The sequence below is a fragment of the Gemmobacter aquatilis genome (assembly GCF_900110025.1).
GTDB classification, from domain to species: Bacteria; Pseudomonadota; Alphaproteobacteria; order Rhodobacterales; family Rhodobacteraceae; genus Gemmobacter; species Gemmobacter aquatilis.
This window is the reverse complement of record NZ_FOCE01000013.1, coordinates 1-84,847: the sequence shown is the minus strand read 5'-3', so window position 1 is coordinate 84,847 and position 84,847 is coordinate 1. Positions and strand designations below refer to the sequence as shown.

Annotated in this window: 79 protein-coding genes and 4 pseudogenes; 43 read left to right on the top strand and 40 right to left on the bottom strand. The window is 64.3% G+C overall.

Translation table 11 applies throughout. The features are described 5' to 3' along the window. The 3 genes and pseudogenes from BMX43_RS17455 to tnpA all read right to left on the bottom strand — a co-directional run. Positions 1-583: pseudogene (locus BMX43_RS17455) on the bottom strand (transposase domain-containing protein); the annotation flags it as partial. A gap of 63 nt (positions 584-646) precedes the next feature. Next, positions 647-994, bottom strand: a complete 348-nt coding sequence (gene tnpB / locus BMX43_RS17450; RefSeq protein ID WP_091303441.1) for an IS66 family insertion sequence element accessory protein TnpB — start codon at positions 992-994, stop codon at positions 647-649. Continuing rightward, positions 991-1,374, bottom strand: a complete 384-nt coding sequence (gene tnpA, locus BMX43_RS17445) for an IS66-like element accessory protein TnpA (RefSeq protein ID WP_091303440.1) — start codon at positions 1,372-1,374, stop codon at positions 991-993. Before tnpA ends, tnpB begins: the two co-directional genes overlap by 4 nt. Positions 1,375-1,501: 127 nt before the next feature. Between tnpA and repC the strand changes: the two are divergent. The 4 genes and pseudogenes from repC to BMX43_RS17425 form a co-directional block, all read left to right on the top strand. Next, positions 1,502-1,983 (top strand): annotated as a pseudogene (gene repC / locus BMX43_RS20480) (plasmid replication protein RepC); the annotation flags it as partial. Positions 1,984-2,395: 412 nt separating this feature from the next. Next, positions 2,396-2,872 (top strand): MoeA family protein, encoded by a 477-nt coding sequence (locus tag BMX43_RS17435; RefSeq protein WP_091303439.1) that lies wholly within the window; start codon positions 2,396-2,398, stop codon positions 2,870-2,872. Between the two features lie 8 nt (positions 2,873-2,880). Continuing rightward, positions 2,881-3,486: a molybdopterin-binding protein gene (locus tag BMX43_RS17430; RefSeq protein ID WP_091303438.1), complete on the top strand. Its 606-nt coding sequence runs from the start codon at positions 2,881-2,883 to the stop codon at positions 3,484-3,486. Between the two features lie 11 nt (positions 3,487-3,497). After that, the gene (locus BMX43_RS17425) at positions 3,498-4,019 is read left to right on the top strand and encodes a DUF2478 domain-containing protein (RefSeq protein ID WP_091303437.1); all 522 of its coding nucleotides are present in this window, start codon (positions 3,498-3,500) and stop codon (positions 4,017-4,019) included. A gap of 9 nt (positions 4,020-4,028) precedes the next feature. Here the strand turns inward: BMX43_RS17425 and BMX43_RS17420 are convergent, their stop codons facing one another. Then, the gene (locus BMX43_RS17420; RefSeq protein ID WP_091303436.1) at positions 4,029-5,624 is read right to left on the bottom strand and encodes an MBL fold metallo-hydrolase RNA specificity domain-containing protein; all 1,596 of its coding nucleotides are present in this window, start codon (positions 5,622-5,624) and stop codon (positions 4,029-4,031) included. Between the two features lie 147 nt (positions 5,625-5,771). Here BMX43_RS17420 and BMX43_RS17415 point away from each other — a divergent pair, with 147 nt between their 5' ends. Beyond that, complete coding sequence (locus tag BMX43_RS17415) at positions 5,772-8,198, top strand: Lon protease family protein (protein ID WP_091303450.1); 2,427 nt, start codon at positions 5,772-5,774, stop codon at positions 8,196-8,198. Positions 8,199-8,296: 98 nt separating this feature from the next. Here BMX43_RS17415 and BMX43_RS17410 read toward each other — a convergent pair whose 3' ends face one another. The 3 genes from BMX43_RS17410 to BMX43_RS17400 all read right to left on the bottom strand — a co-directional run bounded on the left by BMX43_RS17410 (position 8,297) and on the right by BMX43_RS17400 (position 10,488). Next, positions 8,297-9,235, bottom strand: coding sequence for an MYG1 family protein (locus tag BMX43_RS17410; RefSeq protein WP_091303435.1), 939 nt, complete (start codon positions 9,233-9,235; stop codon positions 8,297-8,299). A 7-nt stretch (positions 9,236-9,242) separates the two neighbouring features. After that, entirely contained in the window at positions 9,243-9,425 is a 183-nt protein-coding gene (locus BMX43_RS17405; RefSeq protein ID WP_245749522.1) for a hypothetical protein, read from the bottom strand. A gap of 724 nt (positions 9,426-10,149) precedes the next feature. Further along, positions 10,150-10,488 (bottom strand): hypothetical protein, encoded by a 339-nt coding sequence (locus BMX43_RS17400; protein ID WP_139201609.1) that lies wholly within the window; start codon positions 10,486-10,488, stop codon positions 10,150-10,152. Between the two features lie 1,262 nt (positions 10,489-11,750). Between BMX43_RS17400 and BMX43_RS19555 the strand changes: the two are divergent. Continuing rightward, a pseudogene (locus BMX43_RS19555) lies at positions 11,751-11,852 on the top strand (IS481 family transposase); the annotation flags it as partial. Between the two features lie 162 nt (positions 11,853-12,014). On the opposite strand, the gene BMX43_RS17390 reads toward BMX43_RS19555, so the two are convergent. The 7 genes from BMX43_RS17390 to hutI are packed head-to-tail and all read right to left on the bottom strand — an operon-like array spanning position 12,015 to position 20,129. After that, positions 12,015-12,554 (bottom strand): HutD/Ves family protein, encoded by a 540-nt coding sequence (locus BMX43_RS17390; RefSeq protein WP_217643981.1) that lies wholly within the window; start codon positions 12,552-12,554, stop codon positions 12,015-12,017. Beyond that, entirely contained in the window at positions 12,551-14,233 is a 1,683-nt protein-coding gene (hutU, locus tag BMX43_RS17385) for a urocanate hydratase (RefSeq protein ID WP_091303432.1), read from the bottom strand. The genes BMX43_RS17390 and hutU overlap by 4 nt, the downstream gene beginning before the upstream one ends. A 15-nt stretch (positions 14,234-14,248) precedes the next feature. Continuing rightward, the gene (locus tag BMX43_RS17380) at positions 14,249-15,397 is read right to left on the bottom strand and encodes an acyl-CoA dehydrogenase family protein (protein WP_175482162.1); all 1,149 of its coding nucleotides are present in this window, start codon (positions 15,395-15,397) and stop codon (positions 14,249-14,251) included. Further along, complete coding sequence (locus BMX43_RS17375) at positions 15,384-16,577, bottom strand: CaiB/BaiF CoA transferase family protein (protein WP_091303431.1); 1,194 nt, start codon at positions 16,575-16,577, stop codon at positions 15,384-15,386. The genes BMX43_RS17380 and BMX43_RS17375 overlap by 14 nt, the downstream gene beginning before the upstream one ends. After that, a complete protein-coding gene (hutG, locus tag BMX43_RS17370; protein ID WP_091303430.1) occupies positions 16,574-17,380 on the bottom strand; it encodes an N-formylglutamate deformylase in 807 nt (268 codons plus the stop codon). Before hutG ends, BMX43_RS17375 begins: the two co-directional genes overlap by 4 nt. Further along, positions 17,377-18,939 (bottom strand): histidine ammonia-lyase, encoded by a 1,563-nt coding sequence (hutH, locus tag BMX43_RS17365; RefSeq protein ID WP_175482161.1) that lies wholly within the window; start codon positions 18,937-18,939, stop codon positions 17,377-17,379. Before hutH ends, hutG begins: the two co-directional genes overlap by 4 nt. After that, a complete protein-coding gene (gene hutI, locus BMX43_RS17360; protein ID WP_091303429.1) occupies positions 18,927-20,129 on the bottom strand; it encodes an imidazolonepropionase in 1,203 nt (400 codons plus the stop codon). The genes hutH and hutI overlap by 13 nt, the downstream gene beginning before the upstream one ends. Before the next feature lie 68 nt (positions 20,130-20,197). Between hutI and BMX43_RS17355 the strand changes: the two genes are divergently transcribed. Next, the gene (locus tag BMX43_RS17355) at positions 20,198-21,589 is read left to right on the top strand and encodes a formimidoylglutamate deiminase (protein ID WP_091303428.1); all 1,392 of its coding nucleotides are present in this window, start codon (positions 20,198-20,200) and stop codon (positions 21,587-21,589) included. Positions 21,590-21,606: 17 nt separating this feature from the next. On the opposite strand, the gene BMX43_RS17350 is transcribed toward BMX43_RS17355, so the two are convergent. Further along, positions 21,607-22,290, bottom strand: coding sequence for a histidine utilization transcriptional repressor HutC (locus tag BMX43_RS17350; protein WP_091303427.1), 684 nt, complete (start codon positions 22,288-22,290; stop codon positions 21,607-21,609). A gap of 159 nt (positions 22,291-22,449) precedes the next feature. Between BMX43_RS17350 and BMX43_RS17345 the strand changes: the two genes are divergently transcribed. Genes BMX43_RS17345 through BMX43_RS17335 form a run of 3 tightly spaced genes read left to right on the top strand, consistent with a single transcriptional unit; the run spans position 22,450 to position 25,897 of the window. Then, positions 22,450-23,418 (top strand): ABC transporter permease, encoded by a 969-nt coding sequence (locus tag BMX43_RS17345; protein ID WP_091303426.1) that lies wholly within the window; start codon positions 22,450-22,452, stop codon positions 23,416-23,418. A gap of 4 nt (positions 23,419-23,422) precedes the next feature. Beyond that, a complete protein-coding gene (locus BMX43_RS17340) occupies positions 23,423-24,280 on the top strand; it encodes an ABC transporter permease (RefSeq protein ID WP_091303425.1) in 858 nt (285 codons plus the stop codon). A 3-nt stretch (positions 24,281-24,283) separates the two neighbouring features. Next, a complete protein-coding gene (locus tag BMX43_RS17335; RefSeq protein ID WP_091303424.1) occupies positions 24,284-25,897 on the top strand; it encodes an ABC transporter ATP-binding protein in 1,614 nt (537 codons plus the stop codon). 84 nt (positions 25,898-25,981) lie between these two features. On the opposite strand, the gene BMX43_RS17330 is transcribed toward BMX43_RS17335, so the two are convergent. The 3 genes from BMX43_RS17330 to BMX43_RS17320 form a co-directional block, all read right to left on the bottom strand. Next, positions 25,982-27,163 (bottom strand): 2Fe-2S iron-sulfur cluster-binding protein, encoded by a 1,182-nt coding sequence (locus BMX43_RS17330; protein ID WP_091303423.1) that lies wholly within the window; start codon positions 27,161-27,163, stop codon positions 25,982-25,984. A 3-nt stretch (positions 27,164-27,166) separates the two neighbouring features. Then, positions 27,167-28,207 carry an aromatic ring-hydroxylating dioxygenase subunit alpha gene (locus BMX43_RS17325; protein WP_091303422.1) on the bottom strand — a complete coding sequence of 347 codons (1,041 nt, stop codon included), beginning with the start codon at positions 28,205-28,207 and terminating at the stop codon, positions 27,167-27,169. A gap of 86 nt (positions 28,208-28,293) precedes the next feature. Beyond that, positions 28,294-29,226, bottom strand: coding sequence for a LysR substrate-binding domain-containing protein (locus tag BMX43_RS17320; protein WP_091303421.1), 933 nt, complete (start codon positions 29,224-29,226; stop codon positions 28,294-28,296). 191 nt (positions 29,227-29,417) lie between these two features. On the opposite strand from BMX43_RS17320, the gene BMX43_RS17315 reads away from it, so the two are divergent. The 10 genes from BMX43_RS17315 to BMX43_RS17270 all read left to right on the top strand — a co-directional run bounded on the left by BMX43_RS17315 (position 29,418) and on the right by BMX43_RS17270 (position 39,930). Next, positions 29,418-30,971, top strand: a complete 1,554-nt coding sequence (locus BMX43_RS17315) for an ABC transporter substrate-binding protein (protein WP_091303420.1) — start codon at positions 29,418-29,420, stop codon at positions 30,969-30,971. Between the two features lie 101 nt (positions 30,972-31,072). Then, entirely contained in the window at positions 31,073-32,464 is a 1,392-nt protein-coding gene (locus BMX43_RS17310; RefSeq protein ID WP_091303419.1) for an FAD-binding oxidoreductase, read from the top strand. A 33-nt stretch (positions 32,465-32,497) separates the two neighbouring features. Then, complete coding sequence (locus tag BMX43_RS17305) at positions 32,498-33,607, top strand: aminotransferase class I/II-fold pyridoxal phosphate-dependent enzyme (protein ID WP_091303418.1); 1,110 nt, start codon at positions 32,498-32,500, stop codon at positions 33,605-33,607. Between the two features lie 388 nt (positions 33,608-33,995). Next, positions 33,996-34,982: a thiamine pyrophosphate-dependent dehydrogenase E1 component subunit alpha gene (locus BMX43_RS17300; protein ID WP_175482160.1), complete on the top strand. Its 987-nt coding sequence runs from the start codon at positions 33,996-33,998 to the stop codon at positions 34,980-34,982. A 21-nt stretch (positions 34,983-35,003) separates the two neighbouring features. Further along, on the top strand, positions 35,004-36,029 hold the full coding sequence (locus tag BMX43_RS17295) for an alpha-ketoacid dehydrogenase subunit beta (protein WP_091303416.1): 1,026 nt from the start codon (positions 35,004-35,006) through the stop codon (positions 36,027-36,029). 71 nt (positions 36,030-36,100) lie between these two features. Next, on the top strand, positions 36,101-36,334 hold the full coding sequence (locus BMX43_RS17290) for a biotin/lipoyl-containing protein (protein WP_091303415.1): 234 nt from the start codon (positions 36,101-36,103) through the stop codon (positions 36,332-36,334). Next, positions 36,331-37,020 (top strand): 2-oxo acid dehydrogenase subunit E2, encoded by a 690-nt coding sequence (locus tag BMX43_RS17285; protein WP_091303414.1) that lies wholly within the window; start codon positions 36,331-36,333, stop codon positions 37,018-37,020. Before BMX43_RS17290 ends, BMX43_RS17285 begins: the two co-directional genes overlap by 4 nt. Continuing rightward, a complete protein-coding gene (locus BMX43_RS17280; RefSeq protein ID WP_091303413.1) occupies positions 37,017-37,715 on the top strand; it encodes a lipoyl protein ligase domain-containing protein in 699 nt (232 codons plus the stop codon). The genes BMX43_RS17285 and BMX43_RS17280 overlap by 4 nt, the downstream gene beginning before the upstream one ends. A gap of 82 nt (positions 37,716-37,797) precedes the next feature. Further along, positions 37,798-38,340, top strand: coding sequence for a hypothetical protein (locus BMX43_RS17275; RefSeq protein WP_139201608.1), 543 nt, complete (start codon positions 37,798-37,800; stop codon positions 38,338-38,340). A 12-nt stretch (positions 38,341-38,352) separates the two neighbouring features. Next, on the top strand, positions 38,353-39,930 hold the full coding sequence (locus tag BMX43_RS17270; protein ID WP_091303411.1) for a GMC family oxidoreductase: 1,578 nt from the start codon (positions 38,353-38,355) through the stop codon (positions 39,928-39,930). A 45-nt stretch (positions 39,931-39,975) separates the two neighbouring features. Here the strand turns inward: BMX43_RS17270 and BMX43_RS17265 are convergent, their stop codons facing one another. The 4 genes and pseudogenes from BMX43_RS17265 to BMX43_RS17250 form a co-directional block, all read right to left on the bottom strand. Continuing rightward, positions 39,976-41,712, bottom strand: coding sequence for a sigma-54-dependent Fis family transcriptional regulator (locus BMX43_RS17265; RefSeq protein ID WP_091303410.1), 1,737 nt, complete (start codon positions 41,710-41,712; stop codon positions 39,976-39,978). Positions 41,713-41,760: 48 nt separating this feature from the next. After that, the gene (gene lipA / locus BMX43_RS17260) at positions 41,761-42,735 is read right to left on the bottom strand and encodes a lipoyl synthase (protein ID WP_091303409.1); all 975 of its coding nucleotides are present in this window, start codon (positions 42,733-42,735) and stop codon (positions 41,761-41,763) included. Further along, positions 42,732-43,073 carry a carboxymuconolactone decarboxylase family protein gene (locus BMX43_RS17255; protein WP_091303408.1) on the bottom strand — a complete coding sequence of 114 codons (342 nt, stop codon included), beginning with the start codon at positions 43,071-43,073 and terminating at the stop codon, positions 42,732-42,734. The genes lipA and BMX43_RS17255 overlap by 4 nt, the downstream gene beginning before the upstream one ends. A gap of 379 nt (positions 43,074-43,452) precedes the next feature. Then, positions 43,453-43,872: pseudogene (locus BMX43_RS17250) on the bottom strand (transposase); the annotation flags it as partial. Between BMX43_RS17250 and BMX43_RS20420 the strand changes: the two are divergent. From BMX43_RS20420 to BMX43_RS20035, 5 genes are all read left to right on the top strand, one after another. Further along, the gene (locus BMX43_RS20420) at positions 43,774-44,016 is read left to right on the top strand and encodes a tautomerase family protein (protein ID WP_281243154.1); all 243 of its coding nucleotides are present in this window, start codon (positions 43,774-43,776) and stop codon (positions 44,014-44,016) included. The pseudogene BMX43_RS17250 and the gene BMX43_RS20420 sit on opposite strands and share 99 nt — an antisense overlap. Before the next feature lie 231 nt (positions 44,017-44,247). Continuing rightward, positions 44,248-45,120 (top strand): dioxygenase family protein, encoded by an 873-nt coding sequence (locus BMX43_RS17240; protein WP_091303444.1) that lies wholly within the window; start codon positions 44,248-44,250, stop codon positions 45,118-45,120. Between the two features lie 93 nt (positions 45,121-45,213). After that, entirely contained in the window at positions 45,214-46,389 is a 1,176-nt protein-coding gene (locus BMX43_RS17235; RefSeq protein ID WP_091303407.1) for a muconate/chloromuconate family cycloisomerase, read from the top strand. 2 nt (positions 46,390-46,391) lie between these two features. Beyond that, positions 46,392-46,691, top strand: a complete 300-nt coding sequence (locus tag BMX43_RS20040; RefSeq protein WP_217643980.1) for a glutathione S-transferase N-terminal domain-containing protein — start codon at positions 46,392-46,394, stop codon at positions 46,689-46,691. Beyond that, positions 46,673-47,005 carry a glutathione S-transferase family protein gene (locus tag BMX43_RS20035; protein WP_217643979.1) on the top strand — a complete coding sequence of 111 codons (333 nt, stop codon included), beginning with the start codon at positions 46,673-46,675 and terminating at the stop codon, positions 47,003-47,005. The genes BMX43_RS20040 and BMX43_RS20035 overlap by 19 nt, the downstream gene beginning before the upstream one ends. A 9-nt stretch (positions 47,006-47,014) precedes the next feature. Here BMX43_RS20035 and BMX43_RS20475 read toward each other — a convergent pair whose 3' ends face one another. Beyond that, entirely contained in the window at positions 47,015-47,353 is a 339-nt protein-coding gene (locus BMX43_RS20475) for a LysR substrate-binding domain-containing protein (protein WP_342711768.1), read from the bottom strand. Further along, positions 47,242-47,907: a LysR family transcriptional regulator gene (locus BMX43_RS17225; protein WP_342711764.1), complete on the bottom strand. Its 666-nt coding sequence runs from the start codon at positions 47,905-47,907 to the stop codon at positions 47,242-47,244. The genes BMX43_RS20475 and BMX43_RS17225 overlap by 112 nt, the downstream gene beginning before the upstream one ends. A gap of 142 nt (positions 47,908-48,049) precedes the next feature. Here BMX43_RS17225 and pcaD point away from each other — a divergent pair, with 142 nt between their 5' ends. The 5 genes from pcaD to BMX43_RS17200 all read left to right on the top strand — a co-directional run bounded on the left by pcaD (position 48,050) and on the right by BMX43_RS17200 (position 53,895). Further along, positions 48,050-48,850: a 3-oxoadipate enol-lactonase gene (gene pcaD, locus BMX43_RS17220; protein WP_091303406.1), complete on the top strand. Its 801-nt coding sequence runs from the start codon at positions 48,050-48,052 to the stop codon at positions 48,848-48,850. Between the two features lie 403 nt (positions 48,851-49,253). Continuing rightward, on the top strand, positions 49,254-50,390 hold the full coding sequence (locus tag BMX43_RS17215) for an ABC transporter substrate-binding protein (protein ID WP_091303405.1): 1,137 nt from the start codon (positions 49,254-49,256) through the stop codon (positions 50,388-50,390). Positions 50,391-50,453: 63 nt separating this feature from the next. After that, the gene (locus BMX43_RS17210) at positions 50,454-51,944 is read left to right on the top strand and encodes a sugar ABC transporter ATP-binding protein (protein ID WP_091303404.1); all 1,491 of its coding nucleotides are present in this window, start codon (positions 50,454-50,456) and stop codon (positions 51,942-51,944) included. An 11-nt stretch (positions 51,945-51,955) separates the two neighbouring features. Next, positions 51,956-52,918 (top strand): ABC transporter permease, encoded by a 963-nt coding sequence (locus BMX43_RS17205; RefSeq protein WP_091303403.1) that lies wholly within the window; start codon positions 51,956-51,958, stop codon positions 52,916-52,918. Continuing rightward, on the top strand, positions 52,918-53,895 hold the full coding sequence (locus BMX43_RS17200) for an ABC transporter permease (RefSeq protein ID WP_217643978.1): 978 nt from the start codon (positions 52,918-52,920) through the stop codon (positions 53,893-53,895). The genes BMX43_RS17205 and BMX43_RS17200 overlap by 1 nt, the downstream gene beginning before the upstream one ends. 15 nt (positions 53,896-53,910) lie before the next feature. Here BMX43_RS17200 and BMX43_RS17195 read toward each other — a convergent pair whose 3' ends face one another. Together BMX43_RS17195 and BMX43_RS17190 are read right to left on the bottom strand one after the other, a co-directional pair. After that, entirely contained in the window at positions 53,911-55,671 is a 1,761-nt protein-coding gene (locus tag BMX43_RS17195) for a sigma-54-dependent Fis family transcriptional regulator (RefSeq protein WP_175482159.1), read from the bottom strand. Between the two features lie 111 nt (positions 55,672-55,782). Further along, the gene (locus BMX43_RS17190; RefSeq protein ID WP_091303401.1) at positions 55,783-56,943 is read right to left on the bottom strand and encodes an acyl-CoA dehydrogenase family protein; all 1,161 of its coding nucleotides are present in this window, start codon (positions 56,941-56,943) and stop codon (positions 55,783-55,785) included. Positions 56,944-57,298: 355 nt separating this feature from the next. Here BMX43_RS17190 and BMX43_RS17185 point away from each other — a divergent pair, with 355 nt between their 5' ends. Continuing rightward, on the top strand, positions 57,299-58,363 hold the full coding sequence (locus BMX43_RS17185) for a 2,3-butanediol dehydrogenase (protein WP_091303400.1): 1,065 nt from the start codon (positions 57,299-57,301) through the stop codon (positions 58,361-58,363). 164 nt (positions 58,364-58,527) lie between these two features. On the opposite strand, the gene pcaF is transcribed toward BMX43_RS17185, so the two are convergent. From pcaF to BMX43_RS17170, 3 genes are read right to left on the bottom strand one after another with little or no spacing between them, the layout of a single operon-like run. After that, positions 58,528-59,733: a 3-oxoadipyl-CoA thiolase gene (pcaF, locus tag BMX43_RS17180; protein ID WP_091303399.1), complete on the bottom strand. Its 1,206-nt coding sequence runs from the start codon at positions 59,731-59,733 to the stop codon at positions 58,528-58,530. Continuing rightward, positions 59,730-61,811 (bottom strand): FAD-dependent oxidoreductase, encoded by a 2,082-nt coding sequence (locus tag BMX43_RS17175; RefSeq protein ID WP_091303398.1) that lies wholly within the window; start codon positions 61,809-61,811, stop codon positions 59,730-59,732. Before BMX43_RS17175 ends, pcaF begins: the two co-directional genes overlap by 4 nt. A gap of 5 nt (positions 61,812-61,816) precedes the next feature. Next, positions 61,817-63,271, bottom strand: coding sequence for an NAD-dependent succinate-semialdehyde dehydrogenase (locus tag BMX43_RS17170; RefSeq protein WP_091303397.1), 1,455 nt, complete (start codon positions 63,269-63,271; stop codon positions 61,817-61,819). Positions 63,272-63,544: 273 nt separating this feature from the next. Here BMX43_RS17170 and BMX43_RS17165 point away from each other — a divergent pair, with 273 nt between their 5' ends. The 6 genes from BMX43_RS17165 (at position 63,545) to BMX43_RS17140 (ending at position 69,865) form a co-directional block, all read left to right on the top strand. Then, positions 63,545-64,075, top strand: a complete 531-nt coding sequence (locus BMX43_RS17165) for a flavin reductase family protein (RefSeq protein ID WP_175482158.1) — start codon at positions 63,545-63,547, stop codon at positions 64,073-64,075. 66 nt (positions 64,076-64,141) lie between these two features. Continuing rightward, a complete protein-coding gene (locus BMX43_RS17160; protein WP_091303395.1) occupies positions 64,142-65,230 on the top strand; it encodes an LLM class flavin-dependent oxidoreductase in 1,089 nt (362 codons plus the stop codon). A gap of 29 nt (positions 65,231-65,259) precedes the next feature. Beyond that, positions 65,260-65,931 carry a 3,4-dihydroxy-2-butanone-4-phosphate synthase gene (gene ribB, locus BMX43_RS17155; protein ID WP_091303394.1) on the top strand — a complete coding sequence of 224 codons (672 nt, stop codon included), beginning with the start codon at positions 65,260-65,262 and terminating at the stop codon, positions 65,929-65,931. A gap of 60 nt (positions 65,932-65,991) precedes the next feature. Then, a complete protein-coding gene (locus BMX43_RS17150; RefSeq protein ID WP_091303393.1) occupies positions 65,992-67,176 on the top strand; it encodes a CaiB/BaiF CoA transferase family protein in 1,185 nt (394 codons plus the stop codon). Between the two features lie 205 nt (positions 67,177-67,381). Beyond that, positions 67,382-67,927: a flavin reductase family protein gene (locus BMX43_RS17145; RefSeq protein ID WP_091303392.1), complete on the top strand. Its 546-nt coding sequence runs from the start codon at positions 67,382-67,384 to the stop codon at positions 67,925-67,927. Between the two features lie 66 nt (positions 67,928-67,993). Further along, a complete protein-coding gene (locus tag BMX43_RS17140) occupies positions 67,994-69,865 on the top strand; it encodes a sigma-54-dependent Fis family transcriptional regulator (RefSeq protein ID WP_175482157.1) in 1,872 nt (623 codons plus the stop codon). 59 nt (positions 69,866-69,924) lie between these two features. Here BMX43_RS17140 and BMX43_RS17135 read toward each other — a convergent pair whose 3' ends face one another. Further along, positions 69,925-70,716 carry an SDR family NAD(P)-dependent oxidoreductase gene (locus BMX43_RS17135; protein ID WP_091303390.1) on the bottom strand — a complete coding sequence of 264 codons (792 nt, stop codon included), beginning with the start codon at positions 70,714-70,716 and terminating at the stop codon, positions 69,925-69,927. A 311-nt stretch (positions 70,717-71,027) separates the two neighbouring features. Between BMX43_RS17135 and BMX43_RS17130 the strand changes: the two genes are divergently transcribed. Together BMX43_RS17130 and BMX43_RS17125 are read left to right on the top strand one after the other, a co-directional pair. Continuing rightward, positions 71,028-71,384: a putative quinol monooxygenase gene (locus BMX43_RS17130; RefSeq protein WP_091303389.1), complete on the top strand. Its 357-nt coding sequence runs from the start codon at positions 71,028-71,030 to the stop codon at positions 71,382-71,384. Between the two features lie 57 nt (positions 71,385-71,441). Then, the gene (locus BMX43_RS17125) at positions 71,442-72,200 is read left to right on the top strand and encodes an SDR family oxidoreductase (RefSeq protein ID WP_091303388.1); all 759 of its coding nucleotides are present in this window, start codon (positions 71,442-71,444) and stop codon (positions 72,198-72,200) included. 247 nt (positions 72,201-72,447) lie between these two features. On the opposite strand, the gene BMX43_RS17120 is transcribed toward BMX43_RS17125, so the two are convergent. The 6 genes from BMX43_RS17120 to BMX43_RS17095 form a co-directional block, all read right to left on the bottom strand. Further along, positions 72,448-73,758: a type II toxin-antitoxin system HipA family toxin gene (locus tag BMX43_RS17120; protein WP_091303442.1), complete on the bottom strand. Its 1,311-nt coding sequence runs from the start codon at positions 73,756-73,758 to the stop codon at positions 72,448-72,450. Then, complete coding sequence (locus BMX43_RS17115; protein ID WP_091303387.1) at positions 73,748-74,080, bottom strand: helix-turn-helix transcriptional regulator; 333 nt, start codon at positions 74,078-74,080, stop codon at positions 73,748-73,750. Before BMX43_RS17115 ends, BMX43_RS17120 begins: the two co-directional genes overlap by 11 nt. 586 nt (positions 74,081-74,666) lie before the next feature. Then, positions 74,667-76,235 carry a GMC family oxidoreductase gene (locus BMX43_RS17110; RefSeq protein ID WP_091303386.1) on the bottom strand — a complete coding sequence of 523 codons (1,569 nt, stop codon included), beginning with the start codon at positions 76,233-76,235 and terminating at the stop codon, positions 74,667-74,669. A gap of 15 nt (positions 76,236-76,250) precedes the next feature. Then, positions 76,251-76,772 carry a gluconate 2-dehydrogenase subunit 3 family protein gene (locus tag BMX43_RS17105; protein WP_091303385.1) on the bottom strand — a complete coding sequence of 174 codons (522 nt, stop codon included), beginning with the start codon at positions 76,770-76,772 and terminating at the stop codon, positions 76,251-76,253. A 35-nt stretch (positions 76,773-76,807) separates the two neighbouring features. Next, the gene (locus BMX43_RS17100; protein ID WP_091303384.1) at positions 76,808-77,203 is read right to left on the bottom strand and encodes a VOC family protein; all 396 of its coding nucleotides are present in this window, start codon (positions 77,201-77,203) and stop codon (positions 76,808-76,810) included. Between the two features lie 92 nt (positions 77,204-77,295). Next, positions 77,296-77,595, bottom strand: coding sequence for a ribbon-helix-helix domain-containing protein (locus BMX43_RS17095; RefSeq protein WP_091303383.1), 300 nt, complete (start codon positions 77,593-77,595; stop codon positions 77,296-77,298). Positions 77,596-77,826: 231 nt separating this feature from the next. Between BMX43_RS17095 and BMX43_RS17090 the strand changes: the two genes are divergently transcribed. Further along, complete coding sequence (locus BMX43_RS17090; protein WP_091303382.1) at positions 77,827-77,988, top strand: helix-turn-helix transcriptional regulator; 162 nt, start codon at positions 77,827-77,829, stop codon at positions 77,986-77,988. Between the two features lie 131 nt (positions 77,989-78,119). Here BMX43_RS17090 and BMX43_RS17085 read toward each other — a convergent pair whose 3' ends face one another. Continuing rightward, a complete protein-coding gene (locus BMX43_RS17085) occupies positions 78,120-78,713 on the bottom strand; it encodes a GNAT family N-acetyltransferase (RefSeq protein WP_091303381.1) in 594 nt (197 codons plus the stop codon). A 207-nt stretch (positions 78,714-78,920) separates the two neighbouring features. Between BMX43_RS17085 and BMX43_RS17080 the strand changes: the two genes are divergently transcribed. Beyond that, positions 78,921-79,274 carry a cupin domain-containing protein gene (locus tag BMX43_RS17080; protein WP_091303380.1) on the top strand — a complete coding sequence of 118 codons (354 nt, stop codon included), beginning with the start codon at positions 78,921-78,923 and terminating at the stop codon, positions 79,272-79,274. A gap of 193 nt (positions 79,275-79,467) precedes the next feature. Here the strand turns inward: BMX43_RS17080 and BMX43_RS20520 are convergent, their stop codons facing one another. Then, positions 79,468-79,710: a hypothetical protein gene (locus BMX43_RS20520; protein WP_425431815.1), complete on the bottom strand. Its 243-nt coding sequence runs from the start codon at positions 79,708-79,710 to the stop codon at positions 79,468-79,470. A gap of 7 nt (positions 79,711-79,717) precedes the next feature. Continuing rightward, entirely contained in the window at positions 79,718-79,909 is a 192-nt protein-coding gene (locus tag BMX43_RS20515; protein WP_425431814.1) for an FAD-dependent monooxygenase, read from the bottom strand. 440 nt (positions 79,910-80,349) lie between these two features. Between BMX43_RS20515 and katG the strand changes: the two genes are divergently transcribed. Both katG and BMX43_RS17065 read left to right on the top strand, forming a co-directional pair. Further along, positions 80,350-82,572, top strand: coding sequence for a catalase/peroxidase HPI (gene katG / locus BMX43_RS17070; protein ID WP_091303379.1), 2,223 nt, complete (start codon positions 80,350-80,352; stop codon positions 82,570-82,572). 736 nt (positions 82,573-83,308) lie between these two features. Further along, a complete protein-coding gene (locus BMX43_RS17065) occupies positions 83,309-84,367 on the top strand; it encodes a DUF475 domain-containing protein (RefSeq protein WP_091303378.1) in 1,059 nt (352 codons plus the stop codon). A 173-nt stretch (positions 84,368-84,540) separates the two neighbouring features. Here BMX43_RS17065 and BMX43_RS20030 read toward each other — a convergent pair. Continuing rightward, positions 84,541-84,847 (bottom strand): hypothetical protein (locus tag BMX43_RS20030; protein ID WP_217643977.1); only part of this gene is annotated, 307 nt, incomplete at its 5' end.

Here is an 84,847-nt window from a genome sequence, read left to right as displayed (position 1 = left end):
TATGCGCCAGCAGGCCCGCACCGGCCATGCTGCCGGGGATCGGTCGGCTTGGGGCGGGCACATGCACCATGCGTTCGCAGCGGCGACAGGATTTCTTCAGCCGGGCGATCTGGACGACCTTCAGCTGCGCCGCGATCAGGTCCAGCATCTCGCTGACATCTTCGCCCACCACACGCAGATCACCACCGCAATCGGGGCAGCAGCTGCCGGGATCCAACTCCTGCCGCTCGCGCGGCGTGCTGTCCGAGACCCGGGGACGACGGCGCGATAGACGGTCGGCAGTATCTTCATCAGCCGCGGCAGCTCAGGGGGCGCCCTCCGGAACCGTCGTCTCGCTTTCAGCCGAGGCGATCAGCAGATCCTCCAGCGCCAGTTCCAGCTGTTCGATCTCGCGTTCGATCTTTTCCGAGGACTGGCCGAAGACCTGCTTCTTCAGCTTGGCGATGCGCAGCCGCAGGGTCTGGATCAACTGGTCATGGGCACGCAAGGTGGCCGAGATCTTCGCGTTTTCCGCCTGCAAAGCCGCAATCAGCGCCTTCAGGAGCGCTGGATCATCAGGGAGATTTTGGGCCGCATTCGACATGCGTCCGACGACCACAACGCAGGCGGAACAACCATAAAAACAAGGTATTTCAGCCCGATAAACTCAGCCAACCCGAGCCGGTGGCACGCCCCAATCCGGTCGGCGCCAGTCAATCCCCTCCCACAGCATGGCGAGTTGTGCCGAGGTCAGACGCACCGCGCCATCGCCGCGCATGGGCCAGGGAAAGCGGCCCCTTTGCAGCACCTTGTAATAGAGGCAGAAGCCTTGCCCACCCCAATGCAAGAGCTTCAACCTGTCGCCGCGACGGCCACGGAACGCGAACACGGCGCCATCGGTAGGCTTTTGCCGCAGATGATCCTGCGCGAGGGCAGCCAACCCCTCGATCCCCTTGCGCAGATCCGTCACCCCACAGGCCAGATAGACCCGGACGCCCGTGCCCGGCCCGATCATGCCGCTTCCACCGCCCGGATCAGCTGCATCAGCGTGGCCGCATCCACGCCTTGGTCGAAGCGCAGGCTGCGGCCATTCGCCAGTTGCAGCTCGATCTGGGCAACGCGCGGAACTTCTGCGCGGATGCCCCCCGGCGGCACCGCCAATCCCATGGGCCTGTCCAACTCCACCGGAAGAAACAGCGCCTCCGGAAAGGCCGAAAGCAACCCCTTCTTCTTCAGATCGTGTCGCCAGGCATAGATCTGCTGCCGGGTCACATCATGCCGCTGAGCAACCTGCGTCACAGTCGCATCACCTACGCCGACAGACATAACGATCTCGAGCTTCTCATCGTCGCTCCACCGCCGTCGCCGCTCAAGTCCCAGAATATCGCCACGCATCGCCAGCCCCGCTTAAGACACGTCGTTAACGACGTCGCTAGGCACGTGCCATAAACGATCAGCCCAACTTCAGGCAGGCGATGCCAACCGGGCGGTTACGGTGCAATGATACCGACGAACGGGGGGAAATGATGCCCAATCTAAGCGTCTCCTTCAGAATGCAAATAAAGACTCATAGATTTTGAACCTGCCTTAGAAAAAGGCTGGGTGGCGAACGGAGAGCCAGAACTTGATACGGATCTGCCTCGGGCAGACGTTCAAGGGCCTGACACAAGGCGTGTACCCCAGATCCCACTCCATCTGGTGATCTCGGGATGTCCGTCGCTCAAGACCTTCTACCAAGGTCACATTCGACATTGGCATCAGCTTTTCGACGCAGCGTGCCATGTTCGGCCAGCCATGGGGATCAGTACTTCTGCTTGGGAAGAGGCACAACGGTTCATGGGACCGGAGCAAGCCTCAATCACCGTTGTAGCTATGCTCGAACGCTTCGCCGAAATCAGATCTCCTGCCGGATACCTGCGGGCGCTTACATCGAAGGCTGCGGCAGGCGAGTTTTCCTGTGGGCCAATGGTGATGGCTCTGATCTCGCGGCGAAATGCTGCATAACAGCTGTTAAGTCGGCATCGTGCATAAGCTGGGGAGGCGCAACTTAACAACTGTAAAGGCATGGGCTGGCTCGCCAAGAACTTAGGAGAGAGACAGGACTGAGCCTTTGAGGGTGACGGGAAGTGCGTTCGGGAGAGTGGCCTGATCTACGGGCTGAAGGACGGCCTTCTGCGCGATCTCGATTGCAGCATCGGCTCCGGACATTTCAAGGAGGCGGCGGCACAATGACCACCACGCAAACTGTTGCTGGCCCGGGCTGTGGCTGCGATGGCCGTGATGCCGTAAAACCGCTGGTCAGCATCGACGCGGCGCTTGCCCTGATCGTCGATCAAACGGCTGCTGTCGAAGAGGGGGAAGACATCCCGCTGGGCCAAGCCTTGGGCCGCATTCTTGCAAGCCCGGTTGCATCGCTGTGCATACCCCGCCCTTCGACACTGCCGCGATGGATGGCTACGCCGTCGCCTCTGCGGCTCTGCCCGGCGATGGGCCGTGGACGTTCGAAGTTGTGGCGCAGGTTCCTGCCCGGCAATCTGAGCTGCGTCTGCTCGCTGGGCTGCAAGCCGCCCGCATCTTTACCGGCGCGCCGGTCCCCGAAGGCGCGGATGCCGTGGTGATGCAGGAGGACGTCAAGCGGACCGGCAACCGGGTTCGCATCAACCTTCGCCCCAAGGCTGGTCTGAATATCCGCCGCGCGGGCAGCGAGATGGCGGCAGGGGTTACCATTCTGGATGAAGGGCGGCGGCTTGGCGTGCGAGACATTGCCGCTTGCGCCGCTGACGGTGCCGGGTCTGTCCGGGTGCGCAGGCGTCTGCGCGCCGCCCTTCTGGTAACCGGCGACAAAGTGCGCCAGACGGGGCAACGCGGGACGGGCCCCAGATCTGGGATGTGAATACGCCGATGCTGACCGCCGCGCTGACACGCCCGGACATTGATCTTGTCGCGGTCGAACACGGGCTCGGCAGCCCCGACGGGTTGTTCCTGCAACTCGCAGAGTTGGCGAATGTCGCGGATCTTGTGATCACCACCGGCGGACTTTCGGTGGGGGAAGAGGATCACATCAAACCCGCCCTGCTGGCCATGGCGGGCGAGATTGTCTTCAGCGGTGTTTCGATCAAGCCCGGCAAGCCTGTGTCTTTCGGCTGCGTCAGGGGGGCGGCCTGGCTTGGCCTTCCCGGCAATCCGCTGGCTGCTTTCGTGACATGGCAGCTTTTCGGAACCGCGCTGGTCCGCAGATTGACTGGTGATGCGGGGCAGGGCGCAAAGCGGCGCCACGTCGTCACGGCCATGACCATTTCCAGAAAGGCCGGACGCTGCGAGTTGCGACCGGCCATCCATACGGGCTTAGACGGACTGGGGCGCGAGCTCGTTGCCTTCGAGGCAGAGACACACTCTGCCCATGTCCGGTCGCTGCCCAATGCGGACGGACTGATCTTTCTGCCCCCCGACTGCGATTTTCTGCCTGCGGGCGCGCTTGTCGAATTCCAACCCTTTCGCCAGACCTGAGGGCCCCCAAGATGAACCTCGCCTACACCATGGCGCCCGGACGTGGCGATACCGACCTGATTCTGTTCAATCTGGCGAAAGTGCTTGCTGCGCGCGGCCTTCGGTGCTGCGGCACGGTCCAGATCAACTCTGAACGCGCCGATACGGGGCCCTGTGACATGGATGTTCAGGTGTTGCCAGATGGGCCCGTTCTGCGGATCAGCCAGAACCTTGGCCGATCCGCACGTGGCTGTCGGCTTGACCCCGCCGCGCTGGAAACGGCGGTCGGTCTGGTATCGGCCAGTCTGGATCGAGGTGCAGACGTGCTGATCGTCAACAAATTCGGCAAACACGAAGCTGAGGGCCGCGGCTTCCGGACTGTGATCGCAGAGGCGCTTGCCAACGGCATTCCTGTCCTTGTCGGTATAAACGCGCTCAACCTAGCCGCTTTCGAGGCGTTCGCAGAGGGCTTGGCTACCTGTTTGCCACCCGATAATGATGCGTTGGAAACTTGGGCGGTCCATATGACTGGATCGACTATGGCCACAGCCTGATCATGGGGTCTAGGGCTGGGGCGCCGGATTTAGCGCGCCACGCAACCGGCGGATCAGCACGCCCCGCGATTTTTCGTCCGGCACGGCGGCCAGCGCATCGTTGATGTCCAGCATCAGCCGCGACACGTCGTTGTGCCAATCCATCCGCGCCACCCGCTCCGGCTCGATCCGTGGCGCGCGGGCCTGTGGCAACTGCAACGCGCCGCGCGCCGTTAACTCATATGCCGCGTCCAGATCCGGGATCAGCACATCCTGAGCCGCCACCACGCCGGGCAACCGGGCGGCCAGCGCCGCCATCGCTGCCGCCTCACCATGCACCAGAAAAAGCTGATGGGTCAGCGGCAGCCGCGCCCGGATCCAGTCGGCCAGCTCCGGCCCATCGGCATGGCCGGAATACAGGTCGATCGAACGGATGCGCGCCCGCACCGCAAAATCCTGCCCCTGAATGCGGACAGAAGTGGCGCCATCCTGCAAGATGCGGCCCAGCGTGCCCACGGCCTGAAACCCCACCAGCAGCACCGTCGCCGTATCGCGCCACAGCCAGTTCTTCAACCGATGCCGGATGCGTCCCGCCTCGCACATGCCCGAAGCGGCGATGACGATGTGGAAACCGTGCAGCCGGTCCAGAGCCATGCTTTGCTCCACCGTTTCGGTGAAATGCAGGCTGTGCGATTGCAGCCCGGCCAGAAACTGCGGCCCGCCCTCCAGCGCGGCGGCGTGTTTGGCAAACACCTTGGTGGCGGCGGTTGCCATCGGGCTGTCAACATGGATGGGAATGCGCGGCAGCTCCCCCTCGGCCATCAGACGGCCAAGATCGCTGATCAGCTCCTGCGCGCGCTCCACCGCGAAAGAAGGGATCAGCAGCACGCCATCGGGATGCATCGCCGCCCGCACCTCGTCGCGCAGCAGGGCACGCCGACGCTCTGGCGTGGCATCCGTCCGGTCGGTATCGCCATAGGTGGATTCGCAGATCAGGTAATCCACCCCCTGCGGCCCTTCCGGGTCCGGGTGCATCAGCTTGTAATCCGGCCCGATATCGGCAGAAAACAGCAGGCGGCAGGCCTGCCCGTCCTGCACCACCTCCAGCTCGATCGAGGCGGAGCCGAGCAGATGCCCCGCATTCCACAGCCGCGCCTGCACGCCCGGCACCACAGGGAACCAGACATCATAGGGTTGCGGCCGAAACAGCGCGATGCAGGCCCGCGCATCTGCTGCAGTATAGATTGGCTCAACCGGCGCAAGGCGGCGTTCGGCATTACGCCGGTTCAGATGTTCAACCTCGAATTCCTGAATATGGGCGCTGTCGGGCAGCATCACGCCACACAGATCGGCGGTTGCCGCCGTGGCATGGATCGGGCCGGAAAACCCGTCACGCACCAGTTTCGGCAACAGGCCCGAATGGTCGATATGCGCATGTGACAGAATCACCGCCGCAATCTTGCGGGCGGCAAAGGGGAAGGGCCGGTAGTTCAGTTCCTTTTCCGTCTTCGGGCCCTGAAACAGCCCGCAGTCGATCAGGATGTCGCCGCCATCGGTTTGCAGCCGGAAACAAGAGCCGGTGACACCGCGCGCGGCGCCGTTGAAGGTCAGCTTTGGGTTGCCCATGTCAGGCCCTTTCCGTGTTTGCCTCAGGGTAACATATTCTGCCGCGCCGCCATCATCCGGTTGTCCCTGCGGGAAACGGTTGACGGATCGCCCGGCGCGGCGTTCATCATGGGGGGCGTCAAGGCTCTGGCGGAAGGGATGACTGGAATGGCCGATACGATAATCGGCGTGGCGCAATTGCGGGCGGTCTGCGATCCGGCCACACTGTCCTTCGACACCACGGCGGCGCTGGAACCGCTGCGCTGGCCTATCGGACAGGAACGCGCCGTAGAGGCGATCCGCCTGTCGGCCCAGATGCGGCACCGAAGATTCAACCTTTATGTGCATGGGCCTGAAGGCAGCGGGCGCCACTCCACCGTGCTGCGTATCTTGAAAGACGAGGCGGCGGTCCGACCGGTGCCGCAGGATTGGGTTTATGTGCAGAACTTCGCCAACCCCGACCGGCCTCTGGCGCTGTGTCTGCCACAGGGGCAGGCAGTGCGGTTGCGCGCCGCCATGGCAAGCCTTGTCGAAGATCTGGCAGCGCATATCCCGGCGCTGCTGGTATCCGAGGATTACCAGACCCGGCGGGGGGCGCTGGAGCAGGATTTTGCGGCGCAGCACGAGACCGCCTTCGATGCCCTGCGCGAAAGCGCGCAGAAACGTCAGGTGGCGATCCTGCGCACCCCGATGGGATTTTCGCTGGCCCCCATGCAGGCAGGCGAGTTGCTGAAACCCGAAGCAATGGCCGCTCTGCCCGAGACTGAGCGCGACCGGATTGAACAGGACGTGCGTGCCACGCAGCAGGAACTGGAGGATTTTCTGGCCTCGCTGCCCGAACTGGGGCGGGCGCAACGTGCCGCAGTGGCCAGCTTGAACACCGCAATGGCCGAGATTGCGGTGAAAGCGGCGATGGCCAAACTGACCCGCAGCTTCGGCAAGATCGAGGTGCTGGCACCTTATTTCAAGGCGCTTCGCGCCGATCTGGTGGCCAATGCCGATCTGTTTCTGTCCGCCGACCGCAACCGCCCAGAGGCGCCGCTGTCGCCCGGTCGGGCCATGCTGCGCGAGGATCCGAGGTTCCACCGCTATGATGTAAACGTGATGGTCACGCATGACGGCGACAGCGGCGCGCCGGTCGTGGTGGAAACACTGCCAACACTGGCCAACCTGACCGGGCGGATCGACTATATCGCCTTGCAGGGCGCCCTGATGACGGATTTCACCCAGATCAAGCCGGGGGCGCTGCATCGGGCAAATGGTGGTTTTCTGATGCTGGACGCGCGGCACGTGCTGACCGAGCCTTTCGCCTGGGATGCGCTCAAACGCTGTCTGGAAACCGCACAGGTCCATGTGATCACGGCAGCCGACCGGCTGGGCCTGATCGCCACCACCACGCTGGAACCGGAGCCGATTCCGCTGGATCTGCGGGTGGTTTTGTTGGGTGACCGGATGCTGCATCTGCTGCTGTCGGACCTTGACCCCGACTTTGACCAGTTCTTCCGGGTCGCGGCGGAATTCGGCGACGACATGCCGCGCAACGCCGAGTCGGTCGCCCTGTTCGCCCGTCTCGTGGCGACGCTGGTGGCACAGGAAGACCTGCGCCCCGTGGCGCGCGACGGCGTGGCGGCGCTGGTCGATGTGTCGACCCGCGCGGCAGAAGATCAGGAAAAGCTGTCTCTGCGGCTGAGCGATGTCTGGGACATCCTGCGCGAGGCGGATCATCTGGCGCTTCAGGCCGGGGCACTGGCGGTGACGGCAGCCCATGTGACCGACGCGATCGCCGCCAGCGCGCGGCGGCTGGGGCAAACCCGCGACCGCGTGCAGGAAATGATCGCGCGCGGCACGATCCTGATTTCCACCGCAGGCAGCGAGGTGGGCCAGATCAACGGTCTGACCGTGGCCGAACTGGGCGGGCTGCGCTTTGGCGCGCCTGTACGGATCACGGCGCGGGTGCGGATGGGGGCGGGCCGTGTGGTCGATATCGAACGCGAGGCCCGGATGGGCGGGCCGATCCATTCCAAGGCGGTGCTGATCCTGTCGGGATTCCTTGCCACCCGCTATGTGCCAGATGTACCGCTCTCGCTCTGGGCCTCGCTTGTGTTCGAACAGACCTATGGCGGGGTCGAGGGGGACAGCGCCTCGCTGGCAGAACTGTGCGCCCTGATGTCGGCGCTGGCCGATGTGCCGCTGACGCAGTCCTTTGCGGTGACGGGGTCGGTCAACCAGATGGGCGAGGTGCAGCCGATCGGCGGTGTCAACGAAAAGATCGAAGGCTTCTTCGATGTCTGCAAGGCACAGGGGCTGACAGGGCGGCAGGGCGTGCTGATCCCGCGCCGCAACGTGGCCAATCTGATGCTGCGCCCTGATGTGGTCGCGGCGGTGGCGCAGGGGCAGTTCCAGATCCACGCCGTATCGCATGTAGACGAGGCGATTGCGCATCTGACCGGTCTGCCCGCCGGGACGCGGTCGCTGCATGGCGATTTTGAGGATGGCTCGATCAACGCCAATATCGAGGTGCGGCTGATGGATTTTGCCGATGCCCGCGCCAATTTCGGCGCATCCGACAGGCCTGCCGAAGAAAGCGAGGGCTGAACCCGCCCTGAAACGCCAGCGAGGCCTCCTGCATGTGGTGCGTTACGGCTTGGGGTGTGGAGCCATGCGCTGGCGGTCTTCGTGCCGACAGCGCTCCCTCAGTGGTCCGCCACCGCCACGCCGACCGCCAGGTCTGCCATGGCCAGCGCTGCCTCGCGCGTGGCGCCAGCCGCGATGAAGCGGCCATTGTGGCAGAAGCTGGCGCCCGGCACGCCACAGGCCTGTTCCAGCGCCGCGCCGGTCAACCCGGCCCAGGTGGCGGGCAGATCAGCGCGCAGCGCGAAACCGTCATCGCCCCGGCGGATGCCGGTCACGCACCAGTCCTTCTGGCGCGGATGCACGACGAACAGCAGATGATCCGCCCCCGCCATCACGATGGCGGGCCGGAACGGCATGCCTATCGGCAGTTCCAGAACGCGGCCCTCCCCCGCCCGCCCGATCGCCGCCAGCACCACCGCCTCGGCCCGCAGCTTCGCGGCGCGGTTGGCAATCTCGGCCTCGACAAAGGCGCGGGCTATGGCAAGGGCACCCTGAAAGGCGCGGTTCTCTGCCTCGGGGTCGGCCTCGTCGAAGGCCGGCTTCAGGGTTTCCAGCAGGCCTGGCAGCGTCAGCCCTGACAGCGGCCCCGCCACTGCGGGGCTTAGCGCACCATTGTCCACCAGATCGACCGGCAGCACGAATTTCGCATCGAAGGCCGCATGAACCTTCGCCACCTCGGCCTCCGGGATACCACAGGTGGCCAGATAGGCCCCGCCGAAATGCCGCCAGATCAACCCGAAAGAGCTGAGCGGCTGGCCATCCGCCCGCAGCGGCGGATTGCGCTGGTGGTGATCAAAGATCCCGGCCTCGGGATCATAGGCGCCGCCCACATCATAGACGATGCGGTTCGGCGCGGGGGTGATCCACTCTGCCGCGCGGCTGCGCACCAGCTGCGCTTCGGGGAAAAGCCGCGTCAAGATGACGCTCGACATCAGCTCGTCGGCGTGAAAACCGCCCGAATGGGTGACGAGACAGGCAACAGGGGCGGTGCGGGTCATGGCGTCCTCAGGCAGCGCTGCGCTTGCGGCGGGCAAAGATCTTCTGCCAGCCCGCGACGGTCGGTTCGTCCAGATACAGCAGCCCCGCCACATCCTCGACCGGCAGCCCCTCGGCCAGCAGCAGCAGCGCATTGGCCATGCGCACCTGCACCACTTCAGGCGTCTTGCTTTGCAGGGTCTTCATCAGCATGTCGCGGTCTTGGTCAGGCAGGTACATGGGGGTCATCGGTCTTGCAGTTGCGGGAACGAGCGCGATTGTCACATCCCGCGCGCCACCGCAATGGCCCTTTCACGCGATGGGCAATGTCTCGCAGCGGCGGATCTCACCCTTCGACACATCCAGCCTGCCGGTTCGAACGACACCCCGTGGTCGAGCCTGATCCAAGTGTCGGTCCCCTGTTGTCGAAACATGAAAGGCTGCGGCAAGATCTTCGCCGCAGATTTCCGGGCTGATGCAGGGGGAAGGCAGTTCAGGGGCCGAGTCTGCAGCGACATCCAACGGGAGTGACGTTGCGCCACCAACCCATTCAGTTCGAGGAAGACTCTGGCCCATCCGAAAGGATCGGGGATGAAGCGCAGCAGGGTCACCGAAGACCGGATCATCAGCATTCTGAAAGAGCATGAGGCTGCAGCCATCTGTGCCGTCTGAGGGGCGTCTCAGAGCGCGGGTTCCATGCCTGGAAGCACCGGCCAAGTCTGGGTAATCACGCCAGGCGCGCATGGCCGAGGGGTTGGGTCTGCGCGTCGGTCAGCGCCGGGTGGGCCGCCTGATGCGCCAGAACGGCACCCAGATCATCCCCAGCCGGAAGTCCAAGCATATGACGGGCAGCGATCACGCCCAGAAAGTGCTCTGGTTTCCGAACACCTGTCAAAATCTTCCGCGAAAGGGTGATGGTGGAGACGGGCTCCCTGCCTTAATCTCGATCCAGTTCAAAGGCGTGCTTCTGCATCAATCCACGGCTTTCCCGCTGATTTTCGGCAGTTTTCCGATAGGTCAGCGGTGTCACCCCCTGCCAACGCTCCAGATCGAGCCGCCTTCGCAGCGTGCGAGGGGTCATGGCAAGATCTTGCGCCACGGCGCCGATGCCGGGCATGCGGTCACACTCGCGAATCAGGCGGTCGCGGATGCGGCTGGACATCGTCAGGCCCGTGCGCAGGCGGTCGAGTTCGATGCGGCACTGCTCCTCGGCCGCGCAACAGGCAGTTTCATTGTGCTGTGGCAGCGGCGTCAGTAGCAGATCGTTGCGCAGCATGATCTGCGAGCTTGTCGCGCCGAACCGCAGTCGCAGGCCCAGCATCGCCTGGTGATGCTTCGGGTCAATCGGGGCCGTGAAGGCGAAGTGGACCGCCGTGGCCGCTGGCGAGTTCGGGGCAGGTCGCGCTGTATACAGATCACCGCAGCGCAATCACGCTCGATGACCAAGCGACGGATATCGGCGGGAAACCCGCTGTCATCGACAGTGACGATAGTTTCCTCCAGTGTTTGGCTGACGCGGAAAGAGGTGAAGGCGAAGGTCAGGTTGACCGCTTTCTATCTCACTGTGGGCCTTTCAGAAGCTGATCCGGCCAAATTTCCGGGTAATGTCCCCTAAAATGAATTTTTTGTCTTGCTTGGCGATATCTCGGCTTCGGCGGATGGGCTATTTCAGGCGAACACCCGCCCGGAGGAGGGCGAGCGGTCATCGCCTCTTTGCTGGACTGTGTCGCAGCCTTTGCCGATGACCGGATCGCCGCTGCCGTTGCGCGCCCCGAAGTGCCACTGTCGATTGCAGGCCCGAACAGTTGACGCATGAGGCGGTGGAGCTTGACCTGTTGCCCGCGCCGGATGGCGGGGCGGGTCAATGTCGGGACCGCCTTTCTTTGGCATCGTCTGGCCTTTGCCCGCCACCTGTTGCAAAGTCTTGGCCACTCCCTGACAGGAGTGACCAGTCTCGGCACAGTTCTGATCCCGACCGGACACTACGGCTTGGCGCGTAACGCCCTTGGGCGTTGCTGGCCGGGCATCGGCTTGACGCCGAAGGCTCTGCCTTGCTGGCCGATTGGCTGGACCGGGGCGAACACGAGGTTTCCTTCGTGGTCCCCGCCTCATGGGAAACACTTCTGTGGCCGGTCTGGCAGGAAGGCGAAATTCACTGGTAACTGCTGACGCGCGGTGACCTCAGGCTGCGGTCACTCTCCGCTCAGCACGGGTTGGACGAGGCCCGTGCCTTTCAGGTCTCGAGGCCCCCGACCGGGCTTGGTCTTCTTTCTGTCCCGGATGGTCAGTCCCGCGCCCTCTTTGGCCGTATCCTCAAGCTGGACATGATCGGCCTTCTGGCTATCGGCGCCGGAGGTATGTCGCGCGGGTTGACCTAGGCCCGGGACTTCGCGGCGATCCGTCGGCGGGGGGCAAGACGATCGCGGGCCATCCCGCCGTCCATTATATGTTGAGCGACGCGGACCAGACATGTCGCACCCTCGACCTCGTCCTCGCAGGTTTTGCCCGACCGATCGACGACATCGACCCCGGCAGCGTCGCGGCCTCACACCCTACGAATACATCTGCAAAATCTGGACATCAGAGCCAGATCGATTCATCCTAAACCCGATCCATCAGAGGCCGGGACTGAACACCTAGGCACCGCTCTTCGCCAAGCGCGACAGGCCCGAAACCTGACGCAAGCCGAACTGGCCTCGCGTGCAGGCAATTGGCAGCGCACGGTCTCGAACATCGGGACCAGCGCCAGCGGGGCGAGGGGCGGCACCATCTTCGACCTGCTGGCGGCACTTGCGCGCGGGGTCATGCGGGGCCGTGGATCGTCACCGTCAGGGCCTGCACCCCTGACAGGGCGGCGTGCAGCGCCGGATCGCAGGCATCCAGATCGACCAGATCCAGCCGATCCAGCCCGGCGCCGGGTTCCAGCAGCAGCGCCAGCCGGGCCAGCGCGCCCGGCTCTGGCACGGCCAGCAGCCCGCGCGTGACCACGGCCCGCAGCGGGCGGCGCGTCATCACGTTGAAATCCAGCAGCGACCCGGCGAGCAGTTCGGCCGTGCAAGGCGCCTCTCCCGCAAAGGCCAGCGGCGGGCTGGCTGCATCCAGCAGATGCCCCTGCCCGGACACCTGCAACCGCATGGCGCCGCCTTCGATCACGGTCAGAACGCGATCCACCTCGGGAAAGCAGGAAAACGGGCCGTCGGCCGCGACAATTGCGGTGGAAATCCGCCAGTCGAAATCGCCGAACCCGGCCCCGGCGGGTGAAACGGCAATCTCTGCCGTCTGCCCGCCGCCGTTCTTCCACGGGCGGAACACCCGTTCCGCCACAGGATAGACGCCGCTCACCCCAGGATGCCCGGCAGGCGCAGCCCATGGTCGCGGGCGCAATCCAGCGCGATGTCATAGCCCGCATCGGCATGGCGCATCACGCCCGAGGCCGGATCGTTCCACAACACGCGCTCAAGCCGCTTCGCGGCCTCGGGCGTGCCATCGGCCACGATCACCACGCCGGAATGCTGGCTGAAGCCCATCCCCACGCCGCCGCCGTGATGCAGGCTGACCCAGGTGGCGCCGCTGGCGATATTGGTCATCGCGTTCAGCAGCGGCCAGTCGCTGACGGCATCCGACCCGTCACGCATCGCTTCCGTCTCGCGGTTGGGCGAGGCGACGGAGCCAGAGTCCAGATGATCGCGGCCGATCACGATCGGCGCCTTCAGTTCACCGCTGGCCACCATCTCGTTGAACATCAGCCCGGCGCGGTGCCGGTCACCAAGGCCAATCCAGCAGATGCGGGCGGGCAGGCCCTGAAAGGCGATGCGATCCGCCGCCATATCCAGCCAGCGGTGCAGATGGGTGTTGTCGGGGAACAGCTTCTTCATCGCCGCATCGGTTTTCGCAATATCCTCGGGGTCGCCCGACAGCGCCACCCAGCGGAACGGGCCGATGCCCTTGCAGAACAGTGGGCGGATATAGGCAGGCACAAAACCGGGGAAGGCGAAGGCATTTTCCAACCCTTCTTCCTTGGCCACCTGCCGGATGTTGTTGCCATAGTCCAGCGTCGGCACGCCTGCGTTCCAGAACCCCACCATCGCCTCGACATGCGCGCGCATGCTGGCGCGGGCGGCGGCCTGCACCTCGGCAGGGGCGGTTTCCTGCTTGGCGCGCCAGTCGGCCACGCTCCAGCCCGCCGGGCAATAGCCGTGCAGCGGGTCATGGGCGGAGGTCTGGTCGGTCACGATGTCAGGGCGCGGCCCACCGGCCTGCATCCGGGCCAGCAGTTCGGGGAACACCTCGGCGGCATTGCCCAGCAGGCCCACCGATTTCGCCTCGCCCTTTGCCGTCCACTCGGCGATCAGCGCCAGCGCCTCGTCCAGCGTTTTCGCCTTGGCATCGACGTAACGGGTTCGCAGGCGGAAATCTATGCGCGTCTCGTCCACCTCCACCGCCAGACAGCAGGCGCCGGCCATCACGGCAGCCAGCGGCTGCGCGCCGCCCATGCCGCCAAGCCCGCCGGTCAGCACCCATTTCCCGGTCAGATCGCCGTTGTAATGCTGGCGACCAGCCTCGGCGAAGGTCTCGTAAGTGCCCTGCACGATGCCTTGCGTGCCAATGTAGATCCAGGAACCGGCCGTCATCTGGCCGTACATCATCAGGCCCTTGCGGTCCAATTCGTTGAAATGCTCCCAGGTGGCCCAATGCGGCACCAGGTTGGAATTGGCGATCAGCACGCGCGGGGCATCAGCATGGGTGCGCACGATCGACACCGGCTTGCCCGATTGCACCAGCAGCGTCTCGTCGGCTTCCAGATCGCGTAGCGCGGCGCAGATGCGGTCGAAATCTTCCCAGGTGCGGGCGGCGCGCCCGATGCCGCCATAGACCACCAGCTCATGCGGGTTTTCCGCCACATCGGGATGCAGGTTGTTCATAAGCATGCGCAAGGCCGCCTCGGTCAGCCAGCTTTTGGCGCTGATCTCGGGGCCGGTCGGCGGATAGATGTCACGCAGGTTGTGGCGGGAGTTGGTCATCGTGTCGTTCCCTTCTCAGGCGAGCATAAGGCCGGAAATGATATTGCGTTGGATTTCGGAAGACCCTTCGTAGATCCGCATGATCCGCAGATCGCGGGCATGGCGTTCCAGAGGGAAATCGCGGGTATAGCCATAGCCGCCGTGGATCTGGATCGCCTGATCGGCGATGCGCCCGGCCGCCTCCGAGGCGAACAGCTTGGCGCGGCTGGCGGCGGCGGTGAAGCGCTGCCCGGCATGGCGCTGGCGGGCAGCCTCATGGCCCAGAAGTTCGGCGGCGGCCAGATCGGTCTCCATATCGGCCAGCATCCAGCGGATGCCCTGCCGGTTGGCCAAGGGCTCGCCGCCGATGATCCGGGTCTTGGCCCAGTCGCGCGCGGCGGTCAGCGCGGCGCGGGCGATGCCCACGCACATGGCCGCCACCTCCACCCGGCCATTGTCCAGCACCTTCATCGCGGTGCGGAAGCCCGTGCCTTCGGCGCCGACGCGGTTGGCATCGGGCACATGGCAGTCGATGTCCAGTTCCCAGACATGACCACCGCGCAGGCCCATGGTCTGTTCAACCCGGCCCGGCACCAGCCCGGCCGTGCCCTTTTCCAGCACGAAGGCCGAAATGCCGCGATGCGCCGCCGCCGGATCGGTCACTGCATAGACCACGATGAAATCGGCCACGCCGCCATTGGAGATAAAGCATTTGCGGCCCCGGATGCGCCAGCCGTCGCCTTCGCGCTGCGCCCGTGTCCGCATGTCGCCGGGGTCGGAACCGGCATTCGGTTCGGTCAGACCGAAGGCGCCCAGCAACCGGCCTTCGGCGGTGGCGGGCAGAAGGCGCGCGCGCAGCGCATCATCGCCGCCGATCAGAAGCGAGTCTGTCGCCAGATAATGCGCCGTCAGCGCCGATACGGTCGAGGCGCAGGCCCCGGCGATGGTCGCCACGCCTTCGAACAGCGCATGGGCCGAAATATCCGCGCCGCCCCAGGCTTCGGGCAGGTTCGCGCCCATCATCCCTGTTGCAGCCAGAGCGGCAATCTGGCTGTGAACGAAGGTGGCGCTTTCATCGGTTTTCGCCGCATGGGGCGCGATTTCTTCGGCGGCAAAGCGGCTCAGCATGTCCAGGAAGCCGCGTTCCGTGTCATCCAGCAGATGGGAGTAATCAGCCAAGGTCATTCTCCTGCACGATGCCTGCGGCGATCAGCCCGGCAATCTGGTCGGGGGTCAGCCCCAGCGCGGTCAGCACGGGGCGGGTATCGCCGCCAAGCGCGGGCGCGCCGGTGGCGGACAGCGGTTTCTGCCCGTCGAAACGGATCGGCTGGCCTGCCACAGGGCTGTGGCCAAGCCGGTGATGCGGCAGATCCGCGACCAGACCCCGCGCCTGCGCATGCGGGCTTTGCAGCGCCTGCGCCAGGGTCTGGATCGGCGCGGTGGGAATGCCCGCCGCGCGCAGGCTGGCGATCAGCGCCTCGGTCGTCAGGGTGGTGGTCCAGCCTTCGATCAGGGCGCGCAGCACGGGTTCATGCGCGGTGCGCGCCTCGTCGCTGGCAAAACGCGGGTCGGCGGCAAGGCCGGGCTGCCCCATCAGCGCGCACAGCCCGGCAAACTGGCGGTGGCCCAGCACGGCGATGATGATCTGGCCATCGGCGCTGCGGAAGGCCCCGAACGGGGTGGACAGCGGATGGCGGTTGCCGGTGCGCGTCACAGGCTGGCCCGCGTAATGCTGCAGGGCATGACTGGTGGGCAGCATGGCGACCAGGCAATCCATCATGGCGATATCGACATGGGCGCCGCCATGGGCCGACCGACCCAGAAGGGCGGCCAGAATGCCGATCACGGCATAAAGCCCGGCGGCCACATCGCCGATCGCCTCGCCGGTGCGCATCGGCGTGCCACCTTCCTCGCCGGTGGCATCCATCCAGCCCGACATGGCCTGCACCACCACATCATAGGCGGGCAGATCGGCGGCCGGGCCCTGCTGCCCGAACCCCGAGATCGAGGCGACGATCAGCGCCGGATTGGCCGCGCGCAAGGCGGCGGCGCCGATGCCCAGCCGGTCGGCAACGCCGGGGCGGAAGTTTTCCACCACTACATCCGACTTGGCCGCCAGTTTCAGCGCCAGCGCGCGCCCCTCCTCTGCCTTCAGATCGACGACAACGGATTGCTTGCCCCGGTTGTTCAGCGCAAACAGCGCGGATTCTCCCGACAGGAACGGGCCGACATGGCGATAGTCATCGCCCTGCGGCGGTTCCAGCTTGATGACCTCGGCCCCCAGATCGGCCAGGATCGCGGTGCAGAATGGCCCGGCCAGAACCCGGGTCAGATCAAGGATGCGGATACCGGACAGCGGTTTCATCGGGCGGTTTCCTGTGCGGTGAGGGCTGGGGCAAGATCGGCCAGCGCCCGCAGCAACCCGGCCAGCGTGGCGCGCAGGCTGGCCGCGCGGGTGGGATCATAGGCGAAGGGCGGCTGTTCGGTTTCCAGATGGCTGGATTGCGCCAGTTCCATCTGGATCGCATGCACGCCCGCAGCGGGGTTGCCATAATGGCGGGTGGTCCAGCCGCCCTTGAACCGCCCGTTCAGCACGGTGCTGCGACCGCTGGCCTGACAGAGCCGCAGGGTGGTGGCCTCGATCAGCGGATCGCAGCTTTGCCCGCCGACAGTGCCGATGTTGAAATCGGGCAGCACGCCATCGAACAGGAAGGGGATGACCGACCGGATGGAATGGCAATCGAACAGGATCGCCACGCCATGTTTGGCGCGCACCCGCGCCACCTCGGCCCGCAGGGCCGCGTGATAGGGGGTGTGGAAGGCGTCCAGCCGCGCGGCGATCCCGGCGGCATCCGGCGGGGTATCCCAGATCGGCGCACCGTCGAAATCGGTCAGCGGCACCAGCCCGGTGGTGTTCTGGCCGGGATAAAGGCTTTCATCTTCCGGCCCGCGATTGGCGTCGATGACATAGCGGTGGAAGGTGGCCCGCACCGTGGTCGCCCCCGGCAGCAGCCCGTCATACAGCCGCTCCACATGCCAGTCGGTATCGGCCAGCACCCGGCCACGGGCATTCAGCCCGGCGCGGACGGGATCGGGCAGCCAGGTGCCGGTATGCGGCAGTCCCAGAATGACCGGGCTGTCGCCGCGCTGAACCTGAACCGGCGTCATGGCCGCAGCTCGGCGAACAGGGCGGGCGGCACGGCATCGGCCAGCGCATCGCTGGCCACCAATGCGGCAGCCTGTGCCAGATCGGGCGCCAGATAGCGGTCCTGCCCCAGCGGCGCGATATCCTGCCGCAGCCGCCCCAGCGCGGCGGCCAGCGGGGCCGAGGTGACCAGCGGCGCCCGTGCCTCGATCCCAGCGGCGGCGCAAAGCGCCTCGATCCCGATGATATGCGCAAGATTCGCGTTCATCCGCCGCAGCCGCCGCGCGCCATGGGCCGCCATGCTGACGTGATCCTCCTGATTGGCGCTGGTCGGCGTGGAATCGGTGGAGCAGGGATTGGCCAGATGCTTGTTCTCGCTCATCAGCGCGGCCGAGGTCACTTCGGCGATCATAAGCCCGCTGTTCAGGCCCGGATCAGAGGTCAGGAAGGGCGGCAGGCCAAAGCTCATCGCCGGATCGACCATCATCGCGATGCGGCGCTGCGAAATCGCGCCGATTTCGGCCAGCGCCAGCGCGATCTGATCGGCGGCCAGTGCCACCGGCTCGGCATGGAAGTTCCCGCCCGAGACGATCAGCGCAGGCTGGTCATCGCTGCCGGTCAGCACCAGCGGGTTGTCGGTGGCGGCGTTCGCCTCGATTTCCAGCGTGGCGGCGGCTTGCAACAACACGTCGATGCAGGCCCCCGTCACCTGCGGCTGGCAGCGGATGCAATAGGGGTCTTGCACGCGGGTATCGCCGTCACGATGGCTTTCACGGATGGCAGAGCCGTCCATCAGGCCACGGATGATGCGGGCGGCAAGAATCTGGCCGCGATGGCCACGCAGGGTATGGATCTCGTCGATGAAAGGCGCGGTCGATCCCATGATCGCATCGGTGGACATGGACGAGGCGACCAGCGCGGCACGGGCGGCGCGGAAGGCATCGAACAGCCCGGCCAGCGCAAAAGCCGTGGACACCTGCGTGCCGTTGATGAGCGCCAGCCCCTCTTTCGCGGCCAGCGTCAGCGGCGCCAGGCCCGCGGCGGCCAGCGCCTCTGCGCCCGACATCTCGGTGCCGCGGTGCTGTGCGCGGCCTTCGCCCAGCATCACCGCCGCCAGATGCGCCAGCGGCGCCAGATCGCCCGAGGCGCCGACCGACCCCTGCGACGGGATCACCGGCAGCACATCCTGCGCCAGCATCGCCTCCAGCATCGCCACCACTTCGGGCCGCACGCCCGACGCGCCACGCCCGAGGCTGAGCAGTTTCAGCACCATGATGAGCCGCACCGTCTGCGGCTCCACCGGCTCGCCCACGCCGCAGCAATGCGACAGGATCAGGTTGCGTTGCAGCGTGGCCGTATCAGCGGGCGCGATCCGCACCGAGGCGAGTTTGCCAAAGCCGGTGTTCACCCCGTAGACCGGCACATTGCCTGCCGCCGCCGCCGCGATCCGTGCCGCCGAAACGGCAATTCCCGCCCGGGCGGAGGGGTGCAGCACCACGGCCAGCCCTTCCCGCCAGACCCGTTCCAGTTCGGCAAGGGTGGCGTTTCCAGGGGTCAGGACAAGCGGGGTCAGAGCGGGCATGGCGTGCCTCCGAAGATGCGGGAATGAAGCGGGTTGAACCCGATGCGATAGGAAAGTTCGGCCGGATGGGTGATGTTCCACACGGCAAGATCGGCAATCTGACCGGCCGCGATGCGGCCCCGGTCGGCCAGCCCCAGCGCGCGGGCGGCGTTGACGGTAAAGCCTGCCAGACATTCGGTCGGCGTCATGCGGAACAGGGTCGCGCCCATGTTCATGGTGACAAGTGCCGAGGTCAGCGGCGAGGTGCCGGGGTTGCTGTCGGTCGCCAGCGCCATCGGCACCCCGGCGGCGCGCAGCGCGGCGATCGGCGGCAGTTTTGTTTCGCGCAAAGTGTAGAAGGCGCCCGGCAGCATCACCGCCACGGTGCCCGAAGCGGTTAGCGCGGCAATGCCGCTGTCGCTGAGCCATTCCAGATGATCGACCGAAAGCGCGCCATGCCGGGCGGCCAGCGCGGCCCCGTCCAGATCCGAAAGCTGTTCGGCATGAAGTTTCACCGGCAGGCCCAGCGTTGCGGCATGGGCAAAGATGCGGTCCATCTCGGCGGCAGAAAAGGCGATGCCTTCGCAGAACCCGTCCACGGCATCAATCAACCCCTCGGCCTGTGCGGCCTCCATTCCGGCGATCACCACGCGGTCGATATAGCCCGTCCGATCCGCCGCGAATTCCGGCGGCAGCGCATGGGCGGCAAGCCAGGTGGTGACCACGCGAAGCGGCCGTTCCTGCGCGATCTGCCGAGCCACGCGCAGCATTTTCAGCTCGGTCTCAATATCAAGCCCATAGCCGGACTTGATTTCAACGGTGGTGACCCCCTCGGCGATCAGATGATCGGCGCGGGTCAGGGTGCTGGCCAGCAGCTCTGCCTCGGTCGCGGCGCGGGTGGCGCGGACCGTGGACAGGATGCCACCGCCCGCGCGGGCGATTTCTTCATAGCCCGCACCGTTCAGACGCATGTCGAACTCGCGGGCGCGGTCGCCGCCATAGACCAGATGGGTATGGCAGTCGATCAGGCCGGGGGTGACCAGTCGCCCGCCCAGCGACTGCCGCGGCAGGTCGTTATGGGCGGCGGGCAGATCGGCGGCAGGCCCGGCCCAGACAATGCGGCCATCCGCGATGGCGATGGCGGCATCAGGAACAACGCCACAATCGGTGCCGTTTTCCGGTGAGACAAGGGTGAGATCAGCGAGCAGCATGGTTTGCCTTGTTATATCCACGCCAAACGCTATTATGAGCAGACATAATATGTCAAGCGAGTCGTCACATGGCAGATTTCAGTTCCAAGGAAGCGGTCGTTCTCTGGGCCAGACAGGTGCTTTTGCCCGATGGCTGGGCACAGAATGTGGCGCTGCAAATCGGTGCAGATGGCCGGATCGCCCGCATCGAACGCGGCCCCGCCCCGGCACATGCCCTGCGGCGCGAGGTGATCGTTCACGCCCCCGCCAACACCCATTCCCATTCCTTCCAGCGCGCAATGGCCGGGCTGACCGAACGGCGCAGCGCGGCGCAGAGCGACAGTTTCTGGAGCTGGCGGCAATTGATGTATCGCTTTCTGGACCGCATCACCCCCGATCAGGTGCAAGCGATTGCCGCCTATGTGCAGATGGAAATGCTGGAGGCGGGCTTTGGCGCCAATGTGGAATTCCATTATCTGCACCATGCGCCGGGCGGGCAGACCTATGACAATCTGGCCGAACTCTCGGCCCGCATCGCCGCCGCCGCCGAACAGACCGGCATCGGCCTGACGCTGCTGCCGGTGCATTATCAGCAAGGCGGCTGCGATGGCCGCGCGCTGAACGGCGGCCAGTTGCGATTCGGCAATGACGCCGACCGCTTTGCCCGGCTGTTCGATGGCGCGCGGCAGGCCCTGGCCAGCCTGCCGGGTGATACCCGCATCGGCGTGGCGCCGCATTCGCTGCGCGCGGTGGCGGCGCGCGATCTGGCGGCCACCGTGGCGCTGGCGGGCGACGGCCCGGTTCACATGCATCTGGCCGAACAGCAGGCCGAGGTGGACGAGGTGCTGGGCGCCACCGGCGCGCGCCCGGTCGAATGGGCATTGGGCAATCTGGACTTGTCGCCGCAATGGTGCCTGATCCATTGCACCCGCATGTTGCCTGCGGAAACCATCGCCCTTGCCCGCAGCGGCGCGGTGGCAGGCCTGTGCCCGCTGACCGAGGCGAGCCTCGGCGACGGCATCTTTGACGGCATCCGCTGGGCCGAGGCAGGCGGGGCGATCTCCCTCGGGTCGGACAGCAATATCCGCATCTCGCTGGCCGAAGAACTGCGGCAACTGGATACCAGCCAGCGCCTGCGCGACCACAGCCGCGCGGCCTTTGCCACCCCCGATCTGTCCACCGGGCGGCGCCTGATGGATGCGATCTCGCGCGGCGGGGCACAGGCGGCCGGGCGCGGCGCAGGCGCCATTGCCGTTGGGGAATGGGCCGATCTGCTGGCCTTCGACATGGATCACCCGGATCTGACCGGATTGCAGGGCGATTTCATCCCCGACAGCTTTGCCTTTGCCGGCGACAGCGGCATGGTGCGCGATGTGTGGTCGGCAGGCCGCCATATGGTGCAGGACGGTCGCCATATCCGCCGCGACGCGATCCGCAGCGCCTATGTCGCCGCAGTGCAAAGCCTGCGGGCCGAGGCCTGAAACAGCGGCGGCCCGCTTCAGTAGCGGGTCGTCATCCGATGGTCGCGGCGGTAGATCAGGCTGACATAGGTGACCACCTGATCCTGCCATGTGGTCTGCCGCTCTACCCGGAACAGGGCATCGCCCGCGTGGCAGTTCAGCAGCATCGCCTGTTCGGGATCAGCGGCGGTTGCCGAAAAGCTGATCTCCACATCGGAAAACGGCACCTGCTGCACCAGCCACTCATTGGGGCCGACAGTCGAGAAATCAAAGTCGCGGCCCTGCGGCGTGGCGGCAAGGTTGATCCAGCGATCCTCAAGCTGATAGGGCCTGCCATCGGCGAAATGCATGCAAACCAGATGCAGCACCTCGGTCCCCGGCTTCAGGTTCAGCCTGGCGCGCAACCAGTCGGGCGCCAGCATCACCTCGGACCGGATCAGCGCATAGCGGTAGGCGGCGCCCTGTTCCTCGATCTCCTTGCGGATCAACGGGATCTCGAATCGCACCTGACGCACCGGGGTCAGACGAACCCGGGTGCCCGCCTTGCGCTTCCTTTCAACGAATCCCTCATCGACGAGTTCGCGCATGGCGCGGTTCACCGTCGCCCGCGCCGCGCCATATTCAACTGCCAGATCCTGTTCGTTCGGCACGGCGCTGCCCGGCGGCCAGGTGCCGTTCAATATCCGCTCCAGAATATCAGCCTTGATGTCTCGATAAGTCATTTCACCACATTATCCGCTCACGGCACACACAGCCTGCCCGGTTGGCAAGCAGAAGCCGAAGCATTTCAACCTCTATATGACAAATCCCGCCGATTTTTCTGGACTGGCACATATTCTTCGTCATTATGAATATTCATATCATGGTCAAAGTCTAGACAAATGGCACTCAAGCTATCACCGATCCCCAAACTTGTCCTCAAAAGACTCGCCATCGGGGTGCTCACGCTCATCGTGGTTTCGGCAGTGATCTTCTGGGCGGTCGAGCTGCTGCCCGGTAGCATCGCGACCGAGGTGCTGGGCCAATCGGCCACGCCAGAGACCATCGCCGCCTTCAACGCCCAGTTCGGGCTGAACGATCCACCGCTCTGGCGCTATGTCACCTGGCTGGGCAATGCGGTGCAAGGCGATTTCGGCCAGTCGCTGGTCACCCGGCGCCCGATCACAGATCTGATCGGCGACCGCGCCTTCAACACCTTCTTCCTTGCCGCATATGCGGCCTTGATCGCCGTGCCCATGTCGATCCTGCTCGGGCTGATCGCCGCGCTGTATCGCGGATCGCTGCTGGATCGCTGGATCTCCAGCTCCACCCTCGCGGTGATTTCCTTCCCGGAATTCTTTGTCGCTTATATCCTGATCCTGATCTTCGCGGTGCAGTTGGGCTGGTTCCCCAGCCTCGCTGGCGTGACCCCCGCCATGAGCCTGGGCGAGCGGCTTTATGTCAGCTTCCTGCCCGCCCTGACCATGGTATTGATCGTCACCGCACATATGATGCGGATGACGCGGGCGGCGATCGTCAACCTGCTGGCCCTGCCCTATATCGAGATGGCCGAGCTGAAGGGCATGAAGCGCTGGTGGGTGATCGCCATCCATGCGCTGCCCAATGCGGTGGCGCCCATCGTGACGGTGGTTGCGCTGAACCTCGCCTATCTGATCGTCGGCGTGGTGCTGGTCGAGGTGGTCTTTGTCTATCCTGGTCTTGGGCAGTTGCTGGTTGACAGCGTGGCCAAGCGCGACATGCCGGTGGTGCAGGCCGCCTGCCTGATCTTTGCCGCAACCTACATCCTGCTGAACCTTGTGGCGGATGTGATCGGCATCCTGTCGAATCCCCGCCTGCTGCATCCGAGGTGACGTTGTGACCAACTGGCTTTTCCACCTGCGCGGCGCGCCGCTGTCGGCCCGGATCGGGCTGGCGCTGATCGTGATCTATGCCATCCTCGCGCTGTTCGCCCCGCTGATCGCGCCCTATGGCGAATCCGAGGTGGCCGGTGCCGCCTATCAGCCGTGGATCGCACCCTATTATCTGGGAACCGACGCGCTCGGCCGCGATGTGATGTCGCGGCTGATCTATGGCGCACGCAATACGGTGGGGCTGGCGCTGATCACCACCTGCCTTGCCTTCCTGATCGGGGCGGCGCTGGGGTTGCTGGCCGCCACCGTCGGCGGCTGGGTCGACACCGCGCTGTCGCGGCTGATCGACGTGCTGATGGCGATCCCGTCGCTGATCTTTGCGCTGCTGATCCTGACGATCACCGGCGCCTCGGCCACGGCACTGGTGCTTGTGATCGCGGCGCTGGACAGCACGCGGGTGTTCCGCCTGTCGCGCGCCGTCGCGCAGGGCATCCTGACCATGGATTATATCGAGGTCGCCCGGATGCGCGGCGAGGGTCTGGGCTGGATCATCCGCCGCGAAATCCTGCCCAATGCCTCGGCACCGCTGATCGCGGAATTCGGGCTGCGGTTCTGTTTCGTCTTCCTGTTCATCTCGGCGCTCAGCTTCCTCGGGCTGGGTCTGCAACCGCCGACGGCGGATTGGGGGTCCATGGTGCGGGAAAGTGCGCGACTGATTTCCTTTGCCAATTTCGCAACCTGGCAAACCGCCACTTTCGGCCTGGCCCCCCTGCTGCCTGCGACGGCAATCGCCATCCTGACGGTTGCGGTCAATCTGGTGGTGGACTGGGTGCTGCACCTGTCCAGCGGCTTGAAGGACTGAGCCATGACCAAACTTCTGGAAATTCGCGATCTGTGGATCGAAGGCCGTTCCGGCGACGACTGGCACAAGATCGTCAAGGGCGTGAACCTTGATCTCGCGCGGGGCGAGGTGCTGGGCCTGATCGGCGAAAGCGGCGCGGGCAAATCGACCCTTGGCCTGACCGCCATGGGCCATGTTCGCCCCGGTTGCCGTATCGCGGGCGGTTCTATCCGCTTTGACGGGCAGGAACTGGTCGGCGCCAGCGCGCAGGTGTTGCGCCATCTGCGCGGGCGGCGCATCGCCTATGTGGCGCAATCCTCGGCGGCGGCCTTCAACCCCGCCTGGCGGCTGATCCGCCAGCATTGCGAAGCGCCGGTGCGCCATGGCGTGATGCCGCGGGCGCAGGCCGAGGCCGAGGCGGTGCGGCTCTATGCCGAAATGCGGCTGCCCGACCCGGATCAGATCGGCTTCCGCTTTCCGCATCAGGTGTCTGGCGGGCAGTTGCAGCGCGCGATGACGGCGATGGCCATGGCCTGCAAGCCCGACCTCATCATCTTCGATGAACCCACGACCGCGCTGGATGTGACGACACAGATCGAAGTGCTGGCCGCGATCCGCGACATCGTGCGCAACCATGGCGCAGCGGCGATCTATATCACCCATGACCTTGCGGTGGTCGCCCAGATGGCTGACCGGGTGAAGGTGCTGCTGAAGGGCGAAGAGGTCGAAGACGCCCCGGTGCGCGAGATGCTGGCCCACCCGCGCGAGGCTTATACTCGCTCGCTCTGGGCGGTGCGGGAATTCCAGCCCGCGCCGCGGGGTCCGGCGCCAGCAGGCCCGCCCCTGTTGCAGATCGACGCGGTGGATGCCTCCTATGGCACGCAGAAGGTGCTGGACAACGTGTCGCTTGCGGTGCCGCGCGGGCGCACCGTGGCTGTGGTGGGGGAAAGCGGTTCCGGCAAATCCACCACGGCGCGGGTGGTGATGGGGCTGTTGTCGCCCACCACCGGCAAGGTGACGTTTGACGGCGCGGTATTGCCCACCACCGTTGGCGGGCGGCCGCGCAAGCTGTTGCAGCGGATGCAGATGATCCACCAGATGGCCGATACCGCGCTGAACCCGCGCCAGCGCATCCGCGAAGTGCTGGGCCGCCCGCTGGAGTTCTATCTGGGCCTGAAGGGCCGCGCGAAAGAGGCCCGCATCCGCGAATTGCTGACCGAGATCGAGCTGGACCCGGATCGCTTCATCGAGCGGCTGCCGGGCGAGCTTTCGGGCGGGCAGAAGCAGCGTGTCTGCATCGCCCGCGCCTTGGCCGCCGAGCCGGAGCTGATCATCTGCGACGAGGTGACCAGCGCCTTGGACCAACTGGTGGCCGAGGGCATCCTGCGGCTGCTGGACCGCATCCAGCGCGAGCGCGGCATCAGCTATCTGTTCATCACCCATGATCTGGCAACCGTGCGGGCGATTGCCGATCATGTGGTGGTGATGCAGCACGGCCGGGTGGTGGAACAGGGCGACAAGGCCCGCATCTTCTCGCCACAGCACGAAGCCTATACCGACCTGCTTCTGTCCTCGGTGCCCGAGATGGACCCGGACTGGCTGACCCAGGTGCTGGAACAGCGGCGGGCGGCGGGCTGACCGCCCCGCACGGCACGGCCCTGCCGGGCATGAAAAAGGGCGGCCCTTTGCGGGGCCGCCCTTTTGATTTCGCCCGGAAGGCGCCTAGAGGTCCAGCACCACGCGGCCATTGGGGCGGGAACAGCAGATCAGCGCCTGACCGGGGCCGGGCGGGTCCAGCGGATCACTGAAATAGTCCACCTGCCCCTCCTTCAGCCCGCAGCGGCAGGAATTGCAGATGCCGGACCGGCAGACGAAGGCCGGGTCCAGCCCCGCGCTTTCGGCCAGTTCTAGGATGGAGCTCACACCGCTGTTCCACGCCACCGTCACGCCAGACCGGGCAAAGACCACCTCGTCTCCGCTCTCGGCATCGGCAGGCGGCATCGCCGGGGGCTGGCCTTTGCGGGCCACCGGTTCCGCAGCCTTCCGCACATCGGGATCGGTCAGGAAATCCAGCTTATTTAGCGATTTCGGGGCATTCACCGGAATGCGCGGGATCGCAGGCGGGGGCGGGGCAGCCTGGTCGGCGGCCAGTTTCGGCAGCGAGCCGCCGGGGCCGAAGAATTCATAGGCAATCCGTTCCGGGACAATGCCCAGGCCGGTCAGCAGCCGCCACATCGCCACCATGAAGGGCACAGGCCCGCAGAGATAGACCTGATAATCATCCAGCGGCAGCAAGGATTGCAGCAGTGCGGCATCCACCGCCCCTGTGGCATCGGCGTGATCCCCCGGCGCGGGGCTGCGCAGCACATTGCAGATGGTGATCCGCCCGGCGGCAGCGGCAGCCAGCGCCGCCACTTCGGCGCGCAGCGGCTGCACCGCGCCGTTTTCCACCGCATGAACCAGCCAGACCTTGCGATTGCCCTGTGCCAGACGATGCAGCATCGACAACAGCGGCGTCAGCCCGACCCCGCCCGCCAGCAGCAGCACGGGGCGCGTGCTGTCTTCGTCCAGAAAGAACGCGCCGCGCGGGGCTGCGATCTCGATCTCGGCGCCCTCGGCCAGCCGGTCATGCAGCCAGACCGACCCGATGCCATCGGGCCTGCCGTTCAGCCCCGCCTCGCGCTTCACCGAAATTCGGTGGCAATCCGGGGCATCAACGGCATTCGACAGCGAATAGGTGCGCAGCACCGGGCCTTCGGGGCCGGGGATGCGCAGGGTCAGATATTGCCCTGGCCGCGCAGGCCAGAGCGCGCCGCCATCGGCGGGCACCAGATGGAATGAGGTGATGACGCTGCTTTCCGGGTGCTTGCGCGCCACCCGGAACCGCCGAAATGTCTCGGCCATGGCTCAGGCCTGCATCTTGGCGTCAACCGCCTGTTCTTCGGCGATCATCGCCTCAAGCTGGCGGCGGAAGCGCAGTTGGCCCGCGTCGATCGACAGATCAATATGCGGCGAGGTCTTTTCGCGCAGCCCGATCTGCACCTCGTTCAGCACCGCGCGGTCTTCCTCGAAGGCGTGGCGCACATCCTCGCTCATCATCGCCGACAGTTCGGCATCGTCGGGGCGGATGTTGCGCAGCTGGAACCAGTAGTAGCGGGTTTCCGTCTCGGTCGAAGGGGTCATGAAGTTGTAGCTGTCCATGACAAAGGTCTTCTCGTGCAGTGTGCCCTCCGGCCCGCCGGTGCCGGCCGGGGTGAAGATCGCCCGGATCAGCGCGCTGCACGGATAGCGCACCTCGTAATGCTGCAAGCGGTCGCAGTTGCCTTCGAACTCGATGATCTTGGCATAGAAGGGCGCCGGGGCCACATCCATCATCCAGCGGTGGACGATCACGCCATCATCGGTGCGCGTCACCTTCAGCGGCGTGTCCTTGGTGGCGGCTTGGGCAAAGCTGGTCTCATGCACCCAGGCGACATGCGTCGGGTCCAGCAGGTTGTCGGTCATCAGCAGATAGTTGCACTGCAACTCCATCGCCGCACCGCGGTTGATGCCCCAGTCGGGGCTGTCGAAATTCGGAATGTCGATGATGTCATCGGCATCCGCCATGGCGGCATTGCCCATCCAGATCCAGACCAGACCATATTTCTCATGCACCGGATAGGCGCGCACCTTGGCCGCCGAGGGGATGCGGCCACCGCCGGGCGCCCAGACGCATTGGCCAGCGCAATCGAAGGTCAGGCCGTGATAGCCGCACTCAACGGTGTCGCCCTTGATCCGGCCCTTGGACAGCGGCAGCTTGCGATGCGGGCAGGCGTCTTCCAGGGCGATCACCTCGCCCTGCGTGGTGCGGAAGACGCAGATCTTTTCCCCCAGGACCAGAATCTGCCGCAGGCTGTTGTCGATCTCGCTGCTCCAGGCTGCGACATACCAGGCGTTCTTGAGAAACATGGCTACATCCCTATGTGGCGTTGTTTGCCTAAGGATTATGCGCAGACAAATGACGGCTGCCCAGTCGAGAAAGACTGGTCGATTGTTTAGATTTTCTTACATCTCATATCGCGTTTCGCCTTGGTTTCCGACAGAATCCAGTTCAGAAAATCGCGCGCAGGCTTGTGGGTCATGGTCGTCAGCCCCCAGCAGATGAAATAGGCTTCGGGCATCGTCAGCACCTCGTCCGACAGCCGCACCAGCCGCCCGGAATCGAGATCCGGTCCGGCAAAGGCTGCTTGCGCCAACACCACCCCCTGACCTGCCGCCGCTGCTTCCAGCGCCAGACTTGACAGCGAATAGACGGCAACCGTCCGCATTGGACTGGCAAGCGGGGTGCCTTGCGCCGTGAACCAGTGCGACCAATGCGGCGCCACCGATTCATCCATGCCCCAGTCGATCCCGATCAACGGCAGACGGGCCAGCCCCGCGCTGGTCCGAGCCTCGGGATGGCGGGCCAGAAATTCTGGCGAGCAGGCGGGAAAGCAGACATCGGTGAACAGCGCGCGCGAATGCGGATAATGGGTTGCGGCCAGCCCGTAGGTGAGGCGGAAGGTCAGATCCATCAACTGCGGTTCGGTCTCGCGGTGGGTGGCGACGATTCGCAGGGTGGTGTCGGGCGCGGCGGCCTGAAAGCGGTGGATCATCGGGTTCAGCCATTTCTGCAGCAGGGTTGGCAGGCCGGTCACCGTCAGATCCTCGGACATGCGCTGCGCCGAGACGAATTCCTGCGCGCGGGCCAGCCGGTCGAATCCCTGCGAAATCATCTCGTGATAGATGCGCGCCACCGGGGTCATCGTGATGCGCCGCCCCTCGCGCAGCAGCAGCGGCAGCCCGGCATGGTCTTCAAGCAGCCGCAATTGCTGGCTGATGGCGCCGGGGGTCACGCCAAGGCTGCGGGCGGCGCCGTGAACGGTGCCCGCGCGACCGAATGCCTCGAATGCCTGCAAGGCGCGCAGCGGCGGAAGGCCCGTGCTCATTTTTAAGCTCCATCCAGGATGATTGTTTAGCCAAGCTTAACAAGTATACAGCGGTAATGATTTGTGGGCCAGCGATACAGGTCTTAGGCTATTAAGATCATACATAATCGCAATCACTGCAACCCGCCTGCCGACCATCCACCGATCCGGGGCCTCCAGAGAAGGGGCGCCGTCAACAGGGAGAAAGCCAGATGGCCCTTTACACCACCCGTCGTTCCGTTCTGCTGGGCATGGGGGCGATGTCCGCCGCCACGCTTGGGCTGAACCTGCGTCCCGCCTTCGCACAGAACACTCCGCAATCCGGCGGCACCTTCCGGCTCGGGATCTCAGATTTCAGCACGGCAGACACGCTTGACCCGCAGGTCAACGAATACCGCTTCATGATGCATCTGCAATATCAGCTGCGGAACTGCCTGATCGAAATCGGCCCCGGCGGTGTGCTGGTGCCGGAACTGGCGACCGAATGGGGTCCGAATGCCGACATGTCGGAATGGACCTTCAAGATCCGCCCGGGTGTCACGTTCAGCACTGGCAAACCCCTGACCGCCGAGGATGTCGTCTGGTCCCTGAACCTGCACCGCGGCCCCGACACGATTTCCGAGGCGAAATCGCTGATGGCTGCGGTCAAGGACATCACCGTCAGCGCCCCGCTGGAGGTCAAGGTCACGTTGGAGGGGCCGAATGCGGGCTTCCCGGCCATCCTGTCGATGATCAACATGCTGATTGTGCCGGCCGAAGACCGCGACTTTGACAAGGGCATCGGCACCGGCGGCTACATCCTGGAAGCCTACGAGCCGGGCCTGCGCAGCGTCGTGCGCAAGAACCCGAACTACTGGAAAGAGGGCCGCGCGCATTTCGATGCGATCGAGCTGCATTGCATCGCCGATATCAACGCCCGCACGACCGCCCTGCAAACCGGCCAGATCGACGCCATGGGCTTTGTCGATACCACAACCGCGCCGCTGTTGCAGGCGATGCCGGGCATGAAGCTGATCCAGACCCAGGGCAAGATGCACCAGGGTTTTGCGATGAACACCACCGACCCCCTGTTCAAGGACCGCGATGTACGGCTGGCGATGAAACTGGCCATCGACCGGGAAGAGGTGCTGTCCAAGATCCAGGGCGGCTATGGCTCCATCGCCAATGACCAGCCGATCTCGCAGGCCTATGCCTATCACAACCCCAATCTCGCGCAGCATGCCTATGACCCGGAAAAGGCCAAGGCGCTGCTGGAAAAGGCCGGGGTGGCCGGGCTGACCGTGCCGCTGCATGTGGCAGAGACGCCCTTCACCGGGGCCACCAACATGGCGCAGCTTTATGCCGAACAGGCCGCCCGCGCCGGGATCACCATTGATGTCAAGCGCGAGCCGGATGATGGCTACTGGTCCAATATCTGGGGCAAGCGTGCGATGTTTGCGACCCGCTGGTCGGGCCGCGTGAACGAGGATGCGATGCTGACGCTGGCCTATTCGCGCGAAAGCATCGGAAGCTGGAACGAAAGCAGCTGGGATAACGAGGCGTTCAACAAGGCACTGGCCGCCGCCCGCAGCGAAGCCGACGAGACCCGCCGCAAGGAACTGTATTGGGAATGCCAGAGCCTGATCTGGGAAGATGCCGGGCTTGTGGCGCCGATCTGGGCCGATTTCCTGGATGCCACCAGCGACAAGATCGGCCATGGCGACATCGCCAATGACTGGGAACTGGATGGCGCGCGCTGCGGCGAACGCTGGTGGTTCAACGCCTGATCCTGTGCAATCCTGCGGGCCGGTGTCATGCCGACCCGCAGACCCGGCGATGCGGCGGGCACCGCCGTGCCGCCGCCCCCTTCCCTACCCCGGAAAAGACCATGACCCACACTGAACCTAGCGCCGGCGTGCAGGCTGCGATTGACGGGCTTGCGGCGCGTTTCGGCAGCCGCCTTAGCCGGGCCGAGGCCGTCCGTGCCCAGCACGGCGCTGTCGAAAGCTGGCTGCCGCAGGCGCTGCCCGATGCCGTCCTGTTCCTGCAATCCACCGAAGAGGTCGCGGAAGCGGTTGCCCTGTGCCATCGCCATGGCGCGCCGGTCATTCCCTTTGGCGCAGGGTCTTCGATCGAAGGGCAGGTGCTGGCGCCGCGGGGCGGCATCAGCTTCGATCTGTCGGGCATGGACAAGGTGCTGGCGGTGAACGCCGAGGATATGGATTGCAACGTGCAATGCGGCGTGATCCACCAGAATCTGAACGAGCATTTGCGCGCCACCGGGCTGTTCTTCCCGGTTGATCTGGGCGCACATGCCACGCTGGGCGGCATGGCCTCGACCCGCGCTTCGGGCACGACAACCGTGCGCTATGGCTCGATGCGCGAGCTGGTGCTGGGCCTGACCGTGGTGATGCCCGACGGGCAAGTGATCCGCACCGGCGGCCGGGCGCGCAAATCCGCAGCCGGATACGATCTGACACATCTGTTCGTGGGGGCAGAGGGCACGCTTGGCATCATCACCGAAGTGACCCTGCGCCTGTTCGGACGGCCCGAGGCCTCGCGCTCGATCCTCTGCGCCTTCGAGGATCTGCCATCGGCCACCACCTGCGTGGTGGCAGCGCTGCAATCAGGGCTGGGGCTGAACCGCATCGAGCTGGCCGATACCTTGCAGATGCAGGCGATCAATGCGCATGGTGGCGTGGCCCTGCCGGAACGCCCGACGCTGTGGGTGGAACTCACCGGATCGGCGCCTGCCGTGGCCCATGACGCCGCCCTGTTCGTCGAGCTGGCGCAAGGGTCCGGGGCGCTGCATGTGGAAGCGGCCGACAACCATGAAGCGGCCAACCGGCTCTGGCGGCTGCGCCACAATGCGCTTTACGCTACGCGGGCCTTGCGCCCGGGGATCAAGGGCATTTCCACCGATGTCTGCGTGCCGATCTCGCGCCTGCCCGATTGCATCGCCGAAATCCGCGCCGAGATCGACAAGACCGACCTGATCGCCCCGCTGATCGGCCATGCGGGTGACGGCAATTTCCATCTGGTGCTGATGTTCGACCCGGACGACGCGCAGGAAACCGCCGTGGCCCGGCAGATCAATGCCAGACTGATCGCCATCGCGCTGGCCATGGGCGGCACCGCCACCGGCGAACATGGCGTGGGCCTGGGCAAGATGGGCTATATGCAGGCCGAACACGGCGCCGCACTGGATGTCATGCGCCAGATCAAACGGGCGCTCGACCCGTCGGGGATCATGAACCCCGGCAAGATCTTCACTCTTTGACCCAGTCCTCCACACTTTGACAAGGTGTTTCCCATGACCACCCCTTCCTCGGCAGCGCTGATCCGCGCCGAAATCGCCGCCCTGCCCGATTACAATGCCGGACTTGCGCTGGATCAGTTTCGCGCCCGCTATGGCCGCGATGCCTTGGCCAAGGTGGACAGCAACGAAAACCCCTTCGGCCCGTCGCCCGCCGCGATCGAACAGATCCGGGCAGCGGCGGCGGGGGTCGGGCGCTACCCGGATGCCGGCGATACCGCCCTGCGCCATGCGATTGCCGCGCGCACCGGCCGCGATGCCGATACCGTCATCCTCGGCAATGGCTCCGAAGATCTGATCGGTGCCGTCTACCGCGCCATCCTGCGGCCGGGTGACCGCGTGGTCACCATCTGCCCCAGCTTCGGCCTGCATGAATTCGGCGCCCTGAGCCTCGGGGCCGTGGTGGAAAAGGTACCCTTTCCGGCCGATTGGCAGTTCCCGGTGGACGGCCTCATTCACGCGATGGCACAGCCGGTGCGCATCCTGATCTTCTCCTCGCCGTCGAACCCGGCAGGCCCCGCCATTGCGCCGCACGAACTGGTCCGCCTGCTGGCCGCCGTGCCGGAAGGCACGCTGATCGTGTTTGACGAAGCTTACCGCGAATATCTGTCGGGCGATCTGGCCTTCGAGGCAACAGAACTGCTCGACCGTGCAGGCCATGCCTGGATCAGCCTGCGCACCTTCTCCAAGGCGTATGGGCTGGCGGGCGCGCGCGTGGGCTATGGGCTGTGTTCCGACAGCGGAATGGCGCGGGCGCTGCGCAAGACGCGCAACCCCTTTGCCGTCAATGCGCTGGCCGGGGTGGCAGCATTGGCCGCGCTGGCGGATGACGCGCATCTTCACCGCACAACCGCCCATATCCGGGCCGAGCGCGACCGTGTCACCGCCGCGCTGACTGCGATGGGGGTCGAGGTGGCGCCGACCCAGGGCAACTTCCTGTTCTTCAAGACCGGGCAGCCGAGCACTGAACTGGCCGAGGCGCTGCGCCATCACGGCGTCCTTATCAAGGGCTGGCAGGAGAGCCCCTTCCTCGACTGGGCGCGCGTCACCATCGCGCTGGCCGAGGAAAACGACAGCTTCCTCAGCGCCCTGTCCAGGGTGCTTTGACCACCACAGGTTTGCACCGGGCCGTGGCCACGGCAGTCACGGCCCGGCAGCGGCGCAGCATCCGCCGCAACGTAGCGCCAGGCCCGGCACTGCGCCAGATGGTCGCGCGCACCCGTCGCTTGCACCGCGTCACGCTGGCCGGGGCCGCTGGGCCTTGACGCCCCCAATCGCGCAGCACATGCCGCACGACCCGTCGCTCATGGCGGCGCCTGTCCTCTGCCCCAGTGCGCCCGGCTCGGGATTGTCTCGCCCCGGATCGGCTGTATCAGCCGATGTCTCATTTCCTCGAAGTTAAGACAGTTTCGATCTGCGGGGCGGGGCGCGCTCAAACTCCTTTCGACCGATGGGGGTCGCCTTCCTATCCTTTGACGGATCATGGGAGGAAAACATGACACCATCGCGGAACACATTGGGCTGGATGTATGAAAAAATGGTCGCCAGCCGTCATTTCGAAGAGCTGATCGAAAAGATCTACATGGAGGGAAAGACCCCCGTCTTCAACATGGCGAACGGGCCGATCCCCGGCGAGATGCATCTCTCCAACGGGCAGGAGCCGGTCGCCGTGGGCGTCTGCGCCCACCTCACGCCCGATGATATCGTCACGGCGACGCACCGCCCGCATCATCAGGCCATCGCCAAGGGCGTGGATCTGAAGAAGATGGCGGCAGAGATCTTCGGCAAGGCCACGGGCCTGTCCGGTGGTCGCGGTGGCCATATGCATATCTTTGATGCCGAGGTGAACTTTGCCTGTTCGGGCATCATCGCGCAGGGCATGGGTCCGGCTGCGGGCGCAGCCCTGTCGCGCAAGCTTCAGGGCAAGCCGGGTGTGGCGGTGTCCTTCATCGGGGAAGGTGCGGCCAATCAGGGCGCGTTCCACGAGACACTGAACCTCGCCGCGGTGTGGAAACTGCCGATGATCGTGGTGGTCGAGGACAATGCCTGGGGCATTTCCGTCGCCAAGGAGGCCTCGACCGCGATCCAATGCAACGCCGACCGCGCCGCCGCCTATGGCATTCCGGGGCATTACATCCCCGGCAACGATCCGCTGAAGATCTACGAAGTCGCGGGCGAGGCCATCGCGCGCGCGCGCAGGGGCGAAGGCCCGACCCTGATCGAGGTCGAGACCTACCGCCTTGCCGGGCATTTCATGGGCGATGCCGAAGGCTACCGCCCCGATGGCGAAAAGGATGCGCTGTTCGCCAAGGACCCGATCCCCAACCTGCGCCGGCTATTGGTCAGCGATCACGGCTTCACCGAGGCGGAACTGGATGAAATCGAAGACAAGGCCCGCGCCGAGATCGAAGAGGCCATCGCCTTTGCCCGCCAGAGCCCGGATCCGAAACCGGAAGACGCACTGACAGCCGTGTTTGCCTGAGCGCGAGAGGGAGGAAAACAGATGGACAACGAACGTAAACTGACAATTGCCCGTGCCATGGCCGAGGCCACCGCACAGGAAATGCGGATTGACCCCCGCGTCTTCGTGATGGGCGAGGATATTGCCGATCTGGGCGGCGTCTTCGGCAATACCCGTGGTCTGGCCGAGGAATTCGGCAAGGAGCGCGTGCGCGACACGCCGATTTCGGAAACCGGCTTCATCGGTGCCGCCGTTGGCGCGGCGCAGGACGGGATGCGCCCTGTGGTCGAACTGATGTTCGTCGATTTCTTCGGCGTGTGTTTCGACGCGATCTATAACCTGATGGCCAAGAACACTTATTTCTCCGGTGGCAAGTTCAATGTGCCGATGGTGCTGATGACCTCGACCGGGGGCGGCTATTCGGATGCGGGCCAGCATTCGCAATGCCTTTATGGCAGCTTTGCCCACCTGCCGGGGATGAAGGTGGTCAGCCCGTCAAACGCCTATGACGCCAAGGGGTTGATGACGGCGGCGATCCGCGATCCGAACCCGGTGATCTACATGTATCACAAGGGCCTTCAGGGCATGGGCTGGCTGGGTACGGAAAAAGGCGCCATCGTCCATGTGCCCGAAGAACCCTATGAGGTCGAGATCGGCAAGGCCAGGATTGCCCGCGAGGGGCGCGATGTGACCATCGTTTCGATTGCGCAGGGGGTGCATCACGGGCTGAAGGCCGCCAGGATCCTGCAGGATCAGGGCATCAGCGCCGAGGTGGTGGACCTGCGCTCGCTGGTGCCGCTGGACCGCGACACCATCCGCGCCAGTGTGGCCAAGACCGGGCGGCTGATCGTCGTTGACGAGGATTACCACAGCTTCGGCGTCTCGGGCGAAATCATCGCCACCGTTACCGAAACCAACCTGGCCGATCTGAAGGCGCCGCCCCGGCGCATCGCCTACCCGGATGTGCCGATCCCCTTTGCCCGCGTGATGGAGCAATACTGCCTGCCCAATGCGGACAAGATCGTTGCAGCCGCGCGCGAGCTTTGCGGGGCCGTCATCCCGGCCTGATCCCCCCAGATTCCAGTCACAACAGCGCCACTCCGGATGATGTCGGAGTGGCCAAGGAAGGATATTGTCACATGGCAACCGAAATCATCATCCCGTCGGACCTTTGGGAAGGCGACGAGGAAAGCGTCATCACCGCCTGGCTGGCCGATGACGGCGCGCAGGTCAGGGAAGGCGCCCTGATTGCCGAGATCATGACCGCGAAGGTGCAGCACGAGATCTGCGCCCCGGCCAGCGGCAAGCTGTCGATCCTCAAGGAGCAGGATGCCGTCGTCGCCAAGGGCGACGTGATCGGGTCGATCACATGACCGGCACGGGCGATACCGCCGACCGCGTGGTGCCGCTGCGCGGGGTGCGGGCGATGATCGCGGACAAGATGCTGGCCTCGCTGCAGGGCGCGGCACAGTTGACCCACCACGCCCGCGCCGACATGACCGCGCTTCTGGCCGCCAAGGCGCGGTTCCGGGACGAGGGTCTGTCGCTGTCGGTCGAGGACCTGCTGATCGGGGCGGTGGTGCAGACGCTGGGCCGCCATCCCGACATCAATGGCACGGTGAAGGACCGCACGATCACCCTGTCGAAATCTGTGGATCTGGGCGTGGCGATTGCCCTGCCCGGAAACCTGCTGGCTGCGCCCGCGATCTTTGGCGCCGACAGGATGACCCTGCCGGACCTGCGCGCCGCGCGCCGCGATCTTGCGGAACGGGCCAGGATCAACAAGCTGAGCGTGGCCGAGATGACCGGCGGCACCTTCACCGTGTCCAATCTGGGCCTGACGCGGGTGGAGCAGTTCACGCCGATCCTGAACACGCCGCAGATCGGTATCCTGGGGATCGGTCGGGTGGTGGAAACCGCTGTCTGCGAGGAGGGCGGACTGGTCTGGCGTCCCTATGCGGGTCTGTCGCTGACCTTCGACCACCGTGCCATTGACGGCGCCCCCGCGGCGGATTTCCTGACGGATCTCTGCCAGACGGTCGAGAGCTTTGCGCCATGATCGTCGCAGCCTTCGGAACGGCCTCTGACGGGATCGCCCGGGAAATGGCGCTGTTGCAGCAGGGGCGCCCGGCCATTCTGCTATGGCATAGCGCGGCCCCCGCACTGGTGGTGCCCGCCGCCCTGCGCCGCCGCCCGGCGGTGCAGGACGGCGTCGCGCAGGCGGACCGGGCGGGTTGGCCCGTTGTGGACCGGCGCAGCGGTGGCGGGATCGTGCCGCAGGGGCCTTGCACGCTAAATCTGGCGCTGGTGGTGCCGCTGCAGCCGGGGTTCCGGCTTGAGGATGGCTATCACCTGATCTGCGGCGCTCTGGCAGAGGCGCTGGCACGGTTCGACATCCCGACCACCACAGGCGCCTGCGAGAATGCCTTCTGCGACGGTAAATGGAACGTGCTGGCGCAGGGCCGCAAGCTCGCGGGCACAGCGCAGCGCTGGCACAGCGGGGCAGGGGGGCCGGTGGCGCTGATCCATGCCGCGCTGCTGATGACCCCGCCTGCCCCCGCGCTCTGGCCGATCATGGACCGGCTGCACCGCGCAGCCTTCCCCGACAGCGCCGGGTTGCAGGCCGGGGCCCATATCGCCCTGACCGACCTGATGGGCGCACGGGCCAATCCACACAGTTTCCCCGGTGCGCTGGCCCGGGCGGCGGAGGACCGCCTGACCAGCCTGACCACACGGGGCCACAAGGCGGCATGACCGCCGCAAGAAACCAGCAAGGGAGGACGACATGACCATACAGTTTCACAGGCTGCGGCCGAAAAAGGAGACACATGCCGGCATGAGCCGACGCATGTTCCTCATGACCACGACCATGGCCGGGATCACCACTGGCGCCATGCTGGGGGGCAGGGCCTTCGCCGCCTCGGGCGTGCTGACCGCGGCCCAGCAGGGTACGCTGCTGCGGATGCTGCAGGACATCTACCCCCACCCGGACCTGCTGCAGCTTTCGCATTACGAGGCGATTGCGGCGACCGTTCTGAAAAATGCCGAAGCCGATGCCGAAGCCGCCAAGGCGCTGACCGATGGGCTGGGCAAGATCGAAGAGCAGGCGCAGGCGCTGTTCGGCACCGCCTATACCGACATTACGGACCCCGACACCCGCGAGGGCCTGCTGCGCCATTTCCAGAACGAGGGCTTTTTCCAGACCGTGCGCTGGACGGCCTATTTCGGCATCTATGACAACAAGGATGTCTGGCCGCTGTTCGGCTACGAGGGCTCTTCGGTCGAACATGGCGGTTACATCGACCGCGGTTTTTCAGACATCACCTTCGTTCCCCAGGGGCCGAGCCTCGAAGAGCGCATGGCAGCGGTTCAGGGCTAAGGAACAGACATCATGGCAAAATTCGATCTCAGCGACGATTCCGTCGTCGTCATCATTGGCTCTGGCGCAGGGGGCGGCACCCTTGCGAACGAGCTGGCCCAGAAGGGTATCAAATCGGTCGTGCTGGAGGCCGGCCGGCGGTTTGATCTTGGCGACATCGAGAATGACGAATGGGCGATGTTCAACAAGATCTCGTGGCTCGACAAGCGCTATTCGGGCGGTGGCTGGCATGGGGCGGTGAACCATCCGACCCTGCCCGCATGGATCGTCAAGGGCTATGGCGGCTCGACCATCCACTGGGCGGGGGTTGCCCTGCGATTCAAGGACTACGAATTCAAGACGCGCACCCACTACGGCGCCATCGACGGCGCCAATGTCGAGGACTGGCCGGTTTCGCTGGAGGAAATGACCCCTTGGTATGAAAAGGCCGAACTGAAGATGGGGGTGACCGGCAAGACCACCGGCATGCCGCACCTGCCCTGGAACAATGGCTTCCGCGTTCTGGCCGAAGGCTGCCGCCGCACCGGGCGCAGCGACTACAATTCTGGCCCGATGGCGATCAACTCGGTCGAACGCGATGGCCGTCCCTCGTGCCAGCAGATCGGGTTCTGCATGCAGGGCTGCGCCATCGGCGCGAAATGGTCCACCATGTACACCGAACTGCCCCGCGCCGAGGATACCGGCCTGTGCGAGGTGCGGACCGATTCCATGGCGCTGCGCATCGAACATGACGCAAATGGCCGGGCGAGCGGCGTGCTTTACGCCGATGCCGCGGGCAAGCAGCATCTGCAAAAGGCGCGGGTGGTCTGCGTGGCAGGCAATTCCATCGAAAGCCCGCGGCTTTTGCTGAACTCGGCCTCGTCGATGTTCCCCGACGGGCTGGCGAACAGCTCGGGGCAGGTGGGCCGGAATTACATGAACCACACCACCGGCGGGGTTTATGCCGTTCTGCCGGAAAAGGTGCATATGTTCCGCGGCACGTCGGTTGCGGGGATTGTCGGCGACGAGGTGTATCACGACCCCGCGCGCGGGTTCAGTGGCGGCTACTACCTCGAGTTCTTGTCGTTGGGCTTGCCGTTCATGGCGGCGTTCCTCGAACCCGGCAACACAGGTTGGGGGCGCGGTGTCGCGAAGGCGCTGGAATCCTATGACCACATGTCGGGGGTCTGGGTGCTGGGCGAGGATATGGCGCAAGAGCGCAATGCCATCACCCTGCATGGCACCGAAAAGGATCAGCACGGTCTTCCGGTGCCCATCGTGTCGAAGACGCCGCATAACAACGACTACGAGATGACCGAACACATGTTCAAGACATCGACGCAGATCTACGAAGCCGTAGGCGCGACGGATGTTTACGAACTGCCGGCCTATCCCGCCACGCACAATATGGGCACCAACCGGATGCATGCCGATCCCGCCAAGGGGGTCGTGAATGGCTTTGGCCAGTCGCACGATATCGGCAACCTCTTTGTCTCGGATGGCAGCCAGTTCACCTCGTCGGGCGCCTGCAACCCGACCCTGACGATCGTGGCGCTGGCCATTCGTCAGGCCGAATATATCGCGCAGGAGATGAACGCCCGCACCATCTGAGGCGGGCGAGATCGGGATGCGGCCGGGCCCTGTGCCTGGCCGTTTTCATTCGGGGCGTTGCAATCCTTCGGAAGCGATCCAGCGATTGATCGTCGCGCGGCTGATCCCCAGCAGACGGGCCGCCTTGGTGACGTTCCAGTCAGCACTGTTCAGCGCGTCGCGCAGGGAATAGCGGACATAGTCGCGCTTGGGTGTGGCCGGGCGGTTCTGGATGCGGTCGGGCAGGTCGATCACATTGATCGTCGTGCCATTGCCGCAGATCAGCGCCTCGCGCAGGACGGCACGCATCTCTAGCTGGTTGCCCGGCCAGTCATATGCGCACAGAAGCGCCATCGCCTGCGCCGAAACCGTGGGCGGGTCGGCGCGATCCCGCGCGAGATGGGCGGTGACCAGCCTCTCGACCTCGCGCTGCCGCAAGGGGGGCAGGTTCAGCACCGATTGGCCGATGAGGCACAGCAGGTCGGGTTGCAGGGAACTGCCGGACCGCAGTTGTGCCCAGGGCTGGTCCGAGGTGAACAGGACCAGCGCCCTGTCCTCGTTATAGCGGTCGCCATTGGCCCGGTCCTCGGCTTCGAGGAACTGCTTCAGCCTGATCTGGGCCGGTCCGTCCAGATGTTCGATATTCTGCAGCACCAGTGTCGGCGAGACCCGCTCGACCGGGTAGTCGCCCAGAAACCTCATGGCGTCGAGCGCCTGTGCCAGGGCTTCGGAGGCATTGGGGCTGTACGCATCCAACGTTACGCCTGTCGGGCTGATCAGCCCCAGATCCGCGATGATCGCTTGCGCGAAATCGCGGCTGTCGCCGCCGGGTGCGCCGCAGATCAACAGCGGCACGCGATAGGCCGCCAGCTTGCGGGCAGTCTCGACCAATTTGCGCATCGCCGCACCCTGATCGGCAAAACCTGCCAGCGGGCCGGTTCTGTCCAGCCGCGCAGGCAGAGACGGTGTGCCGGGATTGACGTAATAGCGCCGCGGCGGCACGCGGGCCGGGCCGCGCAGGCTGATCTCGAAATCGTGCAGGTCGGAAAGGTGCCGCCCGACCAGATTCTGATGCAGGTCGGGGCGTGCGTCGTCCTGCCAGAGCGGCAGGTTGAACACCACGACGCCCCGGTCATCGCAGGCCACCATTGTCTCGAAACAGCGCCGGGTCATCGCGTCGCGCGACATCAGACGCGCTGTCATCTTGTCGGAATGGAAGTTGCGAAACAGCCGGGTCTGGAACTGGCGCGAGGCTCGGTGCAACGATTGCTCGCATAGGCTGATCTCGTCATGCCGCCGACCGGCCGCGCCGACCAGCGTGACAGAACCGATGAGGTTGTTCTGTGCATCGGACAGTGGCGACGAGGTGCAGGCGAAACGGGAAAAGCAGTGATAGAAGTGATCCTCGCCTGAGACGGTCACCACACGACCGGCCTCCAGCGCGATGCTGATGCCATTCGTCCCGGCCAGTTTCTCGTTCCAGATGCCGCCCGCCATCAGCCCGCAACGCTGAAACTCGACCTCCAGACCTTCGGGCGCATAGCTTTCCAGCACCACGCCCTCCGCATCAGAAACCAGCAGGCAATAGCGGCTCTTGCTGGGCAGCAGAGCCGAGCGATCCAGTTCTGACGCGGCGCCGCCGATCAGATACTGGAACTGCTCGCGTCGCTGTGAAATCTCGGTGTTCTGCAGGCGCAGGATCGGCGAGCGCGTGCTGACCGCAAGCCGGTGCTTCTGCGTCGAACGCGCCTTGGACAGGTCAAGCAGTTCGCGCAACGCTGCCTTCTGAACCGAGGCAACCATGTCATTCTCCTCCCATTGCCATATCAGAAGGCCCGGCAAGCCCCAGGATTATTGCGCGCAATCTCCTTGCCGACCAAGCCGGATGTTGGTCGCAGACCGTGCCGCGCGCAGTTGCTGGAAATCGGCATCGGCATGATAGCTCGACCGAGTGAGCGGAGAGGCCGACACCATCAGGAACCCCTTGCCCAGGGCGACAGCCCTGTAGGCGGCGAATTCCTCGGGTGTCACATAGCGGGCGACCGGGTGGTGTTTGGGGGTGGGTTGCAGGTATTGCCCGATGGTCAGAAAGTCGACGCCGGCGGCCCGTAGGTCGTCCATCACCTGATGGACGGCCAGACGATCCTCGCCCAGACCGACCATCAGCCCTGATTTGGTAAAAATCGACGGCGCGCGCTGACGGACCCGGTCCAGCACGCGCAGCGAGTGGTAATAGCGCGCACCGGGCCGGACCTGCGGATACAGGCCGGGGACGGTTTCAAGGTTGTGGTTGAAGACATCGGGGCCTGCATCCACGACGCGGTCAATCGCCGCCGGGTCGCATTTCAGGAAATCCGGCGTCAGGATCTCGACCGTCGTTGTGGGGGTCATATGGCGGATGGCCCGGATCGTCTGGACGAAATGCGCCGCGCCGCCGTCTTCCAGATCGTCACGGTCAACCGAGGTGATGACCACATGCCGCAGCCCAAGACTGGCGACCGCCTTGCCCACGCGGCCCGGCTCGAACGGGTCCAGCGCCTTGGGGCGACCTGTGGCCACATTGCAGAAGGCACAGCCGCGCGTGCAGGTGTCGCCCATGATCATCATGGTCGCATGGCCCTGTTCCCAGCATTCGCCGATATTGGGGCAGCTCGCCTCCTGACAGACGGTGGTCAGACCAGCTTCGCGGACAATGGCCTGTGTCCGGTCGAACCCGTTGCCGGAACGCGCGCGCACGCGGATCCAGTTGGGCTTGGGCAGACCGGGCGTTGACGGCCGATGTGCCTTTTCGGGATGCCGCAGAACGGGGGGCAGAGGCGTGGTCATGCTGACAGCGCCTCCAGCGCCGCAAGCGCCCTGCCGCCATAGACGACCGAGGGCCCGCCGCCCATCTCGATCGCGACCGAGATCGTCTCGATCACCTCCTCGCGCGCCGCACCATGGCGCAGCGCGGCGCGCAGGTGAAACAGGATGCAATCCTCGCAGCGGATCGCAATCGAGATCGACAGAGCCATCAGTTCCTTGACCTTGCCAGACAGCGCCGCGTCGGCTGACGCCGCGCCGACCAGCTGGCTATAGGGTTTCATTGTTCCCGGTGCCGCCTTGAACAATGCGGCCAGCCGTTGATCAACGGCGGCGACTGCTGCGCCGTAAGTCTCGCTCATGGAAATCCTCCTCCTCTTGCCGCAGCGCCGGTCGCCTGTGAAACGACGCGGCGTCCCGCCTGCGGCGAACCCTGGCGCCGTTCTGCCGTTTTGCGTGATGGTGCGGAATGAACGCGATGCGCCGGGGCAGGCTTTCGGGCAAAACCGTCTCATTCCGCGTAGGGTGAGACAGTTGTGGCGCGTGTGCCGCCCCCTTTCGCCGCGACCCCGGCGCGGGCGCTCGCATGGCCCTTTGGTTCGGGCATAGATGCGGCCTGATTTCTCGGAAATCTACTCCAGAAGGTCAAGGCAATCAGCAAGAACCAAGGGATGTAGCCCATTGTCCGGCTTTGTTGCGCAAATCTCCTGAAGGCCGGATGACCCCTTTCCCTGGACAGACTTATCCTGCGCGCTGCATGAGCGGCGTTCCGAGGGCTGTGAAGCGGTTCAGGATTGCGGCCCTGATCTGAAGCTCGGCGACCTGCCTGTCGAAGTGGCGGGACATGACGCGCTCGCCGAGGAGTTTGAAGCAGCGCACCTTGGCCTCGAGCAAGCTTCGTCGATGGTAGCCGGTCCAGCGCTTCCAGATGGCCCAGCCAAGGCGGCGGCAACTGCGAATGGCATCGTTGCGCAGGGCCGCCCCCGCCGTAAGTTCCTTCCATGGCTTGCCGTTCTTGCGGGGCGGGATGACGGCGGCGGCCCCGCGTGCGGCGATGGCGGCGTGGCAGGCGCGTGTGTCGTAGGCTCCATCTGCGGTGACTATGCCTATGCACTGGCCGTCTGCGATCTGATCCAGCATGTCGGGCAATATGGGCGCGTCATCGCATTTGCGCAACAAAGCCTAGCGCAGGAGATCACCGAAAGCATCGTGCGCAACACCCAGACCGATGCCAGCTATATCTCTGTCATCTTTGAAGACGTGAAACCGTCGGATTGGGCAGGCTCTGGCAAGCTGTTCGATTGATCTCGGGCGGGCTGCAAACGGGTGCGTCTGTGGTCCGTTGCACCATCGCAAGGCTATGCGCAAACGGTATCGGATCGGCTCCTGACAAACCTTTCAGGTATTGCAATATACCGCCCGCCCGCCCGCCCGCCCGGCTGGCGCGGCGCTCGGTGCCAGTGCAAGGTCTTGCGCAGGAAAGACAAGGCCGTGGCCGGACCGCATCCAGCCACGACCGTGGAGGAGGAGGAAAACATGCGTAATGTGACCATCGACAACGTGACCGACGTTGTGATTTCATCTCTTGGCAAAAGTGGGCCGATCACGCCGCGTCAGCGTGAAATCATGGAGGCGCTGCTGCGCCACCTGCACGGTTTCTGCAAGGACGTGAACCTGACCCATGCCGAGTTTCTGGCCGCCTGCGACTATCTGGGCCGCGCCGGGGCGATCTGCTCGGACAAGCGGCAGGAATTCATCCTGCTGGGCGACATTCTGGGCGTCGAGGTGCTGGTAGACATGCTGTCGAACCCGATCACCGGCGGCGAGACCATTTCGACTGTGCTGGGCCCGTTCTTCCGCGAAAACGCGCCGGTGATGCCCAAGGGCGCCTCAACCGTGCAAAAGGCGTTCGACACGCAGGAAAGCGTGCTGGTCGAGGGCTATATCCGCGACACCGAGGGCAACCCAATTGCGGGGGCGATCATCGACGTGTGGGAAGATGCGCCGAACGGCCTTTATGAAAACCACGATCCCGACCAGCCCGATTACAACCTGCGTGGCCGCTTTGAAAGCGACGCGGACGGTCACTATGCCTTCCGCGCCATTCGCCCGGTGCCCTATCCGATCCCCGGCGATGAAACCGCGGGTGAGTTGATCCGCTTCATGGGGCATCACTGCATGCGCCCGGGCCATATTCATGTGATGGTGTCGCATGACGGCTATCGCCCGCTGATCTCGCAAATCTACGACTCGGAAAGCGCACATCTGGACAATGACTCGGTTTTTGCGGTGAAGGCGGATCTGATCGGAGAGTTCAAGAAGACGCCAGCGGGGGCCGATACTGATCTGACACTGCGCTTTGACTTTGCTCTGCCCCGGGCGGACGCTGCGCGCATGGCGGCCGAGTAAGGCCAAGCTTGCGCCGCGCCTCCTGACCCGGAACGCGCGGCGCGCATATTTGACTGGTGGGCCTGTTCCGGCCGCGTTTGAAGGACCAACCACATGAACAAGCCGGGTATTGCCGCCCTAAGCTCTCTGATCGCCGTGGGCGAGTTTGCCCGAGGGCGCGAGGTTGTCGCCGTGGAAACGGTCATTGTGGACGTGCCCACCACGCGGCGGCACCGCCTGTCGAATACCGAGATCACCGTCCAGTCCTACGTTATCGTCAAAGCCGCTTTGGCGGATGGCACCGTGGGCTATGGCGAGGCCGCTACTCTCGGCGGGCCGCGTTGGGCAGAGGAAAGCGTCGAGGCGATCAAGGCCAACATCGACACCTATCTGGCGCCTGCTGTGCTGGGCCGGTCGGTTCTGTCGTTCGAGGCGAACCAGTTGGCGATGCAGAAGGCGGCCAGCCGTAACAATGCCGCCCGTGCCGGGGTGGATGCCGCGCTGTTCGACGCGGCGGGCAAATCGCTGGGCCTGCCAGCCAGCCAGTTTCTGGGCGGCGCGCTGCGCGACAGGATCGAAGTGCTTTGGGCGCTGGCCTCTGGCGATGCCGATCAGGAGATCGAGGAGGCGCGGGCCAAGCTGGCCGCCCGCGAGCATCGCCGGTTCAAGATCAAGCTGGGCTTTCACAGCCCCGCCGACGACATGGCGCGCCTTGCCCTCATCGTGGCGGCCCTGCCGGGGTGCGACATTGTCTGTGATGTCAATCAGGGCTGGTCGGAGGCGACCGCCATCCGTTACTTGCCGCAGCTTGCCGAATTGGGCGTAGTGCTGATCGAACAGCCGCTGCTGCCCGGCCTTGTCGCAGCAACTGCCCGGGTGGCCGCCCGCAGCCCCATTCCCATCATGACCGACGAGGCGGCCTTTACCGGCCCCGAGATCGTGGCGCAGGCGATGGCGGCGGCAGGGTCGGTCTATTCGCTCAAACTGGTGAAAAGCGGCGGGTTGATGGAGCTCAAGCGCGCCGCCGCGATTGCCTCGGCCTGCGGGATGGAGCTGTATGGCGGTTGCCTGCTGGAAACCGGGCTGGGGGCCGCCGCGCATCTGGCGGTGTTTTCCACCCTGCCGCGTCTGGAATGGGGCTGTGAACATTTCGGGCCGCGCATCGTGAAAACCGATCTGACCAATGGCGAGGTGACCTTTAAGGATTTCCACATCCATTGCCCGCCCGGCCCCGGCCTTGGGGTGACGATCAACGAGGCCGCGCTGCGGTCGCTGGCACGGAAGGGGTGAACATGCCGCTGCTGCATTGGTCGCCTCGCTCGCCCTATGTGCGCAAGGTAATGGTCGCCCTGCATGAAAAGGGCCTGGCCGGGCAGGTCGAAACTGTCCGCACTCATGCCGATCCGCTGATCCCCCATCCTGGGTTGATGGCGCTGAACCCGCTGTCCAAGATCCCGACGCTGGAGCTGGAAGATGGCAGCGTGCTGTTCGACAGCCATGTGATCTGCCGCTGGGCCGATCGGGCCGGCCCTGCCTGTTCCCCGAAGATCTGGCTTCCGAGCGGGACGAGGCTTTGGGCACCGGCCTGTTAGATGTGGCCCTGCCCTGGCTGGTCGAGGCGCGGTTGCGGCCCGCTGCGCTGCGGTCGGAGGACATGATCGCGGTCTATCGCACCAAGATGAACCGCGTGGCCGACTGGCTGGAGCGCCATGTGCCCGCGATAGAAGCACGCGCCTTCGACATCGGGCATCTGAGCATCGGTGTCGCGCTGTGCTATCTGGATTTCCGCTTTGAGGCAGAGGTATGGCGCAGTGGTCGCCCGCGTCTGGCGGCGAGGCACGCGGCGTTCACCGCGCGGCCCTCGGTGCAGGCCACGACCTTCCGCGACGATCCGCGCCCGACCTAGCCCAAAGGCCTAGGTCGGGGCTTTGCGGGCGAATTTCCGGGTGATCTCCAGAAAGTTCATCACCTGTGGCGCGCGATTGTCCAGCCGGGCGTGGACGGTCAGCGCCGTGCCGGGATTGTCGCCGAGATAGGGCCGGTAAACTACGCCCGGCCGCTGTGTGCTGGACACCGATTCCGGCACCACCGACAGGCCCACGCCCACCGACACCAGCGAGATCGCGCTTTGAAAATCCTGCGTCAGTTCCAGCTTGGCCGGTTTGAAGCCTTCACGCGCGCAAATCTCCAGCACCAGATCGGCATAGCCGGGGCGGGGTCGGCGTGGGTAAAGGACAAACTCCTGATCGGCCAGATCGGCAAAGCGGATCTCGGGCAGCTGGCCAGATGCGAATTATCGGGCAGGGCCAGGATCAGCTTTTCCCGGCACAGCAATTCGCGGCGGAATTCGTCATCGTTCAGGGCGGGGCGGGCCACCGCCACGTCAATGTCGCGGGCAATCAGCGCGTGCGACAGTTCGGCATTGTTCATCGCCGACAGCGCCAGTTCCACATTCGGGTAGAACGAACGGTAGGACTTGATCAGCGTCGGCAGCACCCCGTGCGAGGCCGAGCCGACAAAAGCGATCCGCAAGCGCCCCCCGCCGCCGGTGCCCCCCAGCCGGGTTTCGCGGTAGGCGGCATCCAGACGCGACAGGATTTGCCGCGCGTGATCCTGCAACACCAATCCGGCTTGCGTCAGCCGAATCTGGCTGCGGCTGCGGTCGAAAAGCTGCACGCCGAGATCGGCCTCCAACGCGGCGATCTGCCGCGACAACGGCGGCTGCGCCATGTCCAGCCGGGTGGCGGCGCGACCGAGGTGCAGTTCTTCGGCGACGGCCAGAAAGTATTTCAGGCGCTTGAACTCCATCCCGTTCCCTCCCCGGAAACGACTGTTTCGGGTCTGATATATCAGGCTGCGATACCTTTCAGGTATTGCATCACATGGCCGCGTGCATTGCCAGCGTGGCTGTGTCGCGGTTTTGTGCCGCAGCACGGCAAAGGGGACTGACATGCGCATGATCCGATCAAACGGCATCTGGCTTCATAGCCGCGCGGATGGCCCGGCCACAGCGCCGCCGCTGCTTCTGATCAACTCGCTGGGAACCGATCTGCGGATGTGGGATGCGGTGATGCCCGGTCTGTCGCAGGATTTCCGGGTGATCCGTTTTGACAAGCCGGGACATGGCTTGTCGGAAACCGCGCCACGCCCTTACCGGATCGAAGCACTGGAGGCCCATGCGCGGGCGGTGTTGGACGGTTATGACGTGGCGGCGGCCGATGTGTTGGGCCTGTCGATCGGCGGGCAGATTGCGCTGTCATTGGCGCTGAACCATCCTAGGCGGGTGCGGCGTCTGGTGCTGTCGAATACTGCGGCACGCATCGGCACGGTCGCGATGTGGCAAGACCGGATCGCGGCGCTAGAACAGGGCGGTATCGCCCTGATGGCGGATGCAGTTCTGGAGCGCTGGTTTTCCACGGCCTGGCGGGCAGCACATCCGGGGGCGCTGGCGGGCTGGCGGGCCATGCTGTCGCGCTGCGATCTGACCTGCTATCTGGGCTGTTGCGATGCGCTGTCGGTTACCGATCTGACCGCGCGCTGCCGGGAACTGCAGATGCCGGTCCACCTGATTGCCGGTGCCGAAGACGGGGCCACGCCCCCGGCGCTGGTGCAGGCCACAGCGGGTATGATTCCACAGGCGGTGCTGACCTGCCTGCCCGGGGTCGGGCATCTGCCTTGTATCGAAGACCCGGTAGGCTATCTGGCGATCTTGCGCCTTGCCTTGCCCGCCGGGGCCGGGCGCCCCCAGTAACACCGCGCCAAGTCCCACCAGCTGATTTCAAGCTTGGTGGCGGCTTTGGCACCTGATTGCGCAACCACGCATGCTGTTTACGGCCTGTCCGAGCAAATGGGTCGATTGGGTGCAATCTGCAGAGCCTTGCCATCCATTCTGAGCCCGCTTGTCAGGCCGGGTCATTTGCGCCGGTCCGTGCCGCAGGGCATGTCGCACAAGAGACAGTTTCCCGACGGCAGACGAAGCCCTATCCAAAAGAGGCAATCCGGAGTCAGCACAGAGTTCAGGCGGAACGTGGTCCGTTTGGCTGGGGCGCTTCGGATCGAGCAAACCTTGGGCGTTGCCCGACCTGGGGAAACAGATCGCGCTGGGTGAAGAAGGAGGATCTTCACATCCAGCGTTTGAAACAGTTGGAGGAAAGATGAAAAACCTGTTCACGCGGTTCGCCGCGCCTGTTCTGCTGTGCACCGTTGCGACGGGGGCGCTGGCCGACAATACCTATACCGGCGCGCCGCGCACCTTCCTGTTCAACCCGGCGCAGGATGTCTGTTTCAAGGACACCTCGCAATACAAGAAGGATGGCCCCTATACGATCGGCTTTTCCAATGCCGGTCTGGGCGACAGCTGGCGGGTGGTCGCGGTGCATTCGATGATGAAGGCCGCCGCCGAAAACAAGGATCGGATCGCCAAGCTGATCATCACCGACGCGGGCCATGACGACAGCAAGCAGGTGGCCGACATTCAGGATCTGGTGTCGCGCGGCGTCGATCTGCTGATCGTGTCGGCCAATACCGCACAGGCGCTGGACCCGGCGGTGACCCGCGTGATGGAATCCGGCATCCCGGTTGTCATGGTGGACCGCCGCATTGAATCCGACAACTTCGTGACCTTCGTCACCGCGTCGGATGCGATCTCGGGCCGGTTGTTCGCGCAGTGGATTGTGGAAAAGCTGGGCGGCAAGGGCAATGTGGTGATGATGGGCGGGCAGGCTGGCTCCAGCCCGTCGGAAATCCGCATGAAAACCGCCATGCAGGTGTTCAACCAGTATCCCGACATCAAGATCGTCGAAACGGTCTATGGCGACTGGAGCCCGGTGAAGGCCAAGCAGGTCATGCAGTCGATGATCCAGAAATATGGTCAGGACATTGATGCCGTCTGGTCGGCGCATGGATTGATGACCCCCGGGTCCATCGAAGCCTTTGTCGAGGCGGGTTGGGCCGATGGCACCATTCCGCCCCATACCACGGCCGATGTGAACGGGCCGATGCAACTGGCGCTGAAACACAAGGTGCCGCTGCTGGAAGTGGGCTATCCGCCGGCGATGGCGGGCGAGTCGATCAAGACCGCGCTGAAGGTTCTGGAAGGGGCGCAGGTGCCCTGCATCAGCGAGATCAACAGCCAGATCGCCGTGACCGAGGGCGACACCACGCCGTCGATCGACACCAGGCTGCGCATTGACGAGATGGTCATTGCGAATGGCCCGGCCGATCTGCTGGTGACGGGGGGGATGGGGCCGGATTACGACCCGACCACCTTCTCGATCGACTACCCGCAATAATCCGGCGGCACACCGGACGCCGGGGCCTGCGCAGGGCCCCGGCTTGTTTTCGGGGAGGGAAAAATGCTGACTTTATCAAATGTCTCGAAATCGTTTCCGGGCGTGAAGGCGCTGTCGGGCATGCAACTGGATGTGCGGGCCGGGGAGATCCATGCGCTGGTGGGCGAGAACGGTGCCGGAAAATCGACGCTGACCAAGATCATCGCCGGGGTTTATCAGCCGGACGAGGGCCAGATCGAATTTGATGGCGAGATTGCCCATTGGGCCACGCCGGGCGCGGCCAAGGCTGCGGGCATCCATGTGATCTATCAGGAATTCGTCCTGTTCCCGCATATGACGGTGGCCGAGAACATCTTCATCGGGCACGAGCGGCGCGGGGCTTTCGGGCTGGTTGATCATCGCCAGACGCGCAAGGATGCGGTGGAACTGCTGCACCGGCTGGGCGTCGATATCGACCCGGATCGCCGTGTGGTGGAGCTGAGCGTGGCCGATCAGCAGATGGTCGAAATCGCCAAGGCGATGGTCCACAAGGTCAAGCTGCTGATCCTGGATGAACCGACGGCGGTGATCTCTGGCAAAGAGGTGGAGCTGCTGTTCCAGCGGCTGCAGGCGCTGCGGGCCGATGGGGTGGGGATCATCTACATCTCGCACCGGCTGGAAGAAATCTTTGAAATCTGCGACCGCGTGACCGTGTTGAAAGACGGGCAGTTCGTGGCCAGCCACCCCACCGCCGAGGTGGACCGGGACCGGCTGGTGTCGTTGATGGTCGGGCGCGACATGCAGGAACTTTTCCCGCCCAAGGCCGATCCTGCCACGATTGGCGCGGTGGTGCTGGAAGCGCGGGGCGTCGTGGCTGCGGGTCGGGTGCGCGGTGCGTCGATCAGCCTGCGCGCGGGCGAGGTGACGGCGCTGGCGGGCATGGTGGGATCGGGGCGGACCGAACTGGCGCTGGCGATCTTTGGCGGGCTGGAGATGACGGAGGGCGAGGTGGTGATCGGCGGGCAGACGTTCCGCAAGATGACCCCGGCCAAAGCCATCGCGCAGGGCATCGGGCTGCTGACCGAAGACCGCAAGGGGCAGGGGCTGGCCATGCTGCTGGATGTTGCCAGCAACATCACCGCCGCCGATCTGGATGCGGTCAGCCGCTGGGGCCTTGTGGACCGGCGGCAGGAGGATGCCATCGCGCGGGCTGAAATCACGGCCTATCAGATCGCCTGCCGGGGCCCGCAGAACCCCGTCGTCACCATGTCGGGCGGCAATCAGCAGAAAGTGCTGGTGTCGCGCTGGGCGCGGACCTGCCGCAAGGTGCTGATCCTGGACGAGCCGACACGGGGCGTCGATGTCGGCGCCAAGGCCGAGATCTATCGGATCATGCGCGAGATGGCGGCCAAGGGCATCGCCGTGCTGATGATCAGCTCGGAACTGCCCGAGGTGATCGGCATGGCGGACCGGGTGGTGGTCATGCGCGAGGGGATGATTGGCGGAGAACTTAGCGGCGACCAGATCAGCGAAGAGCGGATCATGCAGGTTGCCACCCAGAAGATCGCGGCTTGAGGGAGGGCGGCATGACAGTCATCAGGACACGCGCGCAAAGCGAATTTCTGCGACGCAACGGCAGCCAGATCATCGTGGTCGGCCTGCTGGTGGTGTTGGCCATCGTGGGGGTGCTGGTTTCGGATCGGTTCGCCTCGGTGAACAACATCATGAATATTCTGGAGCAATCGGTGACACTGGCCATCGTCAGCCTTGGCCAGACGTTGACGGTCCTGACGGGCGGCATCGATCTGTCGGTCGGCTCGTTGATCAGCCTTGCCAGCGTGCTGCTGTCGGGGATCACCAACGGCGATCCAGCGATGGTCTTTCCGGCGATCATGATCGTGCTGGCGCTGGGGATCTGTGTCGGACTGCTGAACGCGGCGGCGGTGATCTGGCTGAAGGTGCATCCGCTGATCGTGACGCTGGGCATGGGGGCGGCCCTGCAGGGGGTGACGCTGCTGTATACCATGGGCCCCGCAGGCAAGATGCCGCTGGGCTTTGACGTGCTGGCCTATGGCCGCTTTCTGGGGCTGCCGGTGGGCGCGGTGATCACCGTGGCACTGTTTCTGGGCACGGCTTTCTTCCTGCGCTATGCCCGCTTCGGGCGCTATGTCTATGCGATTGGCGACGATGCGGTGGGGGCGCAGTTGATGGGCTTGCCGCGGGCGAAGGTGCTGCTGTTCGTCTATGCCTTTTCCGGCTTCATGGCGGCGCTGACGGCGATCTTCCTCGTGTCGCGCTTTGGGGTGGGGCAGCCCTATACCGGCGCCAATTTCACCCTGACCTCGATCACCCCGGTTGTGGTGGGGGGCACCCTGCTGGCCGGGGGGCGCGGCGGCGTGATCGGCACGCTGCTGGGGGTCTATCTTGTCTCCCTTCTGAACAACGTCCTGAACTACATGGATATTTCGTCTCATTACCAGCTGATCGTGCAAGGGCTGATCGTGATCATCGCCGTGTCGGTCTATGTCGAGAAGAAGAGGAAGCTTTGATGTCACACGCGGTTGAACCCAATCTGTCCGGCATGGCATCCGGGGCCGAGGCCACCCGGGCCTGGCTGCAGCGCTATGCGTTGCATCTGTCGCTGCTGGTGATGATCGTCCTGTCGGCGGCGATCTCGCCGTCTTTTCTGAGCGGCGGCAATGTGTCGAACATGTTGTTGCAGGCGGCGCCGCTGGGCATGGTGGTGATCGGGCAGGTGTTCGTCATTCTGGTGCGTGGGCTGGATCTTTCGGTCGCCTCGGTCATGGCGACGGCGGCGGTTGTGGCCACCAGCTTCAGCGGGCAGGACGGAGATGCGCCGGTCATCTTCGCGCTGGCGCTGGCGATCGGTCTGGGCACCGGGCTGGTGAACGGGCTGCTGGTGGCGAAGCGCAATGTCTCGCCCTTTCTGGCCACGCTGGCGACGATGATCGTGCTGCAGGGGATGCGGTCGGCCTGGACGCAGGGGGCGCCCTCGGGCAATGTGCCGCCGGTGTTTCGCATCCTCGGGTCGGGGGCGATCTATGGCGTGCCCTATAACCTGATCATCACGGCGGTGCTGGCGGTGATCTTTTCGGTGCTGCTGGCCAAAAGCACCTTCGGGCGCAAGGTCTATATCACCGGCGGCAATCCGGTGACGGCGCGGCTGCTGGGCATCCCGGCCGATGGGGTGACGATCCTGTGCTATGTCATCTCGGGCGTGCTGGCGGCGCTGGCCGGGCTGATCCTGTCGGGCTTCGTGGGCATCGTGGACAACTGGGTGGGCCGCGGGTTCGAGATTGACTCGATCGTGGCGGCGGTGATGGGCGGGGTTGCGCTGTCGGGCGGCCGGGGCACCATTGCCGGGGGTCTGGTGGGGGCGGCGATCCTGATCGTGGTGTTCAACGCGGTGTTGCAGCTGGGCCTGCCGATCCAGATGCAGATCATCATCAAGGGCGTGGTGATCGTCATCGCCGCTGCGTTCTACATGCGGCGCAAGGCGGGATAAGCCGGGGGCCGCGCCTCAGCCTTTGGGTGGGCGCGGCACCTTGATCTTGCGGTACAGCGTGGCACGGGACATCCCGAGATAGCGGGCGGTTTCGGCCACATTGCCGCGATTGTGGCGCAGCGCCGCTTCGATCCGCGCGCTTTCCTGTTGGGATCGCGCGCGCAGATCATGGCCGTGGCTTTGGGCAAGCAAGTCATCAGGCAGGTCGCAGGCCGTGACCTGTGTTTCGGCAAGGACGACGGCATGGCGCAGGGCCTTGGTCAATTCGCGCAGGTTGCCGGGCCAGTGGTGGTTGACCAGAAGGGTCAGCACATCGGGGGCCAGCTCAAGATCGTCGCGCGACAGGGCCTCGGCCTCGCGGTGAAACACCGCCGCGATGATCTGACCCAGCGCCGGGGCGCTGCGCAGGGGCGGCAGTTCCAGCGTGGTGCCGGCCAGCCGGTGCGCCAGATCGGCCCGCAGCGTTCCCGCCGCGACAAGTTGCAAAAGCGGTTGGGCGGCGACGGTCATCAGCGCGATGCCCTGCGGCGCCAGTGCCGCGTCATCCTCCAGCAAGGCCAGAAGCGCCTGTTGCACCGGGCCGGGCAGTTCTTCGACCTGATCGAGGATCAGCGTGAAATCCTGCGCCCCGGTCAGGCTCTGAACCGTTGCGATGTTCTGGCCGGGATCGCCTGCCCCGTTGAGCAGGACAACGCGGCGGGCATCCTGTTGCACCGCGCCGGACACGGCACGGGCGAAGTGGGTTTTTCCAACGCCGCTTTCCCCACAGATCACAAGCGGTTGCCCGGCGTCGATCAGGCGCCGCGCGCGGGCCATGATCTGGCTGTGGCGCGGGTCGGGCGATGGGGCTGCGATCATCCGGGGCGGCGCGGGGGGACGCGCTGTTGGCGGGCGGGCATGGCCCGGCACCTCCCATCGGGCAAATATCCCCCCGGCGCCGTCGGTGACCGCACCGGGCGGCAGGTCGTCGGCCCGCATCAGGCTGCCCGGCGCCAGAATCTGGTCGATCCAGCCGCCTGCCAAGGGCGGATACGCCTGCCCGAGCAGCATCGCGGCGGTGGAGGTCGCAGCCACCACCCGCCCCAGATCGTCCAGCGCCAGCATGGCCATGGTCGCCGGATCCGCGAAATCCGCCTGCCGCGACAGGGTGACAAGGCGCTGCCCGCGCTGCCGCCTGCGGAAAAGCTGCGCTTCGATGCGCTGTGCCGATCGTTCGGCCAGGCCGCGCAACAGGCTGGCGGTGCGTGGCGTTTCGATCTGATGTGACGAGATGTTGACCATCCCCTCCACCCGCCCCTCGGCGCCCCGGATCGGGGCCACCGTGCAGGTCAGCGCCTTCAGAGACACATGGAAATGCTGGCCGCCGACGATGGACAGCGCGCGGCCCAGTTTCAGGCCGGTGCCGATGCCGTTTGTGCCTTCGGTTTCTTCGGTCCAGATCGAGCCGGGCGCCACGCCTGCGGCGCCCAGATCCTCCAGCATCGCGGGCGCGCAGCGGAACACCAGCTTCACCCCATCGGGTGCCGCCAGCGACACCAGATAGTCATCCTGCACAAGGTGGTGAAACAGCCGGTCGATTTCGGGCAGGGCGGCGCGGATCAGGTCTTCTTCCCGATCCACGGCCATATGCAGTTCCGATTGCGTCAGGATGGTCGGCCTGCGTCGGCAGTCCGGCAGGATGTGGTGAGAGTCCAGACAGCGGAGCCAGCTGTCTTCGACAAACGCAGGCAGGCTGGCGCCTGGCAGAGTGCCGAAGCGGCGCTGAAGGTCTTGCACCTCTCCTGTCGCGCGCAGCCCCATTACCCCCCCTTGCAATGGTTCCGATGCAGACTGCCAGTTTATGACAGGTCTGCCCGGAAACGCATCAGGAATCTGGGGGCGTCGTGGTTACTGGCTGGCCGCGCGGATCATGTTGCGGGCGATGACCAGTTGCTGGATCTGGGTCGTGCCCTCGTAGATGCGGAACAGGCGCACATCGCGGTAGAAGCGTTCGATCCCGTAATCGGCGACGTAACCCGCCCCGCCATGGATCTGCACCGCCCGGTCGGCCACGCGGCCCACCATTTCGCTGGCATACATCTTGCAGCAGGCGGCCTCGGTCGAGACGTTCTGGCCGGCATCCTTGCGGCGCGCGGTTTCCTCGATCATGCAGCGGGCGGCGAAGGCCTCGGTCTGGCTGTCGGCCAGCATGGCCTGCACCAGCTGCTTTTCGGCGATGGGTTCGCCGAACTGCTTGCGCGCCATCGCATAGGCCAGACTGTCGCGGATCAGGCGTTCCGCCGCGCCGGTGCAGACGGCGCTGATGTGCAAGCGGCCCCGGTCCAGCACCTTCATGGCGGTCTTGAAGCCTTGCCCCTCGCGGGCCGGGCCGCCGATGATCGCGCTGGCGGGCACACGGCAATCCTGCAGGATCACGTCGCAGGTGTGCGAGCCTTTCTGGCCCATCTTGCGATCCTTGGCACCCAGCGACAGGCCGGGCGTTCCGGCCTCGACCAGAAACGCGGTCACACCGGCAGAGGTTTTCGAACTGGGATCGGTGCGGGCAAAGACGGTGAACAGGCCCGCGCGCGGCGCGTTGGTGATGAAGCGCTTGGTGCCGTTCAGGATGTAGTGATCCCCGTCCTTGCGGGCAGAGGTGCGCAGGGAACCGGCATCCGACCCGGCCTCGGGTTCGGTCAGCGCGAAAGAGGCGATCATCTCGCCGGTGGCAAGTTTGGGCAGGTAGGCCGCCTTCTGCTCGGGCGTGCCGTCGATGATGATCCCCTGGCTGCCGATGCCGTTGTTGGTGCCGACGAGCGAGCGGAAGGCGGGCGAGGTTTGCCCCAGAACGAACGCGGCCTGCACCTCTTCGGCCATGGTCAGGCCAAGCCCGCCGTATTCTTCGGGGATGGAAAGGCCAAAAAGCCCCATGTCGCGGATGTCCTGAACCAGCTCGGCGGGGATGGCATCCTCGTCCGACACGCGTTCTTCGTTCGGGATCAGGCGTTCCTTGACGAAGCGATCCAGCGTGTCGAGGAATTGCGATAGCGTTTCGGGGTCGAGGCTCATGGCGCTGCTTGTCCTTCCGTGGTCAGGGTGCGTGTCGGAACCCATTGCGGCTGACACGGGTCGCGGCGGGTCAATCCTGTGACGCAGGCATGGGCTGCCTGCTGGCCTGTGACGCAGGCGTTGGCAACCTGCTGGCAAGAGGTTGGATACCAACCGGAAATCAGAAAAAGAACTGGGCGTTTGCGGCAGGCTGCCGTCTGCCGCCTGTCGCACAAGAGACAGTTGTCCGGGGCTGGGCGGCGCCCTTAACTGTCGGCTGTGCCACTGCCGTTTGCGTGCCTGCGGTTCAGCTCTTCCCCGGATCACGCTTTGAAACGCGCGGTGGCACACAGTCATTCCAAGGGAGGAAACACCGATGAAGGCACTGCGCTTTCACGCAGCGAAAGACCTGCGCGTCGAAGACATTCCGCTGCCGACCGAACCCGCCGCCGACGAGGTGGTGATCGAGAACCGTTTTGCGGGCATTTGCGGCACCGATCTGCACGAATATGCCTATGGCCCGATCTTTGTGCCCAAGGATTCCTCGGGCGCCGGTGTCGTGCAAGTGCTGGGCCACGAATATGGCGGCACCGTTACCAGGGTCGGCCGCGATGTGACCCATGTGAAGGTCGGCGACCGCGTGTCGGTGCAGCCCTTCATCACCCCGCGCAGCGGCGACTATTATGTGGATCGCGGCCATTTCAACCTGTCGGATCAGATGCGGCTGGCCGGGCTGAGCTGGATCGGCGGCGGCATGGCGGAATCGAGCCTGCTGAAAGGTTACAACGTCTACAAGGTACCGGATGACCTGACGGACGAGGATGCGGCGCTGGTCGAACCGACCGCCGTGGCCGTCTATGGCGTGGACCGTGGCGGGGTGAAGCCCGGCGACTCGGTGCTGGTGACCGGGGCGGGGCCGATCGGTCTGCTGACACTGCTGGCCGCCCGGGCCGCAGGCGCCGTGCAACTGTTCGTGTCGGACCCCAACGCCACCCGTCTGGCGATTGCGAAAGAGATCATCCCCGATGTGGTGACGATCAACCCGCGCGAGCAGAACGTGGGCGACGTGATCCGCGCCGCGACCGAAGGCGGCGTGGGCTGCGATGTGGCGCTGGAATGTGTGGGTAACACGCTGGCCTTGCAGGCCTGTGTCGATGCGGTGCGCAAGCGCGGCGTCGTGGTGCAGATCGGGCTTCATGCGGGCGAGGCGCCAGTGAACTGGTTCAACGTCGTCTACAAGGACATCGACCTGCGCGGCTCCTGGGCCTACACGTCGCAGATGTGGCCGCGCGTGATGCGGCTGATCGCCTCGGGGCAGATCCCGGCCCGCAAGGTGGTGACCAAGACGGTGACGCTGGACAGCGTGATCGTCGATGGGTTTGACGCCCTGCTGGATCCGGCCGGCACCCAGTTGAAGATCCTGATCGACCTGCGGCGCTGAAGGGGCGCGGGCGGCGCCTCCTCCGCCGCTCCACCTGCACCGCAGATTGCCAAGGCGCGCTCTCCCTCGCGCCTTGGCATTTTTTTGCACGGCGTTCCGGCAAGCAAAAAGCCCCCGCAAGCTGGCGCTGCGGGGGCTTTGACGACAGGGAAGGCCGGGAGGTTTCAGAGCCCTTCCAGCAGCAGCGCGACGCCCTGCCCGACGCCTACGCACATTGATACGACTGTCCGGCGGGCCTTGCGCTGCGAAAGCTCCATTGCGGCACTGCCCGCGATCCGCGCACCCGACATGCCAAGCGGATGACCAAGAGCGATGGCGCCGCCATTGGGGTTCACGCGCGGGTCATCATCGGCGATGCGCAGCCCGCGCAGGCAGGCCAGAACCTGCGCTGCGAAAGCCTCGTTCAGCTCGAACAGGTCGATGTCGTCGGGGGTCAGGCCCTCCCGCTCCAGCAGTTTGCGGATGGCGGGCACCGGGCCATAGCCCATGATGCGCGGCGCAACACCGGCAGAGGCCCCTGCAACCACCCGGGCAATGGGGCGCAACCCATGTGCCTTCACCGCGCGCTCCGACGCGAGGATCAGCGCCGCCGCGCCGTCATTCACGCCCGAGGCGTTTCCGGCGGTCACTGTGCCGTCGGGCCGGACGATGGGCCGCAGCTTGGCCAGATCTGCCGCGCTGGTTTCCGCCCTCGGATGTTCATCCTGCGTCACCTCTTGCACCTTGCCGCGGCCCAGCGGCACAGAAACCGGGACGATCTCTTGCGCCAGCCGACCCGAGGCCATGGCGACGCCGGTCTTCTGCTGCGAACGCAGGGCGAAGGCATCCTGATCGTCGCGGTTGATGCCCAGTTCGGTCGCAAGGTTTTCCGCCGTTCCGGGCATGGAATCCGTGCCATATTGCGCCTGCATCTTCGGATTGATGAAGCGCCAGCCGATGGTGGTATCTTCGACCGCAATGCTGCGCGAAAAGGCGGTTTCGGATTTCAGCATCACGAAGGGGGCGCGGCTCATGCTTTCCACGCCACCGGCGATTGCCAGATCCATCTCGCCCGCCTTGATGGTGCGGGCGGCGGTCAGCACGGCTTCCAGCCCCGAGCCGCAAAGCCGGTTGAGCGTGACGCCCGGCACGCGGTCCGGCAGCCCGGCCAGAAGGCTGGACATGCGGGCGACGTTGCGGTTGTCTTCGCCCGCCTGATTGGCGCAGCCTAGCCAGACCTCCTCGATGGCGGCGGGATCGAGCGTCGGGTTGCGGTGCAGCAGCGCTGCCAGGGGCACTGCGCCAAGATCATCGGCGCGCATCCGCGACAGGGCGCCGCCGTGGCGACCGATGGGGGTGCGGATGTAATCGCACAGGTAAACGGCGGTCATGCCTTGTCTCCGGTCTGGTTCAGGGTGTCGAATGTCCGGCCTTCGGCCACCAGCCGATGCAGCAGCGGCGGCACGGGCCAGGACAGTGGGTCTGTCGTCGCCAGATGCGCGATGTCGTGCAGCACCTGGGCCGGGGTCAGCCGGTCGGCATGGTGCATCAGCCCACCACGCCAGCGCGGGAAGCCATAACCATGCACCAGCACAAGGTCGATGTCGCGCGGGGTTGCGGCGATGCCTTCGGCCAGAATGTCCACCGCCTCGGCGATCATGGCCAGCAGCAGGCGCTGTGCGATGGCCTCGGCTGCGAACGGTTGCCGCGCAATGCCGGCCTCCTGACTGGCGGCGAGGATGCAGAGCGTCACTTCCTCGGAGGGCAGGGGCTTGCCGTCTTCGGTGTAATCATACCAGCCAGCGGCGGTCTTGCGGCCAAGCCGGTGCAGGCGTTCCACCAGATGATCGGCGATGGGCACATAGCGTTTGTCGCTGCGGTTGCGCAGGTTCTGGCGGCGGCGGTTGGCATAGGCGATATCGAGCCCCGACATGTCCTGCGCCTCGTAAGGCCCCATCGCCATGCCGAAGCCGCGCATCGCGGCATCGACCTCTGCGGGCAGGGCGCCTTCGATCAGCAGCACATCGGCGGCCTGACGATAGCGGCTGAGAATGCGGTTGCCGATGAACCCGTCGCAGACGCCCGCCAGAACGGGCATCTTCTTCACCTGCCGGGCCAGCCCGAAGGCCGCGCCCAACGTTTCGCCCGATGTCAGGTCGCCGCGCACGATTTCCAGCAGTTTCATCACATGGGCGGGGGCGAAGAAATGCAGGCCCAGAAACCGGCCCGGATTGCGGATGCCCTGCGCCAGAACATTCACATCCAGATAAGAGGTGTTGGTGGCAAGGATCGTGGTTTCGGGCAGGGCGTCTTGCAGGGCGGCGAAGATGCCGCGCTTGACCTCCATATCCTCGAACGCGGCTTCGATCGCCAGATCAGCCGGGGGCAGATCGGCATAGCCGGTGACAAAGGACAGCCGGTCGCGCAAGGCCCCGGCCTTCGCTTCGGTCAGCGCGCCGCGGTGCAGGCCTTGGGCGATCAGCTTGCCGACATTCGCCTCGGCGCGGCTGCGCGCCTCGTCGCCCGTCTCCACCACGGTCACGGACAGACCTGCCGACAGGAAAGCATAGGCGATGGCGGCGCCCATATTGCCGCCGCCCACCACCACGGCGCTGCGGATGTCTTGCACCGGGGCGGGCCAGGCCTTGCCCTGCGACAAGGCGGCGCGTTCGGCGAAGAAGATGTGGCGCAGGGCGCGGGCCTGATCGGATCCGCGCAGATCAATGAAGGTTTGCCGTTCCCGCGCGAGGGTGGAATCGAGCGGCTGGGTGGCGGCTGCGGCCACGAGGTCGATCGCCAGATGGGGGGATGTCTGACCGGGCGCGCGTTTGTGCGCCTGCGCATGGGCTGCGGCCACGGCGGCGTCATCTGCGGCGGGGGCGGGGCGGTAATCGGCGGGGATGGCGCGGCGCAGGGTCTGGTCGTCGATGCCCTGCGCGGCGGCCAGCGGATCATCGGCAATCAGGTCGATGATGCCCAGCCTTGCGGCCTCGGGGGCCGGAACGCTGCGCCCTTGCCCCACCAGATCGAGCGCGGCCGCCAGTCCGATCAGCCGGGGCAGCCGCTGTGTGCCGCCCGCGCCGGGCACAAGGCCCAGCGTCACCTCGGGCAGGCCGAGCGTCGCCGACGGGCTGGCGATACGAAACCGGCAGGACAGCGCGATTTCCAGCCCACCCCCCAGCGCCGCGCCATGGATCGCTGCAAGGGTCGGAAAGGGCAGGGCGACCAGCCGCGCCAGCACGTCATTCAACTGCGGCGCCAGCGGCGGGCCGTCAAATTCGCGCGCATCCGCCCCGGCCACGAAAGCGCGGCCCTTGCCGGTCAGGATCAGGCGCGCGGGGCGATCCGCCTCGGCCTGTTCAAGGGCGGCCAGCAGGCCGGCGCGCATCGCCTGCCCGAACACGTTCAGCGGCGGGTTGTCGAAGGTGATGATGGCGACATCGCCCGAAAGTTCATACTGCACCGGCATCTGGGTCACACCACCGGGTTCGACATGCGGCTGACGAATTTGGTGTTCAGATAGCCCTCAAAGCTTTCCATCCCACCTTCGCTGCCATAGCCGCTGTCATTGATGCCGCCGAACGGCGTTTCGGCCAGCGCGAGGCCGAAATGGTTGATGCTGACCATGCCCGCCTGAAGGCCCGCCGCCGCGCGGTCGGCGCGTTTCAGCGAATTGGTGAAGACGTAAGAGGCCAGACCGAAGGGCAGACCATTGGCGCGGCGCAATCCGTCCTCATCGGCCTTGAAGCGCGACACCACGGCGATGGGGCCGAAGGGTTCTTCGTTCATCAGGGCAATGCGGTCATCCGGGGTTTCGACAATGGTCGGGGCGTAGAAATACCCCTCGTTGCCAAGCCGTTTTCCGCCCGTTGCAACATGGGCGCCGTTTTCGCGGGCATCGGCCACCAGTGTCTCCATCGCCGCCACACGGCCCGGGTGGCACAGCGGCCCCATCTGCGTTGCCGCATCCAGCCCATTGCCGACGGTGATCTTTTCAAATGCGGCGACCAGCGCGGGCAGGAAGCGGTCATAGGCCCCGTCCTGCACATAGAACCGCGTGGGCGAGATGCAGACCTGCCCGGCATTGCGCAGCTTGTTCGCGGTCAAGGCGCGGGCCACCGCTTCGGCATCCACATCGTCAAACACCAACACCGGCGCATGGCCGCCCAGCTCCATCGTGGCGCGCTTCATGTGGCGCCCGGCCAGTGCGGCCAGATGCTTGCCGACAGGAACCGAGCCGGTGAAGCTGATCTTCTTGACCAGCGGATGCGCCAGAAGCGTGTCGGCGATCAGCGCGGAATCGCCCCACAGGATGTTCAGCACGCCGTCGGGCAGCCCGGCTTCCTCCAGCCGGTTGGCAATCGCCATGATGGCCGAGGGTGTTTCGGTTGCCCCCTTCAGCAGCAGGCTGCACCCGGCGGCCAGCGCATTGGCCACCTTGCGGATGGATTGCGACAGCGGGAAGTTCCACGGTGCGATGGCAAGGCAGACGCCGACGGGTTCACGCGTGACAAGCTGTTGCACCCCGGCGATGCGGGCGGGGATGATGCGACCATAGACGCGGCGCCCTTCTTCGGCGTGCCAGTCGACATAATCGGCGGCCGACCGCACTTCGGCCAATGCCTCGGCCAGCGGTTTGCCCATGTCCAGCGTGATGTCGCGGGCGATCTGCGCCTCGTCGCGGCGCAGAAGATCGGCAAAACGCCGCAGGATGGCGCTGCGATCCAGCGCCGCGCGATCCTTCCAGCCATTGAAGGCGGCCTGAGAAACCTGCACGGCCTGTTCCAGCTCTGCCGGCGTGATGGCGGGCATCGTGCCCAGTTCCGCTCCGGTGGCCGGGTTGATCACCGGACGGGTCACGCGGCCCTCGGGGCCGATCCGCTTGCCGCCGATGATGATTTCGATCCGCGGATATTCTGCCAGTGCCATTGCGCATTCTCCTCCTGAGCGGGTGGGTTCCTGCGGGTCCGGGCCTGCATCATCCCACCCGCGACAGCGCCGGTTCACCCGGCATTCCTGCGCTGTTTGCGCCTGCGGACTGTCGCGCCGCAATTGTCAAATCTGAGACAGGGCGGACGGCCCGCGATACCGCATCTGGGCCAGTATCCAGAGCGTAAGGGATTGAGAATTATGGAGGCAATCCGGGTGGCTTCAACGAATCCACCCGACAGATACAGCAAGACAGCCCGGGAGGCCCGCGCCATGACAGCCCATACCGAGGTCAGCCGACCCGTGAGCGAGACGTTCCGTGCCAGCCTGCGCGCCGTTGCCGCCAGCGTCTCCGTCGTGGCTTCACGCGACGGGGCCGGAGCTTGGCACGGCATGGCCGTCACCAGTGCCAGCTCGCTGTCGATGGAGCCGCCTTCGATGATGGTGGCGGTCAATCGCTCGGCCTCGATCCATTCGGTGATCCATGCGTCGGGGTGGTTCTCGCTCAACCTCATGGCCGAATGTCATGCCGGTTTGCTGGAGGCGTTTTCCCGCAGCGACATGCGCGACCGCCGTTTTCTGGTGGAGCATTGGTCCTGTGGGATCGAGGGGCTGCCGGTGCTGAACGGCGCGTTGTCAGCCCATCTGTGCCGCGTCGTCGCAGCGCATGATTTCGGCACCCATACCGTGTTTTTCGGGCAGGTCGAAGACGTGATCCTGCCCGACCCCCCGGCGCAGTCGCCTGCGCCGCTCGTCTGGCTGAATGGCGCGCGGGTTTCTGTCTGCGCCCCTGTGAAGACCTGACACCGGCCTGCGCCGGATCTGCAAACCGCCCGGTCAGGGCGAATATACCAACCTTGGGAGGATACCTTGGATATCGGACTTTTCCACATGCCGCTGCACCCGTCAGACAAGCCCATGTCTGACGTTCTTGCCGAAAACACCGAGAAGATCGTCTATGCCGATCAACTGGGCTTTTCGGAAGTCTGGATCGGCGAACACTATTCGGCCACGACCGAACCGATCACCGCGCCGATGATGTTCATGGCCTCGCTGATCCCCCAGACCAAGAACATCCGCTTCGGGACGGGCGTGATCTGCCTGCCGAACCACCATCCGGCGCAGGTTGCAGGCCAAGCTGCGCAGTTCGACCACATGTCAAACGGCCGTTTCAACATGGGCATCGGGCCGGGCGGTCTGGCCTCGGATATGGAACTGTTCGATGTGCTGGACGGCACCGTCCGCGCCGAGAAATTTGCCGAATCCATCGGCATGATCAAGCAGATCTGGTCGCAAGACCCGCCCTATGACATCAAGGGCAAGCACTGGCACATCAAGCTGACCGACAACATCATCCCGGAACTGGGTGTCGGCTACATGCAGAAGCCGCTGCAAAAGCCCTTCCCGCCGATCTCGCTGTCGTCGATGTCGCCCGATGGCAACTCGGTCGCCCATGCGATCAAGCAGGGCTGGAAGCCGATCACCGCGAACTTCTCTCCGGAAAGCACCGTGATCAACCACTGGCACAAATATGTCGAAGGGTGCGATGCGGTTGGCAAGAAGGCCGATGGCAAGGATTGGTCGGTTGCCCGCAACATCCTGATCGCAGACAGCGATGCGCAGGCCGAAGACTGGCTGCTGGATCCGGCCGGGTCGGACTTCTACTACTTCGACTATCTGTGGAAAGTACTGAAAGTGGCGAGCTACACCGCCGTGATCAAGCCGATCCCGACCATGGCCGATGATGAAGTGACCGTCGAATCCATCGTGAAAGCTTCGGTGATCTACGGGTCGCGCAAGACCGTGATCGACAAGATCATGTCGCTGCGCGAGCGGTCTGGACCGTGGAACACTCTGCTGAAAGCGGCGATGGACGGGTCGGGCAAGAACCGCGAGCGCGAGCGTCTGACCATGCGTCGTCTGGCTGAAGACGTTCTGCCCGTGATCAACGCGGGCTGATCTGCAACCACCATCGGCGGGAGGAAGAAATGAACATCGACAAGGTGATCCTGGCGTCTGACCAGGCAGGATATTTTTCAGACACCCAGCCCGACAAGCGCGTCAGCCTGGCAATCGACATCATCGCCGCAGGCGGGATGGTGATTGTGGTCGATGACGACTCGCGGGAAAACGAGGGCGATCTGATCGCATCGGCGGCCACCATTACGCCTGAAATGGTGGCTTTCATGGTCAACCACTCGACCGGCATTCTGTGTGCCGCGATGAGTGGCACCCGTGCCGATGCGCTTCACCTTCCGCCGATGGTGGCCAACAATGACGATCCGCATGCAACGGCCTTTACCGTCACCTGCGATGCGAAGGCCTGCGGCACCGGGGTTTCGGCCAAGGACCGCACGCTCAGCTTTCACACGCTGTCCGCCGAGATTGCCGACCCGACGGCCCTGCGCCGCCCCGGCCATATCTTTCCGCTGCGCGCGCGGGAGGGCGGCGTGTTGACGCGCGAAGGCCATACAGAGGCGGCCTTCGATCTGGTGCGCCTGGCGGGGCATGTGCCGGTGGGCGTGCTGTGCGAGATGGTCAACCGCGATGGCTCGATGATGGCAGGCGATCAGATCGACGTCTTCGCCGAACGCCACGGCCTGTTGAAAATCTCGGTGGCCGAGATGATCGACTGGCGGCGCCAGCGCGGCGATCTGTGATCGCATCCCTGCCGCGCGGGCCACAGGCCCGCGCGTCTTCTTTCGTGAAACGAGGTTTCCATGTTTGCGCCCCCTTCCGGCTGCCTTGAAGGCACTGTCGTCGTCGATGCTTCGCGTGTGCTGGCCGGGCCCTTTGCCGGGCAGTTGCTGGGCGATCATGGCGCCGAGGTCATCAAGGTCGAGGCGTTCGACGGCGATGACACCCGTCGGTTCGGCCCGCCTTTCGTCGATGGGGTGGCTCCCTATTATCTGGGGCTGAATCGCAACAAGAAGGATGTGGCCGTCGATCTGACGCAGCCCGAGGGGCTGGCGCTGATGTTCCAGATGCTGGAAACGGCGGATGTCTTCATCGAGAATTTCAAGGCCAGCACCTGGGCGAAATGGGGTCTGTCCGACCTGTCCGAAATCACCCGGCGCTTTCCGCATCTGGTGCATTGCCGGGTCTCGGGCTTTGGCGAAACTGGGGAATTTGGCGGGTTGCCCGGCTATGACGCGGCGCTTCAGGCCATGTCGGGGCTGATGGCGGTGAATGGCAATCCCGCTGATGACGCCTGCCGGATCGGGATTCCGATCGTGGACACCTGCACCGGCATGTATGGCTGCATGGGCATCCTGCTGGCCCTGCTGGAACGCAACCGGTCCGGCAAGGGGCAGATGGTGGAGGTGACGCTGTATGATACGGCGATCGCCATGCTGCACCCCCATGCCGCCAATGTGCTGAACGGTGGCAAGGCGATCCGCACCGGCAATGGCCACCCCAATATCGTGCCTTATGACCTGTTCCCCACCGGCACCGTGCCGCTGTTTCTGGCCGTGGGCAATGACCGGCAGTTCCGCAACCTGTGCCGCGAGTTGGGCGAGGCGGGGCTTGCCAGCGAAGCCCCCTTCTTGACCAATGGCGACCGCGTGGTGAACCGTGACAGCCTGCGCGCCCGGTTGATCCCGTTGCTGGCGCCGCATGACGGCATGGCCCTGTTTCAGCGGCTGATGGATCTGGGTGTGCCCTGCGCGCCAGTGCTGAAGGTTGAAGAGGCCCTGGCGCAAGCCCACACCGCCACGCGGGAAATGACGGTCGAATGTGGCGATTATCGCGGGCCGGGCATTGCCGTGAAACTGGGCCGCACGCCCGGCGCGGTGCATCTGCCGCCGCCCGCCATCGGCGAACACAGCCGCGAGGTGCTGGCGCGTTTCGGGCTTGGCGCGGCGCGGGTGGAGGAACTGATCGCGGCGAAAGTCGTGATCTGAGCCAAGGCAGGCCATAGGGCAGGCGCACCGCAATGCGCGCCACCTCTGCCCAGCCTGAGACACCGCGCCCGTCTCAGGTGAGACAGTTTGAGACGGGCGCCTTTCGCATCTGAGGCATAGGCTTTGGCCCACCGATCCCGGTAATCTCTGTCCGGAGGGAGGGACTTCGTGATGGCGATCTGCGTGAGATTCTTCGAACAACGAGGTGGATGACGTGACAGGCGTCTATTGCGATACCGATGCCGCGTTTTCGGAGACTCTGCGAAAAAGCCTGCGCGGCACGGCCGTCAACATCTCGCTTCTGACAACGCGCGATCCCGAGGGGCGCTATCACGGGCTTGCCGTCACGACGGCAGTGCCGTTTTCGTCGCACCTGCCGTCGATGATCGTTGCGGTCAGCCACGCGGCCTCGGCCTATCCGGCGATCCGGGACAGCCAGATGTATTGTCTGAACCAGATCACCAGCAAGGATATCGAGCTGCTCGACAAGTTCAGCCGCAGCGATCTGCGGGCCTCACGATTCACCAACGGGACGTGGCGCGCCGGTCTGGGGGGGCTGCCCTATCTGGCAACGGCGACGGCAAGCTTCTTTTGTTCAGTGGCCACCGCACAGAGTTATGAAGATCAGACGGTCTTCATTGGGCGGATTGACGGGGTCCGGCTGGCAGATGGCAGTGGCGCGGGTGAATGCGATCCGCTGATCTGGATCAACGGGGGGCCCGCCAAGCTGGCGGGTCGCGCTTACGCATAAGGACAAGCCGCACCCCGAGGGAACGGCTTTCGCATCCAATGTCTTGGGAGGGGCATGATGTGGGACATGAAAACGAGTGACGAAATCAGACCGGCGGACCCCGTCTGGCAAGAGATCGACAGTATCCGCCGGGCGCGGGGGCTGGGCGATGCGGCGCGGTTGCCCGATGTGGTGGCCGAATCGTGGAAGCGCTGCCTTGCCGACTATAATCTGCTGCCTGATCGCGTGCCGCGGGCCGAGGTGCTGGGCCATACCGAACTGCGCCTGCTGCTGGACGAGCGCGAGGAGTTTCTGCGCATCGCGGAACCCGAGGTGGAGCGGCTGTTCTCGCGTCTGGTGGACAGCGAATATCTGGTCTCGCTCGCCTCGCCACAGGGGGCGATGCTGCTGTTCCGGTGTGACTACCAGTATCTTGGCGAGCTTGCAGGTTCTGGTGTCATTCCGGGGTCCGTCTGGACGGAAGAGCGGCAGGGCACGAATGGCGTGGGCACCTGCCTGCGGGTGGGCCAGTCAGTCTCCATCGTTGGCAGCCAGCATTATGGCGCTGCGACGCAGGCACTGACCTGCCTGACCGCGCCGGTTTTCGGCCGGCAGGGGGCGATTGAAAGCGTCATCAACGTGACCTCGGCCCGCGCCGAAGTGGATGCGCGGATGAACAATGTCGTGCGCAATATCGTCGAACGCTCGGCGCGGCGGATCGAGAATGCCTATTTCGGCAGGATGCACCGGGGCAATGTACAACTGCGCCTGGTGAACAGCGCCGAAACCATGGATCTGGCCGAAGAAGGCCGCCTTGCGCTGGACGACACGGGCCGCATTCTGGATGGGAGTTCGCATGTGGCCAGATTGCTGGGCTGTCCGATCCAGCACCTGATCGGCGACTCGGCCGAAACGCTGTTTGATCTGGATGCGGCGCTGTCTGACATGCGCCCGGATCGCCCGATCAGCCTGTCCTATCAGGGGCGGACATTGCAGGCGGTCCTGTCGATCCCCGAAACACGCACGGGGCGTGTGGCGCGCAGCCAGGGCAAAGGGGCCGCCTCGGCCCGCCCGGCAATTGTTCCGGTGCGCAATGCCGATCCGGCGCCGGGCGATCTGCGCATCGATCCGATCATGGCACAGGCGATGGACCGGGCGCAGCGGCTGCTGTCAGCGGGTCTGCCGCTGATTGTCCATGGTGAGACGGGCACGGGCAAGACGGTGTTTGCCCAGACCGTCGCCCGCCGCTGTTCGGGCGAGGAGGGCGAACTGGTGCTGATAGATTGCGCCACGCTGGACCGTGAGCTGGAAACCAGCGGTGTGTTGCAGGCCTGCCTGACGCGTCCGAAAGCCTGCCTGATCTTCGACCGGTTCAACGAACTTGGACCGGCAGGGCAGGCCGCACTTTTGGCGCTGCTGGAACATGATCGCCAGTCCGGGGCGAACGGGCTGGGGATCATCGTTATCACGGCGCTGGATCTTGAGGTGATGGTCAAGGAGGGCAAGCTGCGCGCCGATCTGTTGCACCGCCTGAAGGGGGGCGCGATCTCGCTTGCGCCGCTGCGCAGCAACCCGGACCTTGCCGGAACGATCCGCGGCCTGTTTCAGATGGAGCGGGCGGCGCTTGGGAAGCCGGCGCTTGAGCTGGAGGAAGAGGCGCGCCTTGTGCTGCTGAACTATTACTGGCCCGGCAACCTGCGTCAGGTGCGCCTTGCCCTGCGCCACGCGATTGCGCTGGCCGAGGGTAAATCCGTGCGGCTGGATCATTTGCCCGATGACATCGTGGACGAGATCGCGCGCAAGGATCTGACGGCGCGGTCACAATCCGAGGCCTCGAAGATCGAGGCGGCGCTGCGCTACAACGGCGGCAATGTCTCTTTGACGGCGAAGTATCTGGGGGTGTCGCGCGCGACGCTGTATCGCAAGATCCAGATCCAGAAGGCGCGCGAGGAAAGCTGATCCGGCAGGCCTGTGCCGAAAAAGGCCGCCCCCACGGGCGGCCTTGGTCTTTCAGGCACTTACAGCGAGAAGCCGCCATCCACCGCCAGCGCCTGCCCCGTCACATGCGGGGCAGAGGCGAGATAGACCACCATCTGCCCCATATCCTCGGGCGTCTGCGCCTCGCCTTGCGGCAGGAAGATCTGCTGGTGGCGCGCCCACGAGGCTTCCTCGGTTTCCCCCGGCAGCGCCCATTTGCCCGACAGGCCGGTTTCGCCGCGCCACATGCCGGTGCCCACGATGCCGGGGCACAGGGCATTGACGGTGATCCCGTCTTTCGCCACCTCTTTGGCAATCGCATTGGTCATGCCGATCACCCCGAATTTCGACGCGCTGTAGTGGCACAACTGCGGAAAGCCCACCTTGCCCGCGATCGAGGCGGTGTTGATGATCCGCCCGAACTTCTGCTTGCGCATCACCCTGATCTCGGCCTGACAGCACAGGAACACGCCGCGCAGGTTGATGTCGATCACGTCATCCCACTGCTCCAGCGTCAGCTCCTCCACCCCGCCCAGGCTGACGACCCCGGCGTTGTTCATTGCGATGTCCAGCCGACCGAACTGCTTTTCGACCGCTTCCACCATGGCGGCGACACTGTCGGGCTCGCGCACATCGACCTGCAGTGCGGCGGTGCGCTTGCCCAGGGCGGCGATGGTCTGCGCGCCGGTTTCGGCCAGCTCCATCGTGTAATCCGCGATCACCACATCGGCCCCGGCCTGCGCGAGGCATTGCGCGATGCCTGCGCCAATGCCGCGACCGCCGCCGGTCACCAATGCGATCTTGCCTTCCAACGAAAACTGCGACTGCGCCATGTCTTCCTCCTGTTCATGGGTCGTGGTCAGCAGGTGTCGGCGCCTGTCTGTTCCGGCGCATGCCCGCCGGGCGCCGAACCCTCCCTGCGTGCAGCCCAACACGCGCCCGCGCGCCCGGCAATTGCATCAAATGCGGCATTCCCCGGTGCCGCTCCTGTCGCGCAGGAGACGGCAGCCCTTGCGCAGCGGGCCGGTGCAACCTGTCTCAGGACGGATGTCGCAGAAGGGACAGTTGAGAAAAGCGCCGTCCTGACGGCGGATATAGCCATGACCGGGTGGGCTTGACCGCGCGGGAAGGGGGAGATTCCGAAATGAAAGAAGATATCTATTGGGTTTGCGTGTTCGCGGTCGAACCGGAAAGATTCGCCGATTTCAAGGCCGTCGTGTCACCCCTGGTCGAGGCGACGCGGGCCGAGGCAGGCTCCATGGCCTATGAATACAACGTGTCGGCTGACCAGTCCTCCATCCACATCCTTGAACATTATCGGGATTCCGCGGCGGTGGTTACCCACGTCACCCAGACCTTCTCGCGCTTTGCCGAGGCGTTCGGGGCTCTGGCGCGGGTTCAAAGCTTCGTTGTCTACGGGGTGCCTTCGCCCGAGGCGCGGGCCATCCTTGACGGGTTCGGCGCGGTCTACCTGACCCCGTTTGACGGTTTCACCAAGTAATCGCCACATGGCACAGGGCGGCAATGCGCTCTGCGCCTTCAATTCTACGGGTTGCAGATGACCTTCAGCCAGACTGCCCTTGCCGGTCGCACGGCCCTGATCACCGGCGGTGGCAGCGGGATCGGCTTCGGTATTGCCCGGGCACTTGCCCGGGTTGGCGCGCGGGTGGTGATCGCCAGCCGCAATGCCGAACGGCTTGAGGCGGCGGCTGGTGCCATCCGGGCCGAGGGAGGCGCGGCGCTTGCCGCTGTAGCCGATGTGCGTGAGGACGGGGCGATGCAGGCCATGGTCGATATGGCCGTGGCCCGCTTTGGCGGGCTGGACATCATGGTGGCGAATGCGGCGGGGAACTTCATCCTGCCCTTTTCCGACATGTCCTTCAATGCATGGCGCACGGTGATCGACATTGATCTGCACGGCACGTTTCATTCGGCCAAGGCCGCCTATCCTGCGCTGAAAGCCTCACCCCACGGCGGGCGCTTCATCGCGATCACCACCATGCGGGCGCTGGACGGTTGGCCCGGTTGCGCGCATGCCGCTGCGGCCAAGGCGGGGGTCATGTCGCTTGTGCGCACGCTGGCGGTCGAATGGGGGCCGGACGGGATCCGCTGCAACACGATCGCGCCCGGCCCCATCGGGGACACAGAAGGGGTGCGCCGTCTGTATCCCGATGCGGGCCCCCTGTCTTCGGTGCCGCTGGGCAGCCTTGGCCGGATCGCCGACGTGGCCAATGCGGCGATCTATCTCTGTTCGGAGGCAGGTGATTTTGTGAACGGATCTGATGTTGTGGTTGACGGTGGTCGTCAGCGCGTTTGATGAATGCAATCAACGTGACCTGCTTCGCGCATTTTATTCCCCACCTCGCGTATCCCCGATTTAACGGCATGGATGCGTTCAACCGCTCCTATGCGGGCACTGCTTTTGTGCGGCTAGCCGCATCAGGTCCCGCCCCAACACCCGCTGCGGCGATTGATCGCCAAAGCAAAGGCCCGGTCGAAAGACCGGGGCCAAAAGCGTGCCGCTGCGAGTGGATGCGGGTTGTAAAAGCGCGTAATCTCTGCGCTCAGGCCAGGATTTTTGCGTGCGCGGCCTCGAACGTCTCGCGCAAAACGGCGGCTTCTCTGCCGAGGTCTTGAGCGCAATAAGTGTTCAGGAACTGACGGCCCGCAAAAAGGCTGCGGTCGGTCTGGCCCAGCTTCGCCTCATCACAGACGCGAGCCCAATGGTTCGCGATCGTAGTGATTTGCTGAAGCATGATCTTTGTCGCCTTGTCCGCGTCCAGCAGGAAAGCTGGAGCCGCAGCCAGGCAACTGGCCAGCGTGCTGCGTCGGTTGTCACCCGTGATCAGCATCGCCTGAGTGGCCTCGGAGCCCGTTCGACCTTGCGGACAAATGTCATAGGCAGGCGTCAGCGACAGCATCTTGCCGTCCCAGTATGCGGAATGGTTACGCGCGTGGTCATCGGTGTTGCCACAAAGGATGTTGAAGCAGATCCGCGCGAAAAGCTCTCTCAGGGTGTCTTTCGGATCGGTGAACCTGTGCCGGATGATCTCGGCAAGGTCGGCATAGGAAGCATAGCGCGCCATCATCTCGTCAAGACCGAAGATTGTAAGGGCTGAGACCATCGCCCGCCGGTGCCAGCCGTTCGCGGCCTTTACGCGGTCGAAACGCTCGATCAGCAAAACGTCCTTGCCTGCCGCGCGGATCAAGGAGACGGGTGCTACGTTCAGGCCTGAGGCTGAAGCCAGCTTCATGGCAATGAACTCAGCCTTCACCACGTTATAGATATCGGCGCTTGCCGAAAACTTTGCGATCAGTTTGCGATCACCGTCGTCGATCAATGCCTTGGGACGGGCACCTCCGATCGAGGTGCCATGATTAAGCGCGAGGTCGAGAGTCGGGGTAAGCGGCACTCCCTTCTCGATCATGGCCGCGGCCTCGAGAAGCTCTTCGTAAGGCGCGCTTGCCTTAAGGCGCGGCACATAGTTTGTCGCGGACTCCTGGAAATCCAGAGCGCCGATGCGATCCGAACCCGACTGTAGCAGGAAGGTGAGTTCCGACAGGCCGGCTGCTTCCGCAGCCTTTGCCCCGATCAGACGGTTGATGATCACACGACGTCCCCAGGCATCAGGGGATCCGTCGCGAATGCTGCTGGCCATTGACAACCCGGCCGGCGGTTCAATCAGTCCCCGGCCAAGCGGAAGCTCGGGCTCATAAATCGGGATCGCGTCGCTGCGGGCCAGATAGCTGGCACCGTAGTTGAAGACATAGCGGTCCTGATCTAGCGCGAGCCGGCCCGCGACGACCGGGTCGGTTTCGCCTGGCAGCCATATCCAGACAAAGGCCCCTTTGTTTTGCACGGAGTCAGAAGTCATCATCTATCTCCGCGGTAGGCGCGCGCACGGCCTTCGGCAGCAATGTCAGCTTTTCATCAAGGCGTGCCGTATGCAGCGCAAGGGAAGATGGATCGGGGTCAAAAAGACGGATTCCAAGAAGTGCTGCGACTTCGAAGGCTGCGCCAATTTCGGTTCCTGCGCTGCCGTTTTCGATGTTGCGCAAGGTCGTGCGGCTTATGCCTGCCCGATCAGCAACCTCCTCTGATGTCTGGCCACGTTCCAGCCGTGTCGTCTTGATCAACTTGCCAAAGAGGGACAGCGCTTCTGTCGTAACCCTTGAGTAGCTCCTAATTCGTTTCATCTGAGAGAGCCTCTCTGGGTAGTATAACGAGCGCAAGAGCGCTTTATGGGCATTTAACGGATCAGCCTACTCTTCCTGGAGCTTTTGTCAAGCTACGGCCAGTTTAATGCCCATATAGCCTGATCATGGCTGTTTAAATTTGCATCTCGATGCAAAATCAGTCGCTTGGTCATATTCACCGCGCAGTAAAGTTACATCGAGGGCCTTGGGAGAGATTTGTCCTCCTCCAGCCGACCCTTCTGGACTCAAAAGAAAAGCCGATGGCACATCCCGGCAGGGCCGGGACCGGGACCGGGCTCTGGTCGTGCCGACTGTCCTCGTCGATCCAGCCGTCCAGACGATCTGGAAAAAGCACTGACTGGCCCCGATCCGTACCCTGGATGAACCCCGCCAAGCGCATCCCCGCTGCCTTGCGGGAGGCTGCCACAGCCGAAAATCTCCACACAGCCTCACCCCAAGGCGAGCATTGGCTAATTACACCTCGCAGCAGCGCAGCATCCGAAAAGCGGCAACTGGAAGCAGACCGCGCTCCAACGTGTTTCGGCGCGCGAGGTTTCCCTCGCGCGCCGAAAACTGCGATACCGGCTCAGATGCTTCCCGCGCTCATTTCCCTGGCGATGTGGTCAGCTTGCCGAATGGCCAGTGCCACAATGGTCAGCGTCGGGTTTTCCGCTGCCCCGGTGGTGAACTGCGAGCCGTCCGAGATGAACAGGTTCGCAATGTCGTGGGTCTGGCCCCATTTGTTGCAAACACCGTCCTCAGGCCGTTCCGACATGCGGTTGGTGCCAAGGTTGTGGGTTGACGGGTAGGGCGGGGTCGGGAAGGCGCGGGTGGCACCGACCGCCTCATACATCGCGATGCCCTGTTTGTAGGCGTGATTGCGCATCGCCACGTCGTTGGGGTGGTCCGAGTAATGCACGTTCGGTGCCGGCAGGCCGAACTGGTCCTTGGCATCGGCGGAAAGCGTAACACGGTTGTCGGCCTGCGGAATGTCCTCGCCGACAATCCACATCCCGGCCATGTTCTCGTAGTGGTCGAGTGCAGTGGTGAAGCTGCGCCCCCAGCCGCCCGGGTTCAGGAAGGCCGCCATGAACGGCAGACCAAGGGAGAGGGTTTCCAGCTCATACCCGCCGACAAAGCCGCGCGCGGGATCATGGCGCGCTTCGTCCTGAACAATGCCGGCCATGGTGGTGCCGCGCCACATGCGGACGGGTTTGTCGAAGATCGCATAGACCGATCCGGTGACGTGCCGCATGTAGTTGCGCCCGACCTGGTCGGACGAATTGGCCAGCCCGTTCGGGAACATGGGCGAGGCCGAGTTCAGCAGAAGACGCGGGCTTTCGATGGTGTTGCCAGCGACGCAGACGATGCGGGCCTTCTGCATCTGAAGGTTGCCATCCTTGTCGAAATACTCGACGCCGGTAACCTTGCCTTCGTCGTTGTGCAGGATGCGCGCGGCGTGGCTGCGGTCGCGCACCTCAAGGTTGCCAGTTGCTTCGCCAGCGGGGATGTCTGTGTAGGCGGCAGACCATTTTGCGCCCCATTTGCAGCCCTGAAAGCAGAACCCGGTCTGCTGGCAAGCCATCCGCCCGTCATACTCGGAGGAGTTGATCGCCATGCGGCCGGTGTGGACCTCTTTGTAGCCAAGGGCCTTGGCGCCCTTTTCGAACACCTTGTAGTTGTTGTTGCCCGGCAGCCCCGCGCGGTCGCCGGTGCGCGTAACACCCAGCTTGGTTTCGGCCTTTTCATACCAGGGTGCCATTTCGGCCCCGTCGATCGGCCAGTCGAGCAGGTTCGCCCCCTCGACCGGGCCATAGGTTGTCAGCGCCTTCCATTCATGGTCCTGAAAGCGGATCGACGCGCCAGCCCAATGGGTGGTGGTACCGCCGACAGCCTTGACGATCCAGGCCGGCAGCCCCGAGAAATCCTTGGCCACCCGCCAGTCGCCCGAGGTTGTCCGCGTGTCCAGCCAGGCAAGCTGACCGAAGCTTTCCCATTCGTCGTTGATGTAGTCCTCCGGCAGGTAACGGCCTCCGGCTTCCAATGCCACGACCTTGACGCCCTTTTGCGCCAATTCATTCGCAAGGACGCCGCCCCCCGCCCCGGTTCCGATGATGACGACGACGCTGTCGTCGTTCAGATCAAACGTTGCCATGTGTCGGTCCCCCCCTTAAAGCCAGTTGATGTCGTCGAAGCCGCGGTTGATGTAACCGCCCTGAGAGAAGCTTTCCCCCTGGTAGCCAAAGATCGGCCAGACCTCTTTCTGGTTATAAAGCCCAGTCACCAGACCGCCGCGAATGGCTTGGAAGAACGGTGAAGATTCAATGGCTTGAAGAACTTTTACGCGGTCTTCCTCCCAGCCGATGCTGACGTAATCCGCATGGCCCTGCGCTTGGGCCGCGGCATCAAGTTCGGCGATCCCGGTGGCGACGAAGTCTTTCTTGTCTTCCGCGTCATAGCCCTTGACGGCGACGGCATAGAACTGATCCGGCACCTGATCATGCGGGTAGATGTCGCGCGCCATCTGCAACAGCGTCGCCATCTGCGCAGGCGTAATCACCGTCACTTCCAGCGCCCAGGCGGCATTTGGGGCAGCAATGAAGCCCACCCCTGTGACCGTCAGCGCCCCGGCTGCGACTGCCCTCCCAAGCAGTGCGCGGCGGGTGAGACCTGTCCTTTGCAATTTAGTCATGTGATCCTCCCTTGATTGTCGTCGGCGTAGAAGCGTCAGAGATACCTGCCGCCCCGTTGCAAGACCTCGATCTGGTAGCCATCCGGATCGGCGATGAAGAAGAAGCGGGCGATGACGCTGCCCGCGGGGGCAAAGTCAACCAGTTTGCGCGGCGCAAGGCCCGCAGCGGTCAGCCTCGCATGTTCGGCGTCAACATCGGCAACCGAGACGGCGAGGTGACCGTAGCCGTCGCCCAACGCATAGGGTTCCGCCCGGCCCTTGTTAACCGTCAGCTCCACTTCAAACGTGCTTTCGGGGTTGGACAGATAGATCAGCGTGAAGCTGTCGAAATCCAGCCGTTCGGCCACCTTCAGGCCAAAAGCCTGTTCGTAAAAGGCCAATGAGCGCGCTTCGTCCAGCACGCGGATCATCGAATGAATTGCCTTGGCCATGTACCCTCCCAACATCGCAGTCGATTTTGGTAAGGTTAGAGAACCAACTTTGCACGTGGGTAGTAGCGGACTACTACAGACCGCTTTTCTGCTTATTCGGCTGCAAAGCGGCTATCCGTTTGTGGCACCTGATCATACTCGCCCAGATGGATGGTGCAGGCGCAGCGCAAAAGCGACGTGAAGTTCGTCGCCTCGCCGTGCTGCTGCAACACTTCGGAATGCAGTTTTGATAGGAATGCAGGCGTCGTGGTCCCGTCTTTGCTGGCCATCTGGTCCACGATGCCCCAAAAGGCACGTTCCAGACGGATGCTGGTGGACTGACCGTTCAGTCGCAGACGACGAGTGACATATTCATAGCGGGCGGGGTCTTGCCCCGCGAACATCTGGCACACTGCTGGATCCCCCCTTGATCTTTAAAAGGTGGGGCGGATCGGACGAGTCGTCAATTCACCATTGTGAAACAGTAGCGCGGCCACCCGCGAGGTGGCTACGCGGGTTCCAGGCAGTGCATGTGCCGCCGACCTTGCGCAACAGCGTGGCCGTCCTTGATATCGGGCCACGGCGGCATCTATGACTGACAGGGCATGACATGAACGAGGTGACGACGATCCCCTGTGAAGAACATGACCGCCTGCGGTCTGACGCAGGCAACACTGGCAGCAAAGGTAGGCGTGAACCACGTTACGGTCGTTGAGATCGCAAGCGACCGCAAGCGAGGCTCTGTAGCAACACTACGCGCCTTGGCCGGTACCCTCGGCGTAAGCTTGGATGATCTCGCAGAGTAAGGTCGGCCCAAAGCCGCAACTCGACCGCTTTGATCTGAAGGCCCGCTTCCGGCTTCGCATGGCTGAGGCTGTGATATATGCGCGGCACCTTGGGTGCTGGGATGCGACAGCTGAAAAGTGCACCCGCGCCATTACGGCTCTGACGTGTCGGAATCCACGGATTTTGCAAACAGGATCCATTCCTCTGCATCGACCTGCCAGTCCCCTTTGACAACCGAACGTCTGGCAACTTCGCGGTACCCTCGGGCTGCATAAAGGCGAAGCGCATTCTGATGTGTGTCTGCGGCGATCAGGCTGATGCTCCTGTGGCCTGCGCGGCGTGCTACATCTTCGGCATAGTCCAAAAGCGCGCTGCCGCAGCCCTTGCCGCGGAACTGGTCATAGGTCGCAAGCACGTTCAAATACCAGGACCCCGGCGCGAGTGCTTCAAGCTCTAGCAGAGGGACGAAGATTGCGGGTGTGTCGGGGTCCAACGGTCCTGGCGCATCCTCGGACGGATAGCCCAACAGGCATGCGGCTACATCGCCGTTCAGTTCGGCTAGCCATGCGTTCCGATACGAAAAACTCCCAGTCTCGCGCGCGGCACGTTCTTTGCCATAAACCCAGGGATCGCCTTCGGGGCCAACGGATCGTTGCCAGAAATGCAGCGGCAGATCGTCCGCCGCCATGTTGATGAACCGGACCAGATGCCCGGCGTCCGACGCTTTCGCTGTCCGGATCTCCATTTTTGTCCTTGTCCCTTTGCTACCCGCACCATGCGCAATTCATTGCGTGCATAGACGATTCATCGCGTCTGTGGCAGTCAGATATCGCACAGCGTCAGGCAACGGATAACGGCAGGGCACGCCCGCTGCTTGTCGTTGGTTCTTGCCAGCCGACCTTCTGAGAAATACGAAAGAACAGTGACCTACGCAAAATCTGGAAGGATTGAAATGAGCGACATGGTTTTCCGCTTTCCCACGCCCGGCCCCGAGCCACTGCTGACCGATCTGGAGGGCTGGACCAAGGTCGAGGGCAATCCGACCATGAAGACATGGGTCCAGCACACGTCGATTGACGGCAGTGTCATCAGCGGCACTTGGGAAGCAACGACAGGCACATGGCACGCCAGCTACAAGTTCTACGAGTTCGTTCACCTGATCGAGGGCCAGATCACCATCACGCCAGACGGCAGTGCCCCCGTAACGCTGCATCCCGGTGACGCCTTTACCGTCGAGCCTGGTTTCAAAGGAACTTGGAAGATCGAAAAGCCCGTCAGAAAACACTTCTGCATCAAGCTGAAATGATGCGATTGGCCCGGGTACCTCCCGTGGCCAATCTGGCAGAATAGCCCCTTTCAGATGTTCATGGCTTTTGCACGAGCCTGCCCCTTGCGCAGGGGCGGGCAGGATCGACGTGCCCGCCCCCGGCCTCATCTTCATGAAACCTTGCAGCGCGCCCAAAGGCGCCACTCATGCATGTTGCAGCAGGGTTTCCGTATCAGCCCGTTGCAGGGCCTGATGGCGCGGGCCGATCTTGAGGTGATCCATGAGGTGGGCTGTGCCAACCATCTGCTCTTGCCGGTGGTGCACTGGTCAGGTCGTACAGCGCCACATTGTCGGCATTGTGGATGATAGTGGCGCCGATGGCATCCTGAGCCACGTAAAGATCCTGCATCACCTCCGTCTGGCCATAGACCATGACCTGACGGCCACAGGCTTGCTTGAAGTCAACGTGGAACATCCGGCCATTATGCGCCAGGTGGCAACCATCGTGCGAGAATGCCCTCGCGATCCATCCGCGCCCCGGCACCTGCGGCCCGGATCATCTCGACCGTGCCGGTTTCCAGAACACCGGCCCGAATGCGGGCCAACACATAGTCGCGGCTTTTCCGCTCAAGAACTACAGTGGAAATACCGGCCTTGTTCAAAAGCTGTGACAACAAAAGATCCGAAGGGCCTCCACCAATGATGGCAAGCAGTCTCAGGGTGCAGCGATTGCCCCACCCCTACTCACGGAAGAAGGGGGTGAACCGCGGAGCCAGTAAACAGGCGGTTGCCTGCGGTCCTTACCCGGTGAACCGATATAGTGGCTGCCCAACTCGACGGTATCGCAGTAGAAATAGGCGGTCCTCTGAAGGCCAGATGAGACATGCCGCCCAGCCCGAGACTGGGATTCTGATGCTCACTCCTGCCTGGAACCGACTTCTGGTTTCGGATGTTCCATAAGTGCGGGTTATCCGTTCAATCAGAAAATCCAAGTTAGTCTAATCGTTATGCTCTGTTATGACTATTCAGCGAAAAGAAGAGCCAAGAGGGCGGCGATGCGCCGCCCCACCAAGGCCGGACTCAAATATGCGCGCACACCTGATCGGAGGAAACCATGGACGGAAATGACATCAAAAGCAGCGGCAAGTGCCCGGTGCTGCATGGGGCCAACCCCAACACCACATTCAAAGGCCGCTCGAATCGGGACTGGTGGCCGAACCAGCTCAATCTGAAGATTCTGCACCAGAACTCTTCGCTCTCTGATCCGATGGGAACCGGGTTCAACTATGCCGAGGCGTTCAAGAAGCTTGATCTGGCTGCGGTGAAGGCTGATCTTTACGCGCTGATGACCGACAGCCAGCCGTGGTGGCCGGCGGATTGGGGCCATTACGGGCCGCTGTTCATCCGCATGGCGTGGCACAGCGCGGGCACCTACCGCACCGCCGATGGGCGTGGTGGCGCCCGGTCCGGCACGCAGCGCTTTGCGCCGCTGAACTCGTGGCCGGATAACGTGAACCTCGACAAGGCCCGTCGGCTGCTGTGGCCGATCAAACAGAAATACGGTGACAGCCTGTCCTGGGCTGACCTGATGATCCTTGCGGGCAATTGCGCGCTGGAATCCATGGGATTCAAGACCTTCGGTTTCGGCGGTGGCCGTGCTGATGTTTGGGAGCCTGAGGAAGACATCTACTGGGGCAGTGAAACCGAATGGCTGGCGACCTCGGACAAGGCCAACAGCCGCTATTCGGGTGAGCGCGAGCTGGAAAACCCGCTGGCCGCCGTGCAGATGGGCCTGATCTACGTCAACCCGCAAGGGCCGGACGGCAATCCCGATCCGGTGCTTTCGGGGCGTGATGTGCGCGAAACCTTTGCCCGCATGGCGATGAATGACGAGGAAACCGTGGCGCTGGTTGCGGGGGGCCATACGTTCGGCAAGACCCATGGCGCAGGGGACGCAGCGCTGGTCGGTGCCGACCCCGAGGCCGCGCCGATCGAGGCGCAGGGCTTTGGCTGGAAGAACGCGCTGGGCACTGGTGTCGGCGGCGATACCACCTCCAGCGGCTTTGAAGGGGCCTGGAAACCCAATCCTACCACCTGGGACATGGGCTATCTGAAAGTGCTGTTCAAATATGAATGGCAGCAGGTGACTTCGCCCGCCGGTGCGATCCAGTGGCATGCGAAGGATGTGGAAGACGAGGATATGGTCGTGGATGCCCATGATCCGTCGAAGAAACATCCGCCGATGATGACCACCGCCGACCTGTCGCTGCGCTTTGATCCGATCTATGGCCCGATTGCCCGGCGCTTTGCGGATGACCCGGATGCCTTCGCCGATGCCTTCGCCCGCGCCTGGTTCAAGCTGACCCACCGCGACATGGGACCGAAGGCGCTGTATCTGGGGCCGGAGGTACCGGCGGAAGATCTGATCTGGCAAGACCCGATCCCCGCCGTGGATCATGTGCTGATCGACAGTGCCGATATTGCCGCGCTGCAGGCAAAAATCCTGGCTTCGGGTCTGACGATCCCGGAATTGGTGTCCACCGCTTGGGGCTCGGCGTCCAGCTTCCGCGGGTCTGACCTGCGCGGCGGGGCCAATGGCGCCCGTATCCGCCTTGCCCCGCAAAAGGATTGGGAGGCCAATCAGCCGGAACAACTGGCGAAGGTGCTGGCGGTGCTGGAAGGCATCCAAGCTGCCTTCAATGCACAGGCTTCGGGTGGTAAGAAAGTGTCGCTGGCCGATCTGATCGTGCTGGGCGGCGGGGCTGCCGTGGAAGCGGCGGCGCAGGCGGCGGGTCAGCCGGTTAGGGTGCCCTTCACCCCGGGCCGGATGGACGCCACGCAAGAGCAGACCGACGCCGAAAGCTTCGCACCGCTGGAGCCGATGGCTGACGGGTTCCGAAACTACCAGAAGAAAGCCTTCACTGTATCTGCGGAAGAGCTTCTGGTGGATCGGGCGCAGCTTTTGACGCTGACCGCACCGGAAATGACGGTGTTGGTCGGCGGGTTGCGGGCGCTGAACGCCAACCACGGCGGCACCGCGCATGGGGTGTTTACCCAGCGCCCCGGCACACTGACGAATGACTTCTTCGTCAATCTGCTGGATATGGGCACGGTCTGGACGCCGGTTTCGGCGGCGCAGGATCTGTTCGAGGGCCGTGACCGGGCAACGGGTGCGGTGAAATGGACGGCGACGCGGGTCGATCTGGCCTTCGGCTCCAACTCGCAACTGCGGGCACTGGCCGAGGTTTATGGCCAGAACGGCGCACAGGCGAAATTCGTGGCGGATTTCGTGGCGGCCTGGACCAAGGTGATGAATGCGGACCGCTTCGACTTGTGAGCGTGATCTGAGGTGGAGCGGGTGCAGCTGTCGAGGCTGCGCCCGTTTTCATGCTCAGGCTTTCCTGGGCAGGGCGCGCCAGTGGCAGACGTGGCGATCTCGACCTGCCGTGATGCTGCGCAGTCTGGGCGTCGGAACGATTGGTCTCTCGGCTGTTCCCGATCCCGAATGAACTGGCGGAGCTGGAGGCGGTCCGTGGTCTTGATCTGGCCCATATGATCGACCGCAGTCAGAGTTTGGCGACTTGGCTAACGCTTGATGACTTCCATCTGAAAGATTTAGCGGGTGTATGTCCTTGGTACGCCTTTTGGATGGCGTGGCGCTGGCCGGGAATAAGTCCGAAACTGATACGCTGATGGCCGCGGTCGCGTTGCGGGCGGCCTTTCGCGCGGGTGGAGCCGATTTTGGGCATGGCGCGGCGGCGCTTCTAAGGCAGATGATTCTGAAGACAAGCGGGGCACCATGGTTACATGGATGCCGCGCTTGCCTTGATGCTGTGCGTCGAAACCCTACAAAGATTGACAATTTGGGGCTATCGTGGTGATTGGAGGCGTGGCCAGCCCTTCTGGCTGCACCGTTCGGTGACCGGGCCCCTCTGGCGAGAGTTTTCGGCGCTCTTGCGATGTCGGCACCGCCAGCTAAAGCAAGCCGGTGAAGCATTTCTCATGCCCTCATGCCAGACGCGCCTCGCGCGCTCCCGTTCTACTATGCAGAATCTCACAGTGGAGGCCCTGTGATGGATTACGCTACCGAAAAATCCCTGATTTCCTATCTGAAATGGGCGTTGATCAGCACGGTGATCGGCCTCGCACTTGCGGCCCTTCTTGGGTGGCAATCGACCGGTACCATCGGCGGCACCCTGACGATCTTTTTCATCTGTGCCGTTCTGGCGGTTCTGGAAATATCGCTGTCCTTCGACAACGCGATCGTCAACGCCAACAAGCTGAAAGACATGACCCCCGTCTGGCAGCACCGCTTCCTGACATGGGGGATCATCATCGCCGTCTTCGGCATGCGGATCGTTTTCCCGCTGCTGATCGTGGTGATCGCCGCCAATGTCGGTCCGTGGACTGCGATGGTGATGGCCGCCACCCAGCCCGAAGAGTATGCCCGCATCATGAATGAGGCGCATCTGCCCATTGCAGCTTTCGGCGGAACCTTTCTGATGATGGTGGCCTTGGGCTACTTTTTTGACGAAGAAAAGGATGTCCACTGGATCCACTGGTTGGAAAGTCGCATCTCGCAATATGCCAGCGTGAAGGGGGTCGAAATTGCCTTCGTGCTGACCGTGGCGCTGCTGTTTTCGCGGCTGCTGGAAGGCGCTGAGCGCGATGTCTTTGTCTATTCCGCGATTTATGGCCTTCTGACCTTCCTGCTGGTCGAGGTTCTGGGCGGCTTTCTCGACAAGTCGCAGGAAAGCACGCGGGCTGCGGCGCAAGGCGGGCTTGGTGCCTTCCTCTATCTCGAAGTTCTGGATGCGAGCTTCTCCTTCGATGGCGTGATCGGCGCCTTTGCCCTCAGCCAGAACCTTTTCGTCATCGCGATCGGTCTGGGTATCGGGGCGATGTATGTCCGCTCCATGACCATCATGCTGGTTGAGCGGGGAACGCTGGCGCAATACCGCTACCTGGAACATGGCGCGTTCTACGCGATCCTGATCCTTGCGGTGATCATGTACTTCCAGACACTCGTGCATATCCCCGAGGTGATCACCGGGCTTGGCGGCGCGGGGCTGATCGGTGTCGCCCTTTGGTCCTCGATCCGCTGGAATCGCCGCGAAGCTGCTGCGGAGTGAGACTGCACCCCTCGTCACACAAGATTTAGGTGCTGGCGAGGGGTGTCCCTACCTATCGTGCTGGAATGTCATTTGGCGTCAATATGTTGGGAATTTCAGGGGCTCTGGAAGTTTTTTGGTGGTTTCTGCATTTTTTCTCTTGCGGGTTTTGGTTGGTGGGCCTAGATACCGCCTCACCGAAACGGACGGTTGGAAGACTGGACGGGGCGGGGCGGCGGACCGAGAGGGAAGCTGGTAGGAGTTGCGGCTTGGCGGCGCGCCAAAGGATTGGCGCGGTGCTGTGTTTTTGACTTCATGCTCTTTGACATTGATGGAATATTGAAGAGATATGTGGGCGGTTTGGTCGTTTCGGCGATTGGATGCTTGCATATCGGCCTACTAGCTTCGGCGATGATGTAGGTGACAGCTTCACTGTTTTGCGGCTTCGTTACTTCGGTAACTAAGCACAGAACAGAATGATGTGCGCAGTCGAGAGACTGT

Excerpts from the sequence above, each read along its gene's own strand:
- BMX43_RS17270 (WP_091303411.1), top strand. The coding sequence starts at position 38,353 with ATGGCAAAATTCGATCTCAGCGACGATTCCGTCGTCGTCATCATTGGC.
- BMX43_RS17215 (WP_091303405.1), top strand. The coding sequence starts at position 49,254 with ATGAAAAACCTGTTCACGCGGTTCGCCGCGCCTGTTCTGCTGTGCACC.
- BMX43_RS17165 (WP_175482158.1), top strand. The coding sequence starts at position 63,545 with ATGACAGCCCATACCGAGGTCAGCCGACCCGTGAGCGAGACGTTCCGT.
- BMX43_RS17400 (WP_139201609.1), bottom strand. The coding sequence starts at position 10,488 with ATGCTGCGCAACGATCTGCTACTGACGCCGCTGCCACAGCACAATGAA.
- BMX43_RS17315 (WP_091303420.1), top strand. The coding sequence starts at position 29,418 with ATGGCCCTTTACACCACCCGTCGTTCCGTTCTGCTGGGCATGGGGGCG.
- BMX43_RS17350 (WP_091303427.1), bottom strand. The coding sequence starts at position 22,290 with ATGACTTATCGAGACATCAAGGCTGATATTCTGGAGCGGATATTGAAC.
- pcaF (WP_091303399.1), bottom strand. The coding sequence starts at position 59,733 with ATGACCGCCGTTTACCTGTGCGATTACATCCGCACCCCCATCGGTCGC.
- BMX43_RS17115 (WP_091303387.1), bottom strand. The coding sequence starts at position 74,080 with ATGAAACGAATTAGGAGCTACTCAAGGGTTACGACAGAAGCGCTGTCC.
- BMX43_RS17410 (WP_091303435.1), bottom strand. The coding sequence starts at position 9,235 with ATGACCCGCACCGCCCCTGTTGCCTGTCTCGTCACCCATTCGGGCGGT.
- BMX43_RS17285 (WP_091303414.1), top strand. The coding sequence starts at position 36,331 with ATGACCGGCACGGGCGATACCGCCGACCGCGTGGTGCCGCTGCGCGGG.
- BMX43_RS17135 (WP_091303390.1), bottom strand. The coding sequence starts at position 70,716 with ATGGCGCAGTCGCAGTTTTCGTTGGAAGGCAAGATCGCATTGGTGACC.
- BMX43_RS17140 (WP_175482157.1), top strand. The coding sequence starts at position 67,994 with ATGAAAACGAGTGACGAAATCAGACCGGCGGACCCCGTCTGGCAAGAG.
- BMX43_RS17210 (WP_091303404.1), top strand. The coding sequence starts at position 50,454 with ATGCTGACTTTATCAAATGTCTCGAAATCGTTTCCGGGCGTGAAGGCG.
- BMX43_RS17280 (WP_091303413.1), top strand. The coding sequence starts at position 37,017 with ATGATCGTCGCAGCCTTCGGAACGGCCTCTGACGGGATCGCCCGGGAA.
- BMX43_RS17305 (WP_091303418.1), top strand. The coding sequence starts at position 32,498 with ATGACCACCCCTTCCTCGGCAGCGCTGATCCGCGCCGAAATCGCCGCC.
- BMX43_RS17430 (WP_091303438.1), top strand. The coding sequence starts at position 2,881 with ATGCTGACCGCCGCGCTGACACGCCCGGACATTGATCTTGTCGCGGTC.
- BMX43_RS17090 (WP_091303382.1), top strand. The coding sequence starts at position 77,827 with ATGACCGCCTGCGGTCTGACGCAGGCAACACTGGCAGCAAAGGTAGGC.
- BMX43_RS17330 (WP_091303423.1), bottom strand. The coding sequence starts at position 27,163 with ATGGCCGAGACATTTCGGCGGTTCCGGGTGGCGCGCAAGCACCCGGAA.
- BMX43_RS17120 (WP_091303442.1), bottom strand. The coding sequence starts at position 73,758 with ATGACTTCTGACTCCGTGCAAAACAAAGGGGCCTTTGTCTGGATATGG.
- BMX43_RS17065 (WP_091303378.1), top strand. The coding sequence starts at position 83,309 with ATGGATTACGCTACCGAAAAATCCCTGATTTCCTATCTGAAATGGGCG.
- BMX43_RS17190 (WP_091303401.1), bottom strand. The coding sequence starts at position 56,943 with ATGAGCCTCGACCCCGAAACGCTATCGCAATTCCTCGACACGCTGGAT.
- BMX43_RS17130 (WP_091303389.1), top strand. The coding sequence starts at position 71,028 with ATGAAAGAAGATATCTATTGGGTTTGCGTGTTCGCGGTCGAACCGGAA.
- BMX43_RS17310 (WP_091303419.1), top strand. The coding sequence starts at position 31,073 with ATGACCCACACTGAACCTAGCGCCGGCGTGCAGGCTGCGATTGACGGG.
- hutG (WP_091303430.1), bottom strand. The coding sequence starts at position 17,380 with ATGACGCCGGTTCAGGTTCAGCGCGGCGACAGCCCGGTCATTCTGGGA.
- ribB (WP_091303394.1), top strand. The coding sequence starts at position 65,260 with ATGAACATCGACAAGGTGATCCTGGCGTCTGACCAGGCAGGATATTTT.
- BMX43_RS17355 (WP_091303428.1), top strand. The coding sequence starts at position 20,198 with ATGGCAGATTTCAGTTCCAAGGAAGCGGTCGTTCTCTGGGCCAGACAG.
- BMX43_RS17380 (WP_175482162.1), bottom strand. The coding sequence starts at position 15,397 with ATGACCTTGGCTGATTACTCCCATCTGCTGGATGACACGGAACGCGGC.
- BMX43_RS17150 (WP_091303393.1), top strand. The coding sequence starts at position 65,992 with ATGTTTGCGCCCCCTTCCGGCTGCCTTGAAGGCACTGTCGTCGTCGAT.
- BMX43_RS17185 (WP_091303400.1), top strand. The coding sequence starts at position 57,299 with ATGAAGGCACTGCGCTTTCACGCAGCGAAAGACCTGCGCGTCGAAGAC.
- BMX43_RS17405 (WP_245749522.1), bottom strand. The coding sequence starts at position 9,425 with ATGCTGATGAAGACCCTGCAAAGCAAGACGCCTGAAGTGGTGCAGGTG.
- BMX43_RS17105 (WP_091303385.1), bottom strand. The coding sequence starts at position 76,772 with ATGACTAAATTGCAAAGGACAGGTCTCACCCGCCGCGCACTGCTTGGG.
- BMX43_RS17275 (WP_139201608.1), top strand. The coding sequence starts at position 37,798 with ATGAGCCGACGCATGTTCCTCATGACCACGACCATGGCCGGGATCACC.
- BMX43_RS17200 (WP_217643978.1), top strand. The coding sequence starts at position 52,918 with ATGTCACACGCGGTTGAACCCAATCTGTCCGGCATGGCATCCGGGGCC.
- hutU (WP_091303432.1), bottom strand. The coding sequence starts at position 14,233 with ATGACCAACTCCCGCCACAACCTGCGTGACATCTATCCGCCGACCGGC.
- BMX43_RS17125 (WP_091303388.1), top strand. The coding sequence starts at position 71,442 with ATGACCTTCAGCCAGACTGCCCTTGCCGGTCGCACGGCCCTGATCACC.
- BMX43_RS17420 (WP_091303436.1), bottom strand. The coding sequence starts at position 5,624 with ATGGGCAACCCAAAGCTGACCTTCAACGGCGCCGCGCGCGGTGTCACC.
- BMX43_RS17300 (WP_175482160.1), top strand. The coding sequence starts at position 33,996 with ATGACACCATCGCGGAACACATTGGGCTGGATGTATGAAAAAATGGTC.
- BMX43_RS17265 (WP_091303410.1), bottom strand. The coding sequence starts at position 41,712 with ATGGTTGCCTCGGTTCAGAAGGCAGCGTTGCGCGAACTGCTTGACCTG.
- BMX43_RS17100 (WP_091303384.1), bottom strand. The coding sequence starts at position 77,203 with ATGGCCAAGGCAATTCATTCGATGATCCGCGTGCTGGACGAAGCGCGC.
- hutI (WP_091303429.1), bottom strand. The coding sequence starts at position 20,129 with ATGCTGCTCGCTGATCTCACCCTTGTCTCACCGGAAAACGGCACCGAT.
- BMX43_RS17080 (WP_091303380.1), top strand. The coding sequence starts at position 78,921 with ATGAGCGACATGGTTTTCCGCTTTCCCACGCCCGGCCCCGAGCCACTG.
- pcaD (WP_091303406.1), top strand. The coding sequence starts at position 48,050 with ATGCGCATGATCCGATCAAACGGCATCTGGCTTCATAGCCGCGCGGAT.
- BMX43_RS20520 (WP_425431815.1), bottom strand. The coding sequence starts at position 79,710 with ATGTTCCACGTTGACTTCAAGCAAGCCTGTGGCCGTCAGGTCATGGTC.
- BMX43_RS17325 (WP_091303422.1), bottom strand. The coding sequence starts at position 28,207 with ATGTTTCTCAAGAACGCCTGGTATGTCGCAGCCTGGAGCAGCGAGATC.
- BMX43_RS17345 (WP_091303426.1), top strand. The coding sequence starts at position 22,450 with ATGGCACTCAAGCTATCACCGATCCCCAAACTTGTCCTCAAAAGACTC.
- tnpB (WP_091303441.1), bottom strand. The coding sequence starts at position 994 with ATGATCGGGCCGGGCACGGGCGTCCGGGTCTATCTGGCCTGTGGGGTG.
- hutH (WP_175482161.1), bottom strand. The coding sequence starts at position 18,939 with ATGCCCGCTCTGACCCCGCTTGTCCTGACCCCTGGAAACGCCACCCTT.
- BMX43_RS17320 (WP_091303421.1), bottom strand. The coding sequence starts at position 29,226 with ATGAGCACGGGCCTTCCGCCGCTGCGCGCCTTGCAGGCATTCGAGGCA.
- BMX43_RS17415 (WP_091303450.1), top strand. The coding sequence starts at position 5,772 with ATGGCCGATACGATAATCGGCGTGGCGCAATTGCGGGCGGTCTGCGAT.
- BMX43_RS20040 (WP_217643980.1), top strand. The coding sequence starts at position 46,392 with ATGCCGCTGCTGCATTGGTCGCCTCGCTCGCCCTATGTGCGCAAGGTA.
- BMX43_RS17335 (WP_091303424.1), top strand. The coding sequence starts at position 24,284 with ATGACCAAACTTCTGGAAATTCGCGATCTGTGGATCGAAGGCCGTTCC.
- BMX43_RS17255 (WP_091303408.1), bottom strand. The coding sequence starts at position 43,073 with ATGAGCGAGACTTACGGCGCAGCAGTCGCCGCCGTTGATCAACGGCTG.
- BMX43_RS17240 (WP_091303444.1), top strand. The coding sequence starts at position 44,248 with ATGCGTAATGTGACCATCGACAACGTGACCGACGTTGTGATTTCATCT.
- BMX43_RS17425 (WP_091303437.1), top strand. The coding sequence starts at position 3,498 with ATGAACCTCGCCTACACCATGGCGCCCGGACGTGGCGATACCGACCTG.
- lipA (WP_091303409.1), bottom strand. The coding sequence starts at position 42,735 with ATGACCACGCCTCTGCCCCCCGTTCTGCGGCATCCCGAAAAGGCACAT.
- BMX43_RS17175 (WP_091303398.1), bottom strand. The coding sequence starts at position 61,811 with ATGCCGGTGCAGTATGAACTTTCGGGCGATGTCGCCATCATCACCTTC.
- BMX43_RS17375 (WP_091303431.1), bottom strand. The coding sequence starts at position 16,577 with ATGAAACCGCTGTCCGGTATCCGCATCCTTGATCTGACCCGGGTTCTG.
- BMX43_RS17225 (WP_342711764.1), bottom strand. The coding sequence starts at position 47,907 with ATGGAGTTCAAGCGCCTGAAATACTTTCTGGCCGTCGCCGAAGAACTG.
- BMX43_RS17110 (WP_091303386.1), bottom strand. The coding sequence starts at position 76,235 with ATGGCAACGTTTGATCTGAACGACGACAGCGTCGTCGTCATCATCGGA.
- katG (WP_091303379.1), top strand. The coding sequence starts at position 80,350 with ATGGACGGAAATGACATCAAAAGCAGCGGCAAGTGCCCGGTGCTGCAT.
- BMX43_RS17085 (WP_091303381.1), bottom strand. The coding sequence starts at position 78,713 with ATGGAGATCCGGACAGCGAAAGCGTCGGACGCCGGGCATCTGGTCCGG.
- tnpA (WP_091303440.1), bottom strand. The coding sequence starts at position 1,374 with ATGCGTGGCGATATTCTGGGACTTGAGCGGCGACGGCGGTGGAGCGAC.
- BMX43_RS17205 (WP_091303403.1), top strand. The coding sequence starts at position 51,956 with ATGACAGTCATCAGGACACGCGCGCAAAGCGAATTTCTGCGACGCAAC.
- BMX43_RS17235 (WP_091303407.1), top strand. The coding sequence starts at position 45,214 with ATGAACAAGCCGGGTATTGCCGCCCTAAGCTCTCTGATCGCCGTGGGC.
- BMX43_RS17290 (WP_091303415.1), top strand. The coding sequence starts at position 36,101 with ATGGCAACCGAAATCATCATCCCGTCGGACCTTTGGGAAGGCGACGAG.
- BMX43_RS17295 (WP_091303416.1), top strand. The coding sequence starts at position 35,004 with ATGGACAACGAACGTAAACTGACAATTGCCCGTGCCATGGCCGAGGCC.
- BMX43_RS17170 (WP_091303397.1), bottom strand. The coding sequence starts at position 63,271 with ATGGCACTGGCAGAATATCCGCGGATCGAAATCATCATCGGCGGCAAG.